This is a genomic window from Vibrio splendidus 12E03, assembly GCF_000272105.2.
GTDB classification, from domain to species: domain Bacteria; phylum Pseudomonadota; class Gammaproteobacteria; order Enterobacterales; family Vibrionaceae; genus Vibrio; species Vibrio splendidus_I.
The window spans coordinates 1-81151 of the sequence record NZ_AJZD02000077.1; the positions used below are offsets into that span (position 1 = coordinate 1).

General features: G+C 44.5%; 53 protein-coding genes and 1 pseudogene. 23 read left to right on the forward strand and 31 right to left on the reverse strand.

Annotation, left to right across the window (positions count from 1 at the left end):
- Positions 1-677: 677 nt before the first annotated feature.
- The gene (locus A142_RS07035) at positions 678-971 is read left to right on the forward strand and encodes a hypothetical protein (RefSeq protein WP_019821813.1); all 294 of its coding nucleotides are present in this window, start codon (positions 678-680) and stop codon (positions 969-971) included.
- A gap of 6 nt (positions 972-977) precedes the next feature.
- Positions 978-1835 (forward strand): EAL domain-containing protein, encoded by an 858-nt coding sequence (locus tag A142_RS07040; RefSeq protein ID WP_019821816.1) that lies wholly within the window; start codon positions 978-980, stop codon positions 1833-1835.
- A gap of 174 nt (positions 1836-2009) precedes the next feature.
- Here A142_RS07040 and A142_RS07045 read toward each other — a convergent pair whose 3' ends face one another.
- The 7 genes and pseudogenes from A142_RS07045 to A142_RS07075 all read right to left on the reverse strand — a co-directional run bounded on the left by A142_RS07045 (position 2010) and on the right by A142_RS07075 (position 9341).
- Positions 2010-2261 carry a hypothetical protein gene (locus A142_RS07045; protein ID WP_019821818.1) on the reverse strand — a complete coding sequence of 84 codons (252 nt, stop codon included), beginning with the start codon at positions 2259-2261 and terminating at the stop codon, positions 2010-2012.
- A gap of 85 nt (positions 2262-2346) precedes the next feature.
- Positions 2347-2742, reverse strand: a pseudogene (locus tag A142_RS07050) (nucleoside 2-deoxyribosyltransferase); the annotation flags it as partial.
- A gap of 191 nt (positions 2743-2933) precedes the next feature.
- Positions 2934-4655, reverse strand: a complete 1722-nt coding sequence (cydC, locus tag A142_RS07055; protein WP_019821822.1) for a heme ABC transporter ATP-binding protein/permease CydC — start codon at positions 4653-4655, stop codon at positions 2934-2936.
- The gene (gene cydD, locus A142_RS07060) at positions 4648-6432 is read right to left on the reverse strand and encodes a heme ABC transporter permease/ATP-binding protein CydD (protein WP_019821824.1); all 1785 of its coding nucleotides are present in this window, start codon (positions 6430-6432) and stop codon (positions 4648-4650) included. The genes cydC and cydD overlap by 8 nt, the downstream gene beginning before the upstream one ends.
- Before the next feature lie 161 nt (positions 6433-6593).
- Positions 6594-7553, reverse strand: a complete 960-nt coding sequence (trxB, locus tag A142_RS07065; protein WP_004733400.1) for a thioredoxin-disulfide reductase — start codon at positions 7551-7553, stop codon at positions 6594-6596.
- A 508-nt stretch (positions 7554-8061) separates the two neighbouring features.
- On the reverse strand, positions 8062-8445 hold the full coding sequence (locus A142_RS07070; RefSeq protein ID WP_019821826.1) for a hypothetical protein: 384 nt from the start codon (positions 8443-8445) through the stop codon (positions 8062-8064).
- Positions 8442-9341: a hypothetical protein gene (locus tag A142_RS07075; protein ID WP_019821828.1), complete on the reverse strand. Its 900-nt coding sequence runs from the start codon at positions 9339-9341 to the stop codon at positions 8442-8444. The genes A142_RS07070 and A142_RS07075 overlap by 4 nt, the downstream gene beginning before the upstream one ends.
- An 868-nt stretch (positions 9342-10209) precedes the next feature.
- Here A142_RS07075 and A142_RS07080 point away from each other — a divergent pair.
- Together A142_RS07080 and A142_RS07085 are read left to right on the forward strand one after the other, a co-directional pair.
- Positions 10210-10866 (forward strand): 2OG-Fe dioxygenase family protein, encoded by a 657-nt coding sequence (locus A142_RS07080; RefSeq protein WP_029405418.1) that lies wholly within the window; start codon positions 10210-10212, stop codon positions 10864-10866.
- Entirely contained in the window at positions 10850-12085 is a 1236-nt protein-coding gene (locus A142_RS07085) for a cysteine desulfurase-like protein (protein WP_019821832.1), read from the forward strand. Before A142_RS07080 ends, A142_RS07085 begins: the two co-directional genes overlap by 17 nt.
- Before the next feature lie 159 nt (positions 12086-12244).
- Here A142_RS07085 and A142_RS07090 read toward each other — a convergent pair whose 3' ends face one another.
- The gene (locus A142_RS07090) at positions 12245-12916 is read right to left on the reverse strand and encodes a type 1 glutamine amidotransferase domain-containing protein (protein WP_019821834.1); all 672 of its coding nucleotides are present in this window, start codon (positions 12914-12916) and stop codon (positions 12245-12247) included.
- Positions 12917-13148: 232 nt separating this feature from the next.
- Between A142_RS07090 and A142_RS07095 the strand changes: the two genes are divergently transcribed.
- Together A142_RS07095 and A142_RS07100 are read left to right on the forward strand one after the other, a co-directional pair.
- On the forward strand, positions 13149-14033 hold the full coding sequence (locus tag A142_RS07095; RefSeq protein ID WP_019821836.1) for a LysR family transcriptional regulator: 885 nt from the start codon (positions 13149-13151) through the stop codon (positions 14031-14033).
- A gap of 305 nt (positions 14034-14338) precedes the next feature.
- Positions 14339-15589, forward strand: a complete 1251-nt coding sequence (locus A142_RS07100) for a sensor domain-containing diguanylate cyclase (protein ID WP_019821838.1) — start codon at positions 14339-14341, stop codon at positions 15587-15589.
- A 110-nt stretch (positions 15590-15699) separates the two neighbouring features.
- Here A142_RS07100 and A142_RS07105 read toward each other — a convergent pair whose 3' ends face one another.
- Positions 15700-16524, reverse strand: a complete 825-nt coding sequence (locus tag A142_RS07105; protein WP_019821841.1) for a DUF2797 domain-containing protein — start codon at positions 16522-16524, stop codon at positions 15700-15702.
- A gap of 303 nt (positions 16525-16827) precedes the next feature.
- On the opposite strand from A142_RS07105, the gene A142_RS07110 reads away from it, so the two are divergent.
- On the forward strand, positions 16828-18123 hold the full coding sequence (locus A142_RS07110) for a GGDEF domain-containing protein (RefSeq protein WP_019821843.1): 1296 nt from the start codon (positions 16828-16830) through the stop codon (positions 18121-18123).
- Positions 18124-18401: 278 nt separating this feature from the next.
- Here A142_RS07110 and A142_RS07115 read toward each other — a convergent pair whose 3' ends face one another.
- The 3 genes from A142_RS07115 to A142_RS07125 all read right to left on the reverse strand — a co-directional run bounded on the left by A142_RS07115 (position 18402) and on the right by A142_RS07125 (position 22652).
- The gene (locus tag A142_RS07115; RefSeq protein WP_019821846.1) at positions 18402-19772 is read right to left on the reverse strand and encodes an SLC13 family permease; all 1371 of its coding nucleotides are present in this window, start codon (positions 19770-19772) and stop codon (positions 18402-18404) included.
- Positions 19773-19969: 197 nt separating this feature from the next.
- The gene (locus tag A142_RS07120) at positions 19970-20770 is read right to left on the reverse strand and encodes a SanA/YdcF family protein (protein ID WP_029405420.1); all 801 of its coding nucleotides are present in this window, start codon (positions 20768-20770) and stop codon (positions 19970-19972) included.
- 193 nt (positions 20771-20963) lie between these two features.
- Positions 20964-22652 carry an NAD-dependent malic enzyme gene (locus A142_RS07125; protein ID WP_019821850.1) on the reverse strand — a complete coding sequence of 563 codons (1689 nt, stop codon included), beginning with the start codon at positions 22650-22652 and terminating at the stop codon, positions 20964-20966.
- Positions 22653-22835: 183 nt separating this feature from the next.
- Between A142_RS07125 and A142_RS07130 the strand changes: the two genes are divergently transcribed.
- Together A142_RS07130 and A142_RS07135 are read left to right on the forward strand one after the other, a co-directional pair.
- Positions 22836-25214 carry a helicase-related protein gene (locus tag A142_RS07130; RefSeq protein ID WP_019821852.1) on the forward strand — a complete coding sequence of 793 codons (2379 nt, stop codon included), beginning with the start codon at positions 22836-22838 and terminating at the stop codon, positions 25212-25214.
- Between the two features lie 203 nt (positions 25215-25417).
- Positions 25418-25795, forward strand: coding sequence for a hypothetical protein (locus tag A142_RS07135; RefSeq protein ID WP_019821854.1), 378 nt, complete (start codon positions 25418-25420; stop codon positions 25793-25795).
- A 160-nt stretch (positions 25796-25955) separates the two neighbouring features.
- On the opposite strand, the gene A142_RS07140 is transcribed toward A142_RS07135, so the two are convergent.
- From A142_RS07140 to A142_RS07170, 7 genes are all read right to left on the reverse strand, one after another.
- Positions 25956-27059, reverse strand: coding sequence for a phosphoribosylaminoimidazolesuccinocarboxamide synthase (locus A142_RS07140; RefSeq protein WP_019821856.1), 1104 nt, complete (start codon positions 27057-27059; stop codon positions 25956-25958).
- A gap of 308 nt (positions 27060-27367) precedes the next feature.
- A complete protein-coding gene (locus tag A142_RS07145; RefSeq protein ID WP_017072931.1) occupies positions 27368-27775 on the reverse strand; it encodes a SulA-like leucine-rich domain-containing protein in 408 nt (135 codons plus the stop codon).
- Positions 27776-28125: 350 nt separating this feature from the next.
- Positions 28126-28314, reverse strand: a complete 189-nt coding sequence (locus A142_RS07150) for a hypothetical protein (RefSeq protein WP_017059767.1) — start codon at positions 28312-28314, stop codon at positions 28126-28128.
- A 165-nt stretch (positions 28315-28479) separates the two neighbouring features.
- Positions 28480-29565, reverse strand: coding sequence for a J domain-containing protein (locus A142_RS07155; protein ID WP_019821861.1), 1086 nt, complete (start codon positions 29563-29565; stop codon positions 28480-28482).
- Positions 29566-29722: 157 nt separating this feature from the next.
- Positions 29723-30388: an OmpA family protein gene (locus A142_RS07160; RefSeq protein WP_019821864.1), complete on the reverse strand. Its 666-nt coding sequence runs from the start codon at positions 30386-30388 to the stop codon at positions 29723-29725.
- A gap of 113 nt (positions 30389-30501) precedes the next feature.
- Positions 30502-31191: a DUF2786 domain-containing protein gene (locus A142_RS07165; protein ID WP_029405421.1), complete on the reverse strand. Its 690-nt coding sequence runs from the start codon at positions 31189-31191 to the stop codon at positions 30502-30504.
- A gap of 209 nt (positions 31192-31400) precedes the next feature.
- Complete coding sequence (locus A142_RS07170; RefSeq protein ID WP_019821868.1) at positions 31401-32084, reverse strand: DUF3334 family protein; 684 nt, start codon at positions 32082-32084, stop codon at positions 31401-31403.
- Between the two features lie 222 nt (positions 32085-32306).
- Between A142_RS07170 and ydiJ the strand changes: the two genes are divergently transcribed.
- The 3 genes from ydiJ (at position 32307) to A142_RS07185 (ending at position 37648) form a co-directional block, all read left to right on the forward strand.
- Positions 32307-35342, forward strand: coding sequence for a D-2-hydroxyglutarate dehydrogenase YdiJ (gene ydiJ / locus A142_RS07175; protein WP_019821870.1), 3036 nt, complete (start codon positions 32307-32309; stop codon positions 35340-35342).
- Between the two features lie 67 nt (positions 35343-35409).
- Complete coding sequence (locus tag A142_RS07180; protein WP_019821872.1) at positions 35410-35871, forward strand: methyltransferase family protein; 462 nt, start codon at positions 35410-35412, stop codon at positions 35869-35871.
- 145 nt (positions 35872-36016) lie between these two features.
- The gene (locus A142_RS07185; RefSeq protein WP_019821874.1) at positions 36017-37648 is read left to right on the forward strand and encodes a S1 family peptidase; all 1632 of its coding nucleotides are present in this window, start codon (positions 36017-36019) and stop codon (positions 37646-37648) included.
- Positions 37649-37768: 120 nt separating this feature from the next.
- On the opposite strand, the gene A142_RS07190 is transcribed toward A142_RS07185, so the two are convergent.
- From A142_RS07190 to hutC, 6 genes are all read right to left on the reverse strand, one after another.
- Positions 37769-38494: a DUF3581 domain-containing protein gene (locus tag A142_RS07190; RefSeq protein WP_010438254.1), complete on the reverse strand. Its 726-nt coding sequence runs from the start codon at positions 38492-38494 to the stop codon at positions 37769-37771.
- Positions 38495-38720: 226 nt separating this feature from the next.
- The gene (gene hutH / locus A142_RS07195) at positions 38721-40253 is read right to left on the reverse strand and encodes a histidine ammonia-lyase (protein WP_032545415.1); all 1533 of its coding nucleotides are present in this window, start codon (positions 40251-40253) and stop codon (positions 38721-38723) included.
- Positions 40254-40267: 14 nt separating this feature from the next.
- Positions 40268-41962, reverse strand: a complete 1695-nt coding sequence (gene hutU / locus A142_RS07200) for a urocanate hydratase (protein WP_019821879.1) — start codon at positions 41960-41962, stop codon at positions 40268-40270.
- A gap of 60 nt (positions 41963-42022) precedes the next feature.
- Complete coding sequence (hutG, locus tag A142_RS07205; protein ID WP_019821880.1) at positions 42023-43051, reverse strand: formimidoylglutamase; 1029 nt, start codon at positions 43049-43051, stop codon at positions 42023-42025.
- On the reverse strand, positions 43038-44288 hold the full coding sequence (gene hutI, locus A142_RS07210; RefSeq protein WP_029405422.1) for an imidazolonepropionase: 1251 nt from the start codon (positions 44286-44288) through the stop codon (positions 43038-43040). Before hutI ends, hutG begins: the two co-directional genes overlap by 14 nt.
- A gap of 113 nt (positions 44289-44401) precedes the next feature.
- Positions 44402-45115 carry a histidine utilization repressor gene (hutC, locus tag A142_RS07215; RefSeq protein WP_019821885.1) on the reverse strand — a complete coding sequence of 238 codons (714 nt, stop codon included), beginning with the start codon at positions 45113-45115 and terminating at the stop codon, positions 44402-44404.
- A 181-nt stretch (positions 45116-45296) separates the two neighbouring features.
- Here hutC and A142_RS07220 point away from each other — a divergent pair, with 181 nt between their 5' ends.
- The 7 genes from A142_RS07220 (at position 45297) to A142_RS07250 (ending at position 50648) form a co-directional block, all read left to right on the forward strand.
- Positions 45297-46040, forward strand: coding sequence for a sporulation protein (locus A142_RS07220; protein WP_019821887.1), 744 nt, complete (start codon positions 45297-45299; stop codon positions 46038-46040).
- A gap of 387 nt (positions 46041-46427) precedes the next feature.
- Entirely contained in the window at positions 46428-48356 is a 1929-nt protein-coding gene (thrS, locus tag A142_RS07225) for a threonine--tRNA ligase (protein ID WP_016768282.1), read from the forward strand.
- Positions 48357-48358: 2 nt separating this feature from the next.
- On the forward strand, positions 48359-48910 hold the full coding sequence (gene infC, locus A142_RS07230) for a translation initiation factor IF-3 (RefSeq protein ID WP_076654893.1): 552 nt from the start codon (positions 48359-48361) through the stop codon (positions 48908-48910).
- 104 nt (positions 48911-49014) lie between these two features.
- The gene (gene rpmI, locus A142_RS07235) at positions 49015-49209 is read left to right on the forward strand and encodes a 50S ribosomal protein L35 (RefSeq protein ID WP_004738430.1); all 195 of its coding nucleotides are present in this window, start codon (positions 49015-49017) and stop codon (positions 49207-49209) included.
- Between the two features lie 42 nt (positions 49210-49251).
- A complete protein-coding gene (gene rplT, locus A142_RS07240) occupies positions 49252-49605 on the forward strand; it encodes a 50S ribosomal protein L20 (RefSeq protein ID WP_004733517.1) in 354 nt (117 codons plus the stop codon).
- 210 nt (positions 49606-49815) lie between these two features.
- Entirely contained in the window at positions 49816-50130 is a 315-nt protein-coding gene (gene yqfB, locus A142_RS07245) for a N(4)-acetylcytidine aminohydrolase (RefSeq protein ID WP_019821894.1), read from the forward strand.
- 68 nt (positions 50131-50198) lie between these two features.
- Entirely contained in the window at positions 50199-50648 is a 450-nt protein-coding gene (locus tag A142_RS07250) for a hypothetical protein (RefSeq protein WP_017103784.1), read from the forward strand.
- Positions 50649-50789: 141 nt separating this feature from the next.
- Here the strand turns inward: A142_RS07250 and A142_RS07255 are convergent, their stop codons facing one another.
- The 4 genes from A142_RS07255 to A142_RS07270 all read right to left on the reverse strand — a co-directional run bounded on the left by A142_RS07255 (position 50790) and on the right by A142_RS07270 (position 56260).
- Positions 50790-52028 carry a leucine-rich repeat-containing protein kinase family protein gene (locus A142_RS07255; RefSeq protein ID WP_019821897.1) on the reverse strand — a complete coding sequence of 413 codons (1239 nt, stop codon included), beginning with the start codon at positions 52026-52028 and terminating at the stop codon, positions 50790-50792.
- A 114-nt stretch (positions 52029-52142) separates the two neighbouring features.
- Complete coding sequence (locus A142_RS07260; RefSeq protein ID WP_019821899.1) at positions 52143-53717, reverse strand: ABC-F family ATP-binding cassette domain-containing protein; 1575 nt, start codon at positions 53715-53717, stop codon at positions 52143-52145.
- A 531-nt stretch (positions 53718-54248) separates the two neighbouring features.
- Positions 54249-54827, reverse strand: a complete 579-nt coding sequence (locus A142_RS07265) for a TetR/AcrR family transcriptional regulator (RefSeq protein ID WP_019821901.1) — start codon at positions 54825-54827, stop codon at positions 54249-54251.
- A complete protein-coding gene (locus A142_RS07270) occupies positions 54824-56260 on the reverse strand; it encodes a coniferyl aldehyde dehydrogenase (protein ID WP_019821902.1) in 1437 nt (478 codons plus the stop codon). The genes A142_RS07265 and A142_RS07270 overlap by 4 nt, the downstream gene beginning before the upstream one ends.
- Positions 56261-56821: 561 nt before the next feature.
- On the opposite strand from A142_RS07270, the gene speA reads away from it, so the two are divergent.
- The 4 genes from speA to A142_RS25685 all read left to right on the forward strand — a co-directional run bounded on the left by speA (position 56822) and on the right by A142_RS25685 (position 78233).
- Positions 56822-58729, forward strand: a complete 1908-nt coding sequence (gene speA, locus A142_RS07275) for an arginine decarboxylase (protein WP_032545418.1) — start codon at positions 56822-56824, stop codon at positions 58727-58729.
- Positions 58729-59655, forward strand: a complete 927-nt coding sequence (speB, locus tag A142_RS07280) for an agmatinase (RefSeq protein WP_019821906.1) — start codon at positions 58729-58731, stop codon at positions 59653-59655. Before speA ends, speB begins: the two co-directional genes overlap by 1 nt.
- A gap of 662 nt (positions 59656-60317) precedes the next feature.
- The gene (locus A142_RS07285) at positions 60318-76025 is read left to right on the forward strand and encodes a retention module-containing protein (protein WP_019821907.1); all 15708 of its coding nucleotides are present in this window, start codon (positions 60318-60320) and stop codon (positions 76023-76025) included.
- A 99-nt stretch (positions 76026-76124) separates the two neighbouring features.
- A complete protein-coding gene (locus tag A142_RS25685) occupies positions 76125-78233 on the forward strand; it encodes a cadherin-like domain-containing protein (RefSeq protein ID WP_431306022.1) in 2109 nt (702 codons plus the stop codon).
- A gap of 71 nt (positions 78234-78304) precedes the next feature.
- Here the strand turns inward: A142_RS25685 and A142_RS07290 are convergent, their stop codons facing one another.
- Positions 78305-79069 carry a transporter substrate-binding domain-containing protein gene (locus A142_RS07290; protein ID WP_019821911.1) on the reverse strand — a complete coding sequence of 255 codons (765 nt, stop codon included), beginning with the start codon at positions 79067-79069 and terminating at the stop codon, positions 78305-78307.
- 248 nt (positions 79070-79317) lie between these two features.
- Entirely contained in the window at positions 79318-81072 is a 1755-nt protein-coding gene (locus A142_RS07300) for a sodium:solute symporter family transporter (protein WP_019821915.1), read from the reverse strand.
- Positions 81073-81151 lie beyond the last annotated feature (79 nt).

Consider the following 81151-nt stretch of genomic DNA (forward strand, 5'->3'; position numbering starts at 1 on the left):
TTCTTTGATATTTTATTATTTGGATTCGTACATATAAAGAAGTGATTCTTGTTATGTTTGCGACCTGACTAGTGTGTGCTATGTGTTAGTATACCATCATGTTTCGAGATTATGGGTTTCTGATAGCTCTTCATTGGATATTTTCTAAAACAAAACAGCAAGCTTTACTCACAAAGGTGAGCTTTTTATTTTTGATGCCAATCGTTTTGAGCAACTTTCTTAACGTGCTGATCGTATTGGTTAGAGACAGTAGCACCATTCCAACATTCATTAAAAATCTCATCATTTACTCACACATCGACCATTATGGTTATAAAGATAGAGTAAAAAACGAAATGGTTTTTGCCTTAATTTGATTAAGGTTTTATTTTCGATGGTCATTATCGAACGATCGCTCAGGTTTATATGAAATATCATTATTAATTCTGTTTCTAAAAAACAATTATTTCTATTGTAATTAATCCTAGATTAAATTGTCTTTTATTCTATTTTTTCGTTTGGGATATCAGAAATCAAGTTCGTTTAAAAATGTGTGGAATGTATATTTGGTGTGTTTTTTGTTATCTTTTAATGGTGTGTTTTTCGGGGTATATAAGTAAAATAAATAACGTATTCACGGATAGAGCATCAGCAGTAAAAGGGATAATTAATCATGTTGTTTTTTTTGTGGAGTGGAAATGAAAGTAGTTTCAAAAGAAAGTGTTACGCGTATTCTGGGTGGCATCGAAGAGTATAAACAACTCGCTTGCGTGGAGTCTAAAGGGTTAGATATGATCAGCTTATTGGTGCGCTTGTGCCACCTACAGAGCAAAAAAATCTCAACTGATGACCGTCAAATCTTAGCAGACCATATTAAGGACCTGATATTTGAAGAGGTTGTATTTGCTCGGAGCATGGAGTTGGAGGAGGCAGAATCAATCTTATTGGACTCTATTCAGCCTCTGTGCTGCTCTAAACCAAGCAAATGTTGATCACCTATGCTTGAGTGGAACTCAGAACATCGTCGATACGAGATGACTATAGCTGGATTCAAAGTACACAGTGTATTTCAATCCATCAGCGATGATTCTCAAACCGTGTTTGGCTATGAAGCGCTTTGCCGAATTGAGAAGCAAGGTGAAAAAGTCAACATCAAGAGGTTCTTTAAAATACTCGAGGGTTTTGGTGAAAAGTCAGAGTTCGGATTTAAGTTCTTTCTTAATATTATGCATTTAAGAAATTTCAGACAATCGAGCATCTATGATCGTGATACCAAGTTATTCCTCAACGTGACACCTTGTTTCTTTAAATACTTTTCACACGAGCATGATTTAAACAATTTGTACCTACCGTTAATCGAAGAAGAGCAGATTGACCTTAATCAGATAGTCGTTGAGATTGTCGAGGATTACTGCCCACTCGCGGATATTGAAAGCTTACACAAGGGCACTGAGTACTTGAAGAGTATCGGCATATCATTCGCATTAGACGACTTTGGTACGGGGTGGTCTGGCTACAGCCGCATGACGATAGTACAGCCCAATTACATCAAAGTCAGTAGAGAAATGCTGATCGAATTTGGTATGAGCGAATCAATCGAGAATAACCTGCTTGAAGAGCTGAACACCATCACTAGCCTAAAAGGGATCAAGGTGATCTTTGAGGGCATTGAAAATGTCGAAAATTATCAAACTGCGGATCGATATGGGGCTGATTATTATCAGGGTTATTATCTAGACCTTCCTAAGTCATACCCGGTAAATATGCCTAAACCAAGTGAGACAAAGCCCGATGAGACGTTTCGTCAAAATGCTCACCTGATTAAGAAAATAAGAGCAAGAGCGCTTAACTCATAGACGTGTAAAGCAGTGTGCAAAAACAGGCAATGTATCGATTCCCCTTAACTGAACTGTCTTTTGTTTTAGTTCACTAACCTCTCGTATGAGAGGTTAGCTTTTTAGTCCGTGGAGTCGATTGGGTGAGTGCTATTTGAGTGACTTTAAACAGACTAGTTTAGGAGGGAAGGGCTATCAGTATTCCAATAGATGATTACAGTTCGCTTTCTGAATTTCAATCTGATCAACATTAAGCTTAATGTTGTAATGCTGCTGTTCTCGATCCACAAAAAGACAAGTCCCTTCACTGGTACAAATACTAACGTTGGCGTTTTCGTTTGAGTTAATCGAAGACCATAAATCATCAAATGACGCTTTGATCGCATCATAGTTTTTACGTTTCGCTACTTCGTCTCTTGTAAGAGACATCATGCAAATCTCGCTCATAGTTTTCCTCTCAATATTTACAAAAAATTCTCCCGGCATTGTGAGGATGCTGGGAGAATCAATGTCATTCAGTTTAGATAGCGATTTACGCTGCCTTAGCGTCGTTCTTTAGCTGTTCTAGACAACGGATGAACGCACGTAGGTTACGATACACGTCTGTTTGATCATAAAACACGCCAACATTCTCTAATTCTATCGGGCCTGATACTGCGTTATCTAGCATTAGGTTATCAATTAAGCCAAAGTTTTCTAGCGTCATACCAATGCCATCCACATAGGTTTGCTCATCGACTTGCTTAGCATTTGGCAGTTGGTCTAGGTTTCTTTTTAGGAAAAGATTTGAGTTGTTGCTGTAGGCAAGTACCGTTTTACCTAGCGCTTTACCAAAGCCCATCTCATAGGCTGTACCCACATCGCAGCTCGCGCCTCTGAAAGGTGTCATGTTGGCGATGACGATATCACAGCTCTCAATAAGCTCTTCATTAGCGCTGTTTTGCTTAAGCTCATGATTTGAAAATTACTTTGAGGCTATTTCTTGTTCGTTGAAGGCGAGAACGTGACGGTGAGTCGAATGGGAAGGGGACCTCTTGAGATGCAGAAAAATCGATAGATAATAAAAAAGCCCGAGTATGGACTCGGGCTTTGGATGTTTCTTTGTCATCAATGAAGCGACTAGATTGCCTGACGCAGTTGGAAATAACGTCCTGCTTCGTTTAACAGTTTCTCATGAGAGCCGTTTTCAACAATCTCGCCTTGTTCAATCAGAACGATAGAATCCATCGATTCCAGACCAATCAAACGGTGCGTGATGAAGATAACCGTCTTGCCTTCGAAGTGCTTCTCGAAAAGAGTCATGATGCTTTGCTCAGTTTGCTTATCTAAGCCTTCTGTTGGCTCATCAAGAAGCAGGATAGGGGCGTCATGAAGAATGGCACGTGCGATGCCGATACGGCGCTTCTCACCACCAGACAGTTGACGACCACCGTCACCTAACCAGCTATCAAGCGCGTTGTTCTCAAGCAGCTTTTCTAGGCCAACGTCTTTAAGGATGTTCGCTAAGTGATCATCGGTGGCTTCTGGTCTTGCAATCAACAAGTTGTCACGCAAAGTGCCATTTAGAATGTCGACACGCTGGCTTACCACACTGATTGATTCACGAAGCTGTGATTCGTTCCACTGCGTCAGTTCAATGCCCGCGATTGAGATATAGCCCTTTTTAGGATCCCAGTAGCGAGTCAGTAGCTGAATCAAAGTCGATTTACCTGAACCCGTTTGACCAACAATCGCAACCTTGTGTGTGGCAGGAATCGTTAGGTCTACAGCGTTCAGAACACTGCGCTCAGAATCAGGGTAGTTGAACGTCACGTTTGAGAACGTAATATCAAGCGGCTTGTTGATGTCGAGTTTCTCTTCAGCAAACTGAACTTCAGGTTCCGACAAAATAACTTCGTTCAAGCGACGCGCAGAAGACAGAGTCTGCCCTAAATGCTGGAACGCACCTGCAATTGGCATTAGCAGCTCGAAGCTTGCCATAGTTGCGAATGCCATTAGCGCGATGAACGGGTCTGGTGCATTACCACCCACGCCGTCAGCCGCAAGCCAAAGCATAAGAACCAATGTCAAACCGTTGAACAGCATCAGAGCTGCTGACGCCATACCGGTTAGGTTAGCATTCACAAACTGATTCGCCATCAGCTTCTGCTGTGTTTCTAGAATCGCATTACGGTAACGTTCTTCTGCACCGAACAGAGTCAGTTCGCTGTAGCCTTCAATCCAATCTAGCGTAGTCACACGAAGATCAGCTTTGTTCTGTGTCAGCTCACCACCGTTACGTTTACCTAGCTTGTAGAACAAGATTGGCCAAACCAACAGCATGATCAGAAGGATAGAACCTAAGATCAAACCTAGTGAGCTATCGAACCACATCAAGAACAGAGTCAGGAAGAAAATCCCGAACACACCAACCGTCACTGGGCTTACTAAACGTAAGTACACGTGATCCATGGCATCTACATCAGCGACCAAGCGGTTGAGAAGGTCAGCATCACGAAGGTTTGAGATACGACCTGGGATCAGCGGAGCAAGCTTCTTGAAGAAGAAGATACGCAGATCGGTTAACAATTTGAATGTTGCATTGTGGCTGACAACACGTTCACCCCAACGACCCGCAGTACGGCTCATTGCCAAACCACGTACACCGCCACCCGGTAGCATATAGTTGAAGGTTTCACGCGCAATCGTCAGGCCCGCAACCGCAGAAGCTGAAATGAACCAGCCTGATAGCGTTAACAAGCCGATAGAAGCCGATAGAGTAGCAAAAGCCAATAGCATGCCTAGCGATAGGCCAAACCAATGCTTTTTATAGAGTTTCAGGTAAGGCAGTAAATCACGCATCTAAATTACCCTTATTATCTTGTTGAGCTAAGTTCGCGTTCAGCATCTCTTCAAACAAACCACCCGCAGTCGAAAGCTGAGAGTAATGACCTTGTTCAACCAGACCACCATCGCGCATAACCAGAATATTATCGACTGATTTAAGAGGAGCAAGTTGGTGCGTCACAAGCAGGGCAGTGCGACTTTCGATGTTGCTGTTGATGCCTTTCATCACGAGCTGTTCACTACGAGTGTCTAGGCTGGCAGTCGGTTCATCAAGCAACCAGAATTGACCGTCTTGAATCATTGCGCGAGCCAAAGCCAAACGCTGAGATTGACCAACAGATAGGCCTCCTGAACGATCAGAAATCATGTAATCCAAGCCGTGCTCGTTTACAAACTCGTTAGCAAAAGATTGCTCAAGTGCGTTTTGAACTGTTTGATCGGTAATATCTTGCTTACCTAGAGTGACGTTGTCACGAATGCTGCCGTGAAGCAACAGTGGGTTTTGACCAACCCAGCTGATCGTCTTACGCCAAGATGCCAAGTCTAAATCACGCAGTTCAACGCCATTGATTTTCAAGCTTCCTTCATAAGGCATGAAACCAAGGATGGCATTGATCAAACTTGTTTTACCCGCACCACTTGGGCCAACTAACGCAGTCGATTGGCGAGTGTTCAGTGCGAACGAGATAGGACCAACTAATTGAACACCTTCAGGGCTTAACACTTTTAGGTCGGTAGCTTCAATATTGATGCCTTGAGCTGGGTCTAGTTGAGTGTCACCTGATTTAACCTTAGTAATATCGGTTTCTAGGAACTCGACAATACTTTCGGCCGCGCCCACCGCTTGTTGCTTCGCGTGGTAGAACGTACCTAAGTCACGTAGAGGTTGGTAAAACTCTGGCGCTAAGATAAGGATAAACAAACCTGCGAATAGTGTAATACCTGCGCCGTAGTGGCCGAAGTTAAGCTCACCGATGTAGGTGAAACCAAAGTAAACCGCCGTCATCGCGATAGAGATCGACGTGAAGAACTCAAGTACCGCAGAAGACAAGAAAGCGATTTTCAACACGTCCATCGTGCGCGTTCTGAACACTTCAGATGCACCTTTAAGTACTTCTGTTTCAGCGTTGGTGCGATCAAATAGACGAATAGTCGTCATTGACTGCAAACGGTCGTAAAAGTGACCTGAAAGACGCTGCAGCGCTTTGAAGTTTTTACGGTTTGCATCGGCCGCTTTCATACCCACAAGCGCCATGAACATCGGCACTAGTGGAGCAGTAATCAAGAAGATCAGTCCTGCTGCCCAGTTTACTGGGAACACCACAACCAAAATAATGAATGGAATCATTACCGACAGAGACATCTGAGGCAGGTAACGAGAGAAGAAGTCTTGCATGTCTTCTACTTGTTCTAGCAACAGGGTTGCCCACGTACCGGCAGGTTTACCTTTAATGTAAGCAGGGCCTAACTCACGTAATTTATCTAGGATGAGTTGCCTTATGTAGACACGGATTTGTTCACCACAGCGATAACCTGCGATTTCACGTCCCCATGTACAGCCAGCACGGCCAACGACCGATAATGCCAAGCCTGCGAAATGACCAACCAGTTCAGATTTATCGACATTTTCGATGATCAGCTGGTGAAGAATAGAGGCGAGAAGAGCTGCTTGAGCAATTAAGAACACGCTTGAAAGTACGCCAAGGCTAATTGCAATCATAAGCCAGCGTTTCGCTAACTTACTCTGTTGCTTAAGCCACTTGTTCAAGCTGCGTTGTTTTTTCTTATCCATTATGAAGGCTTAATGATAATTATTATTTGTTGAGGGCGGCTAGTATACAAAAGAAAGCCCAGTGGATATACCACTGGGCTCTAGGGATTTACAACAAAATGTGATGACGCCCTGCATCTACTGAGGTGAGGGCTTCGATATTTAAATCTGCAATCTCAGATTTACTTATCGTTAAGGCCATCTAGGAAGCGTTCAGCATCCAGTGCAGCCATACAACCTGTACCAGCAGAAGTGATTGCTTGGCGGTAGTTGTGGTCCATTACATCACCCGCAGCGAACACGCCTGGGATACTGGTTTGTGTCGCGTTACCTTCAAGACCTGACTGAACGATGATGTAGTCATCTTTCATATCCACTTGGCCTTTGAAGATTTCAGTGTTTGGTTGGTGACCGATAGCAATGAATGCACCCATTACTTCGATGTCTTCTGTCTTATCAGACTGAGTATCTTTAATACGAACGCCCGTTACGCCCATGTCGTCACCTAGAACTTCGTCTAGCGTGCGATCAGTGTGAAGAACAATGTTGCCGTTCTCTACTTTGTCCATTAAACGCTTCACTAGAATCTTTTCAGCGCGGAACGTGTCACGGCGGTGAACTAGGTGAACTTCAGACGCGATGTTCGACAGGTAAAGTGCCTCTTCAACAGCGGTGTTACCACCACCAACAACCGCCACTTTCTGGTTGCGGTAGAAGAAACCATCACACGTTGCACAAGCAGAAACGCCACGGCCTTTGAATGCTTCTTCAGAATCTAAACCTAGGTACTTAGCTGATGCACCCGTTGAGATGATTAATGCATCACACGTGTACTCACCAGAATCGCCTTTAAGACGGAAAGGGCGGTTTGATAGGTCGACTTCGTTAATGTGGTCGAACAGGATCTCTGTTTCAAAGCGCTCTGCGTGCTCTTTCATGCGGTCCATTAGAGCAGGGCCCGTTAAACCTTCAGCATCACCCGGCCAGTTTTCTACTTCTGTTGTGGTTGTAAGCTGACCACCTTGCTGCATACCTGTAACAAGTACTGGGTTTAGGTTTGCACGAGCAGCGTAAACTGCAGCTGTATAGCCAGCAGGGCCAGAACCAAGAATCAATAAATTACAGTGCTTTACGTCGCTCATGAGGACTCCGAAATTGAAATTGTTTTTATTTATAATCGCTTAGGATTGTATGGAAAATATGGAGGCAATAAAAGGTTAAACAAGGGCTGAAGTGTAATTAATCGTTATAGTTTAGAACTTAATCGAGACAAACGTTTTCGTGGCGGGAGGATCAGTGAAATCACCAAAAGGCTTTGGCGGTGTTGGTGAGAGGGCTATGACTATGATTTATGTATGAGGTGGGCTTTTTTAGTTAGCCAAATCTTACACTTGCCTATTGTGAAATCGATCTTGATGCAACTTCAATGTTGCTCGCTAAGTAAGCTCTTTAGAAATCATTTGAACAATTCTAGTATCGAAAAGTTACTTAACCTATTGCCTTTTGTTTATGGGAGAGTTGATAACTTGATTCAATTAAAATAGAAAGATTACTTGTTTTATTAAATTCGTTTTCCGTTTTGGTCATATCGATAAACAAAGAGCCGAACCTGTTGTGAGTAGATTCGGATTTTAGTACTTGATGCTTTGTTTAATCTCTAGCTGCTTTTTTCAAAAAATCGCTCGTTTTGTAAGCGATAACTAACCAAAAAGATGACAAAGCAAAAATAACTGGTTGGATGTAACTAAACACACTCTCTGGGTTTATAAGAGAATACGCATAAACCCCTCCACAAAGAATCAAAAGAATAATTGTTAAACCGATAAAAATAAGCAACCCTTGTGAGTTTATGTTTTTGCTTCCATTAGAGTCACATATGATGATTCCTAGTGATTGAGCAATCATCATGAAACTAGCTACAGACCAATCTGTAGATGTCAGAATCTCCATTGGTTTTGATGTAGCTAACTTCGTTACCAATAAAATAACGAAAGGCACAAGTATAAAAATGTAGCTTGCTAGAAACTTTTTCATTCAAATAGATTTGCTTGACTGTCCGAACTAATAAACTTGTCACGTTCGACGCTATGAACGTGGTTAATAATTGCATTAGCGTTTCGAGTGTTTCCAGATGAGCTAACAACCACATCACAAATCAAGTTTACACGAATTAGATCGTTTGCTCTTACTACTGCCATTTTTCCAGATTGGTACTTACTAAGCCATTCATGATCAACTATCTTCACGAAAAATTGTCTTTGAGAAATGATACTTTTTACGTACCAAGAGCCAGTCCCAATATTACAGGGCTTGATTGCGATAATAGTGTCTTTGCCATTAAAGGGCTCTGGTTGGGATTTCTTTAAGTCTGCCATCGAGATATGAGATCTAAATCCAGGGTCAAACTTGTATACTTTATTGCTCGAAGATGACTCGTTTGCAGATACCTCAAAATGCTCTTGATCCATAAGCATTTCTCCACCGGTAGATATATCATTCATCACTTCGGCTAAAGAAATACGGTCAATATAAGGGTCGACTATATTAGCCGCAAATGTGTTATGACTTTTTAAAAAGGCTGATGTTTCTTGTTCAATTTCTTGAGCCTTTTGCTCTAAGTTATCCTCAGTTGCATCATTAAGTAGCAGTTTGGTTAGTTGTAAAGCAATAAAATCTAAAACACCGCCTTTATAACCAACCTTATTAATTAGCTTGATGGAACCACGTTCAACATGATCGAATAAAAAAACTGATTCGGAATCGGGTTCAATTTGCTGCCCAATTAATTCAATGAAGTGGCGGTAACCTTTGGTATAGCAGTGTAGAGCTAGCAGCATATCTTCAGGGTTAGCTCGCAGGTCTCTGTGCTCTAAACGTAATGTTAGGTTATTGGTTTCAGAGCATTTCTTTATTGGCGTAGTGGTGTGCATGTGTTGCTTTATTTTTAGTAATTGAATAGACGCAGCAATAATACGTCTCTTATACGTTACCTATCCAGCAGTAATCCGACTAAATTGGCCATTTTTGACCTAGATGGAAAGAAAAAGGTTCAAAAATGACCTTTGTGAGCCTCGGTAAATCGCTGAAGTTCATGATCGTCGTTAGAAACATTAAGGTTAGATGTCGTTTCTATTCTTTCCATGAACTCGCGGCACCCAAAGCTAAGCACCTCATGCTCAGGTTTTTGAGACACCGCGATTAATTACCACCCGCGACATTCCACTTCAAACATCTTCGAGACTAAAAGAACTATCAAGTTGCGCTTTTAAAAGAAATGAGCCATTTGGGGCGGCCGAGTTCCCCCCGAACTCGACCTGTTCCAGACGCGCAAGCAAAGGCGTTTGGTTTCTGGCTTAGTCATAAATTAACCAATTTCAGTTTGTTGTGTAAATAATCAATAGCTTGGCAATTGATAGGTAGGTCGTATTTCGCTGTGCAAAAGCATAGAAATGAATGATGACGAGTGTGATACCTGAACTCATGCAAGGAGGCTGGCGTATTGAAGCGAAAGGGCTGACACAATATGAAATATCACATGCTAGTTAATAATATCGTTAAATTTAAATTTGTAGGGATTTATAACTAGCTAGTGGAGTGTGCTAGTTTTAAGAGTTGGTCATCTTTTATTCTGGTGTTATACACTGCTTTTGAATTTCAGGTTAGATTTAGTGTCTGAATTATTAAATCTGACGGGATAAATGATTGTTTAATGTTGATTTGGCAAGATCTTCAAGTATCCTTTATGTAAGCAAAACGTTAAATGTCGAAAGTTAATTAACAATCATTAAGGAGTCGATGATGTTACATGCTCACGAAAATACCCTACATATTACCCACCTCAGTAACCACGCAGTTGAGGAGTTGTCACCGTCATTCTCTAAGCTTCCAAGCACAGAGCATGCGGATGGTCAGTTTCGATTAAGAAGGTACTCGGTGGTTCAATTCAGTAATGGACAAGTCGTAGAGCTAGACAAACATAACTTTGTTCAGTCTGAAGACATTAATCACTTTCAAGGTGACGTTGTTCGCCAATTCGAGCCAATTGAAGCACCAATCTTAAGCAGCGAAGGCATGCAAGAGATGTGTGAACTGTTTATCGAAACCAATGGACTTGAAGACGGGCAAGAAATCGAAATTCACCAAATCCGTATCGCTGCCATTTTTGAAGAAACGCAGGTTGCACCAGAAGGTGTTCACCAAGATGGCTTCGACCACATCGCTTTAATCGGCGTTAACCGACACAACATTGTGGGCGGCGAAATCATGCTGTACCAAGATTCACATGAAGCGCCATTCTTTAGAAAAGTGCTTGAAGACGGTGAAGTCGCAATGCTGGCCGACAGCAAGCTTTGGCATAACGCACAACCGATTCGTACCATAGACCACGATGAGATGGGCTACATGGATGTGTTTGTTCTAACGGCTAAGGATGCGCGCAATGTCCTTCACTCTTAATGATGTGCGCCAGCAGTTTAGCGCGCTAGGCCAATACCATAATGGTAAGCCGGTGACCTTTTTTGATGGGCCGGGTGGCTCTCAGGTCCCTGAAAATGTTTTAGCATCTATGACGGAATACCTAGGGCACTTTAATTCAAACCTAGGCGGTCACTACTTTTCTAGCCAAAAGACCACAGGTTTAATGCAGCAAGCGCGAGAAGCGGCACAAGCGCTACTCAATGCTGAATCTTCTGGCAACGTTGTGTTCGGTGCGAACATGACCTCACTGACCTTCCAGCTTAGCCGTGCAATCAGCCGAGATTGGAAAGAGGGCGATGAAGTTATCGTCACTGCGTTAGACCATTACTCGAATGTATCAAGCTGGCAGCAAGCGGCCGACGACAAAGGCGCGATTGTTCGCCAAGTTCGTGTCGACGAATCGGATTGCAGCCTAGACATGGCGCACTTTGAGTCTCTATTAAATGAGAAGACCAAGCTTGTTGCTGTGACGTTTGCTTCGAACACCACAGGCTCGATTGTTGATATGGCGAAAGTCATTGAGCTTGCACATCAGCACGGTGCGCAGGTTTATGTTGATGCGGTTCATTATGCGCCACACCACCTGATCGATGTTCAACAACTGAATTGTGATTTCTTAGCGTGTTCAGCTTATAAGTTCTTCGGCCCGCATGTGGGTATTGCTTACATTGCACCTCAATGGCTGCATACGTTAAAGCCTTACAAGGTAGAGCCTGCCACTAACATTGGCCCAGGTCGATTTGAAACAGGAACACAAAGCTTTGAAGGCCTTGCCGGTGTGATTGCGGCGGTGGATTACTTGGCGCAGTTAGGTGATCCAGCCGATTCATTGCGTTCTCGTTTAGAGCAAAGCTACGCGCTGTATAATAAGCACGAGAGCCAACTCAGTGAGTACTTCCTTAAACGCTTGGCCGACCTTGAAGGGGCAACGCTTTACGGGAAAACCGAGTTTGATTCGAATTTAAGAACGCCAACGTTTGCGATTACCTTTGAAAACCATTCTCCAGAGTTCATCGCCAAGAAGTTGGGTGAACATAATATCTGTGTTTGGAACGGACACTTCTATGCATTAGGGTTGGTGAAGCAGTTGGGTATTGAAGAGCAGGGCGTGGTGCGTATTGGTTGTATGCATTACAACTCGATTGAAGAGATCGACTTGCTGTTCAATGTGCTTGAAGGGATCTTGCGAAGTCACTAGCAAGAAGTAACTAACACCTAGATGGTTACAGAATTAGAAAAGAGCATGCTTCTCTCAATAATATTGAGGTGGAAGTATGCTCTTTTTGTTTGACTGAGCTTGTTTGTTCAACGGCAGTTATTCTATTAAGCCATTGATTTAACTAAGCGATTAATTTAACTAAGAAAGTTGTTTAACCAGAGCTGCACCTACAGCGTGTGCGCTGGTTGGGTTCTGGCCTGTAATCACTCGCTCATCAACAATCACAAGTTCTTGCCAAGGTTGAACCTTGTTGAAACGCGCAGCGCTACGAGCAAGAGACTCTTCCAGTAGGAATGGAATGTCGTTGATGGTGCCAAAGTCGATCTCTTCTTCGCGAGTAAAGCCAGTCACCGATTTAGAGCTTAGTAATTTTTCACCGTTGCTCAGAACAATCGGAAGCAGCGCCGCAGGGCCGTGACATACTGATGCGATCACACCGCCATCTTCATAATGTTTAGCCGCAATAGCAGCAAACTGCTCGTTAGTTGATAGGTCTGAAAGCAAGCCGAACCCGCCTGGGTAGAAGATAGCATCGTAGCTTTCTGCATTAATTTGGCTTACAGGGATCGTATTGTTAATACGGTTTTGGAAGTCATCATCAGCCAAGATCTCCGCGTTTACTGAATCCCCTTCAATATCTGTCCCATACAACGGACCTTTACCACCCTTGATAGAAGCGATGTCGTACTCAAAACCCGCAGCCAAGATCTCTTTCAGAGCATGAGTCAGTTCAGGCGCGTAAGTACCGTTCGCTTGATCTGTATCGCCTAGTGTTGCGTGGTTAGTTACAGGTATTAGTATTTTTTTCATGATTCGTCCCTTTGAGCACGTTTGTTTGGTTTCAGCGTCGTTGTTTAGACATCCGCGTTTCTAAGACAGACATCCGTTTTATTGATAGAGGTGCCGCTGTTTCGTTACCTGTAATAGTAGTAGTAAACCATTTGAGTGATAATATGCCGAGTAGGCAAAACATTATTGCTATATAGCAATAGTGGGTGTGAATTAGTCGGATGTGAATTCGTTAGATGTAAACAGGTGAAGTATGGACAGCTTTGAAGGGATTAATGAGTTTGTTGCAGTAGCCGAGTGCCACGGCTTTTCTGCAGCAGCAAAACAACTGGGTTGCAGTACCAGTCATGTCAGTCGCCAAGTTTCAAGATTAGAAGAGAGAGTGGGTGTGGCGTTGCTTGCACGCTCTACACGAATGGTGAGCCTGACTGAATCGGGTCACACCTATTATCAGCAGTGCAAAGACTTAGTAATAGGGCTTCAGCAAGCGAACGAACAAGTGACTTCTCAACAAACTCAGCTTAGCGGTACTTTGCGTGTGAGTGCCGCAGGCGCGTTTGCAGAAAATCATGTCGCGGCGGCGCTGATGGAGTTTGCCAAAGATCATCCTGAGCTCACCATAGAAATGAATTTCAATACCAAGATGGTTAACTTCATCGAAGATGGTATCGATTTCGCGATTCGTTATGGTCGATTAGACGATTCAGGGCTGGTGGCAAGAAAGCTGGTTGATCGCCCAATGGCCGCGGCAGCAAGCAAAGGTTACATTGCTGAGTTTGGTGCGCCAGCGAACCCAGAACAACTCAAGCTGCACAGCTGTATTATCGCTAACAGTGACCAATGGTTATTCGAGAAAGATGGAAATCCACTAACTGCAGTCAGAGTTCATGGCCGTTGGAGAAGCAACAATTCAAGCGCGGTACTGAAAGCTTGCGAAGAGGGGCTTGGTATCGTTTATCTTCCTAAAAGCAGCTTCAATGGTGGCCTTAGCAATGGAAAACTCGTTCCTGTGTTAGAAGAGTATTGGGGCTCGGGGACAAGCAGTTGGATTGTTTATCAGAACCGACGCTTTCTGCCTCAACGAGCGCGGCTTGCGATAGACTTCTTAGTCGATTACCTCTCTGGCTGGGATGAGTAAAAAGTGCGATTGAAGTTCGTGGTGAGCAGCTTGTGTTCTTCAACTGATGTGAAAAATAAAAAATTGAATCATTACATAGCCATAGCTTATCTATTTCTGTTTTTTGGCGCGCGTAATCAGATTGAGAGACTTGTCTACTTTTACTAAGTCGTGCTAGCGATTGAATTGTAGAGAAGCGGTCAGCAGTACGATATACTACGGTTTGTATTAATGTCCCTAAGCGCGTAAGAGATTATATGGAAGCGTTGGCAGGGCGTGTTGTTATGCTCCATTTTATGAAGTGTAGCTAGATTGCGGAGTTGGCAATGTTTTCTATAAATTTTGAATCCACTTACGGTGTGATAATCATTCAAGATATGAATGTGGTTAGTGTCGATGCTAACTATGCTCGTATTTATGGTTACCAATCTCCCGAAGAATTATTGGCCAATATTGACAGCTTTCTGGATCTAATTCCCGAAGAGTTCCATGTTCTCGCCTACCAAAACTATCTTGAAACGGTTAGTGGTCAACGAGACCCGCAAGTTCACACCTTTACCAATGTGGACCGCAACGGCAGAGAGTTCACGGTTTTTTCTATTGATCATGTCACAGAGTGGCAGGGAAGACCGGCGCTACAAGTGACCGTTATTGACCTTAGCCCAGCTATTCAGCTGCAGAATATTGTCCGCAAACAAGACCAAATGTATCGCGATATGATCATGCAATCGGGACAGGGAATATTGGTACACCGAGATTTTAAACCTTTGATGGTTAACCAATCTTGGGTGAACTTACAAGGTGGCAAGTCGATAGAGCAGGTATTGCAGCTCGACTCTATTCTTGATTTGGTGCCAAAACAAAACGTAGAAAGTATTTATCAACGTTACCAGACTGTCATGTCGGGTGAGCCGTCGGGTACCAGTAATGTGGTTGAGAATATCGGCTTGGATGGTGTCCATCGATTTTTCAATATCTATGACAACGCAGTTATCTGGGAAGGTAAGCCAGCCATGCAGGTTGTGCTTGAAGATGTCACCCAGAAAGTGATGCTAGAAAAGCAGCTCGTGCATCAAGCGAATTACGATGAGATGACGGACTTACTCAATCGTCGAGCTATTTATGAGTGGTTTAGAGAACACATGACCTCTGACAATCACCTTGTGTGTATGCTGCTCGATATTGATGATTTTAAATCGATTAATGATACATACGGTCACATGGTCGGTGACGAGGTGATCTGTGCGTTGGCTAATATTACTAAGCGCAGTGTTGAGAGTGTGGGCGGTGTTGCGGGTCGCTGGGGTGGTGAAGAGTTCATCGTCTTCCTTCCAAATGCAACGTCAGAAATGTCACATGAAATCTCTGAACAAATTCGTCAACAGTTTAATCAAGCAGAGTTTAAAATCGATGAACAGACTCGATTCAATTCGAGCGTTAGTATTGGTATGAGTGATAGCCTTGCGTGTGAAGAGCGCATGACGATCGATGCCTTGGTTAATCTAACCGATCAATCACTCTATCGAGCTAAAGCCAATGGTAAAAACTGTGTGGATGGAGATATGGTCGCGCTCTAGTCTTTGTACGTTGCTTTATTAAAGCAGATCGTCTCATCTGGAATGAAAAATGCCCTGAAGCAGAAGCCTCAGGGCATTTTTGTATCTCACTTGTGATGGCGCTCTGCTGATTAAGCAGAAACCTCAACTTCGTAAGAACCGAATTTACGGATGTTAATCACGCCCGTATCTAGGATTAGGTATTGGCCTTTAATGCCTTGCAGCACACCAGATACCTCAGGGTTCTTATCAAAGTTATGAGAAACAATCTTCACTGGGTGCTGTTCTACTGGGTAGCTCAGTGAGGTGATGTTCTCACTTAGTACTTCGATGGCATCATCACCGAATTTTGCTTTGATCTCTTGGATCTTATCTTCAACCAATGGAAGCAGCTCTTTTGCTTTCTCTACCAGTTCCATATCGTCACCGTCGCCTTTTAGTAGTGTGCGCCAGTTGGTTTTGTCAGCAATGTGCTTTGCTAATTCAACTTCGATCAGGCCAGAAATCTGACGTGTTTTTACCTTCAAGATAGGTAAACCTTGAGTCGCGCCCTGGTCAATCCAACGGGTTGGTATTTGAGTATGGCGAGTGATACCTACCTTTAGGCTTGATGTGTTCGATAAGTAAACGAAGTGATCAACCATGCAGTTCTCTTCGCCCCATTGAGGCTCACGACAAGTGCCTTCATCGTAGTGGCACGTCTCTGGTTTCATGATGCACATGTCGCAGCTTGCTAGCTTTTTCATGCACACAAAGCAGTGGCCTTGAGAGTAGCTTTTCTTGGTTTTCTTACCACATGAGCAGCAAAAAATATTGCCAGTGTGAGTGAGGTTGATGGTTTTACCAATCAGAGGGTTTAGCTCTACAAACTCTTCGCCTACAGGCAAACGGTAGGTAACCGCGCCATCAAGGGAAGCACTCATCTTTTTGAGTGTACCTTTTGCTAATAAAGACATGACATTACTCGTTGTATTTTGATTATTATTTCGTCGACTCGATTGCGCTGCGAGCAGGCAGTACGGTTAACGATGATTATGCGATGAGTATAACAAATGGTACCTGTTTTTATACGCAATATTACTTGATTCTCGATGTAAATAATCTGAATGAAATATAGGCATAAAAATATAGTATGACATTTTGTTCAGCCGTGATATAACGTTTTTTAGTGATTTATTGGTATCAAGATCACTAATTTATCTGACTTGTTTTTTATCGTGAAATCCCAACTATAGGGATCTTAAGCCGGAAGCTTAGACGTGAAGTGGATCCATAAGATTGTTATCTTTCTCGTTATCGCAACGCTTGCCATTGTGCAGTATTACCGTGTGAGCGGAAATCGTGTGATAACAGCAATAACCCCTGATAAATATGAGTTTATCGCGACCAGCGATCAAGTGGATAGAGGCGTCAGTACGTCCCAATTATCTTATCAAAATGGCCAGTATATTCTCGACTGTGAGCTTAAAAAGTCTGAGTATCCGTGGCCTTATTGCGGCCTATCGATTCGTATCAACCCAGACATTACCACTGGCCTTGACCTTTCTCAGTACCACACCTTTAGAGTCAATATTGATTACCATGCGGAGGCCGATTCTAGCGGTCGTTTGCGAACTTACCTGCGTAATTATAATCCTGCTTATTCGGTTCCTGATGACGAGTACACGCATAAATACAACGGGATGGAGTTTTCTCCAGGCGTTGATGGCGGTGTGATTGAGATTCCGATCAAAAACCTGCAAGTAATGACATGGTGGTTAGCGGATAACGATATTGCGTTAGAGCACTCAGCACCTGAGTTTTCGAATGTGAATATGGTTGAATTTGCTACTGCATCTGGTGCAAAGCTTGGCCACCATCGAATTGTTATCCGTAGTATTGAGTTCGAGGGATCTTATATTTCAGGCGAAAGCTTGTTCCTTATTTTACTGTTTGTTTGGGTTGGAACAGGCAGCGTATTTTTGGTATCAGAATTACATACTTCCAGAAAGCGCATGGTGATCGCAGAGAAAAGACATCATCACTTAAAGAACGTCAATCGAGCATTGAGAGAACAGAATTTCGAATTCTCGGAAATGGCTCATCGAGACGAATTAACTGGAGTTTTAAATCGTCACGCTATTCGTGATTGGCTAAAAATGCAGTCTCAGCAGGTTAAGCAGGGGCATGGAAAGCTAAGTATGTTGTATCTTGATATCGACTATTTCAAGAGCGTGAATGACAAGTACGGACACCAAATGGGCGACGATATTTTACGAGAGTTCAGTATGGTGGTCGGCAGTTCGATCGGCGCTTCCGATAAGTTGGTGAGGTGGGGTGGTGAAGAGTTTATTGTTTTTTGTCCGGAGACTGATCTTGGCGAAGCACAACGAAAGGCTGAGAAAATCCGACTCTTAGTCAGCCAGCACCTTTGGGTTCATGGCGATCCACTGACATGCAGTATTGGTGTTGCTGAGATGAAACAAGAGCGAGTGACAGAGACCATTGCTCGCGCTGATGAAGCTTTATATCAAGCGAAGCATTCAGGTCGAAATCAGGTGATCTTGAGTCACTAATCTGAAAATTGTTTTGATGAGTTTATAAGCCACATGTGCATATGTGGCGTTTTTATGGTTCTTCTCCCAAAAGCCAAAAGCCAAAAGCCAAAAGCCAAAAGCCAAAAACAAAAAAGGTGGCGCGGGGCCACCAAAAGGGAAAAGCGTTTCTTGTTTTTATGTGCCCGTTCAGTGCTTGCTTACGCTGAACGGGCATTTTTGTCTTGGTTGAACCGGGGGAAGTTCAACCCGTTTAGGGGGAGCATTCCTGTAAGTATGCGCTTATAGGACGTTCGTGCTTACCAGAAGATCCAAGCGAACAGTGTTAGCACTAGGATACAAACTAGGTTTAGAACCATACCGATTCGCATCATCTCTTTCTGCTTGATATGACCTGAGCCAAATACAATCGCGTTTGGTGGTGTTGCAACAGGTAACATGAAGGCACAAGATGCAGCGACAGCGATTAATGCAGACAGGATAACTGGCGACATACCTAATGCTTCAGCAATGGTGGCGAATACAGGTACTAACAATGCTGCACTTGCTGTGTTACTCGCAAATTCTGTTAGGAATACCACGAACGCGACTACCGCTAGAATTGTTAGCAGAACGCCTGCTGTCTCTAGGAAACCACTTAATGAATGCGCTAGGAATACACTGGTACCAGTCGCTTTAAGGATGTTACTTAGACAGATACCACCACCGAATAGAATCAATACACCCCAGTCGGTTGTCTTTTCAACATCTTTCCATTCTACCGCTCTAGAAGCGCCCAGCAGTACGATTGCACCAATTGCAACTAAGCTATCGAACTTAGAGAAGCCACCGATCATTGCGTTGATTGGTTTACCAAAAATCCACAGAGTCACGGTGAGTAGGAAGATAGACAGTGTGATTTTCTTGCTGTTTGTCCATTCTACTGGCGCGTGGTCTAGCTCGAACTTGTGGTTTAGTTTTGGCTTAGTCATCACGTAAAGAATCAACATTGCGATTGGCAATAGAATCATCGAGATTGGCAGGCCAAGTGCCATCCACTCTGTGAAGCTAAGGCCAACTTCTGCTGCAGCGATAGCGTTCGGTGGGCTACCTACTAGGGTTGCGATACCACCGATAGATGCACAGTAAGCGATACCCAATAGCACGAACACGTAGGTGTTGCGGTCTTCACTTTGGTCGACTTTGTTCATGATGCCAAGAACAAGAGGAAGCATCATTGCAGTGGTGGCTGTGTTTGAGATCCACATTGATAGACCGGCACTCACACCGAACAACATGAACACAGCGACCGACATTCTGCCTTTTGCAATCAGCAGTACTTTGTCAGCAATCGCTTTATCTAGCTCTTGTTTGTTCAGTGCGGCTGCTAATGCGAAGCCACCCATGAACAAGAAGATGATTGGGTTTGAAAAGTTAGCCAGCGCTGCGGGCGTGTTGAATACATCAAACAAGACAGCCAATAGGGGAACGAGCAAAGCGGTGATGCTGACGTGAATCGCTTCTGTTAACCATAGAATGGCAACGAACACGAGAATACTTAAACCTGTATTCACTTGCGCTTCGAATGGCAGGGTATTAAGCAAAACAGCAAATAGCGTGAAATTACCAATTAATATCATGCTGTTGCGGGTAAACAACCAGTGTTTCAGTGTAGTAACAAGTGCCGTCATAAGACGCTCCTTTTGTTTATCCTCGTTTTATTGGTGCACGACTTCATTGAGTCGTGCTTATTATTTTCGAGGTATATAGCTTGATGTAGGGTCAGACTTTGTTGGAAGAATGTTACTCAAGTTAATAAAGGAGTGTTGGTGTGTTTTTGCTTAACAATGGGGAAGTGTGAGGCAACAAATTCAAAATGTGTAGTTTTCTACACATCGGTCTCTTCAGGGGCTGCAATCGGGCTTGTTGTAGGGTCGACAACAGGGTTTACAGTGGGGTCAGTAATAGGGTTTGGAATCGGAAATGATTCCGGTTTTGGGCTCGGTTGAATAGGCTCTTTAGGGCCAAGAAACTTTGGCGTTGTCCCCATGATATACAGATCAAGGAATGCTTTGGTACGCGCAAACACTTCACGTAAACGTATCGTGGTTCCGGAATGGTGGGTTGGTCCTGAAACGGCTAAACACTGCGCGTGAATATCGTAAGAATTGGCGATGAATAGCGCTCTTTCACAGTGGAATTTTTGAGTGATGATCAGGAAGTTATCGGTATCGAATATCTTTTTGGCGCGAACAATCGAGTCTAAGGTTCTGAACCCCGCGTAGTCGAGATTGATACGTTCATCGGGGACGCCTGCTTTCAACAAGTCGCGCTTCATCGTCCACGGCTCATTGTAAGAGCGATGAGCGTTATCGCCACTCAGTAGAAATTGGTCCACTTTTTCACGATCGAACAGCTCAATCGCCGCTTCAATTCGGTGCTTATAATAGTCGTTGAGTGTTCTACCCAAATATTTGCTTGTGCCAAGCACAACTGCAACCTCAAGCTCGGGCACTTCATCAATATCGTAGATGATGCGATCTTCCGCTTGCCATGAAACCCAATAATCGATCGCAATAACCGCAGCGCTGCCTACCAAGAACACAATAAATGAGCCATACAGAAAACCTTGCAGTTTTTTGTATGTTTTTAGTAAGTAGTTTCGGCAAATGTGAGAATTGAATTTCACTCTCGGCATAGTCCTTTGACTGAGCATTATTTTTTGAGTGCTCGATAATACCAAATAAAAATGAGAAAAATCAGTTAAAAAGACAAGACAGTGTAAAGAAAAAAGCCCCTGCAATGGCAGAGGCTCTTAGAAGAGGAATTAACGCTCTTTATTCCAAGCGCAGTACGCTTTATTGAGAGCGCAGCACGCTTTATTAGAATGCCGTGCGCTTGTAGCGACGGTAAACTGGCTGCCAGAAGTGCTGGTCAATCGCTTGTTGCAGTGCTTCTTCAGTGATCTCTAGAGCAACGCCCTGTTCAATCGCCTTCTTACCAACAGCAAGAGCAATCTTCTTCGATACAGTGTGGATTTCTTCTAATGGTGGAAGTAGAGCGCCTGTGCCATTGATTGCTAGTGGAGAACACGTTGCAAGTGCACGGCTTGATTCCATTAGCATTTCGTCAGTGATGCGTGAAGCATTCACAGCTAATACACCAAGGCCAATACCTGGGAAGATGTAGCTGTTGTTACACTGAGCGATTGGGTAAGTCGTGCCATTGTGAACTACTGGCTCAAATGGGCTACCTGTCGCAACAAGTGCTTGGCCATCAGTCCAACGAATAATGTCGTTTGGTGTCGCTTCAACACGGCTTGTTGGGTTAGACAGTGGGAACACGATAGGGCGTTCACAGTGCAGGTTCATCTCTTTGATGACTTCTTTACTGAATAGACCTGGAGCACCAGATACACCAACCAATACGGTTGGCTTCGCGTGGCGAACAACGTCCAGTAGAGAGAAACCAGTGCCGTCGCTTTCCCAGTCTTTAGTGTTTTCGTTGGTTTGAACAAGACGCTGTTGGAAATCAAGTAGGTTTTGCATGCCTTCCTGTAGCAGACCCCAACGGTCAACCATGTAAACTTGAGAGCGAGCTTGTGCATCGCTGATACCTTCAGACACCATTTGAGCAATGATAGCTTCAGCAATACCACAACCTGCAGAACCCGCACCTAAGAAGGTAATACGCTGATCTGACAGTTTGCTGTTTGCTGCTTTACATGCTGCAAGTAGAGAGCCAACCGTTACGGCTGCTGTGCCTTGGATGTCATCGTTGAAACAACAGATGCGATCTTTGTAACGCTCAAGCAGTGGCATTGCGTTCTTTTGTGCGAAATCCTCGAACTGAACTAATGCATCAGGCCAACGGCGTTGAACCGCTTGGATGAACTCTTCAACGAATGCATCGTAGTCAGCACCTGTGATACGAGGGTGACGCCAGCCCATGTACATTGGGTCAGCAAGACGTTGAGGGTTGTTGGTACCCACATCGAGCACGATTGGTAGCATGTAAGCTGGGCTAATGCCGCCACACGCTGTGTAAAGTGCTAGCTTACCAATTGGAATACCCATGCCACCGATGCCTTGGTCTCCCAAACCAAGAATGCGCTCACCATCCGTAACCACGATAACTTTAACGTTGTGGTTTGTCGCATTATTCAGTAGATCATCGATACGGTCACGGTTCGGGTATGAGATAAACAGACCACGACCACGACGGTAAATATTTGAGAAGTTCTCACATGCTGCGCCAACCGTTGGCGTGTAAATGATAGGCATCATTTCAGAGATGTGGTTTTGAACTAAACGATAAAAAAGCGTTTCATTAGTGTCTTGGATGTTACGAAGGTAGATATGCTTATCCATATCACTTTCGAAGTTACAATATTGTTTGTATGCACGTCCTACTTGCTCTTGGATTGTTTCGGTTGTTTCCGGTAACAAACCTTCAAGGTTGAAAGAACTGCGCTCTTCAGCAGAGAATGCGCTGCCTTTGTTTAGAAGAGGGGTACTTAGTAGAGCAGGACCAGCATAAGGGATATATAGAGGGCGTTTATCGTTGTTCATTGGATGCCTAATATGGGAGAAAGGGTAACTGAAAAATGATAACGGTTTAGTTATTCAATTGTAAATAGTTTCTCCGCGATCTGAGCAAACAAAATGATATTCTTACCTCTGTCCCACACTTATCGAATTTCAACACGATAATTCGTTATACTTTGCTCACACTTTTTCGCGACGCTCCCTTTTATGTCATTACTTCCCATCGATGCTTATCAAAATGTATTCCACCAACAAATCGTTAATTCTCACCTTGTAGTAGAGGCTGAAACCGGATCAGGTAAATCTACGCGATTGCCAATTTGGGCTTCCCAACATGGGCGAGTTCTGGTGGTTGAGCCAAGACGCATCGCGTGTATTTCACTGGCTAAATATCTCGCACAACAATCGGGCGTGAAGCTTGGTAGCAAAGTGGGCTATGCGATTAAGCTTGAGTCTGAGTACAACGAGCAAACTGGCGTTGTTTTTGTGACGCCTGGTATCGCGCTGCGTTGGCTGTCAGAAGATGGGCTCGCTAGCTTTGACGTGATCGTGGTGGATGAGTTTCATGAGAGACGCTGGGACATCGACTTGCTGGTGGCGATTCTGAAACAAAAAGCGAGTCACCGTTTGGTGATCACATCAGCAACCATTGAGGGTGAACGCCTTGCTTATTATTTGGATGCGAATCGAATCAGTTGTGAAGGCCGAACTTATCAAGTTGAGATTGAACACAGAGCGAATGAATCCAGAACTCTGCCTGATATCCGACATCTAGAGCAGCGCATCGCGGAAGAAGTGAATCATCAATTAATTGCGTCTTTCGGCGATATGTTGGTTTTTCTGCCGGGTAAAAAAGAGATTGTGCAATGCGAACAAGCCTTAGCGAAAAATCCAGATATCCAAGTCATTAAATTGCATGCGTCGGTCAGTGATAAAGAGCGAGATTTAGCGTTATCGGGTCGGAATATCGATACTGCAGGTAATGGTTTGAGAAAGGTCATTCTTGCGACCAACGTTGCAGAAACCTCATTAACCATTCCTGACATCGGTGTGGTGATAGATTCAGGATTAGAAAGGCGCACCGTTCAGCGTAACGGCAGAACCACCTTGATGCTGAAATCCATATCACGCGCCAGTGCCAAACAACGCGCAGGTCGTGCAGGTAGGGTAATGGATGGTGTCTGTGTTCGTTTGTATGGCGAACATGCGGCGTTGGAGTTGGTTACGCCTCCTGAACTACAGCGTGAAGAACTGACCGAACCTATGTTGGCGGCGGCATGTTGTGGTGCGACTCTAGAGAGTTTGTCTTTTCTCGATCCTATGCCTGAGAAGTCGCTAAACAGCGCAACTCAAACCTTGCTGACGATGGAAGCGATTAACGCCGACCATCAAATTACCGAGCACGGCAAAAAGCTGTATCCGCTGCCGATTGATGCTTTGTATGCTGACATTGTTACTCGCATCAAAACCAAAGCACTCAAAGAAGCGATGGTCGATCTCACGGCGGCGCTATCTGTTCCTGCTCGCCTATATCAGTTACCTAATAATGCAGAACATCTAGAAGCGCTCGCTCAACAAGAAAAAGAAGAGTGTGATTTATCCCTGTTAATTCAGATTGTTCGCGGTCGTGATTATCCGCATCTTGAAATAGACCAGCAGGCTTTGAATGAAGCCCAAGGTTTGGCGAAGCAAATGCGTGAGGTGTTTGAACTTCCCCAGTTAGAGGTTGCCTCTCGCTATCAACGTACCGCTCTACTTGAAACTATTATTCAGTTGCACCCTGAATTGGTGTTTGTACGCCGACTGAAAAGGAAAGAAGCGTTTGCCAACGGGATGTTAGAGGTTGTACTTGGTCGCCAAAATCGTTTCCCTGACAATGCGCAAGCGATGTTGGTGTTGGACACTCACAGCTTACCGGGAAGAGGGGTTAAGCAAACACTGACCTTAGCGACGGTCACTGCACCTATTCCTCTTGAGCTTATAGTTGATGCTGAGTTAGGAGATTGGGAGCAAGGTGAAACCGTTGTGAATGATGATGGCGTCTTTACCGAGATGGCGTTGATGTACGCAGGCCGCACGATTACAACCAAGCTTGTCGCGGCTGAAGGGCAACTATCATTAAAGCCTATCGTCGATCTCGTGGTAAGTGGTGCTCAACTTCCTGGTTTTGCAAAGGTTCGCACTCAAGAGATTAAGCATTGGCAGCTGTATGTGAAACTCGGTCTCGATGAGCCAACACAATACACACCAGAAATTGAGAACATTAACTTTGAGCTATGGTTTATAGAGCAGCTTGAAGTGTTAGGGGTTACTGATGTCAGCGAATTGGAAATGTTTGACCACTCAGACATACCGTTCGATGGCATTCCAACTTGGCTCAATTCAGAATTTTCGGAAAAATACCCGTTTGCATTGAGCCTTGCCGACTTGCAACTCGATGTAGAATACTTGCCCGCGAGAAAGCTGATTTACGTTCACTATCAATCGGGTAGTCGAAAGTTATCGCCAAAACGTTGGGAGCTGCCGACATGGTCAGGCTGGCGCATTCAGTACAAAAAAGCGAGCCGAATAATTGATATCAAATAGATGGATAAGTTTTATCTCTAAAATATTAATCAAATAGGTGCATATATGATTTTTCAGTGCTTATTTTGTTACAAGTTTGATTTTTATATGCCTTTTTAACCAATCAAAAGGTCATAAAAGACTATTCTTCTATATCCTATTGCTATAAAGAAAGAGTTGATAGATATTGAGTATATTGTGTTGCCAAAGTGTCGGGGGACATCATGGATAAACAGGAAGAGACGCGTGTAGAGTTCGATTACACAACATTTCTTGGCGCCTCATGCAGTAAAAAATGGACTTTTCTGGAAGCACTCACCACAATTGCGCCAGTATTCAGTACCGTCTGGCGAGATAGCATTAAAGAGCTAGCAAGCCCTGAAGATCGTTTATGGCAGATGGCATTGAAATCAATGTCGACGCGTAAAAGTGATGAGTCGAATATTGTGACCTTACTCAAGCTCGCGAAGCTGGAAGGAATCAATGAGCTCAAAGTAGTGATGCCATATTCTCTTGAAGAAGAGCAGATCGAGTATATTGAATCGCGCAGTCATTTAGTGATTGCGGGTAATTCTGGAGAAGAGTTCACGATTAGGCTGTAACTTCAGTTTGCCTATAACCTCTTTCAGGAATAGTAAAACGCACACGTAAAAAGGGCCTCAAATATTGAGGCCCTTTTAGTATCTAAAACTTGTGTATACGAGCTTATTAGCTTTCTAGCTTTCTAGCTTTTTACTTTGAGATAAAGAAGCAATAAAGCGACTAGTCGATTAGCCCATAGTCAGCGCGCAGAACATCAATGATCTCTTGCTTAGGATTTTCGCTCAAGACAATCTCAGCACCTGTGATTTTCGCAGCGATATCAAGGTAAGTACGAGACAGAGACATTAGCGAATCAAGAGGTAGTTCATTGTCACGAGCTAGTGCTTCACGTTCTGGCATACGTTCTTTGTTCAATAGAATGTCGGCATCAGGGAAGTAGTTAAGCAAGAACTGACGGAAGCCTTCTTTTGAGTTCTCAACGATGTTGCCGTTGTTGTATTCCTGAGTATCCCAAATGCGAGATGAATCTGGAGTACCAACTTCGTCCATGTAGATAAGTTTTTCTTTGCCCTGAGCATCGTTGACGTAACCAAATTCAAACTTAGTGTCGACAAAGGTTTGGTCTACTTTCGCCAGTGCTTGGCTGATCACGTTGAAGCCTTCTTTTAGCAGCTTCTCGTAATGCGCGATGTCACTTGCTTGAGTAAAGTTGAACGCTGCGAAGTTATCTTCGATGTTGTTACGTGTGATGTTCACATCGTCAGCTTCTGGAACACCAGGGATACCTTTCAAAATCCCTTTTGTTGAAGGCGTGATAAGTAGCTCAGGCAGCTTCTTGTCTTTCTCTAGGCCTTCAGGTATCTCAATACCGCAGAATTCACGTTCGCCGTTCGCGTAAGCACGCCACATAGAACCAGTGATGTATTGACGACAAATCGCTTCAATCATTACAGGGCGAGCTTTTTGTACAATCCATACGAATGGGTGAGGGATATCAAGGATATGACTGTCAGCAAGGCCGTTGTCTTTAAACAATTTGAACCAGTGGTTAGAGATAGCATTTAGAGCTGCTCCCTTACCTGGAACACCTTTCAGATTCCCTTCACCACGCCAGATACAATCAAATGCAGAGATACGGTCACTGATCACCATGATTGCTAAAGGCGCATCTGGTGCTACATCGTAACCTTTCTCTTTAATTAGTCGTTGGCTATCTTCTTCAGTTAACCAGTAGACCGAACGAACCTTGCCACTGTGGACAGGTTTATCAGTACGGATTGGTAGGTCATCATTTACGGCAAGAACTTGATCAGCAAGGCTCATTTAGACATTCCTATTTTTTATCAAACGTCATACAGAGAAGTGCGGTGTGCACATGATTAGACGGGCATTATACCCAATCTACTATTTGCTTCCAGAGAAAAAGCAAACGATTGCTAAATCTGTTGATCAAATAAAAACCCCCGCCTAACAATCCGCTAAAAATTTGGCGAATTGTAGGGCAGGGGAAGGCAGTATATTTGGACTGTGTTTTGGAGCTATGCTGTTAAGTTAACTTAAGTTTGTTAGCTAAAAGATTAAGCTATGTTTGTGGACCGTGTTTTTGAGCCAAATGTTATTAAGCATATGGTCTAGTGAATACGCTCTGAATTTGCATCCATAAAGAAGACTTCACATTGAAAGCGTAACCCCAATGTTCTTAGGTACTGTTGGCTGAACTGATCAATCGATGAACTTGCAACTATCGCACTTGCATTCTTAGATCGAATGGCTTTCTCGACAGTCTCTACCTCAGTCATTTGATGAGAGGCTTTCATATGAATAACGCGGTCGCAGCAAACATTATGTTGCTTAAGCTGCTTAGCCGATGGTCTTGGTGTTTGAGCCGTAAACAGTAACCACTGATGTTGATTGGACAGCAACGCCATTCTTGCAAACAACGCTTCCTCGTTTGAATTTTTGCTTTTACGAGAAACTGATGTAAATGCGCAGTGAACTAGCGGGCTAGAGTGTTGTGCTTTAACGTGTGCTTGAATCATTTTGCTGTCCTTATATACATGCTGTATGTGTATACAGTAGTTTTAGTTGCTTATAAGATCAAGCGTTTTTTGCGGAATTATTGGACGATTTCGTTTGGAATTATGGATGAAAAACAGTTAAGCCATTGAAATTATTCGATAAATTAAATTTGAATGAATTTTATGTTTTGTCTCATAAGTTGAAAAAATGTGAGCTTTACACAGGTGTATACAGTGGTTTTGACAGAAAAGTACTGTATAGACCTGTATAGAAGAGAGAAGAGAGAAGAGAGAAGAGAGAAGAGAGAAGATCTAAAACCGCAGGCACAAAAAAAGCGCCTTAGGCGCTTTCTTATATTTCACGGTGTTGCTTATCTCAATGTCGCTTGGGAGAGTTTTGCTCTCATTTCCATTTCACCAATATTGAACTGGCGAACATCAATGGTTGCAATATCATTGCACTCGTTACATGCATGATGACACTTACCATCTAGGTAGTCGTGCTTTTTAACTAGGCTTGGCTTTTTGCACCAATCACAAACGCCTTCTATTGTGAACATATTCTCTCCTCACCTGTTTAAGTCAGGTGTATTTTCCGCGCAGATTATGACACAAGTAAGACCCATTAGTTAATAGTTTGTTACCCGTTTTTGAGAGGGGGATCGATTGCAACACCAATAAAATCGATATCTTTGAGACCTTGAAAAATGAAGATGTGTTTTTATTTACGGTTTTGTAACATTTTGTAAAATGGTTTTTAGCGCATTGTTCAAACGTTTCATTTCTTCGTCACATCCGTGACCATCTGGATGGTAGATCTTTGATAGTTGTTTGTATCGGATCTTGATGCTTTTCTGGTCGGGGATTGAGCTAGGTGTGTAGCCAAATAGCGCGCAGGCCACCTGCAAATTACTCCGACCTTTGCTGTTTTTCTGCTTTTTCAATTCGTGGAACATAGTGTGCAGCTGGCGTTTTTGCTGCTTAATCGTAAGGTCCTTCGAGCTAAGCTGTGCTTCAAGTGATTGTTGTTGCTGTCGCGAATCACCCGACTTTAGAGCTTGTCTTTTTCTTGAGATAACGAGCGTCGCAATGATGCTGACCATTGAAATCAACACGGCTAAGGCTGTGCCAATCAGATAGTCTGAATGCGTTAGGTTAGAACTGGAGAGGTTAGAGCGTGATGCTTGGTTAGATTGAACGTGCTTAGATAACCCCTGACTTGTGTCTATTTCAGAGTCGATGCTGTCATCGAGCTGTTCTATTGAAGAGATCTGTTTTGCACGTTGCTGGTTGAATTGTGCTTCCAAAATGCGGTTGTAGCCGTCTTCTGCTTGTGGATTATCTTTTAAGGCTGCTTCATACCATAGCTGCGCTTTATCTAAAGGTTGAAGGAGGTCTTGTTCTAGCGAGGATTCGTAGAGTTTTGCGACCTCGATAGGCGCGCGCTGGTTACCTTGCAACGCTGCTTTAATAAACCATTCCAAAGCAAGCTTGTTACTTTGTTCAACACCTGTACCTGCCAAGTACCATTCACCCAGTCTAAATTGCGCGTTTGGGTTGCCGTTTTCTGCTGACTGCGTGTACCAATACAATGAATCACTGGTGCTAACAGGAACGTCGACACCCGATTCATAAGCTTGAGCCAATTGGTATTGAGAAACTGGATCTTGAGGTTGTGATTCTAGTGAAAACTCATCACTGCTTGCTGCGTGCACGAAATGTGTGGTGAACAACGGTATCGTGGAAAAGATGAGGGCTAGAAATAGAGTTCTAAGAAGTGATGATGGCAGAATGTTGGATAGGATCAGCAAAAGATAAGTCTCGTAAAAAAGCCCAGAATCGATATGTCAGTATGAATACGCTTTATGGTCGTTGATTATTATTATCACGTTAAATGAGTAACATAACTGATAATCAACTATATAGAGGTTATTTCAATAGATAAAGACGGACTGGGCTTTAATCGTGCTACTTAAGCGGCAAGATTTGAATTTCTACGCGACGGTTACAAGCACGACCTTGAGAGGTGTTGTTGTCACACAGAGGGTAACGCTCACCGTTACCACGAGCAATGGCACGACCTGCAGCAACGTCTTGAGAGATCAAGAATGCACGAACAGATTCAGCACGACGCTCAGAAAGGATTTGGTTCGTCGATTCGCTGCCAGTGCTGTCAGTATGACCTTCAATCACTAGGCTAGTGTCTGGGTATTCAACGAGGATGCGAGCCACGCCGCGAAGGGTGTTGTGAATGCTTGATTCCAAAGCGTAAGAGCCAGAATCAAAACCGATGCCGTTTTCTAGGCGAAGTAGAAGTTGGTTCTCACCGACACGTTCAACTTGAACGCCTGAATTCATTAGCTCTTCACGAAGGGCTGCTTCTTGTCGGTCAAAGTAGTAACCAATACCACCACCAACAGCTGCCCCACCTGCTGCGCCGATAAGTGCACGTTTACCACGGTCTTTAGAGTCACCAGTTGCAGCACCAGCAACGGCACCAGCGAGTGCACCAATTAGAGCGCCTTGAGTTGCAGAGTTAGTCTCAGATTCGCCAGTTGTCGCGTTTTGGCGTTGAGTTGCCTGACAACCCGTTAGAGCGACAGTAAGTGCTAGGGCTAGTGTGATTTTCTTCAACGTATTTTCTCCATCATGTACTTCTGTCAAACGAATGAATGTGAATGACAAACATAGTCCTGTAAATCTTATTGATGGTTTTTATCAATACGCTGAAGCAATGTAAAGTGGCTCTATGATTTAGTTATCTTTTTAGCTGCCTGGGTGCCGCCAACCGGTCGATTAACAGACAATTTACGACCTTTCTTCAAACCAACTTCATAATCAGCAGTAAGGTTTTTCATCGCTTCTTTGAGTTGTTGCTTGAACGTTTCGCGGTCTATATTTTTGAATTCTTTATCAATGTAGTTATTGATCTTGTTGTTTGATTCGTCGTCTGGAGTGATGGTTGGCAGCTTTTCAAGCGCACCTTCTACCCAACCTGAAACAAACGAGTTAACGCGACGTGTCACTTCTAAGGATCCTGTGCCTGAGCCAGCAAAGCTATTTCTGAATTGGCCAGTGTGCTCATTCAGTTCGCGATAAATAATATCGAACGCAAAGGCTGCGAAGATAGCGCGATCGGCTTCACCAATGAACTCAACACGCTTAAGGCCTTTGTGATTCAGTAACACGGCTTCTACGCCAAACTTGGTGTTGATACCGCGAATAATACGCAGCAGTGTAGAACTGATATTTGCAGGTAACAGGTGACTGGACTGAGTTTTCCCCATCTTGATAAATTCAATATCGTCTTTTTCGAGACCATATTTCAGCATCAAGTTATGCGCCATTTTTATCGCATTGGCAGCTTCATTGACGTTCGCAGAATTTCCAAGCTCAAGACACTTGGCAATTTTCTTTAGGGCTTTTTTCTTATCCATCGACAATTTAATCAGTACCGCAAATTTTTAAAAGTCCAACATTTTACATGTTTTCGCGGGTAACAGAAAGGCAAAACTCGTTTGATGACTCAGTGAGACGGGGAATATCGGACAGCAGAAGCTAGCTTGGTTACACAAACAAAAACGCCATCAAGAGCATTGATGGCGTTAGTGACTTGATTTTTTAGAGTGACTAGAGCATTAGCACGCTAGATACCCAGTTCATCGAGTAGATCTGCTGCAGAATCGTTGCCTGAGCTTTGTGCTGGCTTGTTTGATTCTTGCATTTTTTTCTGAGTTGCTTCAAGAATGCTATCCGGGCATTCGTCTTCTGCGATTTCAAATTCTTCCAACTGGATGAACTCTGTCTTATCCATTGCAAGCTCAAGATAGAAGATGTTGTTATTTGCAGTAGAGAAGGTCACACGGCGAGCTTGTGGGCGATCTAGGTTGGTATCAACAGACAAGTTCACTTGCTTGTTCAGCGCAAGCATTTTCGGTTGGTTTTGTGTGATGTTGGTTTGCAGCTCTTTGCGGATTTTATTGGTGAAATCGCCAACCAATTGGTTCATCAACTCACCCAATACATCACCCACTTCGTCTGAAGTATGAAGCACAGCAAGCTCGTTTTCAGGCATGCCCATATTGCGCATGTAATTGGTGTAGATCTCTAGCGCTGCTTTGGACGTAAAATTAATAACAACGAGACCAGAAAAGCCGCCGTCAAACAGAACGAAGCAACCAAAATCTGGCTTTAGGCTTGTCTTGTTGATCTTTTGAACCATGGCTGAATAGGACACCTGAGAAGCCGTCGCTGAAGTCAGTACGCTTGAGACTGATTGGCATAGTTTAAGAAGGATATCTTCAGTTGTGACTGTTTTGTTTTTTTTCATTGTGATGTGCTCGTGGAGATGTCTTAAACAAAATGTTATTCAGTATATTGTTACTGAATTAAGACGAAAGTGACTATTTCTCCATTCTTGCACTGAGATTCTGATTTGATCACCTTTTTATATGATCTTAATAGTAGTAAAGTGACGAAATTCAAAGAAAATTATTAAAAATCTCAGATAACCCAATGCTGATAGGATCAGCGAAGTAGGGGCAGGAAGCAAATGTTACCAAGACTTCAACTCAATGCTGATGTCGATCCAGTTGTCGTACGCTTTTTAGATGAACTAAAAACAGCGGGCTTTACTGGCGACATTGAATCTCAATATTCTAGCCGTTTGGCTGTGGCGACTGATAATAGTGTCTATCAGCAATTGCCGCAGGCGGTCATCCTTCCTAAAACAACGCAAGACGTTGTGCTTATCGGTAAAGTGGTTTCTAAATCCGCTTACGAACGCGTGACTTTTTCCCCTCGTGGCGGCGGTACCGGAACCAACGGACAATCTTTAACAAAAGGTGTCGTGGTTGACCTGTCGCGATACATGAATAAGGTTCTTGAGATTAACGAGAAAGAAGGCTGGGTAAGAGTTCAGTCTGGTGTCGTTAAAGATCAATTGAACGACGCTGTTCGCCCTTATGGTTACTTTTTCTCTCCAGACCTTTCTACCAGTAACCGAGCAACCTTGGGTGGCATGATCAATACCGATGCTTCGGGCCAAGGGTCATTGAAGTACGGCAAAACGTCTGACCATGTATTGTCGCTGCAAGCGGTGTTCGCAGATGGTTCATGTCTAGAATCTGATTTATCACACGGCTTACCCGTTGAGGGTGAATTCGCTCACCATGCACTTGCAGTAACTGAGGCGGTTTGTCGAGACAAGCGCGCTCAAATCTTAGATAAATTCCCTCCGTTGAACCGCTTTTTAACAGGTTACGATCTAAAGAATGCAATCAACGAACAAGATGACAGTTTTGACCTGACTCGCGTTCTATGTGGCGCAGAAGGTTCTTTAGCATTCATTACAGAAGCAAAGCTCAACCTAACGAAGATTCCAAAAGCGCGCACACTGGTTAACGTGAAATACAACACGTTTGATTCTGCACTGCGTAATGCGCCGTTCATGGTAGAAGCGAAAGCACTGTCTGTTGAAACGGTGGATTCAAGAGTATTGAACTTAGCGAAGCAAGACATTGTTTGGCACACTGTGAGCGACCTGCTGACCGATGTTCCTAATAAAGAGATGCTTGGCATCAACATGGTTGAGTTTGCAGGCCAAGATGAAGCGGAAGTTGAACAGCAAGTTCAAGCGCTGACTACACGCCTTGAAACCATGGTTGAAAGCGAAGAAGCCGGCGTTATTGGTTTCCAAGTTTGTAGCGATTTGGCGAGCATTGGCCGAATCTACAACATGCGTAAGAAAGCAGTGGGTCTGTTAGGTGCGGCGAAAGGCCGAGCTAAGCCAGTCGCTTTTGCTGAGGATACTTGTGTACCACCAGAAAACTTGGCGGATTTCATCTCTGAATTTAGAGTGTTACTCGATTCAAAAGAGTTGAATTACGGCATGTTTGGTCACGTTGACGCGGGCGTATTACACGTTCGTCCAGCATTGGATCTGTGTGATCCGATGCAAGAAGCCTTGATGCATGAAGTCTCTGATGAAGTGGTTAAGCTGGTGGCTAAATACGGCGGCTTGATGTGGGGTGAACACGGTAAAGGCTTCCGTTCTGAGTATGGTCCTGACTTCTTCGGTGAAGAGCTGTTTACCGAATTAAGACGTGTTAAAGCAGCATTCGACCCGCATAACAAGATGAACCCTGGCAAGATCTGTACGCCTTTAGAAAGTGACGCTGAATTGGTGAAGGTTACTGATACCAAGCGTGGCTTTTACGACCGTCAGATCGACGTACAAGTTCGTGACAGCTTCAAGCAAGCGATGGAATGTAACGGTAACGGCTTGTGTTTCAACTACGACACTAGCTCGCCAATGTGTCCTTCAATGAAAGTCACGGCTGACCGTCGTCATTCACCAAAAGGCCGCGCAGGCTTGGTAAGAGAGTGGTTGCGTCAACTGACTGAACAAGGCGTTGATATTCTCGACCTTGAGCAAGAAGCGTTGAAAGACAATACACCCGTTAAGACTATGATTGAGCGTGTTCGTAACACGATGAACAAACGCCACGAATACGATTTCTCACATGAAGTTCATGAAGCGATGAACGGTTGTTTGGCGTGTAAAGCGTGTGCGAGTCAATGTCCGATCAAAGTCGATGTACCAAGTTTCCGCTCACGATTCTTAAACATCTATTACTCGCGTTACCAACGCCCAGCAAAAGACTATTTAGTCGCCAACATTGAAACCATGCTGCCGCTGATGGCGAAAGCGCCAAAAGTAGTGAACGCTGCATTAGGTCAAAAGTGGATCCAAACGGCAACAGCTAAAACGGTCGGTTATGTTGATGCACCGTTGATGTCAGTGCCTACGCTAAAAAATCGTCTGGCGAGCAAAGAGCTGCAACTCTTCGATTTACAGTATCTAGAAGGGCTCTCTTCTGAGCAGAAGAAACAGCACGTGTTGATCGTTCAAGACCCGTTTACTAGCTTTTATGATGCAGAGGTAGTCGAAGACTTCGTTACTCTGGCTCAGAAGCTTGGCAAAACACCGGTGTTATTGCCGTTTAAACCAAATGGTAAAGCACTGCACATCAAAGGCTTCTTAAGTCGTTTTGCGCGTGAAGCGAAATCAACATCGGATTTCTTGTCAATGGTTGCTGATATCGGTATACCTTTGGTGGGTGTTGATCCTGCACTGGTGCTTTGTTACCGCGATGAATATGTTGAGATCTTGGCTGACAAGCGCGGAGACTTTGATGTACTGACAGTGCATGAATGGTTAATGCCATCGTTGGGTGAGTTTGAAGCACGTTCTGCAAGTGAAGAGATGTGGTACTTGTTTGCTCACTGTACTGAGAAAACCAAAATGCCGAACGCTGAAAAAGAGTGGGGTGCTATCTTCAAACACTTTGGTGCTGCGTTAACCAGCGTTCCTGTCGGCTGTTGTGGCATGGCGGGCACCTTCGGGCACGAAGTCGATAAGCTACAAATGTCGAAAGATATATACGGTTTAAGTTGGAAGCCAAGGATGCAAGACTTACCGAAAGAGCGTTGCTTAGTGACGGGTTATTCCTGTCGAAGCCAAGTGAAGCGTTTTGAGGGTGAGAAGCTTGCCCACCCATTACAGGCGCTCGCAAAAATTCTTTAATACATTTAGCCCAGCAATTGCTGGGCTTTTTTCTAAACTAACAATGGAATTGTTAATAAGGAAAGCTATGAGATTTCTAGAGTTAAAAGTACCACCCGTTGCACTGTTCATTATTGTATTCATGGCCTCGTACTTCTGTGCTCAGCAGTTGAGCCAAGGAACATTGGCACTGCCTTATGGAATAGCTGTGCTCGGTATCGGGATTGTATTGAGTGGCGTTATTGGAATATCAGGCATATGGGAGTTTCGTAAACAGAAAACCACCGTTAATCCGATCAAAGTCGAAACCGCATCCGCAGTCGTGGACAGTGGAATTTTTGGCTACACGCGAAACCCAATGTATCTAGGGCTATTTATCCTACTGTTTTGCTTTGGCTACTTCTTCCAAAACCTATTCAGTGTTTTGCTCAGTTTTGTATTCGTAATCTACATGAATCAGTTCCAAATTAAGCCAGAAGAACGCGCTCTAGAGCAATTATTCGGTGCGGAATATGTTGATTACAAACAAAAGGTTAGACGCTGGATCTGATGTGGATTCAAATACAATTAAGTAATCAGATAAGAATTATTATCGTTTGGTTGATCTATATCACAAATTAATGTGTTTTAGGTTTCATATTGATTTCTTATAAAATAGTCTGCGCTTCATTATTAAAATGAATAAAGGCTAGGTAATGAAAGTTGTTCAGGCGAAATGGTTGTCGCTAGGTGTCTGTGTAGTGAGTCTGTCTTCAACGTCGGTGTTGGCAGATGTTTCAGCTCGAATTATAAACGGTAAAGAAGCAACACAAGGAAATTGGCCATTTATGGCTGCGCTAGTCTCAAGAAACGTGAATGCTTATGACGGTCAGTTTTGTGGTGCGAGCTTTATTGGCGAGAGATATGTCCTCACCGCTGCTCACTGTGTAGAAGGTAATGGCCGTGAAGATCTCGATGTGGTGATTGGCGTATCCAATCTTTCTACCTCTCAAGCAGCACAACACAGGTACGCTGTTGAAAATATATATTTACATCAGTATTACACTCCTAATCCTATAAGTAACGACATAGCCATTATTGAACTCGTCGATAAGCCATCGGAGTCTGTGGTTAATCTCGCTGATGCCTACATGCGCGGTAACCTGAATGATGGTCAGATTCTAACCGTCATGGGCTGGGGAGATCATGACGCATCAGATGATTATGCATCGAAGAGTGAGCTGTATCAGGTGGATGTTCCTTTAGTTAACCAGTACGAATGTAATAGCGTTTCTCACAGTGGCTATGCGTCAATTGGCAGTGATGCATTCTGTGCGGGTTACAGTGATGGTGGTTATGACTCTTGTCAGGGTGACAGTGGTGGCCCAATCGTTGTCTCGACAAATGGAACATATGAGCAACTAGGCATTGTAAGTTGGGGTAAAGGCTGTGCACAGGCCAATGCCTATGGAGTGTACACCAATATTAGTTATTTCGATGATTGGATTAATGAGCAGAAAGCAGGGTTTAGTTATCGTCAAATGGAAACGCTAGGTGCAAGATTATTGGCGCCTATCTCACATACCTTTGAATTTACCAATAAATCTGACCAAAACATCGAAGTAAACCGTGTTTATCCAATCTCTGGTAGTGATACTTATATAACTAATGATGGGTGTAGCACTTTAACTGCAGGGCAAAGCTGTGAAGTAGTGGTGAGTTATAACCTAAACTCAATTGGCGAACATAAATTTGGCATTAATGTTGAAACTGATTCACTACTGGGCACGGTTACATCAACGGCTTCTGTTATAGGGGCGAGATCTGTAACGAATACTGTAAACTCTTATGTGAGTGTACCAAACAGTGGTGTCTACAGCACACAAGCGTGGGGTACCGAAGGATCAACAATCGTCTCTCCATCAATAGGTAGCAGCGAATCGACAATGTTGGTTGTAGAGGGTATACCGACCGGGACAGTGTCTTTCGATGTGACGGTATCGTCTGAGTTGGATCATGATTACCTTGAAGTCTATATTAACGGACGAGAATTCTATGTAGATTCGGGTGAACTTGCTGGCTCGCTAAGCCTTCCGCTGGTGAGAGATTCTAATAATAGTTTTGCTATTAAGTATGTCAAAGATGGCTCCGTTTCCCTCGGGGATGACAGAGTTACGGTCAACAACTTTGCTTATGCCGATGAGATAAAGACACCCGATCCAGATGGTTCGCAGGATGCGAGAAGCTCTGGTAGCAGTGGCGGTTCTCTGGCTTGGCATTGGTTATTTATGCTTTTAGGCGGTTTGATTGTACGAAAGTTACCTTCACCACTGAAGTTTAAAAAGTAACCAGTACAAATATAATTTGATGGTTAAGAACTAAAAAGCCCAGCTTGAGGATATCAAGCTGGGCTTTATTGATCTTGTTCTAGAGCTATTTACACCACTTGATGTAAATAAGAGTGCCGATTAAGCAGCAGCTGCGAACTGAGCTAGAAACATCTCTTTGCGCTCGTTGAAGCGGTTTACTAGGTCGTCTACAGAAGCTTGGTCGTATGGCTTAAGACCACTTGCTACCATGCGTTTCACGCCTTTACCGACTACTTCACCGTCTTCTTTGAAATCGAAGTTCAGGGTCACGATGCCACGTTTGCCTTCAACATCAAAAGTCGCGCCAGAGAATTCAACTTCTGGGTGAGACAGGTCTAGGCGAGTAAATTCAACTTCCATGCTCTCGTAAATCACAAGAGGACGTTGGCAGTTGATCATCATTTGTTGTTCTTCCATAAGAGGAACCATGATGTGCGGGAAGTTCATACCAGAGAACTTAACGTAGTTTGTTACCACGTGCTCGATGAATGCTTGGTCGTGGCTCTTTTCACCTTCACAAGACATGTGTAGGTACTCTTTGCCTTTCTCGTCAACCAGTGAGCTTTCTTTCTCACATTTGTTGTCAACGCTTAGCGCAATACCGTTACCCACCATACCGGAAAAATCAAAACGCATTTTTTGGCTGATGCCTTCTTTCTGTAGAAGAACTGCAAACAAAAGGTCGCCAGGCACGCAGAAGCGCTTGTTGTCTTCATCGTGAATTGGGTTGAAGTCAGCGGCTACTTTTTTAGCAAAGTGGCTAGCTTGTTCACGAGTGAATTGAAATTGATTGTCTTCAGTAGAAAAGTAAGGTGTCAGAAACATAGTATCGCTATTAGTCATCAAATCTGGGGTGGATTATAGCTAACTAACTTCGCTCTAATGGTCTATCCAGTTAACTTTGCTTATATATCAATCGATTAGATAAATACGTTGGATGGTATGTGACGATTTTAAGGGGAATATGGTCTTTGGCTCAATGCAACAAGGGCTAATCAATAGCCCTTGTTTATATAAAACTCTAATGGGTGTTGTTCAGATTGTTTCTCCCTTAAAAGCTACACAGAATACCTTCTGGCATTAGGTGATTGTGCACTGATAATTTGAGCAATAGGTTCGCTTGCTCGATATCTGGTGAGAAGTAGCGATCTTTATCGTAGAAGCTGACTTTCTCGCGCAGTATCTGTTTTGCTTCTTCTACTCGAGGAGAAGAGAGATTTGGTGCTCTAAAATCTAAGCCTTGTGCTGCTGCTAAGTATTCAACAGCCAAGATGCCACGGGTGTTTTCTGCCATGTCACGCAGTCGACGACCCGCAAAGGTTGCCATAGATACATGATCTTCTTGGTTTGCCGATGTTGGAAGGCTGTCTACTGATGCTGGGTGTGCCAGTGTTTTATTCTCGCTTGCCAGAGCAGCAGACGTTACTTGAGCAATCATAAAGCCTGAGTTAACGCCGCCGTTATCGACTAAGAAAGGTGGAAGTTTGCTTAGTGCGCTATCAATCAACAGTGCCATTCTTCGTTCTGACAAGCTACCTATCTCGGCGATTGCCAATGCAAGGTTATCGGCTGCCATTGCGACGGGTTCGGCGTGGAAGTTACCACCTGAAATGATGTCACCGTCTTCAGCAAAAACAAGTGGGTTGTCGGATACGGCATTTGCTTCAATGTTTAAGGTTTCTGCTGAATTACGAATCTGCTGTAAACACGCCCCCATCACTTGAGGCTGGCAACGCAGCGAATAAGGGTCTTGAACCTTTTCACAGCAAGTGTGTGACTCACCAATCTCACTCTTTTGATCAAGCATATGGCGGTAAGCAAGCGCGGCATCCATTTGGCCACGATGACCACGAACGCGATGAATTCGAGGATCAAACGGGCGACGACTACCCAGTGCGGCTTCAACAGACATTGCACCACACACAGTCGCAGACGCAAACAAGTCTTCAGCTGCGAACAGACCTTCTAATGCAAAGGCAGTCGATGCTTGTGTGCCGTTTAGCAGCGCTAAGCCTTCTTTCGGCGCAAGTGTTATTGGCTCCAAGCCAGCGATCTGCATTGCTTCTAAGCCAGTTATGATTTTGCCGTTGTGGCGTGCTTGGCCTTCACCTAGCAGAACGGTACTCATGTGGGCGAGGGGAGCAAGATCTCCAGATGCACCTACTGATCCTTTTTGTGGAACACATGGGTAAACCTGTGCGTTCACAAGATCGATAAGGGCATTAATCACTTTGAGGCGAATACCTGAGTAACCGCGAGACAAGCTGTTAATCTTCAATACCATCATCAAACGCACGGTTTCATCAGACATAAATTTGCCAATGCCCGCTGCATGAGAAAGTACGATACTTTTCTGTAGTACTTCGAGATCTTCAGGCGCAATTTTGGTATTTGCTAATAAGCCAAAGCCTGTATTGATGCCATACACGGTGCGATCTTCAGCAATCACTTGCTCGACAACCTGCATGCTCGCTTCAATATCTGGAATCGCTGCTGGATCAAGTGATAAGTTCACAGGGCTACGGCTAATCTTACGCAGTTCAGGTAGGCCTAGAAGTCCTGGTTTAAGTAATAAATTCAACATGTTTTCTCCAGACATTAAAGGCGACGAAGTTCTTCGTTTAGCATAGGTAAATCAAGCTTCTGTTCTTTAGCGCACTGCTTGGCAATATCGTAACCCGCATCAGCATGACGCATAACGCCAGTGGCCGGATCATTGTGAAGTACACGAGCAATACGCTGTGATGCATCTTCACTGCCGTCACAACAAATCACCATACCCGAGTGTTGCGAGAAGCCCATGCCAACGCCGCCACCGTGGTGGAGAGAAACCCATGTTGCGCCACCTGCAGTATTTAGAAGGGCGTTCAATAGAGGCCAATCTGATACGGCATCTGATCCATCCATCATGCCTTCTGTTTCGCGGTTCGGGCTTGCTACTGAGCCTGAATCTAGGTGGTCTCGACCGATAACAACGGGTGCTTTCAGTTCACCATTTTTAACCATTTCATTGAATGCTTGGCCTAAGCGTTCACGGTCTTTCAATCCAACCCAACAGATACGAGCTGGTAGGCCTTGGAACTGAATGCGTTCACGTGCCATATCTAGCCAGTTATGTAGATGTGGGTTGTCTGGAATCAGTTCTTTTACTTTTTGGTCTGTTTTGTAGATGTCTTCTGGGTCACCAGACAGTGCCGCCCAACGGAACGGACCGACGCCTTCACAAAATAAAGGTCGTATATATGCGGGAACGAAGCCTGGGAAATCAAATGCGTTTTCCACACCTTCTTCCAGTGCCATTTGGCGAATGTTGTTGCCGTAATCTACGGTTGCAGCACCACGGTACTGAAGATCTAGCATTGCTTGAACTTGAATCGCCATCGATTGTTTAGCGGCTTTCACCACTTTTGCTTCATCAATGGTGCGCTCTTGTGCGGCTTTCTCCATCGTCCAACCTTGCGGCAAGTAGCCGTTCAGAGGATCGTGGGCAGATGTTTGGTCGGTCACCACGTCAGGCGTGATATTACGTTCAACAAGCTCTGGGAATACGTCTGCGGCGTTACCTAATAAGCCAACAGAGATTGGCGTGCCTGACTCTTTAATCATTGCCATCGCTTCATCTAAGCTGGTGGCTTTTTTGTCTACATAGCCAGTACGTAAGCGGTAGTCGATTCGTGATTCATCACACTCCACTGCGATCATTGAGAAGCCAGCCATCGTTGCAGCAAGAGGTTGAGCACCGCCCATGCCACCAAGACCACCCGTTAGAACCCATTTACCGTTCGCTTCACCTTGGAAGTGCTTCTTCGCAATCGCGACAAAGGTTTCGTAAGTACCTTGAACGATGCCTTGAGAGCCAATGTAAATCCAGCTGCCTGCTGTCATTTGGCCGTACATCATCAAGCCTTCTTTATCGAGCTCGTTGAAGTGTTCCCAGTTCGCCCAATGTGGAACAAGGTTCGAGTTAGCGATCAGAACGCGAGGTGCGTTTTTATGAGTCGGGAACACGCCTACAGGTTTACCTGATTGAACAAGTAACGTTTGGTCGTCTTCTAAACGCTCTAATACTTCAACAATCTTGTCATAACATTTCCAATCACGCGCAGCGCGACCAATACCGCCATACACAACCAGTGCATGTGGGTGTTCTGCCACATCAGGGTCTAGGTTGTTCATCAGCATACGCAGTGGTGCTTCTGTTAACCAAGATTTAGCGCGCAAAGTAGTGCCATGAGGTGCGCGAATTTCGCGAGTCGTGTCGAGACGAGGGTCACTGTTGTGGTGTTCCGTCATTTTGGAATTCCTTCTGTTTCACGTTATATCGTTGTAGTTGTAGTTATCGGTATAGCTGGATTAGTCGTTGGCCATTGCAGAAGCTATATCCCAACACAAACGAGCCGCTAATCGAGCCGTTTGGCCATCGACGTCGTAGTCTGGGTTGTATTCCGCAATGTCCGCGATAATGAGTTTTTCACTGTGTTTAAAAATCTGTTCTAGAAAAGGCGCTAGCGCTTCATAGCTCACGCCTCGTGCTGCTGGAGCACTGACACCCGGCGCAGTCGCCGCAGGGAATACGTCTAAGTCAATGGTGAGATAGAGGTAATCACACGCAGCGATGAATTTTTGTAACTTTGCCAGTTGAGCGACTTGGTTCGCTTGGGTCATGTTGCGGTCGTGTTCATACCACACACCAAGTTGGTCGGCTTTGTTGAATAGCGCTTTGGTATTGCTGGCTGCACTCACACCAAGGCAAGCGTAGTGAAACGGCCATTGATGTATGTGGCAGTAATCACTTATCTGGTTAAAAGGCGTGCCTGAGCTCGGTTTAATATCGGCGATTTCGCTTTCAAATTCACGAAGATCAAAGTGAGCATCAAAGTTAACGATGCCGATCTTAGGATTGTGTTCTGATTGAATGTTATTTAGGTGCTCAGCGAGACCTTGAAAAGAAGCCCAAGCCACTTCGTGACCACCGCCAAGGGTAATCACTTTGTTGGTTGATAAAGCATTAGCAATAACAGAAGCACACTGTTTTTGGCTGACTTCGAGCTGGCCATCATTGCACTCGATATCACCAATATCTGCGATGTGTGCGTCACTGTGCCAAGCCATATTAGCCAACGCTTGGCGAATCAGGTTGGGTGCTTGTTTCGCGCCCACGCGTCCTTTATTTCTTGCGACACCGGCATCGCTGGCAAAGCCCACCAAGGCGATAGCGCTGTCAGTCAGATCGTCACTTAAATCACTACTTTGCACTTGCTTGGTAATGTGATGAACGCGAGTACCGAGTGCGCCATCTTCAAGATCATTACGCCCAGTCCACACAAAGTTATGTACGGTTTTTACGTTCTCTTGGATGCCGTTGGACTTAGATTGAGTCATGACACACCTCGCCGTTAACAATGCGTTTATGCAGATGAGGAACACCGACTTGATAGCTCAAGTCGGCAGGGTGCTCGATATTCCAGATAGCTAAATCTGCGGCATAACCCACTTCGACTTTGCCTTTGGTTTGTGAGTCGCCAATGGCAGCCGCAGCATTACACGTCACGCCACGCAGTGCTTCTTCAGGCGTTGTGCCAAACAGGGTGCAGCTCATGTTCATCATTAACGTTAGGTCAGCAAAAGGAGAAGTACCGGGGTTTAAGTCGGTCGCTATCGCCATTGGAATGTTGTGTTCGCGAAGTAGGGCAATAGGTGGCTGTTGAGTCTCTTTTAGGAAATAGAAAGCACCGGGTAATAAGGTTGCAACTGTGCCTGATTCCGCCAGCGCTTTGACTCCGGCTTCATCTAAGTATTCAACATGATCAACAGAGAGAGCACCGTATTTAGCTGCAAGCGCACTACCACCCATATTAGAAAGTTGTTCAGTGTGGCCTTTAATCGCGAGGCCATGTTCTTTGGCCGCTGCAAATACGCGTTCGGTTTGTTCTAGGTTGAAGCCGATAGATTCGCAGAACACGTCAACTGCATCGGCGAGTCCTTGCTCTGCAGCTTTAGGAATGATCTCTTGGCAAACCAGATCGATATAGCTGTCCGGTTGTTCTTTATATTCTGGTGGTACAGCATGGGCAGCAAGGAGAGTGGTGGTGATCTTAATTCGGCGATGATTTTCTAACGCTTTAGCTGCGCGTAACATCTTGAGTTCATCATCAAGCGTTAAACCATAGCCAGATTTTACTTCGATGCTGGTTACGCCACTTCTTAGCAGGCCATCGAGTCTAGGCAAAGCCATTTCAACCAGTTCGGATTCTTGCGCTGCGCGGGTCGCGGTTACTGTCGCTAGAATGCCGCCGCCTTGCTTGGCGATGTCGGTGTAAGACACACCATTCAAACGCTGCTCAAATTCATTGGCACGATTACCTGCAAATACAAGGTGAGTGTGGCAATCAATTAACCCAGGGGTGACGAGTTTGTTTTTGCAGTCATAGGTGACGTAATCCAAAGAACCATCAACACTTACTTGTTCTAATTCAGAAGCAAGTGCCTCGTGGTTTGAACAAGAGATGGATACGATCTTACCGTTTTCGATAACGATATTTTGAGGGGAAGAGGGCTGATAACCATCGGCTCCCGAACTCATGGAGACCACTCGTGCGTTTTTGAGGATCAAATTCATAATCACCTAGATCTTTGCTAAACATTAAATGTATATACAAATAAATAGGCTAAACGCTGACCCGAATCAAGTTGATGTTGCAAAAATGTGATCGGCGAGCAGGATGATGTTCTTTAATCTAGAAGTATCTTGGAGCTTAATTTGTACTTAGAGCCGGGATGGTAGAGCAATGCAAAGCTGATGAGCCGTTCTTTACTCCATGTTCTTCTATTAAGAAGAAGGCAAGGCTCTGATTCAGATAGCTTTAGTGACGTTCTGATCTTCGAGTCTGGAATAATAGCTTCAACCGTGTGCTCGATAGCACTCAACGGGCTACTTTTTGAAAGATATTCATTGGGCGTAGAGGTTGAAAAGTCTTGCTCTAGATATTTTGGAGCGGCTTGAGAGTTCACCCAGCGAGCTTCTAGCTGTATCGGCATATTGTCGGCAAAGTGGATGATTTCACTATAGAAGACTTCTGCATTGATCATCACGCCTAACCGTGTGGCGGTGCTTTCATCAGCCTTGATACTATCGTGCTTGATCACTTGGCTAGTATACGTTTGACCTCGGTCTTTGATCTCTTGCGCGATGTTGTTGATATCAAGCAGGGGAGACTGTGCTTTCTCCTCTGGCTCACACACAAAAGTACCTAGCCTTGGTTTCCGAATTAGCTTGCCTTCAGACACAAGATCTCGAATGGCCTTATTGACCGTCATTCTACTCACATTGAACTGCTCTGTGAGTTCGAGTTCCGTCGTAATTTGATAACCGACTGGCCAGTGACCATTGCTAATCTTGTCGTCTATGAACTGTTTTATCTGAAGGTAGAGCGGCGCTTTCGACATAATGAAACCTTATTTGACTATACAAATAGAGTAACGGATTTTTTCACGATTTCAACATTTCCTCAGGCAATGTGACCTTATTCAACATAGATAGCGCAAATGTCTTGATTCTGTGGGGCAAGTGTCGCAAATTGTCACGCAATAACTATTCGTAAATCAGATAATTAGAAAGGGAAATAATATGTTTAAGAAATTAAAGGCCTCGTTGGGCATCGGTGCGGCAAAGGTCGATACCGTCTTAGATAATATTGACGTTTTCCAAGGTGGCGAGTTGTCTGGCAATGTTCACATCATGGGTGGCGACGTTGAGCAACAAATCGACCTGATCAACTTAGTTCTCAACACAGAAGTGAAAGTCGAAACTGAAGACAGCACTAGCTACGAAACCTTTTCTCTTGGTCGTATTCAAGCTGTAGAGCCTTTCGTTATCCAACCGGGCGAAACTAAACTGGTGCCATTCCGTCTTAAGTTGAATGATGAAACGCCAGTCACTGCATTGAACGCACAAATGAATCAATGTCATGTGTGGGTAGAAACCAACCTAGATATCGGCTTCGCGATGGACCCTAAAGATCGCGACTTTATCTCCGTACACCCACTGCCAACGGTCGCTAAAATCATTCAAGGTGTTGAAGCATCGGGCATGGCTATGGTTAAAGCAGACGTAGAGAAGGGCTTCTTGAAAGGAAACAGCTTTGCATCTCGTTCGGGCTGTTACCAAGAGATTGAATTTCGCAGCGGCGGCTTCATGAATAATAAAGAGATCGAGCTGTCATTCATCGTTGAAGGCTCAATGGTTCACTGCTTAGCAGAAATCGATCGCTCAATGAGCTTCCGTGGCGACCAATACATCTCATTCAGCTTACCAGCAAACGCGGCTGACTCAGACATTCGCAACGCTGTATCAAGAATCATGAGTGCGTAGTTGCTCTCTCTGTTATTAGTTACTCTTTCTATTAGTAGAGACAAGACAGTACGATTTCTAAAGCCGAACTTTTTAGTTCGGCTTTTTTTGTTTTGTAGGTAAACGTAAAGAATCAATCATTGAACACTAGGTTAGGATGCTAGAAGCGTTTATATAGAAGAGACATTATTGTCATGCAGTTTTTGTGGCGCTGTGGGACTAACATTGTCATTTTATATTATTTCGTTACAATGTTCGGCTACTCACAAATGTGGCATCTGTATTTGCTTCTATGTGGGTATATTTATTATGCATATATCCCCAATCAGCGTACTAGTTGATTGAAAGACATATATTAAACATTTTCATGTGTTGCTTGGTGTGCAACACCACTGTAAAGGACAAATAATGCCAATTATTACTCTTCCTGACGGTAGTCAGCGTCAATTTGACAACCCTGTATCAACTCTAGATGTTGCCCTATCAATCGGTCCTGGTCTTGCGAAAGCAACCATTGCTGGTCGTGTAGATGGCGAGCGTGTTGATGCTTGTGATCTTATCGAAAACGATGCAAGCCTAGAAATCATCACAGCTAAAGATGAAGTTGATGGTCTTGAGATCGTTCGTCACTCTTGTGCTCACCTTTTAGGCCACGCGGTTAAGCAGCTTTTTCCAGAAGCGAAAATGGCGATCGGTCCTACTATCGATAACGGTTTCTACTACGATATCGACCTTGAGCATTCTCTAACGCAAGAAGATCTAGAAAAGATCGAAAAGCGTATGAAAGAGCTAGCGAAGACCAAGTACCAGGTTGTTAAGAAGAAAGTTAGCTGGCAGGAAGCGCGCGACGCATTCGAAGCTCGCGGCGAGACTTACAAGATTGAAATCTTGGACGAGAACGTTTCTAAAGACGATCGTCCAGGCCTGTACCATCACGAAGAATACATCGATATGTGTCGTGGTCCACACGTACCTAACATGAGCTTCTGCCAGCACTTCACTCTACTTAACGTAGCGGGTGCTTACTGGCGTGGTAACAGTGACAACAAGATGCTTCAACGTATCTACGGCACTGCATTCCACGACAAGAAGGCGCTTAAAGCTCACCTTGTGCGCCTAGAAGAAGCGGCTAAACGTGACCACCGTAAAATCGGTAAAGCGCTTGACCTATTCCACATGCAGCAAGAAGCACCAGGCATGGTGTTCTGGCACCACAACGGTTGGACTATCTTCCGTGAGCTAGAAGTATTTATTCGTCAGAAGCTGACAGAGTACGATTACCAAGAAGTTAAAGGCCCATTAATGATGGACCGTGTTCTTTGGGAACGCTCTGGTCACTGGGATAAGTATGCTGAAGCAATGTTCACAACCTCTTCTGAGAACCGTGAATACGCTATCAAGCCAATGAACTGTCCTGGTCACGTTCAAATCTTCAACCAAGGCCTGAAATCTTACCGTGATCTGCCGCTACGTATGGCTGAGTTCGGCTCATGTCACCGTAACGAGCCGTCTGGCGCACTTCACGGCATTATGCGTGTTCGTGGTTTTACTCAAGATGATGCACACGTATTCTGTACTGAAGACCAAGTTCAACAAGAAGTTAAAGCTTGTATTGAAATGGTTTACGATACTTACACAACTTTCGGCTTCGAAAGCATTGTTGTTAAGCTATCTACTCGTCCAGAACAGCGTGTAGGTTCAGACGAAATGTGGGACCGTGCAGAGGCTGACCTTAAGCAAGCGCTAGAGGCAATGGACATTGCATACGAGATTCAAGAAGGCGAGGGTGCGTTCTACGGACCTAAGATTGAATTTACTTTGCATGATTGTTTGGACCGCGCTTGGCAATGTGGTACAGTGCAGCTCGATTTTGCATTACCAGAACGTTTAGGTGCTACTTACGTAGGTGAAGATAACGAGCGTCACACGCCAGTTATGATCCACCGCGCGATTTTAGGTTCACTAGAACGCTTCATCGGTATTCTTATTGAAGAATACGCTGGCTTCTTCCCAACGTGGTTGGCGCCAGAACAAGCAGTTGTAATGGGCATTACAGACAAACAGTCTGAATATGTACAAGAAATTACGAAAAAACTGCAAAAAAGTGGATTTAGAGTCAAAGCAGACTTGAGAAATGAGAAGATTGGCTTTAAAATCCGCGAACATACTTTGAAACGTGTACCGTTCATGCTTGTGTGTGGTGACCAAGAAATGGAAGCCGGCGAAATTGCAGTACGTACACGTAAAGGTAAGGACCTTGGCAAATTTAAAGTGGATGACTTTATTTCATACATCCAAGCCGAGGTTTCAAGCCGTAAGCTCAATCTGGAGGAATAGCTATTAAAGGCGGAAGACGTGGCCAACAACCGGCCAAACAAAACCAGCACCGTTTAAACGGTGACATTCGTGGCGTTCGTGAAGTGCGTCTAACTGGCGCAGACGGCGAAGCTGTTGGTGTAGTATCAATCGCTGAAGCGATGGAAGCTGCAAATGAAGCTGGTATGGATCTTGTAGAGATCAGCCCTAACGCCGAGCCGCCAGTTTGTCGTGTGATGGACTACGGTAAGTTCCTCTTCGAGAAGAGCAAAGCTGCGAAAGAGCAGAAGAAGAAGCAAAAGCAGGTTCAGATCAAGGAAATTAAATTCCGACCTGGAACTGATATTGGAGACTATCAGGTAAAACTACGCAACCTGACTGGTTTCCTAGAAGACGGCAACAAAGTGAAGGTAACAATTCGCTTCCGTGGCCGCGAAATGGCTCACCAAGAAATCGGTGTTGACGTTCTTAATCGTTTGAAAGCGGATACTGAAGAATTTGCAGTAGTCGAATCTTTCCCAACGAGAATTGAAGGTCGCCAGATGATCATGGTGTTGGCCCCTAAAAAGAAGTAATTAACGGCTTTGCAAGTAATTGAACCCTGCAGCCTCAGGTTGCGGGGTTTTATTCGCCCTAATTACTATGTTATTAACAACTCAACAATGCGGAGTTATTCATCATGCCTAAGATGAAAACCAACAAAGGTGCTGCTAAGCGTTTCCAGAAAACTGCTGGTGGTATTAAGTTTAAGCACGCTGGTAAACGTCACATCCTGACTAAGCGTACTACTAAGAACAAGCGTCAGCTACGTCCGAACTCGATCCTTCCTAAATGTGAAGTTGCTCAAGTTCTACGTATGATGCCATACGCTTAATTCTTTTTAGTTTATAAATTCGTTTAGTTTAGGAGAAGCATAATGCCTCGCGTAAAACGTGGTGTACAAGCTCGTGCACGTCATAAGAAAGTTCTAAAACAAGCTAAAGGTTACTACGGAGCACGTTCACGTGTTTACCGCGTAGCTTTCCAAGCAGTTACCAAAGCTGGTCAATACGCTTACCGTGACCGTCGCAACAAGAAACGTCAATTCCGTCAACTTTGGATTGCACGTATCAACGCGGCATCTCGTCAAAATGGTCTATCTTACAGCCGTTTCATTAATGGCCTTAAGAAAGCATCTATCGAGATCGACCGTAAGATTCTTGCTGACATCGCAGTATTCGACAAAGCAGCATTTGCTGTTCTAGTTGAAAAAGCGAAAGCATCTCTATAATTTAGAGTTAGCTTAAAGGTTTAAGAAAAGGAGAACTTCGGTTCTCCTTTTTTATTGCCTGTAATTTGGCTTTTAAAGATTCCCAACTCCTTCCTTCGTCAGTCTTGGGAATGACGAGATGAACTTCCGCATCTAATTTTTATTCGCTTGAACAAGCATTCTGGTATATAAACATCTACCTAACCTTTAAATGTTAAGCGACCGAGATAAATGACCGCACCTACCACTATGACGTTCTTCGAACGTTTTGAAACTGACATCCTTTCTGGCAAAAAAACCATTACCATTCGCGATGAATCTGAGCGCAATTACCAACCTGGTAGCGTTGTAGAAGTATCAACGTTAGAAGAGGGGCGTGTATTCTGTAATCTTAAAATCATCAGCGTAGAACCAATCCTGTTTGATGACTTAGGTGAGTTCCATGCTCAGCAAGAGAACATGACGCTGCAAGTACTGAAAGACGTGATTCAAGATATCTACCCGGGTATCTCTCAGCTGTATGTGGTTTCTTACGAGCTTGTGTAGTCCGCTTTAAATAGAATTTGTTGATCAATACAGCGTCTAACGCAGAGCAATGAGAAAGGGAAGTCACAATGAGTGAATTACAGAATGGTGCAGCTCAGCAAATTTTTCTCCAACTTTATTGTCGTGAGCAAAATGAGCAGCCGTTAATCTCTAGAACTGATCTCGACATTGCTCTTTATGATAGCGAAGGCTTTCTAGCGTGGCGTGATACAAAGCGTGACTTCATTGTCAGTGATATCGAGAATCGAGTTTGGGTGAAGAGTTGCCCCGGCGGTTACATCACTGAAGTACACTTCAATGCTGACGGTTCTCTGATTGAATATCGTTTGTTCGATCGATTTGAAACAACAGGGCAGTGGCAACTAAAAGATGGGTTGTTACACGTCGAGATTTTGAAGGGCGAGAATCGCTACCAGTTTACTGTTGTGGCTCGTGCTGATCTCAATATTCACTCTGCGGTGGAATATAAAAATGGTGAGCTGCATTCGTATCTGAAATTGGTGCAGGCTGAGCGTTAATCCCTTTTAGCCGACCTTGCTTGTCCATTAGAATAAGTGATATTCCAAGAATAAAAAAGCCAACAGTGATGTTGGCTTTGTTGTTTTCAATTCGACCGATTACTTCCAATCAACACGCCATTAAGCTATTCAGTTAAGCCATTAAGCTTTGAAGTTCGCTAGTTGACTATAAAGCTCGCTGTCTTGATCTTGCTTTGCACAAACCGTCAGTAGGTCTTCAATAAAGTACTTCAATGCACGTGCTTCAATTCGGCGAATGCCTTGCTGTTGCTCTTCAGTTAGGTAGTCGTAGATAGTTGCCGCTCCAAAGTCGCCAAAGATCATCTGACCTTGCTCATTCACTAAAGTGTTGTGTGCGTATAGATCACCATGACAAACTTTGTTGGCATGAAGGTGTTCAAACACATCAATCATCTGTTCGGTAATGCTATTGATCTGAGAAATTGAAAGCTTAAAGCCTTCGTTGAATGTATCACGAGTGCAGCTTTCAAGAGTAGGGGGCAAACCTAGGTTGTAGAAGTTGCTCGGGATAAGCTCCATCACCAATGCTAGGTAGTTCTCTTCATCAACTTGGGCGATAGACTTCACTAGGTTGTTATGATGACCAGCTTGAAGACACGCTTCCAGTTCATCATGTGGGTAACCGTCGCTTGTCACTTCGCCTTTGAATACTTTAACCGCCACTTCCTGAGGGAAATCAAAATCACTGTTTAACCAATTTGCATGAGAAATCACGCCTGATGCACCTTGGCCAAGCACTTGATTCAATGAGTAACATTGAGAACTCACAGCTGGCACGCTATCTAAGCTGCTAGGGTGTTTGCAAAACGGATTCCCCGCAAAGGCTAACCAAGCAAGCTTTGGTAGTTTAATAAGGAACTCTGGGAATTCAGTCAGTTGGTTTGCAGACAACCGAACCAGTCCGAGGTTAGATAGCTTTTCCATGCTCTCAGGTAAAGCACGAAGCTGGTTGCCTGCGAGTGCCAGTTTTTGCAGTCGTGGTCTTTCACCTAGTGAGTTAGGCAGAACTTCGATGGCATTGTCGGTCAGAATTAACCAGCGCAATTGTGCGGGTAGGGACTCTTCACTCACTGTTTTGATTTGGTTGGTCTTAAATCCAACCATTTCAAGCTTAGGAAGCAAACCAAGAACATCAGGAAGGTGTGTAAATAGGTTATTCGACGCAAAGATAATACGCAGGTTAGTCAGCTGTGTTAACTCTTGTGGAAGATCCGACAGCTGATTTCCTGAAAGGTCCAGAATCTCTAGTGAATCGGCGAGTTCTAAGATCTCTAATGGAAATTCGGTGAGACCTTCTGACAGTTTTAAGCGCTTAATACCTTTTAGTTGCCCTGATTTTAATTGTTCTAGAGTATGCAAACCTTAGCCTTATGAGTAGATGTTCGAGGCGCGTAGTGTACTTGTCTCAATCGAGAAAGGCGAGCACCGGAACGACGCTCGCCTAACTAAGCTTATTGAATGAATTGACGAAGTTTAAAGTTGTATGTGATTTTGGCTTACGCCGACCTCCTCTATAAAATCAGCATCATGACTGACTAAGATGAACGCGCCTTGATATTCACGCAAAGCCGACGCCAATATTTGCTTTGAGTCGATGTCTAGGTGATTGTCTGGTTCATCGAGCAGCAGTAATGGCGAATCCTGTTTATGGCTGACGATCAACATCGCCAGTTTCATTTTCTCTCCACCGCTTAGGTGAGCTACTTTGCGGTAGACGGAGTCTCGCCTAAATCCAATACCAGCTAACAAGGTTCGAGCGTCACTTTCCGTCATGCTACAGCTATGTGCCATCAGGCTATCGAACATGGTGTTATGGGTGTCCAACAAACCAAAGTGTTGATCAAGGTACACCGTAGATCCTAAGCGTTTGATGGTGCCAGTGTAGTTCGAGTGCTCGTTGTGAATCGCTTTCAACAGTGTCGACTTACCACAACCGTTTGCACCGGTTAGATAACAGCGTTCACCTTGTGACAGAGAAAAGTGGATAGTAGTACCAGCCCCATACTCAAGTCGGCAATCTTCAACTGTTAATAGCGCGTTCTTCTTCTTGCTATTACTCTGCTGTAGATACAAGGCCTGAGGTTTCAGTTGCTCTTGCTGTTCTTTAAGAAACTGAAGCTTATCTTGATTTTGCTCCTTTAAGTTATTTTGACTAATGGCTGATGCTCCTTGCGTTCGTCCGGCTTTATCTTTCATCGCATCCAATAATATCTTGGGTTGGCTGCCTGACTTTCGCAGTAGGTTTCCTTGCGCCTCTCGCTGTTGTGCTTTTTCTCTATTGGCTTGAGCTTGGCGTTCAAGTCGTCTCTTTTCGGATTGGTGATGCGTAATCTGCTTGTCCAATGCTTCATTTTGGCTCGACATTTGTTTGAAGTAGTCATCGTAGTTTCCTTTATAGAAACGTAACCCCAAACTGTGGAGGTGGTAGATCCCTTCCATGTGCCTCAACAGGTTTCGGTCATGGCTAACCATCAGTATTTTGCCTTCAAATTGTTGGCACTGTTCTATTAACCAGCTACGCCCGTCATTGTCTAAATGATTCGACGGCTCATCGAGGATCAGTATGTCGTTATTTGATACGAATAGCCGATGAAGCTGTAACAGGGCAAGTTGCCCACCACTCAAAGAGCAACAAAGCGTGTTCAAATCACTAGTGATTTTGAGTGTACCTAGCAACTGCTGGGTACGTGTCTCTAAATCCCAATCATCTCCAACGATATTGAAGTGCTGCAGTTCGCAGCTACCTTGCTCTATCGCTTTTAATGCATCTAACTTTTCGGTGAGCCCTAAGAAGTCAGCGATGGTGGTGGCGAAATCCAGTAGCGTTGATGGCAACTGAGAGTAAAAGCCGATCGAACCTTGGCGCGAAATACTGCCTGTTGTGGGCTGTTTTTGCCCGATCAGTAACGAAAGAAGTAGTGACTTTCCAGCCCCATTCCTTCCGACTAGGCCGGTGAGGCGAGTGCTCAAATTAAAGGTGATGTCTTTGAATAACCACTCACCAGTATCGAGCTGGAATGAGAGATTGTTGGCTAATATAGTAGGCATAAAAATACCTCCCTTTACGTGTAAACGAGTAAAAGGGGTGAGGCGCTTTTCTACATAGACTCCAACATAGGAGTCTAAGAATAGATCGCCAAGACGTTACTTAGGTAGATGACCAATCAAAGATAGAAAAGCTGCGCTGAGATAATTTCTGTCTTTGAGGTACAGTTCTGCAAGATACATGTTGTCAAAATACGGATCTTTAAGAACTTGATTTGTCGCGAAAATAGATGACGAAGTAACGCCCACTAACCCCGAGTGTCCAAATGATTTTTATAAAAATAAATCGGATGTCAGGATGTTAGTACTTCATTATGGCGTTATTCTCTTTTGAAATGATGGTGGGATGTTACTGAAAGAGAGTGCTTAAAGTCAATATGGTGATGTGATTAAAATGTATCCAAATAATTAAAGCGCCTGTGTGGCGCTTTAGTGATCATTATTGGAGGTAAGTTGAGTCTAGAACTTATATCTTTGGGTTTAGAGTTTAGAGTTTAGAGCTTAGAGCTTAGAGCCTTGGGCTTAAAGCTAAAGCTACTTGTTTTGCCCACCAACGGCGCGCCAACACATATCAAAGCTATCGTTGATGTACTTCGATGTTTGCTCTGGTGGAGACTCGCTTTGTTCAATCAGCCAGTTTGCACAAATCAGAAAGTGGCTATGGATGAAGTGCCTCACAAGGTTAATGTCTAACACCATTAATTCCCCATCCTCTTGCCCTTTCAAAATGATCTCGTCTAACGATGCGAACATCTGTGAAACAATCATTTCTCGAGTTTGAGTCGTTGGGTCGAAATGAACATTGGTGAAGAACTTCATCGCAACTGGATTCTCTAATGCCCACTCAATCCCTGAGAACCACATGAACTTAAAGGCTTGGTAGCGATCTTCTACTGCCACATCAGTGTGCGGTTGAAGGGTCGAGAATAGCTCTAACTTCAGCTCGCGAAACAGTTCATCAATCAATAGAGATTTGTTTTCGAAGTGGTGGAACAGCGTCGCTTTCGCCACACCAGCTGTTTTCGCTATTTGTCCAGTAGATGTGCCCTCTAGCCCCTGTTGAGAGAATAGCAAGAGTGCAGCATCTAGGATTTTTTGTCTTTTGGTGATCATCTATTGAGTACTTTGAACATCAGTTTCTTGATTGGGTTGTTGTAAGGAGGATGCATTAACCTGGTGAAGTTGATTTTTCCTCTGCTTAGAACGGTTTTGGCATGGCTAAAGGTCTTGAAGCCTTCAATGCCGTGATAGTGTCCCATGCCTGAAGGGCCAATGCCACCGAACGGCGCGTCTTCTGCTGCCACATGCACTAGCGAGTCGTTAATACAAACACCGCCAGAATGCGTATTCGATAAAAACTGGTCTTGGGTCTGTGTATCATGGCTCATCAGGTACAGAGCCAGTGGGCGTTCTCTGGTTGTGATGTAGCTTATTGCTTCTTCAATCGAATCATAAGGCACGATAGGAAGCACAGGGCCAAACAACTCTTCTTGCATTGCCACCATGTCGTCATTCACTTCGGTGAGAAGGTGCGGCGTCATTCTGTGGTTCACGTCGTCTTGTGCTTGCTCGGTTACCGTGTGAATAACCGCGCCTTTGGCTTGTGCGTCTTCGATGACACCTTTCAAGCGATTGTATTGGCGCATGTTGATCACTGAGGTTAAGTCTTTGCTCTCAATACCGGCTTTATAAAGCTTCTTGAAATAACGCTTATAGGCTGTGATGAACTCGTCCGATTTTTCTCGCGGCAATAAGATGTAATCAGGCGCTACACATATCTGACCAGCGTTTAAGCTTTTTGCAAACAGGATACGTTCAACAGCGTCAGCTACATCAAAATCAGGGGCAATGATGGTTGGAGATTTGCCGCCTAACTCCAGGGTAACTGGTGTTAAGTTGTTAGCCGCTGCTCTCATAACGTGTTTACCCACAGCGGTTGAGCCTGTGAAAAGGATATGGTCAAACGGCAGTTGGCTAAATTTAGCGGAAACGTCAGCTTCACCTTCGATAATCGCAACCTGATCTTCACTAAAGCCTTCGGCCAACATCGCTTTTAAAACTCGGTTGGTTGCTGGAGTAAACTCCGACATCTTGAGCATCGCCGTGTTGCCGGCTGCTAACGCTGTGATCAGAGGGCCTAAAGAGAGCATGACTGGGAAGTTCCAAGGAACAATGATGCCCACAACGCCCACTGGCTGATAATGAACAGTGATCTTTGCTGGCGTTAGCATCAAACCAGCTTTGCGGCGTGATGGCTTCAACCACTTCTTAAGGTTCTTCACGCTGTAATTGATCTGGTGAAGAGAAGGGGTGATATCAGCAATCAAGCTGTCGTGCTTTGCTCGATGGCCATAATCTTCAGATACTGCCTCAATCAATTGCTTTTGATAGCGCATTAACAACGCTTTTAGTACTGAGAGGTTTTCTCTTCTCTGCTCAAGCGTAGGATTAACGTTATTGCGGTAGTGATCTTTTTGTCGGTTGAATATTTGATCCATGTCGTTGGTGCTCGACGTGTTTGGTTCAAGGTCTAGATTATGGCTCATAGTATCCCCTAAATTCGAAGGCTGACCGATTGGTTGGTCAGTTAAAATTACAAGAAGATCGAACCGAATACAAGATATGTGCGAGAAAAGTTCAATTATTGAGCGGTTACAACATTGAAGTGAGCGACTTTTAGTTGGAAGAATGAAGTGTTAATCGGCATTGAATCGCGGGGTACAAGCTGTGTTGGTGATAGCGAGAGTTCAGATTGTGAAGTGCTTATATTTGTCAAAACTCTGACTTAACATCACCAGATTAGCCCAGAATTTTATGTGCCTTTGGTATTTTATTCATCTGATTTTTTGTTAGAAAGTGCTTTAAATCTAATGCGCTTCAGCCTGTTTTTTGGCCTAAAACCTTGTAATTCCTTACCTGTCACTTTAAGTCGATCTGTCGATAAAAAAACGTAATCGTAACCACAAATATCAATGGTTGGACTCGCTCTTAATAATATCGGTTAATGCAGCCAACAAATCGTTTTTGAACGTTTTTTGTTGGGTTATACCTCGCTATTCCAAAGAGGTATCTTCTGTCGATGGCCCTATAGTGTGAGGTCTCTAGAATTGGAAAATTCGGTTAATTTGGAACGCATCCGTGCTGAGTATAATGTAAAGCACTGGAGCCAAGGTTTTTATGGAATTGATGACAACGGTGAGGTGTATGTTTCACCGAGCGAGACGGATCATCAAGTCCCACTAAGTAAGATCGTAAAACAGTTAGAGCAAAGAAATATTGGTTTACCTGCTCTTGTGCGTTTTCCTCAAATAGTGCATCAACGTGTGCACAATATCTGTAACGCATTTAACCAAGCGATCGACGAATATCAGTACGACAATCGTTACCTACTTGTTTATCCGATTAAAGTTAACCAACAAAAAGAAGTGGTTGATGAGATCTTAGCGAGCCAAGCTCAATTAGAGCAAAAGCAGCTAGGACTAGAGGCGGGCAGTAAACCTGAACTATTAGCGGTATTGGCTCTGGCTCAAAAAGCGAGTTCTGTGATCGTGTGTAACGGTTACAAAGACAGAGAATACATCCGTCTTGCGCTGATTGGCGAAAAGCTAGGCCACAAAGTATTTATCGTTCTAGAGAAGTTGTCAGAGCTTGATCTTGTCCTTTCTGAAGCAAAAGCGCTTGGCGTAAAACCTCGTTTGGGTTTACGTATTCGTCTTGCTTCTCAAGGTGCAGGTAAATGGCAAGCAAGTGGTGGTGAGAAATCGAAATTCGGTTTGTCTGCATCACAAGTGCTGACTGTCATTGAACGCTTGAAAGCAGAAGAGCAACTTGATGTTCTAGAGTTAGTGCATTTCCATCTTGGCTCACAAATGGCCAATATTCGTGATGTACGAAATGGCGTGAGCGAAGCGGCGCGTTTCTACTGTGAACTGCGCGATATCGGTGCTCAATTGAAGTACCTCGATGTCGGTGGCGGCTTGGCGGTGGATTACGACGGCACACGTAGCCAGTCTTCAAACTCAATGAACTACGGCTTGCTTGAGTACGCTCGCAATATTGTGATGACAGTAGGGGATATCTGTAAGCTCTACAATCAGCCACAACCTGTGATTATTTCGGAGTCTGGTCGCTCACTGACTGCGCACCATGCTGTGTTGATCACCAACGTGATTGGTACTGAAAGCTACTCACCGGAAGACATGGCTGCGCCAGAAGCAGACGCACCACTGTTGCTAAACAACATGTGGAAGAACTTCTTGGAGTTAGATGCAGGTAATGATGACCGTGCGCTGATTGAGATCTACAACGACACGCAAAGTGATATCGCAGAAGCACACAACCAATTTGCGACGGGTATGCTGAACCTTCAGCACCGTGCTTGGGCAGAGCAGATGTCTTTGCGCATTAACTACGAACTTAGCTCTCGAATGAGCACTAAGAACCGTTACCACCGTCCTATTTTGGATGAGTTGAGCGAGCGTTTGGCTGATAAGTTCTTCGTGAACTTCTCGTTGTTCCAATCGTTGCCAGATGCTTGGGGTATCGATCAGGTGTTCCCTGTATTGCCTTTAAGTGGTTTGGACAATGCGGATGAGCGACGCGCTGTTGTACTGGATATCACATGTGATTCTGACGGTACGATCGATCAGTATGTTGACGGCCAAGGTATTGAAACAACGTTGCCAGTTCCAGCATGGAATCCAGACGAACCTTACCTGATGGGCTTCTTCTTAGTAGGCGCATACCAAGAGATCTTGGGTGATATGCATAACCTATTTGGTGATACGCACAGTGTGGTGGTGAACGTTGATGAGAGCGGAGAAGCGAACATTGACTACATCAACGAAGGCGACACGGTTGAAGACATGATGCGTTATGTTCATATCGATATGGACCTAATTCGTCAGAACTACAAAGAATTGGTAACGGCGAAAGTACCAGCGCAAGAGCAGCAAAGCGTACTTGAAGAGTTAGAGCAAGGCTTGATGGGTTACACCTATCTTGAGGATTTTTAATGAACGATCTATTTACGAAACCAGATTACTCGCTGTACTCCAATGCGATGACGTTTATGCGTCGTCCATTGGTGCAAAACCCAATCGATAACGATGCTGATGTGGTTGTGTTAGGCGCGCCGTTAGATATGGCGACGTCTGGTCGACCGGGTGCACGTATGGGACCGGATGCGATTCGCCGTGCGTCAGTTAACTTGGCGTGGGAAGGTAAAAAATTCCCTTGGGACTTCAATGTATTTGAACACACCTCGGTCATTGATGCTGGCGACCTTGTGTTTGATTGTGGTGATGCAGAAGACCTTACTCAGCGCTTAGAAGCGGCTGCTGATGCGATTCTGAATAGTGGTAAAACTCTGTTAGGTTTAGGTGGCGATCACTTCATTACACTGCCTTTGCTAAGGGCGTATGGTAAGAAATATGGCGAGATGGCTCTGATTCACTTCGACGCGCACACTGACACTTACAGTCAGGGCAGTCGTTACGATCACGGTACTATGTTCTACCATGCGCCAAATGAAGGCTTAATTTCGCCTGAACATTCAGTGCAAATTGGTATTCGTACAGAGTACAAGCAGGAAGGACACGGCTTTAACGTTATTAACGCGATGCAAGCGAACGACATGAGCGAAGACGAGATCATTGCTCAAGTAAAAGGCATTGTTGGTGATAAGCCAGTTTACCTAACGTTTGATATCGATTGTCTGGATCCTGCTTTTGCTCCGGGTACAGGTACTCCGGTATGCGGCGGTTTGAATTCAGATAAAGTTCTGAAAATCATCCGTGGCCTACAAGGCATCAACATGGTTGGTATGGACGTTGTAGAAGTTTCTCCAGCGTATGACCAAAGCGAGATTACAGCATTGGCTGGTGCGACGATTGCTCTCGAGCTGCTTTACGTTTGGACGGCGAACCGCCTCGCTAAATAATAGTGTGTCATTGCTAACAGCATAACGCTATATACTGATTTTAAAGCCCACTAAGGTTCAACTTAGTGGGCTTTTTTTGGGATACCTCGAAATATCCATTTGCAACTTCTACTCATTGCCACTGCATACCCATTCAATACTCTAATAGTTGTATATGTAATTGGCGCCATATACGGTGTTTGAACAGTTTCTCATCAGCTTTGTGCTGAACCTTGTCTCAAATATGGGATTTGGTTCTTCTTTGGGGTTTAGGTATATCTCGACCTTATTAATTGCCTATAAATCCTAATGATTTATCAACTTTATTACTGTATATATTTATAAAAATTTGAGGTGTAATTAATTTGTGCGTTTTATTGCATATAAATCAGCACCCTATAAACTTTTGCTTAGTCCATGAACAAACTAAAGTGAATGCTTAGATTTGTGAAAAGAAGTCACTTCGCACAGACATGACATTTCGGATAAGAAAGACTAGGCTTAAGGTTAAGTAAACTATAAAAAAAACAGGCGAAACGGAACTGACTCATCACATACATCTGTCTACGTAATTGATTGTTAATGAAGAGAATAAGTTCTGAATATAATTTAAGCCTGAAACCGTTATTACTATTATTTTCACGATGTTGGGCAATACAGCATTTTGTGACCTCGGGGGATATATGGGTATTGAAGTTTCGCGCCAAGCTGCAGTTGTAGAGGTAGTGAGTGGAGAAGTCATTGCGGTTAAGTCTGACGGAAGCGCACGAAAAATTTCAGCTGGAGATATTATTCGTGAAAACGAGATTGTTATCACTGCCAACCAAGCAGAGCTTGTATTAGGTACCCCAAACGGTGTCACTGAGGTGGCAAGCAATTGTGTTGGCTGTGTTGATCAAGATTTAGCGTGGGCTGATGCTCCGATCGCTGGAGAAGTTAATTTTGACTTACAGCAAGCCGATGCTGGAGATTTTGATGATGATGAATTTGCTGCAATCCAAGAAGCTATTTTAGGTGGTGCCGATCCGACTCAAATCTTAGAGGCAACAGCGGCTGGTGGCGGACTAGGCTCTGCGAATGCCGGCTTTGTGACGATTGATTATAACTATACAGAAACTCATCCATCGACATTCTTTGAGACCGCTGGTTTAGCAGAACAAACCGTTGATGAAGACAGAGAAGAATTCAGGTCGATCACTCGTTCCTCGGGTGGTCAATCAATCAGTGAAACACTGACTGAAGGCTCCATATCTGGCAATACTTATCCCCAATCTATAACAACCACAGAAACGATTATTGCTGGTAGTTTAGCTCTCGCTCCTGACTCTTTCGTACCAGAAACGCTATCCCTAGTTTCACTGCTTAGTGAATTAAACAGCGACATTACTTCAAGTGGTCAGCCCGTCACCTTCACGTATGACGCGGCGACGAACTCTATCGTTGGTGTTCAAGGTACCGACGAAGTATTACGTATCGACATTGATGCCGTCAGTGTTGGTAATAACATTGAGCTTTCTCTAACCACAACGATTTCTCAGCCGATTGATCATGTACCGTCTGTTGGCGGTGGTCAGGTTTCTTACACTGGCGATCAAATAGATATTGCCTTTGATATTCAAGGCGTAGACACTGCTGGAAATCCGCTAGCAACATTCGTTAACGCACAGGTTTCGGTGTTTGACGGGATAGATCCGTCTGTTGAAAGTGTCAATATCACTAACGTTGAAACTAGCAGCTCGACAATCGAAGGGACGTTCTCAATTATTGGTAGTGATATCCTTCAATCAGCCGTATTTGATGCAAGCGCACTCGACCAGTTTGATGGGTTGCTCAGTGACAATCAAAACACGCTTGCGAGACTTTCTGACGATGGAACAACGATTACTCTGTCCATCCAAGGCCGAGGTGAGGTTGTTCTCACCATCTCACTAGATACCGATGGTACTTATAAATTCGAGCAGTTTAATCCAATAGAACAAGTGGGCTCCGATTCACTGACGTTCGATTTACCGATCACGATTACCGATTTCGACCAAGATGTTGTAACCAATAACATCAACATTGTTATCACTGATGGCGATAGCCCAGTCATTACTAATGTCGACAGTATTAGTGTCGATGAAGCCGGCATCATTGGTGGCTCACAAGAGGGAACCGCGCCTGTAGCGGGGAGCGGAAGTATCACTGCCGATATTTTCGAAAGCGACATCATCGACCATTATGAACTGGAGCCGACGGAATTTAATACGGGTGGCACCTTGATTTCTAATGGTGCGGTGGTGCTACTCGAGTTGGTTGGTGAAACCAACGGTGTAAGAACTTACGAAGGCTATGTAGAGGTCAATGGATCGAGAATTACGGTCTTTGACGTTAAAATTGATAGCCCTTCATTGGGCAACTATGAGTTTAATCTTTATGAAGAACTTTCTCATCAAGGCGCTGAAGATGCGCTGCTAACTTTTGCATTGCCAATTTATGCTGTTGATGCCGATGGAGATCGTTCCGCACTATCTGGCGGTTCGAACACACCAGAAGCTGCTGAAATTCTCATCAATGTCACAGATGATGTTGTTGAGCTAGTTGATAAAGTTGAGTCAGTCACGGAACCAACTTTAGCCGGCGATACCGTTGTTTCGTATAACCTATTCAACTTCGAAGGCGCTGATGGCTCGAAAATTCAATCTTTTAACTATGATGGTGTTGATTACTCACTAGATCAGAGCTTGCTGCCAGATGCTGTTCAAACATTCAGTTTTACTGAGGGTGTTGTAACCATCTCACTAAATGGCGATTTTAGTTTTGAAGTTGCGCGCGATATTGACCATACAAACAGTGAAACCATTGTAAAACAGTTCTCATTTTTAGCTGAAGATGGTGATGGAGACACTGACACTTCAACGCTTGAGCTAAGTATCACTGACGGCCAAGACCCAATTATTGATTTGATCCCGCCTGTTACTCTCTCAGAAGCCAACCTTGCTGATGGATCTTCTCCAAGCGGAAGTGCGGTCAGCGCTACCGAGACGATTACCTTTACTGCTGGTAGTGATGATGTAGCTAAATTTCGTATTGAACCAACTGAATTCAATGTCGGCGGGGCACTGGAATCGAATGGGTTTGCGGTTGAGATAAAAGAAGACTCTGCTAATCCGGGCACTTACATCGGTTTTATTACCAACGGTTCTGGCTCGGAAGTTCCTGTGTTTACCTTAAGCTTCTCAAGCACCACGTTAGGTGAATACACCTTTACCTTACTTGAAGCGCTAGACCATGTGGATGGCCTAGATAAAAACGATCTAAGCTTTGCTCTTCCAGTTTATGCGGTAGACAGCGATGGCGACGATTCATTGGTATCTCAGCTTAATGTGACCATTGGTGATGACGTTCAAATCATGCAAGACGGCACGTTAGATATCATCGAGCCAAATCTTGCTGACGGTACTGTAACAACCAACACCATTGATGTGATGCCTGATCAAAGTGCAGATGGCGCGACTATCACTCAGTTTACCTATGACGGTGTCGTAAATACACTCGATCAAAGCATTTCAGGCGAGCAGCAGTTTAACTTCGCAGAAGGTAGCTTGTTCATCACTCTTGAAGGTGAAATGCGTTTCGAGCCAAAACGCGATCTCGACCATAGCATGAGCGAAGATATCGTGAAGTCGATTGTGGTGACCTCAAGCGACTTCGATAAAGATTCGGTGACTTCAACGGTTACATTGACGATCACCGATGGCGATATCCCAACCATTGATCTTATTCCAACGGTTAGCTTATCTGAAACGAATCTGAGTGATGGTTCGAACCCGAGTGGTAGCGCGGTTAGTCAAACCGAGACGATCACTTTCACCAACCAAAGTGACGATGTTGAGAAATTCCGTTTAGAGCCTAGTGAATTTAATGTTGGCGATTCTCTCACGTCCGATGGTCTGGTGATCGAGATTAGAGAAGAACCTGCAGGTTCGGGTAATTATATCGGTTTCACGACTGATATTTCGAATACTGAAACTACCGTTTTCACTCTTGATTTCAGCAGTACTAATTTGGGTGAATACACCTTTACGCTTATCGAAGCGATTGACCACACGCCGATTCAAGGGAATAACGACCTAACATTCAACTTGCCAGTTTATGCCGTCGATAGCGACGGTGACGATTCTCTGATGTCTCCGTTGGAGGTGACGATCACCGATGACGTTCAAGTGATGGTCAATAGCTCACTCAATATTGAAGAGCCAACGGTTGCGGATTTAGCGGCAGGCACGCCGACCACGACAACGGTTAATGTTCTCGATGAAGAAGGTGCTGATGGAACGACCATTACTCAGTTTACCTATGATGGTGGAGCGGCACTAACACTTGACCAAAGCGATACGGGTGAACAGAAATTTGATGTTGCTGAGGGTTCGCTGTATATCACCCTACAAGGCGACGTGCGTTTCGAGCCTAATCGTAATTTGGACCACACAAGTGGAGACATTGTTAAATCGATAGTGGTGACCTCAAGTGATTCTGATAACGATCTTGTTTCTTCAACGGTTACGCTGACCATTACCGATGGCGATATTCCAACCATTGATAATGTACCAAGTGTTACGTTATCTGAAACCAACCTGAGTGATGGTTCTGCTCCAAGTGGCAGTGCGGTCAGTCAAACTGAGACGATTACCTTCACCAACCAAAGTGATGATGTGACGAGTTTCCGTATTGAACCTACTGAGTTCAATATTGGCGGCCTTCTAAAATCGAATGGACTGACGGTTGAGTTGAAAGTCGACCCAAGTACGCCTGGTGGCTACATCGGCTTTGTGATGACGGCACCTAATGTTGAAACGAACGTGTTCACGATTAGTTTCTCGGATACCAATATTGGTCAATACACCTTCACACTGTTGGAAGCGTTAGATCACGTTGATGGGCTAGGAAATAACAACCTAAGCTTTGACCTGCCGGTTTACGCTGTTGATAAAGATGGTGATGATTCACTGGTGTCTCAACTCAATGTGGCTATCGGTGATGATGTCCAAGTCATGCAAAACGGCACATTAGATATCGTTGAACCGAATGTTGCAGATTTGGCTGGTGGTGCTGTAACGACCAATAGCATTGATGTGATGCCAACGCAAAGTGCTGACGGCGCGACAATCACTCAGTTCACCTACGATGGTCAACTTCGAACACTTGATCAAACTGATAATGGCGAGCAACAGTTTAGCTTCACGGAAGGTGAGTTATTCATTACTCTTCAAGGTGAAGTGCGTTTTGAGCCAAATCGTAATTTAGACCACACAACGAGCGAAGACATCGTGAAGTCGATTGTGGTGACTTCAAGTGACTTCGATAACGATCCAGTGACAGCAACGGTTACACTGACGATTACCGATGGTGATATCCCAACCATCGATGCAGTGCCAAGCGTTACTCTATCTGAAACTAACCTTAGCGATGGCTCTAGCCCGAGCGGTAGCGCAGTAAGTCAAACCGAGACGATTACTTTCACTAACCAAAGTGATGATGTGACGAGTTTCCGCATTGAACCAACTGAGTTTAATGTCGGTGGTGCATTGAAATCGAATGGGTTTGCGGTCGAGATAAAAGAAGATTCTGCTAATCCGGGAACTTACATAGGCTTTATTACCAACGGTTCGAGCGCTGAAGTCCCCGTGTTTACCATTAGCTTCTCTTCAACCACGTTAGGTGAATACACTTTCACTCTACTTGAAGCGCTAGACCATGTTGACGGCCTAGCGAACAATGATCTGAGCTTTGATCTGCCTGTTTATGCGGTAGACAGTGATGGTGATGATTCACTGGTATCGCAGCTTAGTGTAACGATTGATGATGATGTTCAAATCATGCAAGGTGGTGCGCTAAATATTACCGAGCCGACCGTCGCTGATTTAGCGGCTGGTACACCGACCACGGCTACTTTTGATGTCATGCCAAACCAAAGTGCTGACGGCGCGACCATCACTCAGTTCACTTATGATGGCGTCGTAAACACCCTCGATCAAAATATTGCAGGCGAACAGCAGTTTATCTTCGCAGAAGGCAAACTGTACATTACCCTCGAAGGTGAAGTTCGCTTTGAGCCTAATCGAGATCTTGACCATACGGCCGGCGATATTGTTAAGTCGATAGTGGTGACCTCAAGCGATTTCGACAAAGACTCAGTCACGTCAACCGTTACGTTAACGATCACCGATGGTGATATTCCAACCATTGATGTTATTCCAACGGTTAGCTTATCTGAAACGAACCTGACGGATGGTTCAGCCCCAAGTGGCAGTGCGGTAAGTCAAACCGAAACCATCACCTTGACCAATCAAAGTGATGATGTGGTTCGTTTCCGCCTTGAACCAGCAGAATTCAATACCAACGATGCACTTACATCGAATGGTTTAACTGTTGAATTACGTGAAGATCCGCAAGGGTCGGGCAACTATATCGGATTTACAACCAGCTCGTCGAATGCGGTAACCACAGTATTTACGTTGAGTTTTTCTGGGACAACCTTAGGTGAATACACCTTTACCTTAATCGAAGCCTTGGATCATCAAGATGCACGTGGCAACAACGACCTGAGTTTTGATCTGCCTGTGTATGCGGTGGATAGTGACGGCGACGATTCGTTAGTCTCTCAGCTTGGCGTGACTATTGGTGATGATGTGCAGTTGATGCAAGGCGGCACAATAACCAGTCGTGAGCCTGCTGGAGTCGTCGAAACATCGAATACTCTGGACGTGATGCCAAATCAGAGCGCAGATGGAGCAAAAATCACTTCATTTGTGTTTGATGGAAACAGTGCAGAAAGCCTTGATCTCAATGTGAATGGCGAGCAAGAGTTTGTGTTCACTGAAGGTTCTGTATTTATTACCACAGAAGGTGAGATACGATTCGAGCCTGTGCGAAATCAAGATCACACGAGTGGTGATATTACCAAGACGATTGTTGTTACATCTACTGACCTTGATGGTGATATCGTCTCATCTACCGTGACATTGAAGATTACCGATGGTGATCTTCCAACGATCGATTTAGTCCCTGGAATTACGCTCTCAGAAGTGGATCTCGCAGATGGTTCTTCGCCAACCGGCAATCCAGTGACGATGACTCAAGTTATTACCTACTCAGAGGGTAGTGACGATGTTAGTTATTTCAGAATTGACCCAGCACAGTTCAACATGTCTGGAGCTTTAAAGTCCAATGGCTTAGAGGTTGAGATAAAAGAGCAGCCAGCGAATTCTGGTAATTACATTGGCTTCGTCAAGGACGGCTCTAACGTAGAAACCAACGTCTTCACGATCAGTTTCTCGACCACCAATCTAGGGCAATATACGTTCACACTTCTTGAAGCGTTAGACCATACAGATGGATTACAAAACAATACTCTAAGTTTCGATGTCCCTGTTTTAGCGGTTGATACCGATGGTGATGATTCTGCAATGTCGCCAATGACCGTGGTGATCACCGATGATGTACAAGGCGTTCAAGATGGGGCGTTAAGTATCACTGAGCCTTCACTTGCTGATATAGCAGCGGGTACGCCAACCACGCCAACAATCGACGTTATGCCGACACAGAGTGCTGATGGCGCGAAAGTGACTCAGTTTATCTACGATGGTGGCACGGCTGTTACGTTAGACCCAACTGTGTCTACAGAACAAGTTTTTACCGTAACCGATGGCTTACTGTACATCACGATTGAAGGTGAGGTGCGCTTTGAACCAAGTAGAAATCTAGACCATTCATCTGGCGATATCGTGAGAACTATAGTCGTGACGACCAGTGATTTTGATAACGATACCGATACCGCGGATGTCACGTTGACGATTCAAGATGGGATTGATCCGGTCATCGATGTTGTTCCTAGCGTGAACTTATCGGAAGTCAACCTCGCAGATGGTTCAACGCCAAGTGGTTCTGCGGTGAGTTCAACACAAACCATTACTTACACCGTGGGTAGTGATGACTTAAGCCACTTTAGAATCGCGACCAACGAATTCAATCCAGGTGATGTGCTGAAATCAAATGGTCTTGTTGTTCAGCTAAAAGAAGATCCGTCTTCTCCAGGTGATTACATTGGCTATACCGATGATGGGGCAGGTAATGTAACCGATGTCTTCACGATTAGCTTTGATAGCGTTAATAAAGGGCAGTTCACCTTCACTTTGATTGAGGCGTTAGATCACCTTGATGGTGATCTTAATAACAGCCTCAACTTCAACCTGCCTGTTTACGCCGTTGATACCGATGGTGATGATTCGGTTAAACGCGATGTCATGGTAACGATACAAGATGACATTCAACAGATGCAAGATGGCACGTTAAGCATCACAGAGCCAAATACTGGCACACCAACCACTGCTACTGTTGATGTAATGCCTACACCAAGTGCTGATGGGGCGACCATTACTCAGTTCACTTATGACGGTGGGTCTGCGATTACATTAAATCAAAACATCAGCGGTGAGCAGGAATTTGTTTTCACTGAAGGCTCACTGTTTGTCACGCTAAGCGGTGATGTAAGGTTCGAACCAAACCGAAATCTAGATCATTCTGCGGGCGACATTGTTAAGTCGATTGTGTTTACGTCTTCTGACTTTGATAAAGATACCTTTTCATCAACAGTCACGCTTACGATTGTTGATGGCGATGGACCAACAATCAACGTTGTGCCAAGTGTCAGCTTGTCGGAAAGCTTACTTGCGGATGGTTCGACACCTAGCGGAACGCCTGTCAGTGTGACTCAGACTATCACCTCGCTAGCGAGCAGTGATGACATTGGAAAAATAGTCGTTGAAGCTGGGCTGTTCAATACCAACGGCGTGTTGAAGTCTGATGGCCTTGAATTGAGTTTACGTGAGGAGCCTGCGGGTTCTGGCGACTACATTGCGTTTACGACGGATGGTTCGGGTGGTGAGAAAATCATATTCACCCTAGATTTTGATGATACTAATCCTAGCCAGTATACCTTTACGCTGCTTGAGCGTTTGGATCACGTTGATGGCTTAGGAAGCAACGATCTGAGTTTTGATCTTTCTGTTTACGCGCAAGACACCGATGGCGATATTTCAGCGTCTAAACCGCTTTCAGTAACCATCACCGATGATGTCCAGTTAATGAAGTCTGGTGCGCTTAGCATCACTGAACCAAGCACGGGCACGCCTACCACAACGGCATTTGATGTGATGCCTGCGCAAAGTGCTGATGGCGCCACCATAACCAAATTTACTTATGGTAGTCAGCCTGAAGAGTCTCTGGTGCAAACCATCACTGGTGAGCAAGAGTTTGTATTTACGGAAGGTTCGTTGTTTATCACGCTTGAAGGTGATGTGCGCTTTGAGCCTAATCGAAACCTGAATCATTCTGGTGGTGATATCGTTAAGACGATTACCGTAACATCTGAAGATAAAGATGGCGATATCGTGACGTCTACCGTGACGTTAACTATTGCCGATGGCGCGCCACCAACTATCGACACCGTACCGACTGTCGCGTTGGAAGAAGCAAATCTGATTGATGGTTCTTCTCCGGGTTTACCTGTTAGCCAAACTGAAACCATTGCTTTCACAGCGGGAAGTGATGATGTGAGCTATTTCCGTATTGATACCACTCAGTTCAACACGTCTGGTGATTTGAAATCGGATGGCCTAGTGGTTCAGCTTAAAGAAGATCCAGCCAACAGCGGAACCTATATTGGTTTCGTTGAGAGTGGGGGTGTTCAAACGGATATCTTTACCATCACTTTTAGTAGTGTAGTGCTAGGCGAATACACCTTCACTTTGTTGGAAGAGCTCGATCATCTGCCTGTGCAAGGCAACAACGATCAAGTATTCACTCTGCCAGTGATCGCGGTCGACCAAGACAATACCTACTCTGTGATGAAACCTTTGACCGTTACTATCACCGATGATGTGCCTGTCATTACCGATACGACAGCGACCAGCACATTTGTGGTTGATGAAGATGATCTCGGCTCTGCGATTTCTCAAGCAACAGGTGCATTTGTTACCACAGAAGGTGCAGACCAAGTAGAGGTTTACGAACTGCGTAATATCTCTGCGCTTGAAGCGACATTGACCTCTGGAACTGAAGCGATTTCTATTACAGAAGTCACAGGTGCCGCCAACACAACGACCTATCAAGGTATGACGACAAGTGGAACTCCTATCTTCACGCTCGCGCTAGCGAATGACGGCTCTTATACGTTTACGTTGCTAGGTCCTCTAAACCATCCAACAAGCCCGAATTCCAATACCTTAACGATTCCATTTGATGTCGTTGCGGTTGATGGTGACGGCGATGATTCTAACCAATATGTATTGCCAATCGAGGTGCTAGACGATGCGCCAGTAATGAGTGCGCCGACGGGTGAAACGGTTGTCGATGAAGACGATCTTACTGGTATTGGTTCCGATCAATCTGAAGACACCATTATTAATGGGCTATTCACCGTTGATGAAGGTGCTGATGGTGTTGTTAAGTACGAATTGGTTGATGAAAACTTAGTGATTGCAGGCTTAACTTCTGATGGAGAAAGCCTAGAGTGGCTGCCTGTTTCACAAAGCGGTACAACCTTCACTTATGTTGCACAGACGGTAACCAGCAATCAGCCTGTGTTTGAAATCATTTTTGATACTTCAAACAACAGCTATCAATTTGAGCTGTTTAAACCACTTAAGCATCCTGATGGCGCGAATGCAAACACCATCGAGCTTGATTTCTCTGTCGTGGCTGAAGATTTTGACCAAGACAAATCGAACGCGATCGATCTGACTATTACGGTAACTGATGATGTTCCATTGGTGACCACTCAATCGATCACGCGAGTTGAGGGTCAAGGTTATGGCAACTCCAAAGTTAACATGTTTGCGAATGCGACAGATGTGGGCGCAGATGATGCGGCACTGACTCGCATAGAGGGAATTACTAGCAATGGTGCCGACATCGTGTTCCGAACAGGAAACAATGGGCCTTACAGTAGCAGTTTTGATTTGAACAGTGGTACCCAGCAGATACGAGTTTACGAACAAACCGATGATGGTAGTGGCGGTATCGACACTCGTGAACTTGGTAGACTGCGCATAAATTCAAATGGTGAGGTTGAGTTCAGAGCTAATGGTTATCTTGATCATGACGGTCTTGACACTATCGACTTCTCGATTAACGTGATCGCGACGGACGGAGACTTAGATACCTCTGAAACACCTTTAGATATAACAATTACAGACCGAAATTCGTCTTCTGTCGCGTTAAAAGTGACCACTTTCGAGGATGCGGGCAGGGACTCAACTATACCTTATGCAACGGGCGATGAGCCGAATTTTGAAAATGCTCAAGACAACCAAAGTAATTTGCCTAATGCACCAGCGCAAGTCGCGCTACAAGTTAATCTCTACGATCAGGACAATGTCGAATCGATTGGGCAGTTGACGATTAAAAGCCCGAACGGCGGTGATAGTCACCAAGGTACTTTTTATTATTTTGATAGTGCTAGTTCGAAGTACATTGAATTAGTACCTGAGCCAAATGGGAGCATTGTATTTGGTCCTCCTCAACTTGAACAAAGCTTCGCTCCAAACCCGAGTGAACCAAGACAAACTATCGCGACGATAGACAACTTGTTCTTTGTTCCGGACCAACACGCTAGTTCGGATGAAACTGGTGGGAGAGTTAGTTATGAGCTCGAAATTGATAATAATGGCACGCTTGACCATACAGTAAATTCAAGCTTCAGAATTGAGATTGAAGCGGTAGCGGATATTGCTACTTGGGATGATGCGAATAGTACGTATCAATATCAAGTGAACGAAGATGAAGACAATGTGATACTTCAGCTGAATGCAGAGTCGCAAGATAACAGTAATACTGAGACGATTACCTATGAGCTAGAAGCCGTTCAAGGTGATGGGAAGTTTGAGCTGTTGGATCAAAATGGCAATGTGTTAACGCCGGTCAATGGTGTCTACACGATTGCTGCCGCAGATATCAATAGCACCGTGGTTAACCCTATTGATAATTTCTCTGGGCAAATTGAGTTCAAAGCAACCGCAATTACGGAAGAGACGCGTAATCCATACGATGACGCAGCCAACGGAGGGGCAAATGATAAGACAACGGCTCGCTCTGTAGAGCAAAACATTATCATTGATGTGACTGCCGATGCGGATCCAGGCTCGTTCAGTGTTAACCGAATCCGTATTAATGAAGACAATATTGATGATCCAGACTACTTAGGTCCTCTGGCCAATAAAGATGCCTTCACGTTGGATGAAGTGATCACCATGAATGGCTCGGTGGACGCTGATGGCTCCGAAGAGCTGTTTGTTCGCATCAGCAATATTACCGAAGGAGCGGTGCTTTATTTCCTAGGAACCACTACTCCGGTTCCTACAATCACTATCAACGGTGTCGATTATCAGGAAGTGGCGTATTCCGATCTAGCCAACGTAGAGATCGTTCCGACTAAACACAGCAATGTTGACTTCACGTTTGAAGTTACGGGTGTGGTCAAGGATACCGCAAACCTCTCTACTGGTGCCCAAGTTGATGAAGAAATCCTAGGGACTAAAACGGTTAACGTTGAGGTTAAAGGCGTTGCCGATATTCCTTATGGCGGTACCAACGGTACGGCTTGGACAGCAATTACCGATGGCACAACATCTGGCGTTCAAACCACAATTCAAGAGAGTCAAAATGGCGATAGCTTTGCTGAGCTCGATTTCACTGTATTGTCGGGCGAGAGAAGGCCAGATAGCGGTACAACACCGTTACCTGACGATGTCTCAGAGTCGATAACGGTTATTCTTTCAGGCATCCCTGATGGCGTTATTCTGGAAGATGGCGATGGTACCGTGATTGACTTGAACTTTGTTGGTTATGAAACGGGACCGGGCGGTAGCCCTGATCTCTCTAAACCCATTTACGAAGCGAACATTACTGAAGCGGGTAAAACTTCAGGCATTCGCATTAGACCGGTTGATTCGTCGACAGAGAACATCCACATCCAAGGTAAAGTGATCGTGACCGAGAATGATGGTCATACGCTCTCTTTTGATCAGGAAGTTCGCATCTTAGTTGAGCCAAGGATTGATACTTCAGCGACTTATAATACTGTGACTCGAGGAGATGAAGATACGGCGATCAACATCGATTGGCACCCAGAAGGTACAGATTACATTGATGATGACGAACATTTCACTTCAATCGTTATCAGCGGTATTCCAAGTGGTGTTGAAAATGTGGTTGTAAACGGTGATGTGATTTGGAACTACGATGCTGCGGCTGGAACGCTAACCATCACACCTAAGAGCGGGCAGACTCCAGAAGCGTTCACTCAGATAGCACTGAACAATAATTTTATTCAGATAACACCGGAGCAAGATTCGAGCACCGACTTTACGCTTAATACGGTTGTCATGATTGAAGAACGCGATCATGAATATGTTGATGCAACTGACCCAGGTCAGGGTATTGCAACAGCAACAATCACGGGCTCGATTGATGTTCGTGTGCGACCAGTGGTTGAGCCTGAAGATGCTAACAACAAACTGGTTGTAGATGAGGTCGCAGGTCTTACAGACTTGGGTACAGTGGTCGCGGATGCTCTAACTGGTGTTCTCAAATTCACAACCAACAGTGACAATACATCGGTTACGGATGAGTTCGTTATTCGATACCAAGAAACTGATGCTTCGTCTGCTATTGAAGAAGTTGACCAGCTAGTGATTCAACTGACCAATGTGGACGACTCGGCGTTATCAGATGCTGTCCTCAACCAGCTGCTTGTTATTGGTGCCGCTTATGAAGGCAATGGTCGTTGGGTGGTAACAAATGAAGATCTGTTTAGTATTAGTGCACCAAACGGTCTTGCGTTTCCGCCAGTTTCTGGCCTTCCAGGCGTTTTCAATGACATCAAGATGACCATCTACAGTACCGTGATTGATCGAGGTGATGGCGCTGAAACTGAATCATCAGCTGCGGTTCAGAGGGAAGGCGAGGTGAACTTGTCATTCCCAGAAGTGCTTGTTGGCGGGAACGAGGTGGCTGCAGATATTACGATGACACCAGATAGCGTTGTCGATGCTGTAGAAGACACACAGTTAGACTTGGGAACTGCTTTAAATAGTCTGATCACATTCTCCGGTGAAGACGCTTCAACAGACCAAGTGACTATCATAATTGATGACTCTGTGACCATTCCCCCAGGAATAACTTTCCCAATCAGTTTAGGAGGAGGCAGTGATGTTGACTTCGTAAACGGGAAGTATGTGTTTGAAACAACCGTCGAGCAGGGTGTTCCAACGGATTTCTCAGGTCTGCTACTCAACCTACCTGCCGACTATTCTGGCGACTTTAGGTTACCAATCACAATAGTAACCAAAGATACACTGTCTGGTGATGAGAAAACCTTGGTGACCGATGTCGTTATTAAAGTCGCTCCTGACGTTGAAGGTAATCCAGACATTGATGTTACGGTTGTTGGCTCGCTTGATGACTCGTTTAATCCTGTTGATACTGATGGTCAACCGGGACAAGATCCAGTGGGTTACGAAGATACTTACATTCAGCTTGATTTCAGCACAACCATTACTGACCAAGTCAGTGGGGTTGAGGGTGGTGACGAAAAATTCACATCTATTACGCTGACTTTGGATGACACAAGTGTCGGCGCGTTTTACACAAGTGCGGGTGTATCGCTTGGTACGTCCGTGACCTTCAATGAAGCGGACATTAATGCCGGCGCTCTGGACAATGTATTGTTCCGTCCTGCTCCTAATTACCCAACGGGTAACGACATTAATCAAGTACAAGTGAATGTCAGCGGAACAATTACCGATACTGCTACCTACAATGACGCTTCGTCTCCAGTCGGAACGGCAACCGATACTGATACGTTCAATACCAGTGTTAGCTTTGAAGTTGTCCCTGTGGTTGATGATGTGCTTGTAACAGGGCCGGGTAGTGATCCTGATGTCATTGAGATCACGGGCAACGAAGACCAATCTATTTCTCTATCGGGAACCGGGCCTGTTTCTATTGCGCTCACTGACCTAGACGGCTCAGAGCAGTTCGTTTCGATTAAGTTCACCGGTGTACCTGATGGCTTCTTAATGAATGCAGATCCGGGCTCCGCTTATACAGTGAAGAACAATGGTGGTGGTGAGTGGAGTGTTCAACTGCCTCAAGCATCAGGGTTGTCATTTGATTTGAGTGAGATTTCGATCCTACCGCCTAAAAACTTCAGTGGTACTGCGGAATTTGGCGTTGCTGTCTTTACTCAAGAATCCTTGTTAAGCGTACCAACTGCCGCATCTAATCTGCCAAGCTTTAAGCTGCATGTGGTGCCAGTGGGTGATGATGTTGATACCAACCCAACGGATTCTGTTACTGGCAATGAAGGCCAAAACATTGATATCGAAATCAATGCGACTATTTTGGATAAAGAGCTATCTGCAACAGGCAGCGGCATGTATACCGAAAATGCGCCAGAGACACTTCGTGTAGAGGTGGCTGGTGTACCTCAAGATGCCTCTATCTACTATCCAGACGGTACGACGTTGGCTAGCTACGATCCTGTCACACAGATTTGGACGCTGGATGTACCTGCTCAGTCGCTTGATAAGATCGTATTTAATTCTGGTCAACACAACAGCGATACAGGTAATGCGTTGGGTATTACTGGCCCATTACAAATCACGGTTCGCTCTGTGGACACTGATGCTGACAACACTGAATACCTGGGTACACCAACCAGCTTCGATGTTGATTTAGTGATTGACCCTATCAACGATCAACCAACGTTCGTCAACGTTACCAATATTGAAACGCAAGAAGACTCAACTGGTGTCGCGATTAACAACTTCAGCATCTACGACGTAGACGCAAGTTTTGATAACCCAGATGCACCGTATACGCTGACGTTGAAAATTGACCAAACATTGCCAGGAGCACAGGGCGTCTTTGAGTTTACAAGCTCTCCAGATGTGACGTTTGTACTGCAACCTGACGGTTCACTGGTCATCACGGGTAAAGAAGCTGACATCAATACGGCATTGACCAATGGTGCGGTGACCTTCAAGCCGGATCCAGACCAGAACTACCTCAATCAGGGTGGGTTGGTGACAATCAACGCAACACTCGATGACGGCGGTAACAATGGTCTTATTGACGCTGGAGACCCGAATACCGCACAGACCAATCAAACGACCTTTACTATTAAAGTGACGGAAGTAAATGATGCGCCTGTTGCAACGGATGTTGATTTAGGTTCGATTGCGGAAGATGGTCAAATCGTGATTGTGGAAGGTGATTTGATTGCGGCAAGCTCCGACATCGAGAATCATAACCTGACCGTAACGGGTGTCACCCTGACTCAAGGATAAGGTCAGTTAACGCGCTTTGAAAATGCTGGTGGCGCTGATAAAGCAGCGATTACCGGTCCATTCTGGTTGTTCGTCGCAGATAACGATTTTAACGGTGACGTGAAATTTAACTATTCCATTATCGATGATGGTACAACTAATGGTGTGGATGATTTCCTAACTGACAGTGCTGAAATTAGCCTTGAAGTCACCGAGGTTAATGATCAACCAGTCGCGACAGATATTGACCTAGGAACCATGCTTGAAGAAGGTCAATTGATCATCAAAGAAGAGGACCTGATCGCAGCGACCACGGATCTAGACAATGACGCAATTACTGTGACCAGTTTGGTGCTCGATCAAGGTCAGGGCACACTGCAACGCTTCGAAAACGTGGGTGGTGCGGATGATGCGACGATTACGGGCCCATATTGGGTGTTTACCGCTGCGGATGAATACAACGGCGACGTTAAATTCACTTATAGCGTTGAGGATGACGGCACGACAAACGGTGTCGATGATTTCCTAACTGATAGTGCTGAAATCAGTGTTGTGGTAACGGAAGTGAATGATAAACCGGATGCAACGGATATCGATTTAGGCACCATCCTCGAAGAAGGTCAATTGATCATCAAGGAAGAGGATTTGATTGCAGCGACGACCGATCCGGAAAATGACACGATTACCGTGACTAATCTGGTGCTCGATCAAGGCCAAGGCACACTGCAACGCTTTGAAAACGTCGGTGGGGCAGATGATGCTACGATTACTGGTCCTTACTGGGTATTTACCGCAGCAGATGAATACAACGGTGATGTTAAGTTTACTTATACCGTAGAGGATGACGGGACAACGAATGGCGTTAATGACTTCCTAACCGATACCGCTGAAATCACTGCCGTGGTACAAGGTTCGAACGATACTCCTGTCGTTAATGGTGACAGTGTCACTACGTTGATTGATGAAGACGCAGGACAACTGCTTAGTGGTATTAATGTCAGTGACCCTGATTATGTCGATAGTTTTGCTAATGACTTGATGACAGTAACGCTGACCGTTGATTACGGAACACTTTCCGTATCATTACCTGCTGGTACTAGTGTGACCGTTAATGGTGACAATAGTGGTTCGGTGACGTTAGTAGGGACGCTGAGCGATCTGAATGCCTTGATTGACACACCGACCAGCCCGAATGGGGTTTACCTTGATGCAAGCTTGGCTCCAACTAACAACATCGGCTTAGAGGTCACCGCCAAAGACAGTGGTAATCCTTCTGGTATCGCTATTGAAACGGCTCCGGTTGTTTATAACATCGCGGTGACGCCAGTGGCGAATGCACCAACCTTGTCTATCGATAGTGCGACTAACTACGTGAGAAACATTACTGCGAGTCAGTCTGTGAGTGCGAGTGGCATTCCTTTGGTTGGGATTATCGCGGCCTTAACGGACATTACAGAAGAGCTAACGCTACATATCAGTGATGTGCCTACTGGCGCTCAAATCACCAGTACTACGGGTTCTGTGACGGATCTTGGCGGCGGTGTGTGGGTGGCAACGGCGGATGCAATCGAAAGCTTGCAAGCGGTTGGGCTTTCTCAAGCTCCGGGTAACTACACACTGAAAGTTGAGGCGGTTTCTGAAGAGACTGACAACAACGATACAGCGACCTCTGCATCGATTGACCTGAACTTGAACATTGTGTCGAATGCGGTTGATATCAACTTGGCTTCGGAAACCGATGATGTTCAGTTACTGGCTGGTGCTAATGCGACTGACTTAACGGGTGGTTCAGGTAATGACCGACTGGAAGGTGGCGCAGGTGACGATACGCTTGTGGGCGGTGACGGTAACGACACCCTGATTGGCGGCGGAGGCTCAGACATTCTGACTGGTGGCGATGGTATGGACTCGTTCGTATGGCTTAACATTGAAGATGGTGTTGAAGATACGATTACCGATTTTGATTTGTCGGAAGGGGACAGTATTGATTTGCGCGAAGTCTTGCCAGAGCTTAAGAATTCATCTCCAGACATGACTGCATTGCTAAAACAGATAGATGCGAAAGTGGAAGGGGATGATATTGAGCTTACGATCAACCCAGATGGTATAGGAACCACAGAGCAAGTGATCGTGGTTGAAGACCTTGCTCCTCAGTTAACACTAAGTGGCACTATGCCTTCGGATATCCTGGATGCATTAGTACAGCAGAATGTGATCACTCACGGTTAACGTGAACCATGAAACCAAAACGAAATAGGCCAGCAATGCTGGCCTATTTTTTTATCTAGAACGATAGAAGATTATTTCAGAGAGTTGTGGATCAGAAACTCTTCTTCAACGCCTTTCAATTTCATCTCATCCATAATGAAGTTGACAGTGTTCAGCAAGCGCTGCTCACCTTTAGGAATCAAGTAACCGAATTGGCTGTTGGTAAACGGCGTTTCACAGCGTGCTGCTTCAAGGCGCTCGTCCGTCACTTGATAAAATAGACCTTCAGGGGTTTCTGTCACCATGACATCAACTTTACCTTCCGCAACGGCTTGCGGAACGTCTAGGTTGTTCTCGTAACGTGTGAAGCTTGCGTTCTGCAAGTTAGCGTCTGCAAACATCTCGTTAGTGCCACCAATATTCACACCTACACGAACCGAAGAGAGATTTACTTTTTCAATGCTGTCGTACTGTTCTGCTTTACCTTTCGCAACTAAGAAACACTTACCAAAGGTCATGTATCCCTGAGTTTGTTCTGCGTTTAACTGGCGTTGCATTTTGCGCGTAATACCACCCATCGCGATGTCGTATTTATCGCTGTCGAGGTCGGTCAGTAGATCTTTCCATGTGGTACGAACAATCTGTAATTCGACGCCTAGCTGCTCTGCAACATGCTTAGCCACGTCAATGTCATAACCAGAGTAGGTTTTGCCGTCGAAGTAAGAAAAAGGTTTGTAGTCGCCTGTGGTGCCGACGCGAAGTGTGCCTGATTTTTGAATGTCTTCTAGCTGGTCAGCTTGTGCGACACCAGAAAGTGCCAGAGTAACGGAAGCAAGTAATAGTGATGTTTTTTTCATTGTAATTGTCTGTTGTGTTTGTGTTGTCATTCAAAGTAACAGAAACAATCAGAGAAAGGGATCAAACCATTGGAAAGGTTGGAAAAGAAGATAAAACGAGGGCAGGAGATAGGTATTTCTACGCTTTATGCGCATTAATCGAGATGCGTTTCATATTCTATTTTGATAAACCGAAGACAAACAAAAAGCCCATGTTATCGAATAACATGGGCTTCATTTTGGTTTAACTTGTTAGCTGCTTATTTAGCTTATTTAGCAACTGACTCGTTGTTCATCTTAGCTGTAGCTCTTGATGCGTTGATTAATAGTATACCTACTGTCAAGACGATTGTGCCACACAGCACGAACATTGAGCGACCAAACATGTCGTTTGGAATCAATGCCATCAATAGAACACCAAGGCCTGCAACTGAAATCAATTTACCAAGCATACTGCGTTGTTTCATATCTAACTGTTGCTGCTCTGCACCTTCTGAGATAACAGGTGTATTCCAGTTTTCAAACAGCTTTTCAACTTCCGCTTCGCGCTCTGGCGTACGGCCTTTATAGAGCAGCATTGTTAGCAAGAAGAAACCACCTGTAAAGATAACATGGGCAGCAAGACTGAGACCTACTTTTAAGTCACCCCACTCACGTGCTGTTAATGCTTGATCTAGGTTAAACCAGTTTTCAATATCTTCTGCTTGTAATGAAATACCAAAGATATAAGAAACAACACCACCAACAACTAATGTTGCCCAGCCAGACCAGTCTGGAGTCTTGCGAATCCACATACCCAGCAAGATTGGAATTAGCATTGGGAAACCAATTAATGCGCCGATATTAAGTACAATATCAAACAGACTTAGGTGACGCAGTGAGTTGATGTATAAGCCAAGGCTTATAATGACCAAGCCCATAAAAATTGTCATTGCCTTACTTACTATAACCAACTCTTTCTGCGAAGCATTTGGGCGAACAAACGGGTTATAGAAGTTAACAACAAAAATACCTGCATTACGGTTAAGGCCAGAGTCCATTGAAGACATCGTCGCAGCGAACATTGCAGACATCAATAGCCCAACCATACCAGCTGGCATCACATTTTCCACAAACGCAAGGTAAGCAGCATCTGCGCCAACACTGTAGTCACTTACAAAATCTGGCATAAATGCAGAAACGTACCAAGAAGGAAGGAACCAAATTAGCGGGCCAACAATTGCTAGAACTGTTGCTAAGCCTGCAGCTTTACGTGCGTTTTCGCTGTCTTTAGCACACAGGTAACGGTAAGCATTAATACCATTGTTCATTACACCGAACTGTTTAATAAGAATGAAAACAATCCATAGAATGAAGATACTCATGTAGTTGAGATTGTTACCAACCCAAAAGTCACCAGTAAAGTTTGTAACAATGTTCGAGACACCACCACCGTGGAAGTATGCTGCCACAGCACAGGTAATGGTTACTGCCATTATAACTAACATCTGCATAAAGTCGGACGCAACAACCGCCCATGAACCACCAGTTACCGACATGATCACTAGTACAACACCAGTGAAGACAATCGTCACCTCCATCGGAATGTTGAATACGGCAGATACAAAAATTGCGATACCGTTTAAGGCAACACCCGCAGAGATCAAGCTATCTGGCATACCAGCCCAAGTGTAGAACTGTTCTGAACTTCTACCAAAACGCTGACGAATAGCTTCGATTGCTGTAACAACACGAAGCTGCCTAAACTTAGGCGCGAAGTAAACGTAGTTTAAGAAATAACCAAATGCATTGGCCAAGAATAGGATTACAACGACGAAACCGTCGGTGAATGCGCGTCCTGCGGCACCTGTAAACGTCCATGCTGAAAATTGTGTCATGAAGGCAGTTGCACCAACCATCCACCACAACATTTTGCCGCCACCTCTGAAGTAATCACTAGTAGAGGTGGTGAACTTACGGAACATCCAACCAATAGCGATCAAAAAGAAGAAGTAGGCGAGAACAACAAAAGTATCAATAGTCATCTTTTCAGCCTTTTAAATATCATAATTAACTGGGCTTAGATTAACGCGTCCAAAGGTTTATTTGTACTACAATATGTCT

What these genes read in the sequence shown, in the direction of transcription:
- A142_RS07035 (WP_019821813.1), top strand. Translation starts at nt 678, where the DNA reads ATGAAAGTAGTTTCAAAAGAAAGTGTTACGCGTATTCTGGGTGGCATC.
- A142_RS07040 (WP_019821816.1), top strand. Translation starts at nt 978, where the DNA reads ATGCTTGAGTGGAACTCAGAACATCGTCGATACGAGATGACTATAGCT.
- A142_RS07045 (WP_019821818.1), bottom strand. Translation starts at nt 2,261, where the DNA reads ATGAGCGAGATTTGCATGATGTCTCTTACAAGAGACGAAGTAGCGAAA.
- cydC (WP_019821822.1), bottom strand. Translation starts at nt 4,655, where the DNA reads ATGCGTGATTTACTGCCTTACCTGAAACTCTATAAAAAGCATTGGTTT.
- cydD (WP_019821824.1), bottom strand. Translation starts at nt 6,432, where the DNA reads ATGGATAAGAAAAAACAACGCAGCTTGAACAAGTGGCTTAAGCAACAG.
- trxB (WP_004733400.1), bottom strand. Translation starts at nt 7,553, where the DNA reads ATGAGCGACGTAAAGCACTGTAATTTATTGATTCTTGGTTCTGGCCCT.
- A142_RS07070 (WP_019821826.1), bottom strand. Translation starts at nt 8,445, where the DNA reads ATGAAAAAGTTTCTAGCAAGCTACATTTTTATACTTGTGCCTTTCGTT.
- A142_RS07075 (WP_019821828.1), bottom strand. Translation starts at nt 9,341, where the DNA reads ATGCACACCACTACGCCAATAAAGAAATGCTCTGAAACCAATAACCTA.
- A142_RS07080 (WP_029405418.1), top strand. Translation starts at nt 10,210, where the DNA reads ATGTTACATGCTCACGAAAATACCCTACATATTACCCACCTCAGTAAC.
- A142_RS07085 (WP_019821832.1), top strand. Translation starts at nt 10,850, where the DNA reads ATGTCCTTCACTCTTAATGATGTGCGCCAGCAGTTTAGCGCGCTAGGC.
- A142_RS07090 (WP_019821834.1), bottom strand. Translation starts at nt 12,916, where the DNA reads ATGAAAAAAATACTAATACCTGTAACTAACCACGCAACACTAGGCGAT.
- A142_RS07095 (WP_019821836.1), top strand. Translation starts at nt 13,149, where the DNA reads ATGGACAGCTTTGAAGGGATTAATGAGTTTGTTGCAGTAGCCGAGTGC.
- A142_RS07100 (WP_019821838.1), top strand. Translation starts at nt 14,339, where the DNA reads ATGTTTTCTATAAATTTTGAATCCACTTACGGTGTGATAATCATTCAA.
- A142_RS07105 (WP_019821841.1), bottom strand. Translation starts at nt 16,524, where the DNA reads ATGTCTTTATTAGCAAAAGGTACACTCAAAAAGATGAGTGCTTCCCTT.
- A142_RS07115 (WP_019821846.1), bottom strand. Translation starts at nt 19,772, where the DNA reads ATGACGGCACTTGTTACTACACTGAAACACTGGTTGTTTACCCGCAAC.
- A142_RS07125 (WP_019821850.1), bottom strand. Translation starts at nt 22,652, where the DNA reads ATGAACAACGATAAACGCCCTCTATATATCCCTTATGCTGGTCCTGCT.
- A142_RS07130 (WP_019821852.1), top strand. Translation starts at nt 22,836, where the DNA reads ATGTCATTACTTCCCATCGATGCTTATCAAAATGTATTCCACCAACAA.
- A142_RS07135 (WP_019821854.1), top strand. Translation starts at nt 25,418, where the DNA reads ATGGATAAACAGGAAGAGACGCGTGTAGAGTTCGATTACACAACATTT.
- A142_RS07140 (WP_019821856.1), bottom strand. Translation starts at nt 27,059, where the DNA reads ATGAGCCTTGCTGATCAAGTTCTTGCCGTAAATGATGACCTACCAATC.
- A142_RS07145 (WP_017072931.1), bottom strand. Translation starts at nt 27,775, where the DNA reads ATGATTCAAGCACACGTTAAAGCACAACACTCTAGCCCGCTAGTTCAC.
- A142_RS07150 (WP_017059767.1), bottom strand. Translation starts at nt 28,314, where the DNA reads ATGTTCACAATAGAAGGCGTTTGTGATTGGTGCAAAAAGCCAAGCCTA.
- A142_RS07165 (WP_029405421.1), bottom strand. Translation starts at nt 31,191, where the DNA reads ATGGATAAGAAAAAAGCCCTAAAGAAAATTGCCAAGTGTCTTGAGCTT.
- A142_RS07170 (WP_019821868.1), bottom strand. Translation starts at nt 32,084, where the DNA reads ATGAAAAAAAACAAAACAGTCACAACTGAAGATATCCTTCTTAAACTA.
- ydiJ (WP_019821870.1), top strand. Translation starts at nt 32,307, where the DNA reads ATGTTACCAAGACTTCAACTCAATGCTGATGTCGATCCAGTTGTCGTA.
- A142_RS07180 (WP_019821872.1), top strand. Translation starts at nt 35,410, where the DNA reads ATGAGATTTCTAGAGTTAAAAGTACCACCCGTTGCACTGTTCATTATT.
- A142_RS07185 (WP_019821874.1), top strand. Translation starts at nt 36,017, where the DNA reads ATGAAAGTTGTTCAGGCGAAATGGTTGTCGCTAGGTGTCTGTGTAGTG.
- A142_RS07190 (WP_010438254.1), bottom strand. Translation starts at nt 38,494, where the DNA reads ATGTTTCTGACACCTTACTTTTCTACTGAAGACAATCAATTTCAATTC.
- hutH (WP_032545415.1), bottom strand. Translation starts at nt 40,253, where the DNA reads ATGTTGAATTTATTACTTAAACCAGGACTTCTAGGCCTACCTGAACTG.
- hutU (WP_019821879.1), bottom strand. Translation starts at nt 41,962, where the DNA reads ATGACGGAACACCACAACAGTGACCCTCGTCTCGACACGACTCGCGAA.
- hutG (WP_019821880.1), bottom strand. Translation starts at nt 43,051, where the DNA reads ATGACTCAATCTAAGTCCAACGGCATCCAAGAGAACGTAAAAACCGTA.
- hutI (WP_029405422.1), bottom strand. Translation starts at nt 44,288, where the DNA reads ATGAATTTGATCCTCAAAAACGCACGAGTGGTCTCCATGAGTTCGGGA.
- hutC (WP_019821885.1), bottom strand. Translation starts at nt 45,115, where the DNA reads ATGTCGAAAGCGCCGCTCTACCTTCAGATAAAACAGTTCATAGACGAC.
- A142_RS07220 (WP_019821887.1), top strand. Translation starts at nt 45,297, where the DNA reads ATGTTTAAGAAATTAAAGGCCTCGTTGGGCATCGGTGCGGCAAAGGTC.
- thrS (WP_016768282.1), top strand. Translation starts at nt 46,428, where the DNA reads ATGCCAATTATTACTCTTCCTGACGGTAGTCAGCGTCAATTTGACAAC.
- rpmI (WP_004738430.1), top strand. Translation starts at nt 49,015, where the DNA reads ATGCCTAAGATGAAAACCAACAAAGGTGCTGCTAAGCGTTTCCAGAAA.
- rplT (WP_004733517.1), top strand. Translation starts at nt 49,252, where the DNA reads ATGCCTCGCGTAAAACGTGGTGTACAAGCTCGTGCACGTCATAAGAAA.
- yqfB (WP_019821894.1), top strand. Translation starts at nt 49,816, where the DNA reads ATGACCGCACCTACCACTATGACGTTCTTCGAACGTTTTGAAACTGAC.
- A142_RS07250 (WP_017103784.1), top strand. Translation starts at nt 50,199, where the DNA reads ATGAGTGAATTACAGAATGGTGCAGCTCAGCAAATTTTTCTCCAACTT.
- A142_RS07260 (WP_019821899.1), bottom strand. Translation starts at nt 53,717, where the DNA reads ATGCCTACTATATTAGCCAACAATCTCTCATTCCAGCTCGATACTGGT.
- A142_RS07265 (WP_019821901.1), bottom strand. Translation starts at nt 54,827, where the DNA reads ATGATCACCAAAAGACAAAAAATCCTAGATGCTGCACTCTTGCTATTC.
- A142_RS07270 (WP_019821902.1), bottom strand. Translation starts at nt 56,260, where the DNA reads ATGAGCCATAATCTAGACCTTGAACCAAACACGTCGAGCACCAACGAC.
- speB (WP_019821906.1), top strand. Translation starts at nt 58,729, where the DNA reads ATGAACGATCTATTTACGAAACCAGATTACTCGCTGTACTCCAATGCG.
- A142_RS07285 (WP_019821907.1), top strand. Translation starts at nt 60,318, where the DNA reads ATGGGTATTGAAGTTTCGCGCCAAGCTGCAGTTGTAGAGGTAGTGAGT.
- A142_RS07290 (WP_019821911.1), bottom strand. Translation starts at nt 79,069, where the DNA reads ATGAAAAAAACATCACTATTACTTGCTTCCGTTACTCTGGCACTTTCT.
- A142_RS07300 (WP_019821915.1), bottom strand. Translation starts at nt 81,072, where the DNA reads ATGACTATTGATACTTTTGTTGTTCTCGCCTACTTCTTCTTTTTGATC.